Here is a 115,102-nt window from a genome sequence, read left to right as displayed (position 1 = left end):
GCGTTGCTCGACCTGCTCCGCGCCTCCAGCGACCTCCCAGTGCGGCACGTGGCTGAGACGTCGGATGGTTACGGGTATGACATCGCCGTTGGCGATGCGCACCTCGAAGTGAAGAGCACCACGCGGCGTGGTCGTCTTGTGATCTACCTGTCACGGCACGAGTACGAGACCATGCGGAGGGACCCCGGCTGGATACTCGTGATCGTTCGTCTCAGCCAGGATCTGCAACTCACAGCGGTGGCAACCCTCGACCGGCAGTGGATCGAGCAGACTGTGCCCGCAGATCAGGTCCATTCCGGACGCTGGGAATCGGTGCGCTTCGACGTGCCCGTCGATGCCGTCACTTCTGGACTGCCGACTCTCAGTCCGCTGCTTATCTCTTCCTCGGACGATCTGCTCAAAGGACGACCATCCTGGTCCAAGTAGCGGCCGCAACGGGTGTTTTACCTGAGACTTTGGATACCCTCCATGGGTGGGCGCTGAAGATCGCCACAAACCGGGAGTCGCTGTGGCCGCTGGTGCCACTGGGCTCAGATCGATGTCTGCCAAGCCTGGGAAAGTGTCAGCCGGAATCGCTATTGTCGCTCGCATGTTCGGGATGGGGCTGGATGGCTGCGAGCACCTCGCTGACCGCGTCGGTCAGGGCGACGTGTTCCCAGAGCCGGACGACACGCCATCCGGCAGCGTGCAGCGCCTCGTTGGCGGCCAGATCGCGCTCCATGTTGCGGCGCAGCTTCGGAGTCCAATACCACTCATTCGTCGTCGGCTGCCTGCCGTGGTCCGGGCATACATGCCAGAAGCAGCCGTCAACGAAGACGGCGACTTTCCGTGCGGTGAAGACGATGTCGGGCCGTACCTTCACGGGGCCGAGATCCAGGCGGAGATCCTTGCGGTAGCGGAACCCGAGCCCGTGCAGAGCCTTGCGGAGGGCGACCTCTGGTTTGGTGTCCGTCCGGCGGTTGGCTCGCATGTTCCTCGAACGGCCTTCGTTGAGCGGCCGGGGATAGAGCCCCCGTTCATGAGCCAGGTCCCTGGCGTGGATTCGATTCTCTTCAGACACAGTCATTCCGTCGGGATCACGAGCCTCGGGTTTCCCCGAGAAGATACCGCCGCCAAGTTCTCCGTTGTAGTTCCCAGAGTAAGGAAGGGGTCCACGTGACCGGCCAGCGACTAAGGGTCATCGAGATCTGTGCCGGGGCAGGTGGCCAGTCCCTAGGGTTGGAGAAGGCGGGATTCGAACATGAGCTCGCCGTCGAACTCGACCAGAACGCCGTCAACACGCTGCTGCACAACCGTCCCCACTGGAAAGTGGCACACGGCGACGTGGCTGACGTAAACGTGTGGAACCCGGCTGACTACGCGCCGACCGGCGGGCGTTCCCCTATTGATCTGCTGGCCGGCGGTGTTCCGTGTCCTCCGTTCACAATCGCGGGTAAGCAACTGGGTGCCGCAGATGAGCGAGATCTGTTCGCGTGGGCGATTGAGCAGGTAGACGTACTCAGGCCGCGTGCGCTGCTACTCGAGAACGTGCGAGGCCTGAGCCTGCCACGCTTCGCCGGCTACCGGCAGCACGTGCTCGATCGCCTGTTCGAATTTGGCTATGTGGCTGAATGGAAGCTGCTCGAGGCCGCTGACTACGGAGTGCCGCAGCTGCGCCCACGCTTCGTCCTCGTCGCGATGCAAGCTCAGGATTTTGCCTACTTCCATTGGCCGGAACCTGCGGGTCGGCCGCCCACTGTTGGTGACGTGCTCCTTCCGTTGATGGAAGCCAACGGCTGGGCGGGCGCCGCAAGCTGGGCGGAGAAGGCGGATGACATCGCGCCGACCATCGTTGGCGGCTCGAAGAAGCATGGTGGCGCCGATCTCGGGCCGACGCGGGCAAAACGTGCCTGGGCGAAGCTGGGGGTGGACGCCTATGGCGTCCATGACACTGCTCCGCCCTATCCGCCGTCGCGGCCGATGACCGAATATGGCCCGAAACTCACCACTGCGATGGTGGCGCGAATTCAGGGCTGGGACGACGACGAGTTCCAATGGACATTCATGGGACGGAAGACCTCAGTTTATCGCCAAATCGGCAATGCTTTCCCTCCGCCGGTGGCCAAGGCGATTGGGGTGGCCATCGCCAGGGCGCTGCGGCACGAAGGAGTGCCTCGGAATCTGGGAAATGACGCCGACCACGACCCGGTTTACCGGGTACTCCAGGGCGCATCAAGTTACTTGACGTCGGATCAGATCATCAAGAAGCTGAACGGTCAGTTTGATGTAGCTGAGGTGGAGCAGCGTATCGCGATGCTGGGCCGGGATTTCCTCATCGAGAAGCGCGGCGAGGCGGAGGCGGTCGCCTACCGGCTGGGAGAATTCAAGGCGTTCAGGGGGCAGGAAGACCATGTGCGCCATGATGAGTTCGGCCGGAACAGGTCCAGAGTGAGTTAGTGAGACCAAACTAAAGCATTAATGCGCGCTGCAGGCCAGCGGGGTGCCCGAAGTCGTGCGCACGGCGAAAATGCTGGATGGCTGAATCTCGGTTGCCTGAGAGATCGGCAAGCTCGCCGAGCTGATATGCGGCGTCCATATTGCGGCCGACTATGCTCCAGCCGTAATAGAAAGTGGCGCCGTCGGTATCCCCGCCAGCTTGTGCTTTCCGTCCGAGGTCGTACGCGATCTTCGACGCATCCTGAAGGGTGATGGGAGTCCGGCGCCACTCATCTCCTGAAACGTGGAGACTGAACCAGTAGTCGGCGAGAACTATCTCGTCTGCCAGGATCAGCAGGGCGGCCAGAGCAGTCACGGCCGTGTCGTCCTTCTCGTACGCCCGATGGATCAGGTCGGCGGGGATCAGACTGGCAGCATGATGTTGCCTGAGACTATCGACCGTCCGGAGATGCCGCTGATTGTCCGGATCGAAGTTGCGGTCTCCATGGGCGGCCGTGACCGTTCTGGCGAATTCTGTCGCTCGATTATAGGCGTCCACTGAGGGACGAATTTCTTTATCGCCCTCGATCAGTACTTGGATGCTCAGGTGCAGGACCGTCAATTTTTTTCCATTTGGCTTCTGGATGGCGGCGCCGTAGCACATCTTGCTCAATGTGGACGGCGATAGGACATGGCGAACCAGTGTTCCATCGATGTGGACGTAGGCGTGGACGACCCTTTCGGATGCTTCGCAGATGGCTTTCAGGGTTCGGCTGCTGTTGGCGATAAGTCTTGCGGGATAAATTTTCCATGCGGGTGATTCGCTAGTCATTCTGGTCCGTCTGGCTTCACTTCGTCGATTTGAACACCATGCACTCTGTCAGCTCTTGTGGTGTTTGGCAAGTGCCGTATGTATCCTTATCTTGCCAATGTCCGCTATTGTCGCGATGTGGCCATCAATTGCTATCTGTCTCCGTGGAGCCGTGAAGGGAGTTTGTTCGCATCCCGCTGCCTGAATGTCCGGTTGTGAATTTATTGAATTCCTGCTGGGACCGGCGCTCCGGTACGCCAGCGGTTCCGCTGACGGCGGCGGCATGGAGCTTTTAATGGTCCAGGTTGCGGAAATTCAGAACTTTATTCTGATGGGCTGGCCGTCCATTCAGAGACGTTTTGGTTGCCGCACTAGCTATTATTGGCCGTTCCGGGTCGGGTGAGGCGTTCCGGGTCGACCACGCGGTCGAAGAGTGACTCGCTCACGCCCGACTTCAGCGCCGCCTCCCTGAGGGTCAGGTCCTCGTCCAGGGCGCGGTGGGCTATCCGGGCCGCCCGGTCGTAGCCGATCTCCGGGCTCAGCGCGGTCACCATCATGATCGAGCGGTCGATGTTCTCCTTCAGTTTCGCGGTGTCGAGCTTGGCGTCCTGGACGAGGAACGTGCGGAAATGATCGGTCATGTCGGCCAGGATGCGGGCCGCGTGGAGCACGTTGTCGATGATCAGCGGGCGGAAGGCGTTGAGCTCGAAGTTGCCCTCCGCGCCCGCCGCCGAGACCGCCGTGTCGAACGCCGACACCTGGATGCAGACCATCAGCATCGCCTCGGCCTGGGTCGGGTTCACCTTCCCCGGCATGATCGAGGAGCCCGGCTCGTTGGCGGGCAGGATCAGCTCGTGCAGGCCGGTACGCGGGCCCGACCCCAGCCAGCGCATGTCGTTGGCGAACTTGAACAGCGGGACCGTCAGCGCCCGCATCGCCGCCGAGACCCGCACGAGCGTGTCGCAGGAGGCCTGGGCGGCGAAGGCGTTGGGCGCGCTCACGAACGGGTGGCCGGTCAGGTCGGCGAGTTCGGCCGCCATCTCGCCGGCGAAGCCGGGTGGCGCGTTCAGGCCGGTGCCGACCGCCGTGCCGCCGATGGCCAGGCGGTAGAGGCCCTCCGACGTGTGGGCCAGGTGCTCGATCGCGTCGTCCAGCTGCGCGACGTAGCCGGACCACTCCTGGCCCACCGTCAGCGGGGTGGCGTCCTCCAGGTGGGTGCGGCCGATCTTGACCACGTCGTTCCACTCGCGGCTCTTCGCCGCTGCCGCGTCCCGCAGCCGGCCGACGGCCGGGAGCAGCACGTCCTCGACGGCCTTCACGGCGGCCAGGTGCATCGCGGTGACGAAGGTGTCGTTGGACGACTGGCCCATGTTGACGTGGTCGTTCGGGTGGATCGGGTCCTTGCTGCCCAGGTCGCCCCCGAGGAGCTGGATCGCCCGGTTGGAGATGACCTCGTTGACGTTCATGTTGGACTGGGTGCCGGAGCCGGTCTGCCAGACGTACAGGGGAAACTCGCTGTCGAGCCTCCCGCCGATCACCTCGTCGGCGACCCGGCCGATCACGTCGGCCTTCCACTGCGGCAGCCGCCCGGCGCGGGCGTTGACGATCGCGGCGGCCTTCTTGATGTGGCCGTACGCGTGGTAGACCGCCTTGGGCATGTGGTCGTCGCCGATGTCGAAGTGGATCAGCGACCGCTGGGTCTGCGCGCCCCAGTAGTGGTCGGCGGGCACATGGATCTCGCCCAGCGAGTCGCTCTCGGTACGCGTGCCCCTCGCCCTGAGCCCGATGGCAATGTCGCGCTGCTTGTGCGTGGTCATCGCGGCTCCCCGGCTCGGACCGGCCGGTAGCGCGGCTGCCACATGGCCTCCTGCACCTGCTGCACGGGGTCGCGCAGGTCGGTGCGGGCCAGGTGCTCCTCGGCGGCCTGCTTCGCGACGGCCACGGCGACGGTCGCGGAGACCTCGCGGAGGTTGTCGACCTGCGGGAGCAGCGACGCCCCCGGGAGGGTGACGTCCACGAGCCCGCCGACCGCTTCGGCGGCGGCCTGGAGCATGCCGGGGCTGACCCGCCGGGCCCGCGACACCACCACGCCGAGCCCCAGCCCGGGGTAGAGCATCGCGTTGTTGGCCTGGCCGATCACATAGGTGATCCCCTTGTACGTGATCGGGTCGATCGGCACCCCGGTCGCGATGAGCGCCCGGCCGTCGGTCCAGGTGAGCAGGTCGGCGGGCATCGCCTCGATCCGCTCCGTCGGGTTGGAGACCGGGAAGATGACCGGCCGCTCCACCCCCGCCGCCATCGCCCGGACGACCTTCTCGGTGAAGGCGCCGTGCGCGGTCGAGGTGCCCAGCAGCATCGTCGGCTTGACCCGCTCGACGACCTCCTCCAGCCCGCCGCCCTCGCCGGCCGGGCGGGCGTAGGGCCGCTGGAAGTCGCGCAGGTCCTTCATGTCCTCGGTCAGCAGACCCTGCCGGTCGATCGGCCAGATGCGCCGGGTCGCGGTGTCGTGGTCGAGGCCGTCCCGGATCATGGCGTCTCTGAGCTGGTCGGCGATGCCGATCCCGGCGGTGCCCGACCCGAAGACCACGATCCGCTGGTCGCGCATCGGGACGCCCGACACCCGCACCGCGCCGAGCATCGCGGCCAGCACGATCGCACCGGTGCCCTGCATGTCGTCGTTGAACGTGCAGATCCGGCCGGTGTACCTCTCCAGGATCCGCCGCGCGTTGGAGGGCCCGAAGTCCTCCCAGTGCAGCATGGCGCCGGGGAACATCCCGGTCACCGTGGTGACGTAGGCGTCGATGAAGTCGTCGTAGCGCCCGCCGCGCACCCGCGCATGGCGGTTGCCCACATAGGTCGGGTCGTTGAGCAGCCCCTCGTTGTCGGTGCCGACGTCCAGCGCGACCGGGACGACCCGATCCGGGTCGATCCCCGCGGCGGCCGTGTAGACGGCCAGCTTCCCGGCCGCGATCCCCGCGCCGCCCCCCACACCCCAGTCACCGATGCCGAGGATCTCCTCGGCGTCGGAGGCCACGATGAGGTCGACGTCGTCGGGCCCCAGCCCGAGGTTCTCGAAGGCCCGCGCGATCTCCCCGGGATGGTCGACCGACAGGTACACCCCACGGGGCCGCCGATATTCATGGCTGTACGTCTTGATCGCCTCGGCCACGGTCGGGTCGTAGACCACCGGCAGCATCTCGCGCAGATGGTCGCCCAGCAGCCGGTAGTAGAGCGTCTCGTTCCGGTCGCGCAACGCCTCGAGGTAGACGTTCTTCAGCAGGTCGGTCGGCTGCGCCTGGTACTGCGTGTAGCAGCGCCGCACCTGCTCGTCGAGCGACTCGACCACCGGCGGGAGCAGCCCGTCGAGCAGCAGCTCGGCCCGCTCCTGCGGCGAGAACGCCGTGCCCTTGTTCAGCAGCGGCTCCCGCAGCAGCTCCAGACCCCGCAGGGACGTCACGTAGCCCCCGTCGGGCTGCTCGGTGAACGCCGATCGGTTCGTGCTCGGCTTCCTGTTCCCTGGTGACATCGTCACCATCCCCCGTCTCGTGGAAGTCACCGTCCACCCGGGCACTGCCCGGCGACACGCCCGGCAAAGTCAGGGTTTCACCACGACTCCTTCCGGGTCTGGACACGATCGCCGGGTCGCGGACCTGCGGTCGGCCCGGAAAACACCGTCCACGTAGGCGATCCCGGCATCGGAGGCCAGCTTTTTCCGAACCGCCGTTATAAATGTTGCGCGTACCGTGATAGTGTCGTTGCCAGTTGCAGTTGTGGTTCCCAAAGACTTCAAGTGCCTCACCGATCCGAATGGTGGCGGCACTTTTGTATTTCCGGAGCAATTCCGGTTGGGGTAATCATCGCGGCGACGCGAGGCTCGCACAGTGCGAGCCTTACGGGCTAAGCCCCGAAGGAGATTGCAAAATGGCTACCGGTACCGTGAAGTGGTTCAACGCGGAAAAGGGCTTCGGCTTCATCCAGCAGGACGGCGGCGGCGCCGACGTCTTCGCCCACTACTCGAACATCGCTGCCCAGGGCTTCCGTGAGCTCCAGGAAGGTCAGCGCGTGAGCTTCGACGTCACGCAGGGCCAGAAGGGCCCGCAGGCCGAGAACATCGTTCCCGCCTAATTCACAGGCAGACCGAACCGGGTTCGCACCTCACGGTGCGGGCCCGTTTCGTCGTTGTACGGGATGGATTTCGCTGAGAGCGCATTATCCATTCTTTGCCAAAATAAATGGCGCTTGATTTCAGCGCGCCGACGGCACCCGGCTCCGCCCGAGGAACAGCGTGTAGCCGATCACCGCGGGGATGGCCACATTGAGCTTTCCGGCGTCCTCGGTGAGGATCTCCTCGCTGGAAATCAGACGGCCGGAGTCCGGATCGATGATCATTACCAGCCTCCGGGGCAGCCGGAGCGGTACGTCCAGAGCGAACGCCCACCCCTTCCGGCCCGCCCTGTCGGTCGTCTCGCCGAGGAGACGCAGATCCCTTTCGTCCGCGAGCATCCGCCACAGGGCGGCGGCGAGTCGCGACGGAACGTACCGTTCACTGAAGAGCCTGATCACGGCCTGGACCAGCAGGTAACTCTCCGGCCGGGGAGCGGCCGTCAGGAGTGCGCGCCGGAGCGAGGGCGGGTCCAGCGGCAGGTCCTCCGGTGACGGGCTGACCGTGACGCCGGTGAGGAGTTCGTCCGAGGGGGAGTTCCCGGCGGCGACCTCGGCGGCCGTGGTCTCATCCCCATATCCGATGACGATCGGCCTGCCGGGACGTTCGACCCGGCGCACCAGGTCGGGGGGCGAGACGGGGGTCCACACCTCGACGACGCTGGGCACGACGGCGGTGGAGGTCCGCCCGCCCGAGACGGCGACGTTCAGACCCCACGTGTTCGTCACGATGTGGTCGTAACGCGCGCCCGCGGGCCTGACCTCCGCCGGTCGCCGCCCGGCCACCCGCGAGAGTTCCAGCAGGGCCGGGCGCGCGGAGGGCAGACCGCCCGGCAGGGGTGACCCGCCTTCCATCCGCCGGTACGACAGCATTCCCACGGTCACGGCGGGTCTGAGCTCCGTGTGCGCGGCCGCGTCGGAGGCCAGCGCCGCGACGCCTGCCACGGCGAGCACGCTTCGGCGGGTCAGCCCGCGTCGCGGCGGGGTGGCCAGGATGCGCCGCAGGGTCGCGCGGGCCTCCGGGGCGTCGGCGGCGCCGTCGAAGCTTTCCGGGGGCGCCGGGTCGAAGGGGGCCATGAGGCGGCGTACATCACTGAAGTCCTCAGACATGGCCCGTCTCCTTCTGCAGGGCGGCGAGGAACCGTTGCCGGGCGCGCCGGGCCCGGACGGCCATGGTCGCCGGGGAGCACCCCAGCACGACCGCGGCCTGGGAGATGGACAGGTCCTCCCAGCCGATCAGCCGGAGGATCTCCTGGTCCGTGGCCGACATCCGGCCGAGCACCGCTTCGAGCGCCGTGACCCCCGCGACGTCGTCTCCGTGATCGTCCGCGACGGACCGGGAGAGACTCGCCAGCCGGGCCATGAGCCGACCGCTGCGCCGTTCCCGGCGGTCCTCGTTGGCGATGAGGAGGCGCGCGATTCCGTACAGCCAGGGAAGAAGGTCGTCGTCGGGCGGCCGGTCACCGAACCTGCGCCAGGCCACGGCGAAGGTCTCGCCCGCGATGTCACCGGCGGTGTCCCTGCCCACCCGGCGCGCGGCATAGCGCAGCACGCTCGCGTAGCAGGCGTCGAACACCCGGGTGAACGTCTCCTCCGGCTTCACACCCGTCTATGTCCGGCACCGGGCCGGAAAGGTCACGGCCAGAGGGTCGAGTTCTCGGCGGTCAGGGTGCCGGGAGGGTCCTCCAGGACGCAGAACCGCAGCCCCGCCGGATCGCGCATGATCCACCACCCGTGCTCGGTGAACACCTCCTTCACCGCGCCCAGTTCCTCCAGCCGGGCCACCTCGGCCGTCAGGTCGTCGGTGTGGATGTCGACGTGGATGCCCGGGGCGCCCTCGCCGAGGCGCTGCGTGATGAACATGACCTCCTGCCCCGGCAGCATCGTGCGGTGGAAGTCGGGGAAGGCCGCGATGGGCGGCATCTCCCGCCCGACGGCCCCTTCCCAGAAGGCCAGTTCCCGGTCGTGGACGTCCGGCGGGACGTCGATGGAGACGGTGTAGAGCCGCGATCGATGTGCCATGGGCCCGTAGGGTACCCGCGCCGAACCCTGAGCTTTTCGGCAAGTCGGGCGATTAACCTCGGCTTCACCAAGGCGACTCCTAGAGTTCGTCGGATGAAACGATCACTTGGGTTGTGGTGCGCCGTCGCCATCGTGGGGCTGTCCGCGTGTGCGTCCACCCCTGATCTGTCGCTTCCCCTGGACGAGAAGGGGCCGGGGCCGGAGGTGGTTCGGGCCGAGGAGCGGATCGTCTCCGACTGCCTGTCGGCCTTCGGTATCTCGGTGGACGATCTGCGCCGCGAATCCCCGAACGCCGCCTATCTCGGCTGGCTCGGCGACCGGACGTCGGGCTACGCGGGGCCGGGGCCGGGGGAGTTCGTCCTGACCGGCGACGCTCGGGCGGTGTACGAGGGAACCTGGGAGATGCACGGCGGGCGGGCCGTTCCGGCGGGGGGCTGCCGGCAGGCGGTCCGGGACGTCCTGGTGACGGAGAAGGACCCTTTGCTGCGCCTGGCCTACGACGCGGCCGAGAAGGCGGGCAAGGACACCCGGATCGCCGACGCGGAGCGGCGCTGGGCCGAGTGCATGAAGGCGAAGGGCTACACCTACGCCGGGCCCTTCGACGCCTTGGGTGACCCGCGATGGGCGGCCAGTGTCAACGTCGAGGACCCGCCCGAGGACGGCGGCCCGGCCGAGATCGCCACGGCGGCCGACGACCACGAGTGCCGGGGCGAGTCGGGCTGGTACGACCGCCGCCGCGAGATCTGGGCCGACCACCAGAACCGGGTGATCGCGGCCAACGGTCCGGCGCTGGCGGAGAGCAGGGCGTACAACACCCAGCTGGAGGCCGTCGCGGCCAAGGTGCTCGACGGCGACTACAAGCGGTCGTGGTGAACGTTTCACCTTCGCGGCTCGCCGACCAGCGGGGATGCCCCCGCCCGCTGGTCGGTTGCGGAGGGAGAACGCATGCTGCCTGGACGTTCCCCAGGCAGCAGGAGGCAGCATGCTGCGTACATGGCGTCTTCGGGCGCTCCTCGTCCTGACGGTCGTCACGGCCGTCGTTCCTCTTACGGTGGTCGCGGCTCAGGCGGCGGTGGCGTGCCGGGTGACCTACGCCGTCCAGTCTCAGTGGGGTGGCGGGTTCACCGCCAACGTCACCCTGGCCAACACCGGTGATGCGCTCTCGTCGTGGCGGGTGACCTGGTCGTTCGGGGCCGGGCAGACCGTCTCGCAGGCGTGGAACGCCGGTGTGACGCAGAGCGGGAGTGCGGTCACCGCGACCAACCTGAGCTACAACGGCGCGCTCGCGTCCGGTGCGTCGGTGTCGTTCGGGTTCAACGGGACCTGGAACAACTCCAGCAACCCCGTACCGGCCAACTTCGCCGTCAACGGCGCGACCTGCGGCGGCGGCAGCACTCCGACGCCGACCCCCACCCCCACACCCACGCCGCAGCCGTCGGGGTGGCCCACTCCGACGGGGCAGGTGTCCGTCAACGGGACCATCTCTGTGTCGGGCACGCTCGACGGCGGGATGCGGCGGTACTGCTGCATTGGTGACGGCGGGCAGGAGGAGAGCCAGGATCCGGTGTTCCAGCTCGCCAACGGCGCCACGCTCCAGAACGTCATCATCGGCGCCCCCGCCGGTGACGGCGTGCACTGTTCCGGGTCGTGCACGCTCCGGAACGTCTGGTGGGAGGACGTCGGCGAGGACGCCGCGACCTTCCGGGGCAGCGGCGACCCGAGTTTCCTCGTCGACGGCGGGGGTGCCCGGTCGGCCAGTGACAAGGTCTTCCAGCACAACGGGCCGGGGACGCTCACCGTCCAGAACTTCCAGGCCACCAACTTCGGGACGTTCTACCGCTCCTGCGGCAACTGTTCGTCGCAGTACCAGCGCGACGTCGTGCTGCGGAACGTCACCCTCACCCGGCCGGGCAACACCGTCGCCGGGATCAACGTCAACTACGGCGACACGGCCCGGTTCTCCGGGATCACGATCGTCAACGATTCGAGCAGGTCGATGGTGATCTGCCGTAAGTACAACGGGAACAGCACCGGTGCCGAACCCTCCCAGGTGGGCACCGGTGCCGACGGGTCGAACTGCTTCTATTCGGCCTCGGACCTCACCTATCGATAGAGATCGCCCGGATCGCTGCGGACGGGTCGTCCGCGGCGAAACGGATCCGGGTGGTCTTGAACGGCGGCGCCTTCCTGAGCGGGACCAGGATCGGTTCGTCGAGTTCGAGGAGCAGGTTGGTGCTGCCGCCGACCGAGCAGGCGAGGGTGTCGTCCTCCGGGACGACCCGGCGCACGCCGTGGCCGTCGACCGTCTCGGTCGAGTGGGTGACGGCGCGGATCACGTTGAGCGGGACCTGGACGTGGCCGAACGGGCCGGTGCGTATGTGAAGGTGGTCGTCGCCGACCAGGTGGGGGTTTCTGGCGATCATCGCCGCCGCCCCGAGCGCGGTGATCGCGACGACGGCCTCAAGGGTGAGGTGGTAGGGGCGGAACGCGGCCGGGAGCATGAAGTCGAGGGCCACACCGGTGACCAGGTTCGCTCCGGCGATCAGCCAGATGTCCTGTTTGAGGTCCGTCGAGTGGGAGAGGGGGCGGTGCCCCGGAGGGAGATCGAGCGGGCGGCGGAGTAACCAGGCGAACAGATCGGTCAGCAGGTCGCGCAGCCAGGCCAGGGCTGTGGTCATCCGGCGGACCACGCTCTCGCCGGCGGGGCGTGGCACAGGGGTATGACGGTCGTACGGGACATCGAGGTCACCTTTCTTCGGTCAGCCAGGCTCTGACCTGGGCTTTCGTGCGGGGTCGTGGCTTGGGTTCGCGGCCGCAGCCGCAGGTCTCGAAACCGTCGTAGCGCAGCCCGGCGGCCAGGACGGCGGCGACGGCCGCCCACGCGGAGGCCCGGTCCTTGCGGGGCGCGGCGAAGTCGTGGCCGGCGTTCACCATCGGTGCGCGGCAGCGGGTGCAGAGGTGGACGGCGCCGTCCCAGGGCAGCTTGTGGCTCTGGCGGCAGGGCACGCAGACGTAGTGCACTTTGTACGCCACCACTGCATATGTGCACATATGGAAATAATAAAGAGCCGGTCCGCCATCGCGCGGACCGGCCCTTCGCCAACGGCGATCAGGAGGCGTAGGCCTCCAGTTCGTAGATGCGTGCCGCCTGGTCGGTGTTGCTGGTGGGCGCGATCACGTTCACCCGGATGTAGCGGACGTTCTGCTGGGTGAAGGTGTGCGTGGTGATGTTCGCCGTGTTCCCGCGTGGCTGGGCCACGTTGGTCCATGACGTTCCGTTCGTACTCACCTGGACGTCGAAGTCCTTGGTGTTCCAGATCGCCTGCTCACCACCGGCACCGGAGTGCTTCAGGACGATCTTCCCGACCTGCTGGCTGGAGCCCAGGTCCACCCGGATCCACTTGCTCGATCCGACCGAGCACCACTTGTCGGCGTTGCCGCCGTTCACGGTGCCGTTGACCGCCTTGGCCGGAGCCTCGGTGGCGGCGCACTGCGAGTCGGCGGTGGCGGCCTTGTTCAGCGCCAGGTTCGGATTGCCGGTGGTCTGTGGCACGTACAGCCGGACATCCGTGAGCGAGGCGCTGCCTTCGTAGACGTTGGTGTACAGGTCACCGATCACGAAGTAGTCGGGGTAGGCGGATCCGGCGGGCCACTGGTTCGACCACGTGGTGGATCCGTTGTTGTCGTTCTGGACGAGGTTCCCGTTGAACTGCCCGTTGTACTCGCTGGCCTTCACGTTGTAGTGCCAGATCGGGTTGTTGTTGACGACGAACGGGCGGTGCATGCGGATCGTCCGCTGGCCGGAGCGGGCGAAGTTGCCGGTGACCTCCAGGACGTAGCCCGTCTGGTCGCGCTCGATGGCGAACGTGTAGAACTGGTTTGGCATGAGCTCCGGCTGGAGTTCGGCCGCCGACGAGAGCTGCTGCTCGGCCACGCCACCGCTGCACGGCGTCATGAACCACTGCGAGTTGCCCGCCAGGCCACCGGCACCGGGATTCCAGTTGGGCATCCCGCTGATCCACATGTTGACCGTGTTGAAGTTGCTGTCGCGGTAGTTGTAGTAGGTGTTGTTCGAGGCGTTGCAGATCCGGCCGCCCGTGCCGCTCCCCACACGGTCAGGGTGCTGGGAGAAGGCGTCCATCAGGACCTTGCGGCGGTAGTGCCAGAAGTGGTTGTTGCGCGGGGCCGGGTTGGCGAAGTCGACGATCGACAGGAAGTGGAACCCGTTGTAGCCGTAGGTGCCGCGCCGGACGTCCTGCCACTCGCAGTAGGGCACCGAGGCGTTGCCGCTCCAGCCGGGCGAGTTCTCGCCCTCGCCCCACGGGTGCTGCGTCTTGCAGCCCGTGTTGCTGTAGCCGTTGGTCCGGTTGTTGTACTCGATCGAGCCGTTCCGCTTGCCGCCGAAGTCGAGCGTCTTGAGCTTGTACTCGATGCGGTAGTAGTCGGGCAGCTTCTGCGTCGGGCGCAGGATGACGCCGCCGGTGTGGTCCGGCACGTTCATCACGGCGACCTTCTCGGTCCCGAGCGTCTGGGTCGTCAGCGTCGGGGGCGACTCGATGACGCTGTCCTTGTTCCAGTCACGGGCCGACAGCGAGGCGGTCAGCCAGCCGTCCTGCCCGACCGGGAACTCCTTTCTGTACGTGTAGAAGGAGTTCAGGGCGGTCGTCCAGGCGGGGCCGTAGTCGTTGCGGTACCACTGGCCCGGGTCGTCCATGATCGTGTCGAACGGCTGGGTGTAGTTGTCCCGCACCCATGGCGCGTTGCCGGTGTTGATCGGGTTGACGAAGTTCTCGTTGTAGAGGAGCGTCCAACCAGGCCGGGTCGGGTCGTCGGCCTGGGCGGGGGTGCTCGTCAGGGTCAGTGCCGAACTCGCCAGGAGCAGCGCCAGTGCCGCTCGGCGGGCGGCTCTGGTTCTCGGTGTACGCATCCACGGACCTCTCTTGTCGGGAGAAAAACAGGGGTGGCGTCGCCGCCCGCCACCCCGGGTGGGAGACGGTTAGAAGCTGCCGTCCGGGTTCTGGAAGGTCTTGGCGTTGTCCTTGGTGACCATCGGGGAGGGCACGACCGTGTCCTTCTCGACCTGGGCGCCGCCGAGGATCTCCACGGCGCGGTCCAGGCCCTTGGCGCCGATGATGTCGGCGTCGTTCAGGCCGGTCACCTTGTAGTTGGTGTCGTCGAGGATCGCCTTCAGCGCCTCGGCCTGGCCGTCGACGCCGGCGATGATGATGCCGTCGGCGAGACCGGCGTCGGCGATGGCGCGCTGGGCGCCGAGGCACATCGCGTCGTTCTCACAGAACACCGCCTTGATGTCCTTGTTGCTGGCCAGCAGGCTCTCCATGACGGTCAGGCCGCCGTCGGAGCCCCAGCCGCCGAAGTCGGGCGCCTCGACGAGCGTGAACTTGGAGTTGGCCGAGAGGACCGACTTGACGCCGTTGGTGCGGGCCGAGCCGATGGTGTTGTCGGCCGGGCCGCCCTTGATGATGGCGACCTTGCCGCCGTCGGGCAGCGCGGTCGAGAGGTACTCGCCGTTCTGACGCCCGATGGCCTCGTTGTCGGGGCCGATCCAGCTGGTGTACTCGCCGGGGAACTTGCGGTCGACCAGCACGACCGGCTTGCCGGCCGCCTTGAGGCTGTTCAGCACGGCCGGGGCCGACTCGAGCGGGCCGCCCGAGATGATGACCGCGTCCACGTTCTTGGTCAGCAGGTCTTCGACGTTGCTGGCCAGCTTGGCGGCGTCGCCGTTGGCGTCGGTGCTGATGATCTCGATGTTGCCCTTCTTCTGGGCCTGGGCGGCGATCGCCTTGTCCATGCCGCTGAAGTAGGGGCCGCTCAGCATGAAGTTCGCCACGCCGATGGTGTAGCCGTCCGCCGAGGCGGCGGCGCCGGTCGACGGCTCCTCGGAACCGGAGGAGCAGGCGGTCAACAGGGCCAGGGACAGACCGGTGGCGGCCAGAATCCTCTTGGAAATCATGGTGTTTCTCCTGGGGGGTTACGCGCGCACCCGATTGGTGCGCTGGGCGAGGATGACGGCGATGATGATCAACCCCTTGAGGACCTGCTGCCAGAAGCTCTGCACGCCGTACAGGTTGAGCAGGTTGTTGATCAGGACCAGGACGAGCACGCCCCCGAAGGTGGCGCGCACGGAGCCCTTGCCACCGGCGAGGCTCGCGCCGCCGATGACGCACGCGGCGATGGCGTCGAGTTCGAACGCCACCCCCACGCTGGGCTGGGCGATGCCGACGCGGCTGGCCAGGATCACTCCGGCCAGCCCGGCGCACAGCCCCGCGATGGTGTACGCCAGCACGATGTGCCGCCGCACGTTGATGCCGGCCAGGCGGACGGTCTCGGCGTTGCCGCCGATCGCGATGATCGACCGTCCCGCCGGGGTGCGGGTCAGGAACACGCCGCCGATGAGGAAGACGGCGAACATGATGATCGTGCTGACCGGGATCGGCCCGGCCATGGCCGACCCGAGGGTGAAGAACGACGGGTCGTCCGGCGCGATCGGCACCTCGGAGTAGACGAACGCGAGCCCTCGGATGGTGGTGAGGGAGGCCAGTGTGACCACGAAGGGCGCCAGCCCGAACCGGGCCACCAGAACGCCGTTGACCAGGCCGAACCCGATGCCCGACACGACACCGACCGCCATCGCGGCGGGGATCGGCAGGCTGGAGACGAGCCCGGCGGTGAGGATGCCCGAGAAGGCCACCACCGACCCGACCGACAGGTCGATGCCGCCGGTGAGGATGACCACCAGCATCCCGTAGGCCAGCAGACCGGTCGTGACCATCTGCTTGAGCAGGTTCGTCAGGTTGGTCTGGGTGAGGAAGTTCTCGGTGGTGATCGCGGCGACCGCGATCAGCACGACGATCAGGCCCGCGAAGGCGACCGTGACGAGCAGGTCGCGGGAGATCTTGGGCAGGGCGTTGACGCTCACGCGGCCACCCCGATCGCGTGCGCGAGCACCTCGTCCTCGGTGGTGCCCTCGGACGGCAACTCCCCGGCGAGGCGGCCCTCGCGCATGACGAGCACGCGGTCGGTGGCGCCGAGCACCTCGGTCAGGTCGGAGGAGATCAGCAGCACCGCCAGGCCCTCACGGGCCAGCGCGTCGATCATCCGGTAGATGTCGACCCGCGTGGCCATGTCGACGCCCCGGGTGGGCTCGTCGAGGATGAGCACGCGCGGCTCGGCCAGCAGCCACTTGGCGAGCACGGCCTTCTGCTGGTTGCCGCCGCTGAGGGAGGCCACCGGCATGGTGGCGCAGCGGGCGGGCTGGATGCTGAGCCGGTCGATCATCCCGGCGACCCTTTCCTTGCGCCCCGACATGTCGATCAGCGGGCCCCTGGTGCTGGCCCGCATGGTCGCCAGGGCGATGTTGTCGAGCACGGTCATCCCGCCGATGAGACCGGTCCGCTTGCGGTCCTCGGTCACGAAGGCGAGCCCGTTGGCGATGGCGTCGGCGGGGGAGCGGAAGGCCCCACTGCCCTCGGAGGCGGGTTCGGCGCCGAAGACGCAGCGGGCCATCTCACTGCGGCCCGAGCCGACCAGGCCGAACAGCCCGACGATCTCTCCGGCGCGCAGCTCGAAGGAGACGTCGGAGAACTCGCCGCGCCTCGACAGGCCGCTCACGGACAGGCGCGATTCGCCCGGTTCCGAACGGCGCTCCGGATAGATCTGTTCGAGCTTGCGTCCGGCCATGAGCCGGATCAGCTCGTCTTCCGAGGTACGCGAGGGCTCGGTCGTCTCGATGATCACGCCGTCCTTGATGACGACGATCGAGTCGGCCAGCTCCATGACCTCGGCGAGGCGGTGGCTGACGTACACGACCAGGACGCCGCGTTCCTTCAGGCGCCGGATCAGGGCGAACAGCGCGTCGAGGTCGCTTCCGGCCAGGACGGCCGAGGGCTCGTCCAGGACCAGGACCCGCACCTCACCGGCAAGGGCCTTGGCGATCTCCACCATCTGCTGGCGCGCGACGGTGAGCCGCCCGGCGATGGTGCGCGGCTCGATGGCGCCGAACCCGGCGGCGTCGAGCAGTTCCTTGGCCTTGCGGTGCGCGGCCGGCCAGTCGATGAGACCGGTCTTCCGCTTCGGGAACCGGCCCATCAGCAGGTTCTCGGTCACCGACAGGCCCGGCACGATCGACAGCTCCTGGTAGACCGTGCGGATGCCGCGCTCGTGCGCGTCGTGCGGCGAGCGCAGCCTCACCACCTCGTCGTCGATGCGCATCTCGCCGGAGGACATCTCGTGCGCCCCGGCGAAGATCCGGATCAGCGTCGACTTGCCCGCGCCGTTGGCCCCGACGACGGCGAGGACTTCGCCGTCGCGCCCGGTGAGGTCGACGCCGTGGAGGACTTCCACGTCGCCGTAGCTCTTGCGGACGCCCCGGAGCGAAAGGCTCATCCGAACGCCTCCATGACCAGCACGGTCTTCTGGCGGGTGAAGTCGAGCACGGTCTCGTGCAGGCCCTCGCGGTAGCCGCCGGTGTCCTTGGTGCCGCCGAAGGGCAGGTTCTCGGCCCGGATCGCGGTCGACCCGTTCACGATCACGCCGCCGACGTCGAGCAGCTTGGCCAGGGTGAACGCGCGCGAGACGTCGCGGGTGAAGACCGAGGCGTGCAGCCCGTAGGGGGAGTCGGAGACCAGCGCCGCCGCCTCGGCCGGGTCGGAGAACCGGGCGATCGGGGCGACCGGGCCGAAGATCTCCTCGGCGAACGTCGGGCTCTCGACCGGCACGTCCACCAGCACGACCGGGTCGACGAACGAGCCCCGGCGGCCTCCGCCGACCAGCAGCCGCGCGCCCTCGCCGACCAGCTGTCCGACCGCCTTCTCGACCTCTTCGGCGGCCTGCTCGGTGATCAGCGGTCCGACGTCGGTGCCCTCGTCCATCTGGTCGCCCACGACGAGCTTGGCCGCCTGGGCGGAGAGCTCGGCGACGAAGGCGTCGTGGACGCCGTCCTGGACGTACACCCGCTTGACCGCGCAGCAGATCTGGCCGTTGCCGCGCGCGAGGCGCCCGAGGGTGACGGCGGTGGCGGCGGCCTCGATGTCGGCGTCGTCGCAGACGATCATCGCGTCGTTGCCGCCGAGCTCCAGGAAGACCTTCTTGAGCGTGCCCGAGGCGAGCTTGGCGATGGCCTTGCCGGCGTTGGTGCTGCCGGTGAGGGTGATCGCGGCGATCCCGGGGGCCTCGGCCAGCGTGGTCGAGACCTCGACGCCGCCCGTCACGATCTGGTGGGCGAACTCGGGCGCCCCGGCCTGCTCGACCAGCTCGGCGACCCTCATCAGGGCCAGCGGGCACTTGGCCGGCGGCTGGACGACCACCGCGTTCCCGGCGGCCAGCGCGGCGGCGGCCTTGTGGGAGTACAGCTCGACCGGGTAGTTGAACGGCACCAGCGCGGCCACCACACCGAGCGGCTCGCGGATCGTCACCGCGAGGTGGCGCTCCATGCCGGGCACCGCGTCCATCGGGGTCTGCCGGCCGAACAGCCGGGTCGCCTCGGCCGCGTACCCCCGCCAGATGCGGATCGCGGCCTCGACCTCACCCCGCGTCTGCGGCAACGGCTTGCCGTTCTCGCTCGCCAAAAGCCGGGCTAACGACTCGAGTTCGGCCTCGATCAGGTCGGCCACCCGCCGCAGCAGGGCCGCCCGTTCGTGGCTGGGCATGGCCGCCATCGCCCGCTGCCCCTTCTGCGCACTGCCGATGGCGGCCACGACTGCCTCGGTTCCCAGGTCGGGCACCTCGCCGAGAGGCTCACCGGTCCCCGGATTCCGCACCACAATGGTCATCTGTCACTCCTTCGGTAGGTGGTTGCCGCGCAGACGGGAGCCCTTGGGCGGGCCGTAGCCGATGCGTTTGCTGATGTCGTCGGCCATCGCGCGGGCCTTGGGGGCGAGGCGGTGGCAGTCGTCGCGGCTGAAGCGCGCGGCCGGGGCCGAGACGCTGAACGCGCCGACCGGCTCACCGGAGGCGTTCATGATCGCCAGGCCGACGCAGCGGACCCCCTCCTCGTTCTCCTCGTCGTCGATCGCGAACCCCTGGTCCCGCACCACGCCCAGCTCCGCGAGCAGTGCGTTCCCGGTGAGGGTCTTGGGTGTCCGCACGTCGAGGGGCCCCGAGAGGATCTCGTCGCGGCGTGAGGGCTTGAGCAGGGCGAGCATCGCCTTGCCCATCGCCGTGCAGTGCAGCGGCGCCCGCTTGCCGATGTGCGACACGAGACGGATCGACTTGGCGCTCTCGACCTTGTCGACGTACACGATCTGTTCGCCGACCAGGACCCCGAGGTGCACGGTCTCCCCGCTCAGCTCCACCAGTTCGGACAGGTAGGGCCGGGCGGCGGCGCGCAGGCCGTCCTCGTCGAGGTACTGCCCGGCCAGCATGATCAGGGTGACCCCGAGCCGGTAGGACCCGGCCGGGTCCCGGTCGAGGACTCCGAGTTCGAGGAGTGACGTCACGTACCGGTGGGCGGTGCTGACGGCGATCCCGGCGCGGCTCGCGAGCGCGCCCAGGGTGATCCCGGCGCGCCCGGCGTCGGAGACGGCGTGCACCAGCTCGAAGGCTTTGTCGACGCTTGCTGATTTACGACCACTCTGCATTCGAGTTACTCGAATCTATTTTCATATTCTTGTAACATGCTTGCGAGAGTTGCATCGCCCTCAGATCCTGTCAAGCCCCTCACCTTTGGGGCTTTTGTCGTGTTTGGGAGTATTTTCTTGCGAGACTGTTCGGTTTTTGCGTATTAGTTTGTCGTTTTTGCACATACGAAAGGCCGGCCACTCGTCGTGACCGGCCTTCCTGGTGATCTAGTTGGGGGTGATCGAGTAGGTTGTCCCCGCAACCGTGGAGAAAGTGATGACATCGTTGCTCAGCACCGGCGTCACACCGCCGGTGACGGTCACGCCGCGCCCCGGCCACGGGTTCTGGAGCCGCAGCTGCCCGCCGGCCGTGCTCGTCACGTCGACGTAGCTCGCCTGACCGTTCGCGCGCGCCGACGAGACGACGAAGCCGCCCGCCGCCCGCAGCTTCACGAACGAGCCGTTCTTGCCGGACGGCCAGACCGGGAACACCCGCATGATCCCCAGGTCACTCTGGAGCAGCATGCTGTTGATCGCCTCGACCGTGCCCGACTTCTCCAGGCCGTGGTGCGGGTCGGTGACCCGGCCGTTGGCCGCCGAACGGTTGGTGATCTGCGTCTTCAGCCGGTCGATGAGCGACTGCGCCGGGTAGCCGACCCGCGCCGCCTGCGTGAAGACCTTGGGGAAGGAGTTGTCCTGACCCCAGGAGTTCATCGCGTCGAGCGTCTGGATCGCCACCTGCCGGTCGGCCGCCGGGCCGTTGATGCCCAGCGCCTCACCCGGGTGCACGAACTCCAGGTTGACGGTGTTGTCCCCGGGCCGGATGGCCCGCCCGTCGCTGAGGGTGCCGGGGTCACCAAGGGCGAACACCTGCTGGTTGTTGTACGTGGTCCGCGGGATCGGCGCCAGCCGGTTCAGCATGTCCTGCCACGTCGAGCGCAGCCCCGAGTCGACGTTGAGCCGGGTGCTCGCGTCGATCGCCGTGGTGAGCAGCGTCTTCAGCATGCCCAGGTCGGCGCCGGAGTTACGGGCCCAGGTGCCCTCGTGCGGACCGGAGTAGAGGTTGAACCGGTTGTTCTCCAGCTGGAGCCAGTACTGGAAGAACGTCGCCACCTCCTTCATGAAGGGGTAGCCGCGCTGGGAGAGCCAGGTCTGGTCGCGGGTGTACTGCCAGTAGGCGACGTACTGGGTCGCGGTGAACAGGCTGTTGCCGACCTGCTGGTGGTAGTTGTCGTCGGCGGTGGCGCCGTTGGGCGCGATGCCGACCGGGAACAGCACGCCCGCCGGCATCCCGCCGCTCGGGAACCGGCCGTTGACGTAGCCCGAGTTGACCCGGGCGAGGTCCTGGGTGGCCCTTCTCCGCGCCTCCGGAAGATAGGCGCTGACCAGGTCGAAGATGGGCAGAGCCAGTTCGGGGCGGTTGGAGGAGTAGACGCCGTAGAAGTTGGCGATCCAGTTGTAGTTGAGGTGCATGTCGCCGCCCCACAACGGATAGTCCGTCGTGGCCCAGATGCCGAACAGGCCCGGCGCGGTCTTGCCGGCCCGGCTGGCCGACCCGATGAAGTACTGGGCGGCGTAGTAGTAGCGCTCCAGCACGTCGTCGTCGAGGTCGACGTAGGACTTGAGCCAGTACTGCTTCCACCACTCGACGTGCGTGTTGTACTGCGTGTCGACGCTTCCGGCCGACTGCGCGTCGGCCAGGCTGCGTGCCGCCGGGGCCGGGTCGGACGTGCTCGTGCCGCCGCCCGCGACGCCCGTGACGACGTTGACCACGCCGCCCGCCGGGATGCTCACGGTGATCTGGTTGCCGCTCAGGGTCTGGGTGCCGCCGATGACGCGGGTGGCGATCGCCGCGCGGGAGGTCCACTGACCCGAGGAGGTCTGGCGGGCCGCCCAGATCGTGCTTCCCGAGGTTCCGGACGTGCTGGTGAAGCCCGACCGGCCGTTCTGGATCTGGGTGGTGTTCGAGACCCGGATCGTGGTGGCGGCGCTCGCCGCGATGCGGGTGACGACCAGGTTGTCGGTGGCGCCGACCCAGGTACGCAGGGTGACGGGGGCGCCGCCCAGGCTCATCGTGGTGTCGATGTCGCCCTTGAGGATGTTCTGCTCCTCCAGGAACGAGGTGCTCCCACCGCCTCCGCCGGCCCCGTTGTAGAGCTCGAACTGGCCGATGCGCGCCCTCGGGTTGTTGATGCTGTCCGAGGTGGTGCCCTGGGTCGGCTCCGAGATGCTCAGCCGGACGTAACGGGCGGTCACGCTGCTGATCGTCCGATCGGTCGTGGCGGCGGTGTTGTTGGTGACGGTGTCGCGGGTGGTCCAGTTCGCGTTGTCGGTGCTGGTCTGGAGCAGCCAGTTCTTGGTGGTGTTGGCCGTCTCGGCGGGCCGGGCGGCGGCGTCGTGGCGCAGCAGGTACCGGGTGAAGGTCTTGGCCGAGCCCAGGTCGAGCGTGAGCGTCTGCGGCTTGCCGACGTTGGAGACCCAGCCCTCGTAGCCGGAGCCCCAGCCGCCGTTGACGGCCCGGTTCGCCGGGAACGACGGATGCGAACTCGACGCCGTGGCGGTCGACCCCAGCGCGAGGTTCGGTGAACCGCTGCTGCTCACGGGGTTGATCGAGACCGAGCCGAGGGCGACGAGCGAACGGTTGGCGCTGGCGGTCCAGAAGTCGCCCTTGGCGATCCGGAAGGTCTTGAAGCCGTCACCGCCGCCCGAGGTGACGCCGACGTCGCCGTTCCCGATGACCGCGGTGTCGGGCATCGTGTCGGTGACCGACCCGGTGTAGGCCTGGTTGGTCCAGCGGCCCTTCACCGCTCCGACGAGCGACTGGACGGCGGACCACTGCTGGTCGGGGGTGGGGGTGGCGGCCTGCGCTGATGTCGCCGTGGACAGGGCGGCGAGCAGGGCGAGCGCGGTGGCTATGGCTAAGCCACGCGTTCTGATCATGGGGATTGCCTTTCCGTGGTGGCCCGGCGAGGCTCGGATAACGTTATCCGGAACCGTAGATTGTTGCCGGGAGGTTTCACAGAGCGGCGAAAGTCACAAATTGGTCACGGTCAGGAGTCGGTGGTGACCAGCTTGGCCGGGGGCTTCTCCAGCGTGACCGGCTCGCCCCAGGCGGAGAACGCGATGTCGCTCCGCCAGGTCGTGGCGCCCAGAGGGGCCTTCGGATCGGCGTACTCGGTGACCAGCCGCGTGGGCAGCCCCTTCGGGTCGACCCACATCTGCCACGACACGACCAGCGTCCCCGGCCGGGCCGACTCATCGGCCGCGAACGCCGGTGAGGCGGCGGCCAGCGCGGCGAGGGTGATCTTCCCCTTCCGGGTGCCGGGCCCCTGCTCCTCCTGGGTGCCGATCAGGGCCTTCAGCGTGGACGGCTCCAAGATGAGCACTGGAGAGAAGAAGGGGCTGCGTTTGCCCGGCTCACTCGGCCACTGCATCCACTTCTTGCCCTTCGGCAGCACCTCGCCGACCGGCCCGCCCGACTGGTAGGTGTGCGGGCCGAGCGCAACGGAGCGTGAGGCCGAGTCCATCAGGTCGGTCTTCATCGTGACGTCGTAACCCTCGACGCCCGAGGCGTTGAGCAGGATCGTGCCCTTGCGGTCGCCCTGGTTCAGATCGTCACCCTCGACCCGCGTCTCCTGGTGTTCGGTGACGGCGACCCCGCGCCCCTCACCGAGCACGGCGGCCAGCGCCCTGACGGGGTCAGGGGAAGCGACATTCACCTCTCCGGCGGGGGTTTCTTCGGAAGCGCAGCCGGTGGCCAGCACGGAGATCACTACGATAAGGGCCGTTCTGGCCATGTTCATCATGGCAGGCGAGCGTATCGGGGGAGAGGGCCTTTATGGGGTTGGACGTGATAATCATGCGCGTCATCCGCAGGAAAGGACACCGTGTGGAACGTGTCGATTCCTTTCCGGACCTCCATGACGTATTCGCCGGCCTTTGCCGGGAGAGCCGCCTGCCGATGCTGCGACGCGCCGACCCGTATGGCTCGCTGATCCTGACGTCCGCGGAGATGCCGCAGTTCATCTCCGAACTTACCGAGACGCTCGCGCTGGTCACAGACGTGCCGACCTGCGATGTGGTGACGGAGATCCTGCGTCTGGCCGAACTCTGCGCCGCCGACCCGCACCTCGAAGCCCACCTGGAAGGCGACTAGAAATTGGAACGAATGAATGGCCGCCACACCGGCGATTCCTCCTCGCCGGACCTTGGAATGAGCGCCGCGGCCGGCGATTCCTCCTTACCCGGCCTCGGAGTGAGCGGCACTCCCGGTGATTCCTCCTCGCGCGGCCTGGGAATGAGCGCCGAACTGGCGGAAAGAATGGACCGGCAGGCACTGCGTCTGCGTGAGCGGCTGTTCTTCTGGACGTGTGTCCTCTTCGGTGCGATGGGCGTTTTCGCGGGTGGGACCGTTCCTTTGTTCCATGCGCTGGTGGATATTCCGGAGGTCGATCCGGGTGCGGTCGTCATCGGGTACCTGGGAATGGGAGGCGGGGTCGTCCTGTTGCTCATCGGCATGGTGATGAGGCGGAGGTCGAGGCGGTCGTGGGTGGTCCCCGGGCTGTTCCTCGTCCTCGGTGTGGTGGGCCTCGTCTACCTGGCGGGACTCCCCGTGGAGCCCCCGAAGGCGGGGCCGGGAATACCTCGGCTTTGAAAACGGTTTTCGAATCCGTGAAGCGAAGTGAGCTCCGTCCGCTGGTCCGGCTCCGGTCGACCGCCGGCACCGGTGTGACGTACGTGACCAGGAAGAACCGCCGCAACGACCCCGACCGGCTGGAGTTGCGGAAGTACGACCACGTCATCCGCAGGCATGTGACCTTCCGAGAGGAGCGATAGCGCATGAAGAAGGGCATTCACCCCGAGTACCGTCCGGTGGTCTTCCGCGACCCGAGCGCGGGTTTCGCGATCCTGACCAGGTCGACGGTCCGCTCGAACAAGACGGTGGAGTGGGAGGACGGCCACACCTACCCGGTCGTCGACGTCGACGTCAGCTCCGCCAGCCACCCGTTCTACACGGGCAAGAACCGCGTGGTGGACTCCGCCGGACGCGTCGAGCGCTTCCGCCGCCGCTACGCCAAGTGACCTGAACCGGAGAACCGGCCGCGATCGGCGGCCGGTTCTCGCGTTCTCAGAGGTCGCAGAGCCGGTCGCCGCCGGTGATCTCGCCGAGAACCCGCTGGAGATGGTCGATGCGCCGCCTCGCCTCGGCGACGAGGTTCTCGGCCAGCCGTTGCCAGTCATCGGGCGAGGGCTCGGGCGGCAGGTCGTCGAGGGCCCGCCTGATCTCGGCGACCGACATCCCGACCCGCTGGGCCACCCGGATGACCTTGGTCCGGCACACGTCGGCCTCCTCGAACCGCCGCTGGTTGCCGGAGGTCCGGTGGGCGACGAGGAGGCCGTGGGTCTCGTAGAAACGTACGGCGGAGGGGGCCACCCCGCTCGCACGGGCCAGGTCGCCGACCGTCAGCGTCATGCGGGTCTCCCTTGACTTCAACAAAGGTTGAACTTCTAGTCTGCCGCACATGACGACACACGCGGTGACGGTCACCCGCTTCGGCGGGCCTGACGTGCTGGAACTGGTGGAGATCCCCGACCCGGTGCCGGGGGAGGGCGAGCTCCTGGTCGACGTCGAGGCCGCCGACACCCTGCTGCTGGAGACGGTGGTGCGGTCGGGGCTGGGGCGGGATTACTGGCCGGTCCGGCCGCCGTACGTCCCCGGCGGGGGAGTGGCGGGGCGCGACCGCGACGGCCGGAGGGTGGCCGGATACACCAGCGGTTACGGCGGCTACGCCGACCGGGCGGTGCTCGTCAATGCGGTCGAGGTGCCCGACGGGGTGCCGCTGCCGACGGCGGCGGCGCTGCTGCACGACGCGACGACCGCGCTGGCCCTGTTCGAGGCGACGAAGATCGGGCCGTCGGACAGCGTGCTCGTCGTCGGGGCCAGTGGCGGGCTCGGGGTGCTGGAGGTCCAGCTCGCGCGGGCGCGGGGGGCGAAGGTGATCGCGATGGCGCGCGGGGCCAAGCTCGACCGGCTGCGGGATCTCGGCGCCGACGCGCTGATCGACGCCGACCGGCCCGAATGGCCGCAGGTGGACGTGGTCCTCGACAACATCGGCGGCACACTCGGCGCGGCGGCCGTCTCTGCCGTGGTGCCGGGCGGCCGGTTCTCCGCGCACGGCGCCGCCGGAGGGTGGTTCACCACCGTCGAGCGACCCGACGTCACCGCCACCGGCATCGAGGCGGCCCAGCTCTCCGACGCCGATCGCGTGCGCCATCTCGTCCACGCCCTGGCACTGGCCGGGGAGGGCGTGATCGCTCCGCTGATCGGGCAGACCTTCCCGCTCGACCGGGCGGCGGACGCGCACGCCGCCATGGAGGCCCGGGTGGTCTGGGGGAAGACGCTGCTCACTGGCACACTTGGCGGGTGATCTTTCTCTTCTCGTACGGCACCCTCCAGCTCGAACGGGTGCAGCTCGCCCAGTTCGGCCGCCGTCTGCAAGGTCGCCCCGACGCGCTCCCGAACCACCGGATGATCACGATCAAGGCGTTTCCGTACGTCCAGCGCTCGCCCGGCGAGGAGGTCCTCGGCATGGTCTACCAGCTGACCGCCGGCGAGCTGGCCCAGGCCGACGCCTACGAGGGTGTCGAGTACACCCGCCGGTTCGTCACCCTCAAATCGGGCATCGACGCCTGGGTCTACCTGTCTAACGAGTCGACTCCCGGACCACGAGCTCAGGCTGGAACATGATCTGCTGGTGGGCGTGGGTCGACGGGTTGTCGCACTCGTCGAGCAGCAGCTCGGTCGCCACCCGGCCGAGCTGGTGGGTCGGCTGGCGGACCGAGGTCAGCGCCACCGCCGAGGCCGCCGCGAAATCGATGTCGTCGTAGCCGATCACGGCGATGTCGTGGGGCACCCGCACCCCCGCGTGCGCGAGGCCGCGCATCAGGCCGAGGGCCAGCAGGTCGTTGGCGCAGAACACGGCGTCGGGCAGGTCGCCGTCGGCGAGCAGTAGCTCGGCCGCCCGCTGACCGGCGCGGGGGTTCATCGCGGGCATCTCGATCACCTTCAGCGGCCCGCCGAAGGCGCGTTCCGCGCCCGCCCTGCGGTCGAGGCACTGGCGGATGGTGAGGGGGCCGGTGACGTACACGACCGAATTCGCCCCCGTCTCCATCAGGTGGCGCATCGCCGCCATGCCCCCGCCGATGTCGTTGACCGCGACCGAGCACTGGTCGGAGCGGTGGGCCGGGTGGTCGACCAGGACGACGCTGATGCCCCGGTCGCGCAGCCGGTCGAGCCGGTCGGGATCCTCGTCGGACGGGGTGATCAGCACCCCGCGCACCCGCTGCTCGGCCAAGACGAGGAGGTTGCGCTCCTCCTTGGCCCGCGACCCGGCCGAGTTGCTCAGGATGACGGCGTAGCCGAGCTCGCTGGCGACCGCCTCGACCCCGGCCGTGACCTCGGTGAAGAACGGGTTGCCGATGTCGATCACCGACAGGCCGATCGTCTTGCTGTGACCCGCTCGGAGCGTGGACGCCGACCCGTGGCGCACGAACCCCAGCTCGCGGATGGCCGCCTCGACCTTCGCGCGGGTCGCCGGCGACACCTTCCCCGGCCGGTTGAGCACGTTGGACACGGTGCCCGCCGACACTCCCGCGCGTGCGGCGACATCCACGATGCCCACGTCGCTCATGGACGTTGATTAAAACGTAATAAGACACGAGAGGCAACGTGAGGTGCTCAGGAGCCCGTAACCGCTGGGAAATCGGCTATTGACGCCGTGTTGACGCTCATCTACTGTCCGGTCAAATTTGAAACGTTTTTCTGACCGGGAGGTCGCATGCTCGCGCTGCGGGAGGTGAGCAAGTCCTTCGGCGCCGTGCGCGCCCTGCGCGAGGTGTCCCTGGACCTGGTGCCCGGCGAGGCGCACGCCCTGGCGGGGGAGAACGGGGCCGGCAAGTCGACCCTGGTCAAGATCCTCTCCGGGGTGCACCGGCCCGACCAGGGCACCCTGCTGCTCGACGGCCGTCCGGTCGAGTTCCACGGCCCCGCCGACGCCCAGGCCGCCGGAGTGGCGGTCATCTACCAGGAACCCACGCTCTTCCCCGATCTGTCGGTCACCGAGAACATCTTCATGGGCCGCCAGCCCCGCCGCTCGTTCGGCCGCCTCGACCGCCGGGCCATGCGGACACGCGCCGCGGAGTTGTTCGCCCGATTGGGCGTGCCCCTCGACCCCGACCAGCCCGCGCGCGGCCTGTCGATCGCCGACCAGCAACTCGTCGAGATCGCCAAGGCCCTGTCGCGCGACGCCCGCGTCCTCGTCATGGACGAACCGACCGCCGCCCTGTCGGGCCCCGAGGTCGAGCGCCTGTTCGGCGTCGCGGCCTCCCTCCGCGAACAGGGCCGCGCCGTGCTGTTCGTCTCCCACCGCCTCGACGAGATCTTCGCGTTGTGCCAGCGCGCCACGACCCTGCGGGACGGCGCCTGGGTCGCCACCGACACCATCGCCGACATCACCCCCGACGACCTGGTCCGCCGCATGGTCGGCAGGGACCTGGCGACCCTGTTCCCCAAGCAGGACACCGTCCCCGGTGACGTGGCTTTGCGCGTCGAACGCCTGACCAGGGAGGGGGTCTTCACCGACGTCTCGTTCGACGTGCGCGCGGGCGAGATCGTCGCCCTGGCGGGGTTGGTGGGCGCGGGCCGCAGCGAGGTCGCGCGGGCGATCTTCGGCATCGACCGCTGGGACGCCGGCCACGTCACCGTCGCCGGTCGCCCCTTACGGGCGGGCAGCCCGACCGCCGCCATGGCCGCCGGGGTCGCCCTCGTCCCCGAGGACCGGAGGCAGCAGGGCCTGGTCATGGACCTGTCGATCGAACGCAACATCGGGCTGACGGGCCTGCGCTGGGGCCTCATCTCGCGAGCGGCCGAACGGGCCCGCGCGACCGACTGGGCGATCCGCTTACAGGTGAAATACGCCGACCTGACCGACGCGGTGACGGTGCTCTCTGGGGGCAACCAGCAGAAAGTCGTGCTGGCGAAGTGGCTGGCCCGCAAGCCTCGCGTGCTGATCGTCGACGAACCCACGCGCGGCATCGACGTGGGGACCAAGGCGGAAGTGCACCGCCTGCTCTCAGAACTGGCCGGGCAGGGCCTAGCCGTTTTGATGATCTCCTCGGAACTCCCCGAGGTCCTGGGCATGGCCGACCGGGTGCTCGTCATGCACGAGGGCCGGTTGGTGGCTGACATCCCTCGCGCTGAGGCGACGGAGGAACGCGTGCTGGCCGCGGCGACAGGGAGAGTGGCGTGACCCTCCAGCCGGATATTTCGCCATTTGGCCAGCCAAGGCCGGGCAGGTTGGCCAGGCTTCGAGCGCCGACCGAAGTGATCTCCTCTCTGCTCATGGGCCAATCCGGACTCCTTCTGGGGTCGCGATGACCGTCACGGCCAAAAGCACTCACGCCCGGCCCAACGCCGGAGCCCGGTCCTTCGTCGATCGGGTCGCGCGCGTCAGGGAGCTCGGGATCGTCGTGGCGCTTCTCGCGCTGTTCGGGGTCACCGGAGCCGTCAACCCCACGTTCCTCTCTCCGGCCAGCATTCGCGACATCCTGCTCAATTCGGCGATCATCGCGACGCTCGCCGTCGGGCAGACGCTCGTGGTGATCACCCGGAACGTCGATCTGTCGGTCAGTTCGGTCGTGGGGATCAGCGCATTCGGAGGCGCGCTGATCCTCGCCGACCACCCCGGCGTCCCCATCCCCGTCGTGATCACCGGCTGCATCCTCCTCGGCGCGGTCTGCGGCGCGATCAACGGGCTGCTCGTCGGCATCGCCAAGGTCCCGGCGCTGGTCGCCACCCTCGGGACGCTCTACGCCTTCCGGGGCGTCGACTACGCCTGGGCCGGGGGCCGCCAGGTCAACGCCGCCGACATGCCGCCGGGCTTCCTCCGCCTCGGCTCCGCCGACGTCCTCGGGGTGCCGATGCTCGCGCTCGTCGCGCTCACGGTTCTGCTCGCGGTCGGCTGGGTGCTGCGCAACCTCCCGCAGGGCAGGGAGTTGTACGCCATCGGCTCCAGCCCCGACGCCGCGATCCTCGCGGGGATCGACGTCAGGAAGCGGGTGCTGGCCGCGTTCGTGGTCAGCGGCGCGCTGGCCGGGCTCGCCGGAGTCATGTGGGCAGCCAGGTTCGGCACCGTCGACGCCACCGTGGCCACCGGCAAGGAACTCGACGTCATCGCGGCGGTCGTCGTCGGCGGCGTCGCCATCTTCGGCGGGTCGGGCACCGTCTACGGCGCCGCCCTGGGCGCGCTGCTGCTGTCGGGCATCACGAGCGCGCTGGCCGTCCTGAGAGTGGACGCCCTCGCCCAGACCGCCATCAACGGCGCCCTGATCATCGCCGCCATCATCCTCGACCGCCTGCTCGCGATCAGGGTCGCCAGGGCCCTGCGGAAGCGGAGGTACCGCGATGCGCGCTAACCGCTGGGAAACGCTCGTCGTCGCCCTCCTCGCCGCCGTCACCGTCGTGGCTTCTACAACGGTCGATGGGTTCGCGAACACGTCCAATATCGGTTTCCTGCTCCTGGACGTCACCGAGATCGCCCTCATGGCGCTGACCATGACCCTCGTCATCGTCGCCGCCGAGATCGACCTGTCGGTCGCCTCCACGCTGGGCCTGTGCTGCGCCGTGCTCGGCTCGCTCTGGAACGCCGGGCTCCCGATCGAGGCGATCATGCCGATCTGCCTGCTCACCGGAGCGGTCGCGGGGGCGCTCAACGGGGTGCTGGTGACCAGGCTCGGGCTGCCCTCGCTGGCCGTCACCATCGGCACCTTCGCGCTCTACCGGGGTCTGGCCTACGTCATTCTCGGTGATCGGGCGGTGGCCGACCTGCCCCCGGCGTACACGAGCCTGGCCACCCGGATGCCGTTCGCGACCGTCCTGGTGGCGGTGCTGGCGATCGTGACGGGGGTGGTCCTGCACCGCACCGGGCTCGGGCGGGCGATCGTCGCGGTCGGGTCCGGTGAGGAGGCCGCCTACTTCGCCGGGATCCGGGTCAAGCGCATCAAGTTCTGGCTGTTCGTCGCCTCGGGCGCGATGGCGGGGCTCGCTTCGCTCGTGTTCACGTTCCGGTACGCCAGCGCCCGCGCCGACAACGGCATCGGACTGGAGCTGGCCGTGGTGGCCGCCGTCCTGCTGGGCGGGGTGTCGATCTTCGGGGGACGCGGCACCCTCCTCGGCGTGATCGCCGCCGTGCTGCTCCTGGCGGTCGTCCGCAACGCGCTCATCCTCGCCGACGTCGCCAACGAGGTCCTCAACTTCGTGACGGGCCTGCTGCTCGTCGCCTCGGTGCTCGCACCGAACCTGAAAGTCCGTCTGGAAAGGAAACCGGTGCAATGAAGCGTCCGATCGCCCTCCTCGCGGGGCTCGCGCTGCTGGCCACGGCCTGCGGCGGCACCACCAGGTCCGATGTGGCGGCGCAGCAGAGCGCCGCACCGGCGGCGACCTCGGCCCCGGCCGCCGCCGACCCGAACGCCCCCGTCAGGCCCGGCCTGAAGATCGCCTTCCTGCCCAAGCAGGTCAACAACCCCTACTTCACGATCGCCGACCGCGACGGCGTCGCCGCCACGAAGGAGTTCGGCGGCGAGGGCAAGGAGGTCGGCCCGTCGGAGGCGAGCGCGTCGTCGCAGGTCTCCTACATCAACACCCTCATCCAGCAGAAACAGGACGCCATCGTCATCTCCGCCAACGACCCCAACGCGGTCGTCCCGGCGCTCAAGCAGGCCATGGCGGCGGGCATCAAGGTCGTCTCGTACGACTCCGACACCGCCCCCGACGGCCGGAACATCTTCGTCAACCAGGCGAGCGCCGAGGACCTCGGCCGCACCCAGGTCCAGCTCCTCGCCGAACAGCTCGGCCACAAGGGGAAGATCGCCGTCCTGTCGGCCACCCCGAACGCGACCAACCAGAACACCTGGATCGATTTCATGAAGGACGAACTCACCAAGCCCGAGTACAAGGACATGGAACTGGTGAAGGTCGCCTACGGCAACGACGACGACCAGAAGTCGTTCACCGAGACCCAGGGCCTGCTCCGCAGCTACCCCGACCTGGCCGGCATCATCTCCCCGACCACCGTCGGCATCGCCGCCGCCGCCCGCTACCTGTCGGAGTCGGACTTCAAGGGCAAGGTCAAACTGACCGGCCTCGGCACCCCCAACCAGCTCCGCGCCTTCGTCAAGGACGGCACCATCGAGGGCTTCGAACTCTGGAGCCCCGGCGACCTGGGCTACCTCGCGGCCTGGGCCGCCGCGGCCCTGGCCTCGGGCCAGATCAGCGGCGCGGAGGGGGAGAAGTTCAAGGCGGGCAAACTGGGCGAATACACGGTGGGCGCGGGCGGCGAGGTCCTCCTGGGCAAACCGACCGTCTTCAACGCCGACAACATCGACGACTTCGACTTCTGACTTTGCTGGTGGGATCTTCCTGAGTTCGTACAGGACCGAGGCTTGTGCCTTTCGGGCGGAGGTCAGGGTTCGATGACGGTTTTGAGGCCGGTGCGCGATTGGGCCTCGGCGAAGGCCTTGGCCGAGTCCTGGAGGGCGAAGCGGCCGGTGACCAGGGAGACGAGGTCGACCTTGCCCTGTTCGACCAGCTTGATCGCGCGCGGGTAGACGTCGTTCATCCGGCGCGCCATCGCGATGGTCAGGCCCTTGCGGCGGGCGGTCGAGGCGCGGAAGGAGGTGCGGTCTTCGTCGGGGATGCCCGCGAGCACGACCCGCCCACCCGGCCGCGCCATCTCGAACGCCGTGTCGACCGCCTGGTCGGTGCCGGCCACCTCGAACACCACGTCGAGATCACCGTGGGGATCGGTGGAGGCCCCCAGCTCCCGCGCCTTGGCCGCCCGATGGGGCAGCGGCTCCACGGCCGCGACCATCGACGCCCCGGCGATCTGCAGCAACTGGATCAGCATCAGCCCGATCGGCCCGCACCCGACCACTCCTGCGGTTCCGCCGAGGGGGAGATGTCCCAGGTCATAGGCGTGAATGGCCACCCCGAGCGGCTCCAGCAGCGCCCCTTCGAGATCGGAGACCGAGTCGGGCAACGGGTGGAGGTAGGCGGTCGGCCAGGCCAGATACTCCCTGAGCCCGCCGTCGGTCGCCCCGTGTCCGGCGAACCGCACATAAGGACACAGGTTCCGATATCCACGCAGACATGACGGGCACTCCTCGCAGGGTACGGCCGGGTCGACCGCCACCCGCCGCCCGTCGAGCGTCACTCCGGCGAACTCGTGGCCGACCACGAGCGGCTGCGTCAACTGGGCGTCACCGATTCCGCCCTCACCGAACCAGTGGAGGTCGGACCCGCACACCCCCACGGAGGTCACCCGGACGAGCGTCTCCCCGGCCTGCGGTACCGGATCGGACTCCTCGTGGATCCGCAGATCCGCCGCCCCATGGAGTCGTGCCACCAACATGGGAATCTCCCCTTGAATCGGACGTAACGGCAGGTCGTACGGTTGCCGCATGTGGACGATCGGCCAGCTCGCGCAGGCGACCAGAACGACCGTACGCGCGCTCCGTCACTACGACCAGATAGGTCTCCTGCGACCATCCGAACGGACCCGGAACGGCCACCGCCGCTACGGTCCAGACGATCTGCGGCGACTCTATCGAATTCGGGCGTTGCGGACCTTCGGCCTGTCTCTGGACGAAATCGCCGCCGCCCTGGAGACCCCCGCGTCGATGACCGTGCTCCTGCACGCCCATCTGGCCGCATTGGCCCGGCGGGCGGGCGAGATCGAGGCCCTGCGCACCCAGCTGACCAGGCTGCTCGACCACGACGACCCCTCCGACTACCTGAAAGCCCTGGAGATGATGGCCATGCTCGACTCCTACTTCACCCCCGAACAGCAGGACTCCCTGGCGGCCCGCCGCGAGGAACTCGGCCCCGAGGCCATCGAAACGGCCAAGAGCGAATGGCTGACCCTGGTCGAATCCCTCCTGGTCTGTGTACGAACCGGCACCGCCCCCGACTCCCAGGAGGCCCGCGACCTCGTGACCAGATGGGATGCGCTGGGCGCGGGCTTCCACGCGGGAGGAACGGGCACCGAGACGGCGGCCCGCCAGATGTGGGCCGACAAGAGCGAGGAGATCAGCGCCCGCCTGCCTTGGACCGCTGACGAGTTGCGCGCCCTGGTGACCTACGTGAACGAGGTCCGCACCCACCGCGACTGAGCCGGCCGGTTCGCGGTGATCTCCGCCGGGCCCCGAGCCCATGCCCGGCCCGGACGACCGGAGTGCCCGTGCGTGCGTAGCGTCTTTTAGGTGACGTATCGCCCATGGAAGACGTGGTCGGAGCGGGTTGTCGGTCGGCGTCGTTAGGGTGTTCGGGTGGCTTCCCCCGACGAGCTCGTCCCCTGGCCCGACATCGAGGCCCCCGACTGGGACGGCGAAGAAGAACCGCGCCTCGAGATGGCCCCCTGGGCCGACGAGACCCGGTTCACCGACCCCCATGACGTGCTGAACCGTGTGTTCGGCTACGCCACCTTCCGCGACGGCCAGCAGGAGATCATCGATCACGTCGTCGGGGGCGGTGACGCCCTCGTCCTGATGCCGACCGGGGGCGGGAAGTCGCTCTGCTACCAGATTCCCGCCCTCGTGCGGCCCGGGGTCGGCGTGGTGATCTCGCCGCTGATCGCGCTGATGCAGGATCAGGTCGACGCGCTGACCGCGCTGGGCGTCCGGGCCGGGTTCCTCAACTCGACCCAGGACATGGGGGAGCGGCAGGCCATCGAGGCCCTGTTCGTCGCCGGTGAGCTCGACCTGCTCTACCTCGCGCCCGAGCGGCTGCGGTCGGAGCAGACGATGAAGCTGCTCGACCGGGCCAAGATCTCGCTGTTCGCGATCGACGAGGCCCACTGCGTGTCCCAGTGGGGCCACGACTTCCGGCCCGACTACCTGGCGCTGTCGGCCCTCCACGAGCGCTGGCCCGACGTGCCGCGCGTGGCCCTCACCGCCACGGCCACCCCGGCCACCCACGCCGAGATCGCCACCCGCCTCAAGCTCGACGACGCCCGCCACTTCGTCGCCAGCTTCGACCGGCCCAACATCCAATACCGTGTCGTCCCCAAGAACGAACCGAAGAAGCAGCTCCTCGACCTGCTCCGCAACGAGCACAAGGGCGACGCCGGCATCGTCTACTGCCTGTCCCGCAACTCGGTCGAGCAGATCGCCGCCTTCCTCAGCCAGAACGGCATCGCCGCGCTGCCCTACCACGCGGGCCTCGACGCCCGCACCCGCGCCACCCACCAGGCGCGCTTCCTGCGGGAGGAGGGCCTGGTGATGGTCGCGACGATCGCGTTCGGCATGGGCATCGACAAGCCCGACGTCCGGTTCGTCGCCCACCTCGACCTGCCGAAGTCGATCGAGGGCTACTACCAGGAGACCGGCCGCGCGGGCCGCGACGGCCAGCCGTCCACCGCCTGGATGGCCTACGGCCTGCAGGACGTCGTCCAGCAGCGCCGCATGATCGACACCTCCGAGGGCGACGACGCCCACCGCCGCAGGCTCTCCAGCCACCTCGACGCCATGCTCGCCCTCTGCGAGTCGGTCGGCTGCCGCCGCGTCGGCCTGCTCGACTACTTCGGCCAGAAGGCCGAGCCTTGCGGCAACTGCGACACCTGCCTGACTCCACCCGAGTCCTGGGACGGCACGGTCGCCGCCCAGAAGGTCCTGTCGACCGTGCTCCGCCTGCACCGCGAACGCCGCCAGAAGTTCGGCGCCGCCCACATCACCGACATCCTGCTCGGCCGCGACAACGACAAGATCCGCCAATACGGCCACAACACCCTGAGCGTCTACGGCGTCGGCACCGACCTGCGCGAACCCGAATGGCGCGCGGTCATCCGCCAGCTGCTGGCCCTGGGCATCCTCGACGTCGAGGGCGGCGACTACCCCACGCTGATCCTCACCGACGAGAGCGCCGACGTCCTCAAGGGGCAGCGCACGATCAGCATGCGCAAAGACCCGGAGCGCAAGACCAAGGTGTCGGTGGCCAAATCGGCCCCCCAGGCCGCGGCCGACCTGCCCTCCGAGGCCAAACCGCTGTTCGAGCAGCTCCGCGCCTGGCGGGGGGCCACCGCGAAGGAACAGGGCGTCCCCGCCTACGTGGTCTTCCACGACGCGACCTTGAAGGAGATCGCCACCCGCCTGCCCTCGACCTTGGCGGAACTCGCCACGATCAGCGGCGTCGGCGAGAACAAACTGGCCAAATACGGCGAGTCGATCCTGGAGGTCCTGGCCGCGCAGGAGGTTGAACCGGCCGAGTAGACCAGCCGTTCCTGAGCGCAAGAGCTGCCCGGGCAGGCAGCTCTTGCGCCCGGCATCTGCCCGGGAGGCCGAACTGCTGCTTCCGCGCCAGATGGCACTGATGGCCGAGTGGTGCTAGGTGAATGCGCAGGTAACGCTCTTGGCGTCTTCCCGGAACTCGTCCCAGCTCACGACGCTTCCAGGAATCCCCTTCAGGACCTGTCGCGGCTTCAGGTTCTCCACGTCTTCCGGCGTGAACTCGACCTGACCGAAGATTCCCTCCTTGCCGTCATCAGGCCAGGCCTCCACGTGGTAGCGGATGCCTGGTTCCAGATGCGCCGAACCCTTTTCGATCTGCCAGGGATGCGCTGGAGAGTTCATGTCGATGATCTCGTACTCGGCCCCGCTGCCGACTTTCGGGTTGGCGTAGACGACGATGGTCTTCCAGGGATCCGGCTGAAGGATCGCCGCTCCCATCCTCGCGGGCCTGTCGCACCAGGCGACCGCTATCGCGAGGCCGCCGTCGTCGGTACGCGTGATCCCGATGGAACCTTCGATGCTGTTGACGCAGGCGGCCGTCGCCCCTATCAGCACCGCGACGAGGACCACGCGGGCCGGCTTCGAAGCTGATCGACCAACCCGCATCTCGTCCCTCTCTTGACCCCGTTCGCCATGATCTCGTAGAGCCAATCGATAGCCAATGTCATGCTGAGGTCAAGTACTGAAATATCCGGCCAGGCGAGATCAGGACGCGAACGGGGCGGGGGCGGGAACCCTGAGGCGGACCATCGATTTCAGCGTGTGGGCCTTGGGGGCCTGGCCGTGCTCGTCGCTGGGGCGCAGTCGGGGCAGGGCGACTCGTGCGGGCTGTCGAGCTCGTCGGTCCAGCCCGCGGTGTTGACGCCGGTGTACCTGATTCGGGTCGGGCGCTGGGCGAGTGCCGAAAAATCCGGCCAGGCAGGGCGAGGGCGGGAACCGAGGTGGGAGAGGGTCCCACTGGCTCATCCCCGCGCTTGCATCCGAACCTAGGCAAACGCCGAAATATCCGGCCGGAGGCCGGATCGCCCTGGCCTCCGGCTCACCCGGCTGCCCCGCCTGGCCGCTTCGCCCGACCCACGTGCCCAGCCGTCTTGCCTTGCCGCCTCGCATGGTCAATTTCTGCGGCCGCCTCGCATGGCGAACGTGCCCTGCCACCTCGCCTGGCTGCCTCGTCCGATCCACGTGCCCAGCCGTCTTGCCTGGCTGCCTCGCCTGGCCAACGTGTCCGGCCGCTTCGCCTGGCCAATTTGTGCGGCCGCCTCGGCTGGCGAACGTGCCTGGCGAAACGTGCCCGACCACCTCGTCTGGCTGCTCCGCTTGGCGAACGTGTCCGGCCATCTCGTCTGGCTGCCTCGCCCGACCCGCATGCCCAGCCGCTTTGCCTGGCTGCCTCGCCTGGCCAACGTGTATCGCGACTCGTACAGCTCACGTCGGCCTACCCGTCGCCCGGGGCCTTCGCCCGTTCCTCCGCCGTCAAAGCGCTCGGAACGGTTGGCCGCCGGGCGTCGACCGTGACGTCAACGCCTGACATGTCACGGTTCGGCCCGCGTGAATTCGTCCGCGATCGGAAACCGGCGCCCCCACAGGCCGGAGTTCCGGGGCGGATTACTGCTGGGCGAGGCGTTCGAAGAGCTCCAGGGCCGCGGCGCGGACTTCCTCCGGAGATACGCCCTCCAGCACCGATCGGGCCTGGTCCTCGTCTCGGGTGGTCGCGCACGTGATGGCCACGGAGGTGGCGGCGGCGTGTTCCAGGGTGCCCGCGGGCTGGTTGTCGGCCAGTTCGCGGGCGCTGACGGCGAGGTCCAGGATGTCGCGTGAAGTGCCCAAAGTGATCTCCTCGGCCAGTGGGGGGTTTGACGCCATTCTGCGGTATCCGTGCGCTGACGTTACGGAAATCCGTAAGGTCAGCGCGCCGAACTAGCTTACGGCGGGCTCCCGTGTCACTGACGCCGAGGTGGTGCTGAGGAGGAATTCGTCGACGACCAGGGTGGCCGCGCCCAGGGCGACGGCGTCGGGGCCGAGGCGGCCGAGCACGATCGAGGCGGTCGAATAGGGCTGGGTGAGGCAGTTCTCGGCGGCCTTCTGCTTGATCGTGGTGAGCAGGTGCTGGCCGAGGAGGAGACCGGCCCAGCCGCCGACGACGATCCGCTCGGGGTTGAACAGGTTGATCAGGTTGGCGAGGCCGGCGCCCAGGTATTCGACCGTTTCGTCGATCACCGGGGAGCCGGAGGTCACCAGGTCGGCGAACGCGGCCTGCTCGGTCGAGGTGTTGAAATCGATCCCGGCACGTTCCAGTACGGCCTCGGCACCGATGTAGGCCTCCAGGCAGCCGCGGCCGCCGCAGCGGCAGCCCCGGCCGCCGATGGCGATCTTGGTGTGGCCCCATTCGCCGGCGGAGCTGTTGGCGCCGCGGTAGGTCGCGCCGTCGGCGATGATGCTGGCGCCGACGCCCGAGCCGATCAGGGCGATCACCGCGTGGCGGGAGCCACGACCGGCGCCGAACCACATCTCGGCCTGGCCCATCGTCTTGGCGCCGTTGTCGATGTGGAGCGGGAAGGGGGTTCCGGCGCGCAGCAGGGTGCCCAGCGGGACCGAGTCCCAGCCGAAGGTCTGCGCGTGGATCATCGCCTCGGGGCCGCGCTCGACGATGCCGGGGACGCCCACGCCGATGCCGAGCACCTTCGACGGCGGCACGCCGCTGTCGGCCACCACGGCCTCGATGCCGGACAGGATGTGGCGGACCACGACGTCGACCTCGTGGGCGCCGGGGCGCAGCGCGAACTCGCTCTTGGCCAGTTCGTTCATGTCGAGGTCGAACAGCTCGACCCGCACGTGTGTCTCACCGACGTCGACGCCGATCGCGAAGCCGTAGGTCGGGTTCACGCGCAGCAGCACGCGCGGGCGCCCGCCGTCGCTGTCGACCAGCCCGGCCTCGACGATGATGTTGTCGGCGAGCAGGTCGCCGGTCACGTTGCTCACGGTCGCCGCGCTGAGCCCGGTCAGGGCGGTCAGCTCGTGGCGGCTCGTCGGGCCCGCGAAATAGAGAGCACGCAACAGAACCGCCCGATTCCCCCTTCGGAGATCGCGGACGGTACGTCGCTCGGGCCTCACCATGATCTTCCTTCCCCCACGTCTGCGCCCATGTTAGATCAGAGCCAAAAATAAGTCATCCTCCGTGGTCGGAGCGTTACCAATGATCCGTGGGTGACTTTTTTCAAGTTATAGACTATGTATTAGAGCAATCGGGTGTACCAGTGAAGGAGTGAGCGTGGCCATCGAGGTCCGCGACGGGGTGACCGTCATCGACGGCGAGCCGCAGGTGCTCGTAACGGCCGACTATCCGTACTACCGGGACGACCCCTCCGTGTGGCGCGACCGGCTCATCGCGATCCGCGACGACCTGGGCATTCACGTGATCACGTGCTATCTCCCGTGGCGGCACCACCAGCCGACGCCCGACGGCCCGCCCGACTTCGCGGGGGAGAGCCAGGGCAACCGTGACGTCGTGGGATTCCTGGCGCTGTGCCACGAGCTCGGCCTGCGGGTGATCGCCAAACCCGGGCCGTTCATCCACGCCGAGACCAACTACGGCGGTCTGCCCGACTGGGTGTGCCCGAGGAACAACGCGGCGATCGAGGCCGTGCTCGACTCCACCGGCAAGAGCTCCGACTGGCTCGGCGAACCGCTGCCCGCGCCGCTGGCGCCGCTGTTCGACGGCTGGGTCACCCAGTGGCTCAACGCCACCGGCAAGGAGGTCATCGCCCCCGCGACCTGGCCCAACGGCCCGATCATCCTGATGCAGATCGCCAACGAGGGCATCTACACCAACGGCGCGCTGCCGCTGAGCGCCTACGACTACAGCGCCTCGGCGCTGGCCTTCTACCGTGACCGGCTGAAGGACTGGTACGGCACCCTCGACGAGTACAACCGCGTCCACGGAACCGTTCTCACCGACTGGTCCGACGCCGAGCCCCCGAGGGAGTGGACGGGGCCTGCGCGATCGGAGGAGCTGCAGACCTACGCCGACTGGGGCCGTTTCCACGGCGAATACCTGGCCGAGGTCTACCACCGCTGGTCCGCCGCGGTCGACGCGCAGGTCCCGGTGGTCGTGAACCTCAACCCGCCCGCCGAGCACCCCCACTCGTTCGACGACTGGCTGGCCCGGGTCCGCCCCGAGATCTGGGACGGCATCAACTACGGTTTCACCAACTGGATGGGCGTCGTTTCGGCCAACCGCGACTCCCACGCCCGTTACGTGACGGCCGCCAAGCGCGCGCCGGGCCCGAACCTCGAGGAGAACTGGGGCTTCTCCAAGCTCTACGACCCCGCCTACGCCGACGGCGCGACCTCCTACCACCAGACGCTGCTCGCGCTGGCGGCGGGCGCGACCGGTTTCAACGTCTACACCGGTGTGAACACCGCCGGCTGGACCGACGAACTCGACAGCCTGCACGAGTCGCCCTACCCCGACTGCGCCCCCATCGACGAGCACGGCCAGGCCACCCCCAAGGCCCACACGCTGAAATCGATGTCCGACTTCCTGGCGCTGCACGGCGCCGAGTTCCTGGAGTCGCGCCCCGAGCGCGCCGGAGCCTACGGCCTCTACCTGCCCTACGCCGGGATCGCCGCCTTCTCGCCCGAAGGCACGGACGCCCCGCAGCTCGGCCGGTCCCTGCGCGCCTACCACGAGCGCTGCCGCGCCGACGGGGTCGACTACGCGCTGGTCGAACTCCAGAGCGCCACCGTCGAGAGCCTCGCGGCCCACGGGAGCGTGACCGTACCGGGCGGGCCGTTCATGCACCGCCACGTGCAGGCGCTGCTGGCCGCGCACCTCGCCGCCGGCGGCTCGGTCGTCGTCGACGGCCCGGCGCCGACCCTCGATGAGAACCTCCGTCCCTGTACGGTCCTCGCCGACGCCCTCTCCCCGGCGGAGGCCCCCGTGGCCTCGCGGATCCGGGTGACGAACGGCCACGCCGACGCCTACCTGCGCGTCCACCCCGAGCGGGACGTCGCCTACCTGACCGTGCTGACCCAGAGCGACCACGAGGGCGCCGTCTGCGTCGAGCTCGACGGCCGCCCGATCGAGCTGATCACGGCCAAGGGCGGCGCCGCGCTGCTCCGGATCGTCGACGGCGAACTCGACGACTTCCTGGTCAAGGGCGTCAACACCTACCTGGACTCGTCGGTCCCCGCCGGAGTGAAGTACGGCGACCGCATCCACATCGCCGACCACCCCGCCGACCTGGACCGGGTGAACGGGACGTTCCGGGTGAACTGACATGCTGTGCGGATGAACGATTCCGCGCTTGAACTCCACGGGGTGAGCGTCCGCGCGGTCGGCCGCGCGCTGGTCTCCGACGTGGACCTCACGGTCCGGCGGGGCGAGCACTGGGTGGTGCTCGGCCCCAACGGCGCCGGGAAGACCACGATGCTGTCGGTCGCCGCGGCCGTCCGCCACCCCACCTCCGGCACCGCCCACGTGCTCGGCAGCCAGCTCGGCAAGGTCGACCTGCGGGAACTGCGCCGCCGCATCGGCCTGGTGGCGGCCAGCCAGCGTCTGGTCGACGAGTCGCTGCTGGAGGAGGAGGGCGCGACCGCCCGCACGGTCGTCCTGACGGGACATTCCGGTACCAGCGCCCCCCTCTGGGATCAGTACGGCCCCGCCGAACGCGCCAAGGCCGACTCCCTCCTCGCCGACCTGGGCTGCAAGGACCTGGCCGACCGCCTGTTCGTCGTCTGCTCCCAGGGCGAACGCGCCCGCATCCGGGTGGCCCGCGCCCTCATGGCCGACCCGGAGATCCTCCTGCTCGACGAGCCCTTCGCCGGCCTCGACCTGCCCGCGCGCGAAGACCTGATCGAGGCGCTGGAAGACCTCGCCGCCCGCCCCGGCGACCTGACGACCGTGCTGGTCACCCACCACCTGGAGGAGGTCCCCGCGACCACCACCCACGCGCTGCTCATGCGCGACGCCCGGGTGCTGGTCGGCGGCCCGGTGGACGAGACCCTGACGGGCGACCACCTGAGCGAGTGCTTCGGCCGCCCGCTCAGGATCGACCGCCACGACGGCCGCTACTACGCCCGCCGAGGCTGAGCCGTCATCATCCGTGCGACGAGTGCGGTCCGGGAGGACACCCCGAGCTTGGCGAACACGTTCGACAGGTGATATTCGACCGTCTTCACGCTGAGCATCAGCCGCCGGGCGATCTCCTTGTTGGTCAACCCCGCCACCACCAGCCCGGCGACGGTGCTCTCCTGGGCCGTCAACTCGTCGTTCGACCGCCCACAGGCGGCCAACTCCTGCCTGGACCGTTCCAAGAACGGCGCGGCGCTGAGCGCCCGGAACCCTTCGCAGGCGGTTCTGAGATGGGCCGCCGCATCCGTCCGCCGCCCCGACCTGCGCAGATGCGCCCCGAAGGCGAATTCGGCCCGCGCCCGCTCAAAGGGATCAGGCGTGTTCAGCGCCTCCTCGAACCGCACGTTCGACCCTCGCGTGCGGTCGCCCTCGCCGATGCCGGTCAGGAGATCGGAGAACGGCAGAATGCCCGGCGGAATCGACGGTCCGCCTATGCGGCCTCGGGAGCCGAATCCGGTGACGGGCGAAATTTCTGGATGTGGGATTTCCTGTTTTCCTTCGACCAGGTCGGCGAAGGCCGCCGCCGACGTGAGGAACGCTTGCGCGAGGCCGCTCACCGGGCCCCAACTCGAGATCAAGGCTCGGGCCGTGCCGAGATCGCCCCGGGCCGCGTGGACCATCGCCTGGGCCGCCACCGTGAAAGGGGCCGTCCAGGTTCCTCGGGTGCGTGAAAGCGCGTCATCCCAGGCCCCCGTGCGCACCTCGGCGAGACAGCGGATCGCCTCGGCGACCTCGCCGGAGATGCCCCTTACGTCAGAGAGTGCCCCGGCCGCATCGCCGGTCCACAGGCGTACGGCGGCCCGGCCGGTGAGGAAATCGGTTTCCTCGGGCGAGGCCACGGCGGGGTCCGGCAGGCGGGTCTCCAGGGCTCTGTCCGATTGTCCAATGGCGAACAGGGCCACCATCCGGATGAAACCCGCCCCGGCGCCCGATGCGCGGAGCGACCACTGGTGTCCTTTCGTCCAGAGTCCGTTGGACAAATACAGGCGGGCCAGTGCGGTCGCCACCGCTCCCTCGAAGGCCGGTTCGCGGTGGAGCCAGGCGATCTCGAGCAGAGCCCGCGCCCGGGTCCCGTCGCCGCAGGCGTCCTCGACGATCCCCGCCGCGAAGGCCCGTGCGCCCTGGTGGGGGTTGGGTTCGCGGGAGAGTTCGGCGGCGCGGCAGGTCTGACCGGCGAGGAGCAGCGCGTGCACCGCCTCGGCCCGCAGCACCCCGCGTTCACGAGCGGAGACGGCCAGGCGCGCGGCCCGCTCGAAGTGGTCGGCCGCCGCCGCCTGGTTTCCGGCCGCCGCCTGCTCCCGTGCGAAGGCGGCCACCTCTCCGGCCAGATTGTCGTCGGCCCGGGAGACCGCGCCGACCCGGTGCCGGAGCCGGGCTGCCGGGTCGGGGCAGATGCCGGCGGCGTCCAGGTGCCAGCGCGCGCGTTCGAACGGGCGCAGGCCCTCGTAGACGGCCGCCCTGGTCAGCGGGTCGGGGAAGGCCACCAGCAGGTCGCCGCCGCCGACCCGGGACACCAGCAGCCCGGCCGTCACCGCCTCGTCGAGCAGCAGGATCGCGTCACGCGTCCCGGCCAGGCGTTCGGCCTGCCAGAGCGGGCACTCCTCGCCGAGCACGCTCGCCGCCCGGACCAGCGCGCGGGTCTCGTCGGGGAGCGCGGAGAGCCGGTCCTGGACGTCCATCGCATAGCCGCGCGGCGCGGGCAGGAAGCCCATGGGGTCGGCCAGCACCTCCGGCGCCTGCCGGAGCAGCGCCTCAGCGTGCAGCGGGGAGCCGCCGGTGTGGGCGCGCAGCCGGGCCAGCGCCGCGGCGCCGAGTGGTGCGGGGCAGACGTGCGCGGCGAGTTCGCCCAGTTCGGAGACGCTCAGGCCGGTCAGCGACAGCCGGGTGGCGTCCCGGAACAGGCGCCGCAGGCCGTCGGGCGGTTCCTCCCGGGTCACCACGACGACCAGCACCCTCCCGGTGTGCAGGCGCCGCAGGGCGAAGGCCAGCGCCTGCACCGACGGGGTGTCGGCCCACTGCGCGTCGTCGACCACCAGCGCCACGGGCTCGTCGGAGGAGGTGAGCACGCTTAGCAACCGGGCGCCCACGTCTACGGGGTCGCCTGACGGCTCGTCGTGGAGCCACTGCTGGGCGAAGCCGTACAGGAAAGAGCTTTCGAGCGGATCGCCGCTCGCGGCGAGCACGCTGAACCCCTCCAGCGCACCTCTGACCAGGGCGGTCTTGCCCACGCCCGCCGGGCCGTCGACGAGCACCAGCACCGGGGACCCCGACCGGGCCCGCGCGGCGCAGGCGCCGAGGACGGCCCGCTCGCGGTCGCGCCCGACGAAGACGCCCCTCAGTTCCGACACGATTGTCACGGAAGGTAGGAGGCCGCCCACCCGATCCTGATACCTACTCCCGGTCACCGAGTTTCCCCCGACGCGGCAATCGTGATCGCTCGTGGCTGTTGCGGGTCGTTGAGTTTCGCTGGGAGGAGCTTCGGGCGGTGGGTCCGATCGGAATGCCCGGTCCCCGGGTTTCGGCCGACGTGGCCGGCTGATCGTTTGTGCCCGCGCGGTTCGCCCCAAGGAAGGCCGGGCGGCAGAGCTCGTGCCCGCCAATTCGCCTCAAGGAAGGCCGGGCGGCAGAGCTCGTGCCCGCCCAATTCGCCTCAAGTGAAGAGCGGGCGACTTATTCCGGGTCGCCGAGTTTCGAGCGAAGTGACTTCAGGCAGCGGGCTCGGGTCGGGCCGATGCTGCCGACCGGCATGTCCAGCTTCGCCGCTATCTCCAGGTAGCTCGGCGGCGGGGTGCTCGACAGGATGCGGAGCAGGTCGCGGCAGCGCTGGCCGAGCTGGTCGAAGGCGGCGAGCAGGCGGGTCGCGCGGTCGGCGTCGAAAGCGGCCTGTTCGGCGTCGAGGAGGACCTGTTCGGGGGTGCGGTCGGGGGAGCGAACCTCGCCGAGGAAATCGTCGCCCGCCGGGGTCACCCGGCCCGCCGCCTTCGCCACCCGCAGGGCCTCACGCCGGGCGGTCGTCGCCAGCCAGCCGCCGACCTTGTCGGGCTGTTCGATGCGGTCGAGGCGTTCGGCCAGGCGTAACCACGCCTCCTGGACGACGTCGCGCCGGTCGTCGTCACCCAGGCCGAACCCGGCGGTCACCGCCCACAGCAGTCCGGTGAAACGTGCCACGAGAGCGTTCCAGGCCGCCTCGTCTCCACCGGCGGCCCCCTTGACGAGGTCGGCGACGTCCATGAAGTGTCCTCCTCCGCCGACGCCATCTAACACCGATTCCAGCCGGTTCGACACCCGATATGGCGGTCCGCCACAGGAGGCTGGAATCACCGATTTCCCTGCTGTCACAGGGGTTTCGCGCGCATGGCACGCGACATTCTGGAATGATCGCGTCGTTATACCGTCGGACGCCGAGATTGATGGTTCCGTATGCCTGCATTCGAAGAGCTCACCGGCTGGGTCTCCGCGAACCCCGTGGGCGCGGCGATCATCGCCGTCTTCGCCCTCGTGGCCCTCGTCATCCTGCTCTATGTCTTACGCGCCATCTGGCGCGGAGCCGGTCGGATCTGGCGCAATTACGTGGCGCCGCGGCCGACAGAAGACATCCTCACCGTCGTCGCCGCGAGCATCGCCACCGGTGTGTCCGCCCAGGGCATGTGGCAGTTCGCCGGAGACGTCCTCGGCTTCGACGGCCCGCTGCGGCTGCTGCTCTTCGCGTTCATCGAGGTCGCGGTCATCACGAGCGCCGTGCGCGCCCGCCGCAACATGCGCGAGAACTACTCCGCCGGCATCGACGGCCTCGCCGTCTGGGTGCTCACCTGCCTGTCGGCCGTGCTGTCCGCGATGGACGCCGCCAGCGTCGCCGAGGCCGTCTTCCGCCTCGCCGCCCCGCTGGTCGCCGCCTGGCTGTGGGAGCGCGGCATGGCCATCGAGCGGGTCAAGCTCACCGGCCGTCACCGCATCCACTGGCGCCTCACCCCCGAGCGCGCGATGGTCCGCCTCGGCTTGGCCGAGTCGAGCGACCGCACCGCCAGCGACGTCGACGCCCACCGCCGCCTCACCCGGGTCGCCCTGGCCGCCAAGCGCGCCCGCCACCTGCGGGAGACCGGCGCCTCGCAGCGCCGCATGCGCACCGCGCTGGCCCGTCTCGACCGCGCGATGGACCAGGCCGTCGAGCACACCGGCCTGGCCAACGACGCCGAGCGCCAGGAGGCGCTGCTCTCGCAGATCGGCGCGCTGTTCAACACCAGCGCCCTGCTCGACCTGCACCCGCCGGTGCCGTGGGAGCCCGAGCCCCCGCAGCCGAGCATCGCGATGCGCGCCCTGCTGGCCCCCGCCGACGAGGAGGACGAGCTCCGCCGTCCCACCGCCTCCCCGGCCGACGTCATGCAGCGCTCGTCGTGGATCAAGGCGGCCCGCGCCTACTGGGACCAGGCCATCGAGGAGCGCTTCGTGCCCCGCGCGGCCGACATCGCCCGCGAGACCGGCGTCCCGGTCGACATGTGCAAGGAGTTCCGCTCCCTCTGGAAGCTCGAGGCCAAGGCCCACGCGCTGATCGAGGCGGCCTACCTGGAGCACGGCATCGTCGACACCGGCCAGTTCCCGGTGATCCCCCCGGCCGAGAAGGTCCTGTCGGTCAACGGCAGCCACGTCGGCTGAGTCTTCGCAGTTCGGGGCCCCGCTCTTCGGAGCGGGGCCCTTTTTCTTCCGGTACGTCTTCGCGGCGTAGATTCGCGTCCATGAGCAACCTCGAAAGCGACCCCCGCGAGGCCGAATGCGGCGGCGAGGGCCCGGGGCGGGCCCCCGAGCTGCTGACCGGCCGTGACGTCGTCCTGGGCGGGACCCGGGGGATGAAGGTCACCCGCACCCTGCCCACCTCGGGCCGCCGGATGGTCGGGGCCTGGTGCTTCGCCGACGCCTACGGCCCCGAACCGGCCGCGATGACCGTGCCGCCGCATCCCCACACCGGACTGCAGACGGTGAGCTGGCTGGTCGAGGGCGAGGTGCTGCACCGCGACACGCTCGGCAGCGAGCAGGTGATCAAGCCGGGCCAGCTCAACCTGATGACCGCCGGGCGCGGCATCGCCCACTCCGAGGAGTCCGACTACGGGCGCCTGCACGGCGCCCAGCTCTGGGTCGCCCTGCCCGAAGGCGCCCGGCACGGGGCGCCCGCCTTCGAGCACCACCCCGTGCTGCCCGCGCTGACCGAGCCCGGCTGCTCGGTCACCGTTCTGCTGGGGGAACTGGGCGGGCTGACCTCGCCCGCCACCGCCCACACGCCGATCGTGGGAGCGGAGATCGTGGTGACCGGCCCGGCCCGGCTGCCGCTGAATCCCCAGTGGGAATACGCGCTGCTCGCGCTGTCCGGGACCGCCGAGGCCGAGGGCATCCGGCTGGCACCGGGGCCGATGCTCTATCTCGGTGCCGGAGGGACCGCGCTGAACCTCGACGGCGACGCCCGGCTGCTGCTGCTCGGCGGGGAGCCGTTCGAGGAGCGCATCGTCATGTGGTGGAACTTCGTCGGGCGCTCCCACGACGAGATCGCCGAGTTCCGGCGCTCGTGGGCCGGCGGCGGGTTCGGGCCGGTGCCCGGCTACGACGGCGACCCTCTCCGGGCGCCCGAGATGCCCTCTTTGCCGTTGAAACCGCGCGGCCGGGTGCGCTGACCTGGGTAGGTCTCCCGTATGGGGGAGATCGTCGGGACACTCGTGTCGGTCAATGTCGGGCTGCCGAAGGACGTGCCGTGGGAGGGGCGCACCGTCCACACGGGCATCTGGAAGTCCAGCGTCGACGGGCCGCGGCGGGTGCGCAGGCTCAACATCGACGGCGACGGCCAGGGTGATCTCCACGGCCACGGCGGGGAGCAGCGGGCCGTGCTGGTCTACCAGCTCGACTCCTATGACCACTGGCGCCGTCATCTCGGGCGCGACGATCTCGTGCACGGTCACTTCGGGGAGAACTTCACCGTCGACGGCCTGCCCGACGACCAGGTCTGCATCGGTGATCGCTACCGCGTCGGGACGGCCGTGTTCGAGGTCACCCAGCCCCGCGTCACCTGTTTCCGGGTGGGGATGCGGCTGGGCGTACCCGAGATGGCCTCTCTGCTCGTCGGCCACCGGCGGCCCGGGTTCTACCTGCGGGTGATCACCGAGGGCGTCGTGGAGGCGGGCGACGAGATCGAGCGGGTGTCGGCCGGTGCGGGGGCGGTCTCGGTCGCCGAGGCCGACGCGCTCCTCTATCTTCCGGGGCCGCGCGATCCCGCCCGGTTGCGGGCGGCTGTGGACAATCCGGCGCTGAGCCCCGGCTGGCAGGGGTCGTTCCGCGACCTGCTCACGGCCGGGCCCGTCGCGCGGCCCGCGTGGGCGGGGTTCCGGTCGCTGCGGGTCACGAAGGTCCGGCGGGAGAGCGAGGACACGATGTCCTTCTACCTCGCCCCCGCCGACGGTTCCGCGCCGCCCGTGGCGCTGCCCGGCCAATATCTGACGGTACGTGTGCCCGACGGCTCGGTCCGGAGCTACTCGCTGTCGCTTGGATCGTCGGGCTATCGAATCACCGTGAAGCACGAACCGGGCGGTGACGTCAGTGGATACCTCCACTCCCAGGTCGCCGAGGGCGACTCCCTGGAGGTGGCCGCGCCCCGGGGTGAGTTCACCCTGGCCGACGCGTCGTCGACGGTGGTGCTGATCTCGGCCGGGATCGGCGTCACGCCCGTGCTGGCCATGCTCCACTCGCTCGCGGAGACGGGCACTGGGAGGGGGGTCTGGTGGGTGCACGTTACACGTACTGTCAGATCACAGGTGTTCGCCGCCGAAGTGAGGGCGCTGCTCGGCCGGATCCCCGGCGCGCGGGAACGGATCTTCCTCACCGCGCCCGATCCCGGCGACCCGCTGCCGCCCCACGGAGAGATCGGCAGGCCAACGGCCCAGAGCCTGGCCAAGCTGGGGCTGCCCGCCGACGCCGACGCCTATATATGCGGGCCTTCGGGTTTCATGGGCGCGATGACCGACGCGCTGGTCGGCGCCGGGCTCGCGGCCTCCCGGGTGCACACCGAACTGTTCGGGGCGCTGGCCTCTGTCAACCCCGGTGTAGTGGGCCAGACGCACCGCCGGCCGCATCCGCCGGCCGTCCAGGGTGACGGGCCGGAGATCACCTTCGCCCGCAGCGGGCTGACCGTCCGGTGGAGCGGGGAGTACGGCAGCCTCCTGGAGCTGGCCGAGGCCTGTGACGTGCCGGTGCGCTGGTCGTGCCGCACGGGGGTGTGCCACACGTGCGTGACGGGGGTGCTCGCCGGTGAGATCCGCTATCGGACCGAACCGCTGGAACCGCCCGCCGAGGGGGACGCGTTGATCTGCTGTTCGGTGCCCGTCGAGGAGGGGCTCGTCCTCGATATTTAGTTACGTCCTGAGACCAAGACCACACAAGTGGTGAAATTTCGGTCTATGGAAGCACGGGAATCTTCTCTTCTGCCCTTCCCGCCACACGGTTAAAACCGTCCGGCTCTATCAATTCGCTAAGTAAGGTCCGTGTCACCTTGCGGTTATGGTCATTGGGCGTTCTCTGTGACTACTTTCGGTGGGCGATATACCACGGAAAGTAAGGGGGAGCCGTGCCAGACCTGACTCTCACTCGACGTGTCGAGGGCGCGATGGAGGGGGCCGCAGTGCGGCTGCGCGCCTTCGCCGACCGTCACGAGACGCCCAGTCCCTGCCTGCTCATCGATCTACCGACACTCGAGTCGACCTACCGCGCCATGAGTCTCGCGTTCCTCGGAGCCGAGATCCTCTACGCGGTCAAGGCCAACGCCGCACCCGGTGTCATCACCACGCTCACCCGGTTAGGCGCCGGCTTCGACGTCGCCAGCCTCGCCGAGATCGAGCTCTGCCTGGCGCGCGGGGTGCCCGCGTCCAGGCTGTCGTTCAGCAACCCGGTGAAGAAGCGCTCCGACGTGGCCGCCGCCTACGAGCGCGGAGTGCGTACCTTCGCCTTCGACAACCCCGGCGACCTGCGCAACATCATCGTCGAGGCGCCCGGATCGAAGGTCTTCTGCCGCATCCAGGTGACCCCGCCGGCCGCCGCGATGCCGTTCGGGGCCAAGTTCGGCTGCGCCGAGGAGGCCGCGCCGGAGATGCTCGCCGAGGCCGCCGACCGCGGCCTGCGGCCACAGGGTGTCACGTTCCACGTCGGCTCCCAGCAGCGCAACCTCGCCGCCTGGGACGCCGGCATCGCCGCCGCCGCGAAGATCGCACGACTCCTCGAACCCGAGGGCGTGCGGCTGCCCGTGATCGACATCGGCGGGGGCTTCCCGATCTCCTACCGCGAGCGCTCGGCCGAGCCCGAGGAGTTCGCGCGGGCCGTCGACCTGTCGCTCGCGCGCCACTTCGAACCCCGTGACCGTCCGCGACTGATCATCGAGCCGGGCCGATCCCTCGTCGGCCCGTCGGGAATGATCCGCGCCGAGGTCGTGGCCGTGCGCGGCGGGGTTCCCGCCGACCCGCGCCGCTGGGTGTTCCTCGACGTCGGCCGCTACAACGGCCTGGTCGAGACGGAGAACGACACCATCGCCTACCGCATCCACGCCCCGGCGGGCTTCGGCCCCGACGGGCCCGTCGTGCTGGCGGGGCCGACCAGCGACGGCGACGACGTGCTCTACAAGCGCACCGACTACGCGATGCCGCTGTCGCTGGCGCCGGGCGATCCGATCGAGATCATGGACGCCGGGGCGTACACGTCCAGCTACTCCTGTGCGGCGGTCAACGGCCTGCCCGCGCTGCCGACCTTCTGCGTGCCGGGCTGATGACCATGACCGCGCAGATCGGCCGCTTCAGCGGCATCCACGTCATCGTCGAGTTCGAGGACGCCGACCCGGCGCTCCTCGACGACGAATCACTGTTACGCACCCTCCTGCCCAGGGCCATGAAGGAGTCCGGGGCGACCGTCATGGAGGTCGTCTCGCACCGGTTCGTGCCCCAGGGGGTCACCGTCCTCACTCTGCTGGCCGAGTCGCACGCCTCGATGCACACTTATCCCCAGCACCGAGCTGCGTTCGTCGACGTTTTCACCTGCGGTGACCGGGCCGACCCCCGGAAGGCCGTGAGCGTTCTGGCCGCCGAGCTGTCCCCCGGCCGGGTGACGACCAGGATCATCGGCAGGGGAGGCCAGCGAGTGGAGGTCCCGCTTTGATCGAGTACGACGGTCACCTGTGGATCGACGAGCCGACGACCCGTGGCATGCGCCGATTGTGGCGAGTCGAGGCCGTCCTCCACGAGGAGACCACCGAGTTCCAGGATGTCGTCGTCGCCGTCACGGAACAGGGCGCGAGCCTGTTCTGCGGCGGCGAGCGGCAGTCGACCGAGTTCAGCCAGCTCGTCTACCACGAGGCCCTGGTCATCCCGCCCGCCCTGCTCGCCGACCGGCTCGACCGCTGCCTGGTCATCGGGTCGAGCGAGGGCGTGGCCTGCCAGATCCTGGTCGCCGCCGGCGCCCAGGTCGTCGACCACGTCGACATCGACCGCAGGGCGGTGCGCATCTGCGCCGACCACCTGCCCTACGGCTACACCGTCGCCGAGCTCACCACGGCCGAACGGGCCACCGGCCCGATCAGGATGCTCTACGAGGACGGCTACGCCTTCCTCGAGTCGGCGGCCGGCTACGACGTGATCGTGGTCGACCTGCCCGACGAGAGCCCCGAGGGCGACGCGCAGCACGACCGTCTCTACGGAACGGCGTTCCTGGAGATGTGCCGCAAGGCTTTGGCACCTGGGGGAGTGGTGTCAACGCAGGCGGGGTGCATGACGATGTGGCGCAACGACACGCTGCGCCGTTCCTGGGAGCGCTTCACCCAGGCGTTCCCGTCGGTCGTCTACTACGGCTCCGACGAGCACGAGTGGGCGTTCGTCAGCGCCCGAGCCGACGACCTGGCCGACCCGGTGGGCTTCATGCGCGAACGACTGGCCCGCCTGCCCTACCGCCCCGTCTCGATCGACGACGCGGCGCTGACCGGCAACACCGTCCCGCCCCGATCGCTGCGGGGCTGAGACGGCCGCCCTACGAGGAGATCTCGGCCGTCCGCTCGCGGAGCCGGTCGCGGATCTCCTCGGGGGTGTAGGCCCGGCGGCGGCGCTCCGCGCGCACCGCGACGACTCCGCTTGCCGCTACCCCGGCGAACGCGGCCAGGCCCAGGATTTTCCACCAGCGCATGTGCTTAGGTTACCGATATGAGCGGCATCACCCTCGACGAAGCGCTGACCCAGACCCGGACCGGAGACGTCTGGGTGTTCCGTGGCCGTTCGGTCCCCGACCGCGCGATCCAGATGACGACCAACAGCCCCGTCAACCACGTGGGCATGTCCGTCGTGATCGACGACCTGCCGCCGCTGATGTGGCACGCGGAACTGGGCAAATCCCTGATCGACATGTGGACGGGAACGCGCCAGCGAGGTGTCCAGCTCCACGACCTGCGCGACGCCGTGACGACCTGGTCGAACAAATACGGCCAGCGGGGCTGGCTCCGCCAGCTCCAGCCCGACGTGACCCGCGAGATGGAAGACGCCGTCCTCCAGACGATCGCCCGGCTCGACGGCACCCCGTTCCCCTCCACGGCACGGCTGGCGGGGCGGTGGATGCGGGGACGCCTGCCGTCGCGGCGGTCACGTGACATGGCGCTGGAGTCGGCCTACTGCGCCGAGGTGGTGGCGGTGACGTACGAGGCGATGGGCCTGCTGACGAAGCGCAAGGCGGCGAACTGGTACGACCCAGGGCGCTTCTGGAGCGGCGACCGGCTCGACCTGGCGACGGGCTACCGGCTGGGCGACGAGATCGCGGTCGACATCCCGAAGGTGGACCTTCCGAAGACCTGACCGGCAGGGGTAGGTTGGGCGACGGCGGGCTCCACCGCCCAACCTCCTTCAGCGGGTTTCCACGCGGCCCGTCGTCAGCGGAGGCAAAGGGGACATCATCGCCTCTGGAGCGCGGCGGATCCCGTTCACCTGGCGAGAACCGAAGCGGCCGAACCGAACATCGCGGGCGTGGGCCGGGTGTTCGCGTGTGCCGCGATGGAGTCGTCATGACCGGGAAGAAGCAGCTCAAGGCGCGCATCCGCGCCCGCATGGCCAAGACGGGCGAGAGTTACACCACCGCCCGCATGCACGTCGCCGGTGCGACCGGCCCCGAGATCGACCACGGCTGGGCCCTCCACGGCGGCCGTCACTCGGCCTCGGCGGCGGTGGCCAACATCATGCGCAACGGCGGGTTCCCCGTCAGTGAGCCACTGGTCTACGTGATCGGCGGAGGGCTCGGCGCGGGCTACATCCTGTGGGAGTTCAAGCGGCACGACGCCGCCGCGCTCGTGCTCGGGTTCCGCAACCGCTGGCAGTATCCGCAGAAGTGGATGGACACGATGCTGACCCGGCTGGGGGTGCCGTTCGACGTCCACACGACGGGGGGCGCCAAGGGTGCCTCAGCGCGGCTGTCGGCCGAGCTGGCCGCCGGGCGGGCGTGCGTGATCCTGCCCGACCGCTACCACATGGGCTACTGGCACGCCCCGGCCCACCTCGACGGATACGGCGGCCATCCGGTCGTGGTCTACCGGGAGGACGAGGGCGGGGTCTACGTCGACGACCGCAACCTCGCTCCGCTGCGGGTCGAACGGGACCGGCTGGACGCGGCGCGGGGGCGCGTGGGGTCGTACAAGAACCAGCTGCACGCGGTGACCCCGGCGGAGCCGAGGCTCGAAGAGGCGGTGCTGGCCGGGCTGCACGACTGCGCCGCCCACCTGAGCGGCTCCTCCGACTCGTTCTCGCTCCCGGCGTGGCGCAAGTGGAGCCGCGCCATCGTCGACGGGTCGATGGCCAAGGGCTGGCCGAAGGTGTTCGCCGACGGGCACGGGCTGGCGCGCGCGATGCTGTCGGCCTGGGAGGCGATCGAGCCGGTCGGCACCGACGGCGGCAACCACCGCGACCTGTTCGCCGACGGCCTGGCGGAGGCGGCCGACCTGCTGAACCTGCCGCTGCACGACCTGGCGGCCGAGTTCCGGCGCATCCACGGGCTGTGGCACGCGTTCGCCGAGACGGCGCTTCCCGAGGCGGAGAACCGGCGGGTGCGCGAGCTCATCGTGGCGATCCGGGCCTCGGTGGCCGAGAGCTCGGCGGGCGCGGCCGACGCGGAGGAGGCGGCCAGGGAGATGTGGGCGCTGAAGGAAGAGGCGGTGCCGCCGTCGCCCGAGTTCTTCCCGGCGCTGAGTGAACAGCTCGGCACCATCTACCAGGCGGAGACCGCGGCCATCGCGGCTCTGCGTGCGGCACTTCCGCCGCAGTAATGGACTGATTACGGGGCCCGCCACGCCGGGCCCCGCAATTCTCAGAATGGGACGCATTCGCGCGAATATTCCGGGTGTCCGTCGGCGAAAACGTCTTGCCGTGCGGCCGACGGCCGGGTAATCATCGCAGCGATGGACGCTAAAGTGCTGGCGGCACAACAATGGGTCAACGCCACCTATGACGGAATGACCGGATACCGCATGTGCGCCGAAGACGGCGTCACCGGCTGGGGAACGATGAATTCGCTCACCCGCGCCCTCCAGATCGAGCTGAAACTCCCGCATCCCGACGGCGACTTCGGGCCGATGACCCTGCGTGCCCTGACCGGCGTCGTGGTCGGGTCGGCGCAGTCGAACATCGTCCAGATCCTGCAGCACGGATTGTTCTGCAAGGGTTATTGGGGCGGCGACAAGCTCGGTGAATACGATTCCACCACCATCGCCTCGATAGAAAGGATCGCCGCCGACGCCGGTCTTTCCCCGGTGCAGGGTGACGTTCCCCCGAAGCTTTTCAAGGCGATTCTCACCATGGACGCCTATGTCGTCGTCTCCGGCGGAACGGAGAAAGTCCGGGCCGTTCAGCAATGGCTGAACTCGCGTTACACCGACCGGCGGAATTTCTACGTCATCCCCTGTGACGGGCTGTTCTCGCGAGACGTGCAGAAAGCCCTCTGGCTGGCGATCCAGTTCGAGCTGGGCATGGCCGACGACGCCGCCACCGGGAACTTCGGCCCCGGCACCCGCGCGGGGCTGCGCGACCACCCGCTGACCGTGGGCGACGCCGGGATCTGGGTCCGTATCTTCAGCGCCGCCTGCGTTTTCAACGGGCCGGTGCCCGGATACGGCGAGGCCGAGTTCACCGCCACCTTCGGCGTCGATCTGGCCGCCTATGTCCGGGCGTTCCAGACGTTCACCGAACTCGGCGTGACCGGCGGCGCCGACTACGCCACCTGGTGCCAGACGCTCGTCTCCACCGGGGACCCCGACCGCCCGGGCACCGCCGCCGACTGCATCACGACCGTGACGGCCGACCGGGCGGCGACGCTGTGGCACGCGGGCTACCGGTTCGTGGGCCGTTACCTCGACGAGAGGCCGAGCGCGACCCCGCTGAAGAAGCAGATCCAGGACGGCGAGCTCGACACGATCTTCGCGGCCGGGCTGCGGGTGTTCCCGATCTCCCAGTATTACGGCGCCGCGGCCGGCTACTTCACCTACGCCCAGGGTTACCTCGACGCGGTCGGCGCCCACCGCGCCGCCTCCGCCTACGGTTTCGACACGGGGACGGTCATCTACTTCGCGGTCGACTTCGACGCCACCCAGGCCGACATCGAGTCGCACGTCATCCCCTATTTCAAGGGCGTGGTCGGAGGGCTGGCCGTCCAGGGGAAGAAGTACGTCCACGGCGTCTACGGCTCGCGCAACGTGTGCGCCCAGGTGACCAAGAAGACCTTCGCCCGGTGGGCGTTCGTGTCGGGGATGTCGACCGGGTTCTCCGGCAACATGGGCTTCCCCCTGCCGGAGAACTGGGCGTTCAACCAGATCCAGACCCTGGTCGTAGGGACGGGCGCCGGGCGGATCGAGATCGACAAGGACGTCCGCAGATCGGGGGGCGATCCGGGTGTGGCGTCGGTCGGCAACCCCGCAGCCCCCGCCGACGGGTTCGTCGCCCATGTCAGAACCCTCTACGACCTGGCCGTCGGCTACGGCGGGGACGCGAACCGGCGGGTGCTGGAGTTCCTCCGCCACGAGGACTACGACGACGTCATGTGGCGGGGGCTGATCGGCGGGGTCGACCCGGGGTTCGTCCGGCACGTGCGCGACGCGGGCGTCACCCCGGTCAGGGAGTTCACCGACCCGTTCTACGGCGTCGCCCTGAAGGTCTCCCACCTGGGCGCGACCTGCAACGCCGTCTATGTCGACCCGCCACCGCTGCCGCTGATCGGGGAGAACCACTCCGACGTGGCGGGCTGGGGCGGCGACCTGATGACCTTCTACGGCGAGTGGCGCCGCGACATCGCGAGTTACGCCTCGGGATACGCCTACTGCGCCGAGAAGCTGGCCCAGCTCGGGGGCACGGGGACGTTCAAGCTCCGCGACCTGATCGAGGACGCCGACGCCTTCAACCTCGCGATGCGCGTGCGCGGCGGCGAGTCCATCGCCGACGCGGTCGAGTCCTACTACCAGGGCGGCGGCTATCTGACCCGGTTCGGCCGGTTCTACCAGGGCCGGTTCGGCGGCGACCCCGACACGGTGCGCGACCTCGCCTCTCGCATCCTCACGAGCAGCACCTTCCCGCTGATCACCCTGGGGCGCGCCTACCTGATCGAGACGACCGGAGGCGTGCCGACCCTGCTCCCGGAGTTCCTGCCTGGAGACCTCCTGGAGGAGTTCATCGACGGCTTCGTCGCGACCGTCCTCGCCCGAGCCGAAGAGGAGAACTGACCGATATGCGCACCTGAGCCGCGTCGGCGCCGGGTCGCGGCCATGATGGGGACGTGCCGACCGAAGAGCTCGTGGACCGGCGGTGGGAGGTCACCCGCCGCTGCGGCTACGGCGCCCTGCTCGCGTCGGTGATCGGCTTCACGGCTTGGGTGTACGGGCTGTGGACCGGCGCGTTCCTGGACCTGCGGCCCACCGGCGAATACTGCACCGGCGGCCCTCTCGACAGTCCCGCCACGAGCTGGACCTGGCTCCCGCTCAGCCACCGGTGTCACTTCGCCGACGGGACCGTTCTTGAGCTGGTCCCCGCTCCGGTCAACCTGATCGTGGACGTGTGCCTGATGGTCGCTATCTGCGGGGGAGCGGTGGCGATCCGAGCCTGGGCCGGACGTGTTCCGGCGGAGCCCGGCGCTGGCGGTGTCGTTCAGCGGGCTGGTGGATGACCCCGACGCCGAGTGGGTCTCGCCGATGACGGGTGGGGCCGGGCCCGTCGTGGTGGGCTCGACGGGCCTTGGCTCGGATGAGCCTGTCAGTTGCGGCGGGCCCTGTGGACGATCTCCAGGTCCCACGTCCCGCGGGGCTGGTTGTGCAGGTCCCAGTAGTGTTCGGCGATCTCCTCCGGGTCGAAGCCCGTCGGGCCGACCTCGCCGGGGACCGTGATGCTGGCGAAGTGGACCCCCTCGGAGCCCCACTCCTCGTCGAGCAGTGTGACCAGGGTGCGGACGCCGGCCTTGCCCAGAGACAGGCTCACGTAGTCGGGCCGGGGCTTCGGCATGCCGCTGGTGATGAGAAAACTGCCGCTGCCCCGCTTGGCCATGGCGGGGGCCACGTGGGCGGCGGCGATCAGGGCGCCGACGACGTTGACCGCCCAGGCGTCCTTGTGCTCCTCCACCGACAGGTCTCCCGGGCCGTCGGAGCGGACGATCGCGGCGTTGTAGACGACCACGTCGGGCAGGCCGTGGAGCTCGGCGGCCTCGTCGAGCGCGCCGCGCAGCGCCTCCTCGTCGGTGCTGTCGGCTCTCAACCCCACGACCGGGACGCCCATCGCCTCCTCGGCCGCGTGCAGCGTCCTGTCGCTGCGGGCGATCAGGGTGACGGCGTATCCCTCGCGGGCGAACCGGCGGGCCACGGCCTGGCCGATGCCCGGACCGGCTCCGATGATCACTGCTGCGGGCATGGAACGACCCCCTCTCCCCACGATCGACGATAGGGCGGTCACGTCAACGGCAGGGTCAAGCCGGGGGTGGGGTTTCGCCGGAGCCCCGGGGCCGCAGGGTGACGGGGACGGTGACCTTTCGGACCGGGGTCGACGGGTCGGCGATGCGCTTGCGGAGCATCGTGATGGCGGTGTCGCCGATCGCGGCGTCGTCCTGGGCGATCACGGTGAGGTCGGGGCGGAGGAGGGTCGCCAGTTCCGAGTCGTCGAAGCCGACGATCGCCACGGCGTCGGTCCGGTCGCGGAAGCGGCGGACGACCTCGACGCTCAGTGTCGCGTTCCCGGTGATGATCGCCGTCGCGGCGTCGGGGCCGGACAGGGCGCTTTCCAGGGCGGCCTGGATGCGTTCGGGCAGTATCGGGCCCGTGTGGATCATGTGGTCGGCGGCGGCACCGTGGGCGCGGATGCAGGCGCGGAAGGCCGTGGCGCGTTCCTGGGCGGTGTAGATGCGCTCGTCGTCGCCGATGTAGGCGATGCGCTGGTGGCCGTGGGCCACCAGGTGGGCGAAGGCGGTCTCGATGCCGGCCACGTTGTCGGACAGCACGCAGTCGACGGCCAGGCCCAGCACCGGGCGGTCGACCGCCACCAGCGACAGGCCCGCCGCCAGCTCGGGCACCAGGTAGCCGTGGTCGGCGCCGATGGGTTCGAGCAGTATGCCGTCGAAGCGGCGGCGGCACATCGACTCGACCACGTGACGCTCGATCTTCTCGTCGTCTTCGGTCGAGGCCGCCAGGACCATCAGGTCGGCCGCGCGGGCGGCGCGTTCCACGGCGCGGAGCACCGGGTTGACGTGGGAGAGCTGGCGGACCGCCGCGCCCAGCGTGCCCGTGACGCCCAGGCGCAGGTGGCGGGCGCGTTCGTCGGGGCGGTAGTCGAGGTTCGCGATGGCGGTGCGGACGCGTTCGACCAGTTCGGCGCCGACGGTCGCGTCGTCGTTGACGACCCTGCTGACCGTGCGGAGCGCCACGCCCGCCTCACGGGCGACGTCGACCATCGTGGGTCTGCGGCCCTTGCGTGCCCTCGGCTTCTCCTGCATCCGCCCATCATGCGCATGATCGCCCGTTGGCGCCATTCGGCCCGTGACCAATTCGTTGCCCGCCTCGCTCTTGAAACCTCCGCGCAACACTCTACGGTATCGGGATAACGTTATCTCAATCGGCTTCGGGGAGCCGGATCGTCAAGGAGGAGGACTGTGCCGATGCGCAGAACTTTGATATTCGGCCTGGCAGCGGCGCTGGCGGTGGCCGGTTGCGGCGTGGGCGAGACCCCCGCGCCCGCCGCCGAGGGCGGCGCCTCGGCGTCGGCCGGTGGCAAGGTCGAGCTGAGCTTCCTGGTCTTCGAGACGCCCAACCTGAACGCGGCCTTCTGGGACGCGGCCATCGCCCGTGCGTCGGCGAAGGTCCCCGAGGTGACCATCAAGAAGCTCGTGACGCCGAACATCGACCGCACGGCGTACGCCAAGCAGCTCGACGCGGCCGGGAACCTGCCCGACATCCTGCAGTCGGTCAACCCCGCCGGGTTCGCCCAGGCGGGCAAGCTCGCGCCGTTCACCGACGAGGAGCTGGTGAACTTCATCGCGCCCAAGGCGGGTGCCATCGGGGGCAAGGTCTACCAGCTCCCGTACAACACGCAGGTCATCCCTGTTGTCTATTACAACAAGGACCTTTTCTCCAAAGCGGGCATCACCGAGACGCCCAAGACGTACCAGGAGCTTCTGGACATCTCCAAGAAGCTGAAGGACGGCGGCACCACCCCGTTCATCGTGGGCGGCGGCGGCGCCGACACGTGGGCCGACATGTACCCGCTGACGGGTACCGTCGCCACGGACGTCTACAAGAAGACGCCCGACTGGCTGCTGAAGCGCGCCCAGGGCTCGGTCAAGTTCACCGATCCCGACTTCGTGGCCGCCGCCAAGAAGATCGAGGACCTCGCCAAGAACGAGTACATCGACCCGGCCGGCCTGTCGCGCTCCTACGCCGACACCGAGCAGGCCTTCCGTGACGGTAAGGGAGCCATGTACCCCATGGGCTCCTGGTTCGCCACCTCGGCCGACGCCAACAAGCCGTCCTTCGAGGTCGGCGCCTTCCCGTGGCCGACCGACGACGGCTCCCCGGTGACCCCGGTCTACACCGGCGGCGGCACCCTGGTGAGCTCCACCGCGAAGAACGTCGAGCTGGCCAAGAAGTGGGCCCTGGCGTTCGACGAGGACAAGGAGAACAACGACGCCTTCGTGAAGGCCGACGGCTCGATCCCGGCGATCAAGGGCTACACCCCGCCCGCCGACATGGGCCCGGTCTACAACGCGACCGTCGAGATCTACCAGAAGGGCATGACGGAGGGTTCCCTCTTCGACGCCTTTTCGCAGGAGGCCGGCGACGGCGCCCTGCCCCCCGGCCTGGCCGACAAGGCCGCCCTCGGCGTGCAGGACCTGATCACCGGCAAGAAGAACGCCCAGCAGTTCGCCGAGTTCCTCGACGACGAGTACGCCAAGGCGACGCAGTAACCTCCATGATCCAGACCCGGTATCGCGGGACGCGTCCGGACGCGCGTCCCGCGACCTCTCAGACCTGGTAACCCCATGACCCAGACGATGCACCGCGGTACGCGGGTGAAGGCACGGCCCGCCCACCCTCGCAAGAAACCCGGCAGATTCCTGCCCGGCCTGGGCAGGTTCGCCCTGTTCGCGCTCCCCGGCCTGGTGGCGTACGCGCTGTTCGTGCTCGTCCCGATCGGGATGACCGCGTACAACAGCCTCACGAACCTCAACCCGTTCAACCCGCCCACCCAGTTCGTGGGCCTGCGGAACTACGTCAACCTGCTGAGCGACACCGAGTTCCGCCAGGCGCTGCTGAACACCGTCATCATCACGGCCATCATCACGGTGCTGGCCAACGTGGGCGGGCTGCTGATCGCGATGCTGCTCGACCGGCCGACCAAGCTGTACGTGCTGCTGCGCGGAGTGTTCTTCACCCCCGTCGTGCTCAGCTCGGTCGTCATCAGCGTCATCTGGCAGGCCATCCTGACCGACGACGGGCTGCTCAACTCGGCCCTGCGCGGCATCGGGATCGACGAGCCGCCGGGCTGGCTGTCCGACCCCGACCTCGCGCTCTACTCCATCGCCTGGATCATGACCTGGCAGATGCTCGGCTTCTGCGTCGTGGTCTACCTGGCCGGGTTGCAGGGCGTGCCGCGCGAGCTCAACGAGGCCGCCGCGATCGACGGGGCCGGCGCGCTCCAGCGCTTCCGCAACGTCACCTGGCCGATGCTCGCCCCGGCGCTGACCATCAACGTGGTCATGCTCCTGATCACCGGGTTCAAGGCGTACGACCAGGTCAGGGTGATCACCAACGGCGGTCCCGGCAACGGCACGACCGTGACCATGGCCTTCCAGGTCGTCCAGACGGCCTTCGTGAGCAACCGGATCGGCTACTCGTCGGCGCTGGCCGCGGTGATGCTCGCGATCGTCGCGTTCATCTCGGTGGTCGTGCTCCGCTTCCTGCAGAAGAGAGAGGTGTCCCAGTGAACGCGCGGCCGATCGTCGCCACGTTCGTGGGCGTGGTGTTCTTCCTGCCCCTCTACCTGGTGCTGGTGAACATCTTCAAGCCGAGCGCGGCCGTGGTGGCCGACCCGGCCGGGCTGCCGTGGCCGCCCACCTTCGACAACCTCACCGCGGTGCTGAACCGGCCCGACCAGCTGTTCACCTTCGGCCTGATCAACTCGATCGCGGTGACCGCGCTGTCGGTGACCGTGCTGACCGTCTTCTCGGCGATGCTCGGGCACTACCTGGCGCGCTCGCGCCACTGGGGCGCCAAGGTCGTCATGGGCACGCTGCTGTGCGGGCTCATGATCCCGGTGCCGGTCATCATGGCGCCGATCACGACCGTGCTGAAATGGTTCGACCTGATGACGACCATCCAGGGGCTCGTGCTGGTGAACGTCGGCTACTACGTGCCGTTCGGGGTGCTGCTCTTCATGGGGTTCGTGAAGGGCGTGCCGCTGGAGCTCGAAGAGGCCGCCTCGCTCGACGGCGCGAGCCGGTTCCGGGTGTTCTGGCAGGTGGTCTTCCCCCTGCTGCGCCCCGCCTCGGCCAGCGTGATGATCTTCCTGGGCGTGTGGATCTGGAACGACTTCCTGACCCCGCTCATCGTGCTCGGCCCCGACAGCGGCACGACCGTGACGGTCGGCGTCTACCGCGCCATCGGGCAGTACCAATCGGACTTCGGGTCGGTCTTCGCCTTCATGTTCCTGGCGACGCTGCCGATCCTGATCTTCTACCTCGCCCTGCAGAAGAACTTCGTCAAGGGCCTGACCGGCGGAGCAGTCAAGGGATGAACCTGTCGATCGAGTCCACCGAACTGTTCGCCGGCCCGGCCGAGGCCCCTCGCCAGATCCTCCGGGTCACCACGTCGGCCCCCGGCGTGATCGACATCGAGGTCACGGGCGAGGCCTGGGGGGAACTCCGAGGTGTCTCCGGTACGGGAACACACGAGGTCCCGGTCACCACTGATGCCCGGCCGGGGGACATCATCAACATCACGGTGAACGCACAACAGGCCACGATGAAAGTGGCCGAACCGGGCTGGAGCGTCTACCTCGTCTCGCACTTCCACTACGACCCCGTCTGGTGGAACACGCAGGCCGGGTACGCCAGCGAGTGGGAGGCCCAGCCGGACGCTCAAGAGATCCGGATGAGCTTCCAGTTCACCGCCTTCCAGCTCATCGACGCCCACCTGGAACTGGCCCGGCGCGACCCCGACTACAAGTTCGTGCTGGCCGAGGTCGACTACCTCAAGCCCTACTGGGACACCTTCCCGGAGAACCGCGCCTACATCGCCAAACTCGTCGACGACGGCCGCCTGGAGATCATGGGCGGCACCTACAACGAGCCCAACACCAACCTCACCGGCGCCGAGACGACGATCCGCAACGCCGTCTACGGCGTGGGTTTCCAGCGCGACGTCCTGGGCGGCGAGCCCTCGACGGCCTGGCAGCTCGACGCCTTCGGGCACGACCCCCAGTTCCCCGGGATGATGGCCGACGCCGGGCTCACCTCCAGCGCGTGGGCCCGCGGGCCCTTCCACCAATGGGGTCCGATCCTGGAGGTCGGCACCTACGACACCCCCCACGGCGACCCGTCGGACATGCAGTTCCGCACCGAGTTCGAGTGGATCTCCCCGTCGGGGCGCGGCCTGCTGACCCACTACATGGCCGCCCACTACGGCGCGGGCTGGTCGATGGACTCCGCCCAGACGCTCGAAGCCGCGGAACAGTCGGTGTACGGCCTGTTCCAGGACCTCAAGAAGGTCGCCGCGACCAGGAACGTGCTGGTTCCCGTCGGCACCGACTACAGCCCGCCGAACAAGTGGCTGACCGACATCCACCGCGACTGGAACGCCCGCTACGTGTGGCCGCGGTTCCTGTGCGCGATCCCCCGTGAGTTCTTCTCGGCGGTCACCGCCGAACTGGCCGCCGAGGGCCGCCGCCTGTCGCCGCAGACCCGGGACATGAACCCGATCTACACCGGCAAGGACGTGTCGTACATCGACACCAAGCAGGCCCAGCGGGCGGCCGAGAACGAACTGCTCGACGCCGAGCGCTTCGCCGCCCTCGCCTCGCTGGCCGGGGGCGCCGAATATCCCGAGGCCGCGCTCGACAAGGCCTGGCGGCAGCTCGTGTTCGGCGCGCACCACGACGCCATCACCGGCACCGAATCGGACCAGGTCTACCTCGACCTGCTGGCGGGCTGGCGGGAGGCCTACGACCTGGCCGGAGAGGTGCACACGGCGGCACTGAAGCACCTGGCCGCGCGCACGTCGACCGAGGGCCGGACCGTCATCGTCTACAACGCCAACGCCTGGCCGCGCACCGACGTCGTGCGGGTGACCGTCCCGGCGCCCTTCACCGGGCTGACCGACGAGACCGGGGCCGAGGTCCCGTGCCTGGTCGAGCGGGCGGACGGCGGGCGGGCCGAGGTCGTCTTCCTGGCGAGCGACGTGCCGTCGGTCGGTTACCGCTCCTACCGCCTCGCCGCCTCGGGTGCCGGCGAGGAGTGGGCCGTCGAGGAGACGTCCACGATCGAGAACGAGTTCCACCGGATCACCGTCGACCCCGCGCGCGGCGGCGGGGTGGTCTCGCTGGTCGACCTGGTCACCGGCGACGAGCTGATCACGGCCGGTGAGGTGGGCAACGAGCTGGTCGTGTACGACGAGTACCACGAACACCCCGTCTTCCGTGAGGGCCCGTGGCACCTGCTGCCGACGGGCGTCTCCACGGGCAGTGCCGCTCTCCCCGCCCGTTCGGTGACCACCGAGCGGTCGCGGCTCGGCCGGCGGATCACCGTCACCGGTGCGCTCGGGCCCATCACGTACACACAGACGGTGACTCTGTGGAACGGCCTCGCGCGGGTGGACTGCGCCACCCACGTCGACGGCTTCGATGGGGCCGACAAGCTGGTGCGGCTCCGCTGGCCGTGCGCGGTGCCGGGCGCGATGCCCGTCTCCGAGGTCGGCCACGCGGTCGTCGGGCGGCCCTTCGCGCACCCCGACGTCGACACCGCCCGGCATCCCTGGACGCTCGACAACCCGGCCTACCAGTGGTTCGGGCTGAGCGCCCCGGCCCGGATCTCGTTCACCAACGGGACGGGCGTGCCGATCGCGGTCGCCGAGATCGTCGTGCCGCACGAGGAGGACACCGCCGACGCCCGCGACCTGGCGGTGAAACTGGCCCAGTCGGGGGTGACCTCGACGACCTCCTACGCCCGGGGCACCCGCTACGGGCTGCTGTCGTTCGACTCGAACCTGCCCGACGTGCGGTTCTCGATCGGCGGCCCGTTGGAGAACACCTTCACCGCCGAGGCGCTGCACGCCGCCGGGCCCGCCTATACGGAGGAGCTGGACCGGCAGCTCGCGGAGAAGGGCTCGGCCGTCGTCTGGCTGCCCGCCCGGTACACCCGCGAGCAGGCCTTCCACCCCGAGTCGGACCTGCGCGGTGTGCTCGATCTGCCCGTCGTGGTGATCGTCGGCTCGCCGGACAACGTTATCGAGGATCACGAGATCCGGATCGGCCAGGCCGCCGACCACATCGAGGAGCGCCGGACCGTCGCCGTGCTGAACCGGGGCGTGCCCGGGTTCGCCGTCGACACGCAGGGGCGGCTGCACATGTCGCTCATGCGGTCGTCGACCGGCTGGCCGTCGGGCATGTGGATCGACCCGCCGCGCCGGACCGCCCCCGACGGCACCGGGTTCGGCCTCCAGCACTGGAGCCACACCTTCGACTACGCCCTCGCCTCCGGCGGCGGCGACTGGCGCGACGCCGGGATCGTGGCGAAGGCGCACGACTACAACCACCCGCTGCGGCCGGTCGTGGAGGACGCGCACGAGGGCCCGCTGCCCGCGACCGCCTCGTTCGTCACCGTCGAACCGGCCGGGCAGGCGGTGCTGGCCGCGTTCAAGGCGGCCGGGAACCCGACGGCGGGCGGCGGCTCCGTTCCGGCCGACCCGCGCGACGGGGTGACCGCGCGCTTCTACGAGCCGCACGGCAGGGGCGTCCCGCTCCGGGTGACCTCGCCGTTCCCGCTGGTCGAGGCCGCCGTCGCGGACCTTCTCGAAACCGCCACCAGCGAGGCCAAGGTCCGGGACGGCGTGCTGGTGGCCGACCTCGGGCCGAGCGAGATCGCCACGTTCGTCCTGAAGACCGACACGCGCGATCCCGAAGGGCCTGGCGACCGGCTCGGCCGCACGGCCGAGCCCGCGCAGCCGGTGTTCTCGCGCTACTGGCTGCACAACCGGGGCTCGGCGCCGCTGGGCTACCAGCCCCTGAGCGTGTACGCCCGCACCGCGCCCGGCACGGTCACGGTGTCGCTGGCCAGCGATCTCGTGGACGCCACCGCCGAAGGCGAGGTCCGGGTGGTGGTGCCGCCCGGCTGGGAGGCGTCGCCGTCGGCGCGTCCGGTGCGGCTCGCGCCACGCGGCTGGACCACGTTCGACGTCGCGATCAGTCCACCCGCCGGGGCGGGCGAGGGGCCCTGGCCGGTGGCGGTCACGCTGACGCACGGCGGGCAGACCCACGAGGACGTCGTGTTCTTCGACGGTTTCGGGAATCCGGCCGGTGCCGGTCCGGCGTCGCAGCTCGCGGTCGACGTACCGGAAGAGGGCCTTTCGCTCTCCCCCGGGGAGCGAGCGGTGCTGCCGGTCACGGTGACCAACCACGCCGGGTTCGCCATCCGGGGAGAGGTCCAGGTCCTCGGGCCGTGGGGGACCTGGGAGGTCACCGGGGCGCTCATCCATCCGCTGGAGATCGGGCCGGGTGAGAGCCGGGTCATCGAAGTGGTCGCGGACGTGCCGCTCGGCATGCGGCCGGGGGAGTGGTGGCTGCTGGTGAAGGCCATGTGGTTCGGACGGGTGAGCTACTCGCCGTCCGTGCCGTTCGAGGTGCAGGGGTAAATGGTGATCGCCGCCCTCGTCGAGGGCACCTCTGTCACGCTGGAGCAGGTCACCGTTCGGATGGCCGCACTGCGCCGCGGCCCCCGCGGTGACCTGCTTCCGGCCGACGGCACCACCGAGGGCCGTCAGCTCCGCCGCTGGGTCGTGCAACTGCTGGTGGCCGAGCGGGTGATCGCCCATGAGGCTTCGAGGCGAGGCGTGCGGCCCGGCGGGCCGCCGATGGAGCTGTCGGCCACCGCCAAGCTGGAGCTCGGCAGCGTCATGGCGGCCGTGCTGGCGAGCGACCCGCTCGCGCAGGCCGTCTACCGCGACCTCACCGCCGAGGTCACGGTCACCGACGATGAGGTACGCCGCTACTACGCCGCCAACCCCGATCGCTTCCGGCCGGGCCCGGCCCGGCTGGTCACCCACCGGGGGCTCACCTACGCGGTGACCGCCGCCGACCTGGTGCCGGACGCCGTTTTCACGGCCGGCGACGGCGAACGGGTGGGGGAGTTCGTCGTGGGGGCGTACACGCGCAGGGACCTGACCCTGGACGAAGCGGCGCCGCGCATCCGCGCGGAGCTGCTCGACGCCGCGCGGCGGAGGCGGTTCGCGCTCTGGGCGGACGCCCGGTGCGCGGCCGCCGTGTTAACGCCCGGTTTCGAACACCCCGGCGACATCAGCCACTCTGATCACACGCACCGCCACTGAGGTGCAAGTTAAGGGAGGATCCAGGTAATTCTCAGTAAAAGTCCGTAAGGTCCACCCATGAACTGGAAACAACGGGTGAACGTTGCACTGGGCGAGTTCACCGGGTTCCATCTGACAAAGATGGGTGAGACTCCGTCGATGAGTGCGACGAAGACCGGCAAGGCGTCGAAGGCGGCCAAGCCCGCCGCCGCGCCCGCCTCGGATGTACGGCCCCCGGCCGATGTCCGGACCGACCGGCTACTGCGCGCACCGATCTTCGTGATGTCGCCGGTTCGGTCGGGCTCGACTCTGCTGCGTTCGATTCTCAACGCCCACTCGCTGCTGCACGCCCCCCACGAGCTGCACGTCCGCCGCCTCACCGTCGGATTCGGCACCGGGCTGGCCGAACGGGCGATGCACGCCCTCGGCCACAACCAGGCCGACCTGGAGCACCTGCTGTGGGACCGGGTGCTCCACCGGGAACTGCTGCGCAGCGGCAAGAGCCACATCGTCGACAAGACCCCCGCCAACGCCTTCGCCTTCGAGCGACTGGCGACCGCCTGGCCCGACGCCCGGTTCGTGTTCCTGCTCCGCCACCCCGTCTCGATCGCCCGCTCGTGGCACGAGGCCGACCCGGAGAAGCGCGACTTCGCGGCGGCGGCGGCCGACGCGCTGCGCTACATGAAGGCGGTCGAGAAGGCCCGCAAGGGCCTGGAGGGCCACACCGTCCACTACGAGGAACTGACCGACGACCCCGAAGGTCAGGTCCGCAAGATCTGCGACTTCCTCGCCATCCCCTTCGAGCCCGGCATGCTGCGCTACGGCTCGTCGCAGACGGTGGTGCAGAAGGGCCTGGGCGACTGGAAGGACAAGATCCGCTCCGGTGAGGTCCAGAAGGGGCGCGACCTGCCCGACGAGTCCGAGATTCCCGACGTGCTCCGCCCGATGAGCGTTAGCTGGGGGTACCTGTCCAAGTGAAGATCCGCTATATGCTCCTCCACGCGTACGGCATGGGTGGAACAATTCGGACCGTCATCACACAGGCGAACGCCATGGCCGAACGCGGCCACGATGTGGAGATCGTCAGCACCGTGCGGCGTCGGGACGACGCCCAGTTCCAGATCGACCCCCGGGTCAAGGTCAGCGCCATCGTCGATCAGCGCGGCGGCATCGAGCCCGTCACCTTCACCGACCGCGTGATGCGGCGGCTGCGCGGCAAGGCCGTGCCCGAAGGCGAGTTCGCCGCCCACTGGTTCACCGCCCACGTCGAGAAGGCCGTGACCGAATACGTCGCGGGCCTCGACGACGGCATCCTGGTCACCACCCGGCCCGGCCTCAACCTGATCGCCGCGCGGCACGGCCGCAAGAGCGTCGTGCGGGTCGGCCAGGAGCACATGAACCTGCGCACCCACAAGGAGCCGGTCCGCCAGGACATCGCCCGCCACTACGGGCGCCTCGACCTGGTCACCGTCCTCACCCGGACCGACATGCACGAGTACAAGCGGCTCGCGCCGGGAGTGAAGACCCGGCTGATGCCCAACTCCGTGCACATCGGCGGGCGCCGCCAGTCCGAGTTGGTGAACCGCCGCGTCATCGCGGCCGGCCGGCTGAAGACGCAGAAGGGCTTCGACCTCCTCATCCCCGCCTTCGAGCAGGTCCCGCACCGCGACTGGACCCTCGACGTGTACGGAGAGGGCTCCTCCCTCCCCAAGCTGCTCAACAAGGTCACCCAGGCCGACCGCATCCGCTTCAGGGGCCGCACCGAGAAACTGTGGGACGAGCTCGCCGACTCCTCCATCTACGTGCTCAGCTCCCGGTTCGAGGGCCTGCCCATGGTGATGCTGGAGGCGATGGCCCACGGCCTGGCCGTGGTCAGCTTCGACTGCCCGACGGGCCCCGGGGACGTGATCGTCGACAACGTCAACGGCCTGCTGGTGCCCCCCAAGGACACCACCGAGCTGGCCAAGGCGATCACCCGCCTCATCGAGGACGACACCCTGCGCAAACGGCTCGGCGGCGCGGCCCTGGAGACGGCCAGGAACTACACGGCCGAATCGATCATGCCGCGCTGGGAGGCGCTCTTCACCGAACTGCTCGCGGGCCGTTAGCCCCGGTATTACCCTTCATCGGTGATCCACGGCATCGACGTGTCCGACTGGCAGGGCCCCGTCGACTGGACGGCCCACGCCGAGACCGACGCGGTGTTCGCCTTCGCGCGAGCCACCGAGAGCGACCGGCTCGCCGACTCCCGTTTCGCGGAGAACTGGACGGCCATGGGCCGCACCGGTTTCGTCCGCGGGGCCTACCACGTGGCCCGCCCGCTGGGCGACGCCCGTGCCCAGGCCAGGCACTTCCTCGACACGGCCAGGCTCGCCCCCGGCGACCTGGCCGCTCTGGAGTTCAAGGCCACCGACGGGCTGCCCGCCCCCGAGGTCGCCGAGTTCGGCCGCACCTGGTGCGCCGAGGTGACCCGCAGGTGCGGGCTGCTCCCGTTCGTGTGGACGCATCTGCACTTCGCGGCCGAGGGCTACTGTCTGGGTTTGGAGAACTACCCTCTCTGGATCGCCGACCCGGGCCGTCCCATGGGGGAGCCCCGGGTGCCCGCGCCGTGGACTTCATGGGCCATCCAGCAGTACGCCGCCAGCCCGCTGGATCTCGACGTCTTCGCGGGCACCGTGGCCGAGCTGATCGCGCTGGGCGCGCCGGACCGGCGCGGGAAATAGGGATTCGGGAATCCCGGTAGAGTCGGCCTGTCATCCACGCTCGTCGTTCAAGGAGAACCATCGTGTCCGCTATCACCGTCACCGTCGCAGGGGTCGAGCGCTCGGTCGACGAGGGCACGACGTACGGGCAGTTGCTGGAGGCCGACGGGCGGACCGTGATCGCTGCCCGTTCTAATGGCGATTTGCGCGATCTGGCGGCTCTGGCTGCTGAGGGAGACGTCGTCGAGCCGGTCGAGATCGGCAGCGACGACGGCCGGGCGATCATGCGCCACTCGGCGGCCCACGTGATGGCCCAGGCCGTCCAGGAGATCTTCCCCGAGGCCAAGCTCGGCATCGGGCCGCCCGTGGAGAACGGCTTCTACTACGACTTCGACGTCAAGGCTCCCTTCACCCCCGACGACCTCAAGCGCATCGAGAAGCGCATGCGCGAGATCGTCAAGCAGGGGCAGACCTTCTCCCGCCGGGCCGTCTCCGACGACGACGCCCGCGAGGAACTGGCCGGCGAGCCCTACAAGCTGGAGCTGATCGGCCTCAAGGGCGGCGCCGACCAGTCTGATGTGCAGGGCGACTCCGGTGAGAGCGTCGAGGTCGGCGGCGCCGAGCTGACGATCTACGACAACCTCGACCCCAAGAGCGGCGACCTGGTCTGGAAGGACCTGTGCCGCGGTCCCCACCTGCCCTCCACCCGCGTGATCCCCGCCTTCAAGCTGATGCGCTCGGGCGGCGCCTACTGGCGCGGCAGCGAGAAGAACCCGCAGCTCCAGCGCATCTACGGCACCGCCTGGGAGTCCCGCGAGAAGCAGGACGAATACCTGGCCTTCCTCGAAGAGGCCGAGAAGCGCGACCACCGCAAGCTGGGCGCCGAGCTCGACCTGTTCTCCTTCCCCGACGAACTCGGCTCGGGCCTGCCGGTCTTCCACCCCAAGGGCGGCGTGATCCGCAAGGTGATGGAGGACTACTCGCGCAAGAAGCACGAGGAGGCCGGCTACTCCTTCGTCAACACCCCGCACATCACCAAAGACCACCTCTACAAGGTCTCGGGCCACCTCGACTGGTACGCCGACGGCATGTTCCCGCCCATGGAGCTCGAGGGCGCGCGCTACTACCTCAAGCCGATGAACTGCCCGATGCACAACCTGATCTTCAAGGCGCGCGGCCGCTCCTACCGTGAGCTGCCCCTGCGGACCTTCGAGTTCGGCACCGTCTACCGCTACGAGAAGTCGGGCGTCGTCCACGGCCTGACCCGCGTGCGCGGCCTGACCCAGGACGACGCGCACATCTACTGCACCCGCGAGCAGATGCGCGGCGAGCTGGTCTCGCTGCTGCGCTTCGTGCTCGACCTGCTGCGCGACTACGGCCTCAACGACTTCTACCTCGAACTGTCGACCAAGGACCCGGTGAAGTTCGTCGGCGACGACGCCACCTGGGAAGAGGCGACCCAGGTCCTGCGCGAGGTCGCCGAGGGCGAGAGCCTTGAGCTGGTCCTCGACCCGGGCGGCGCGGCCTTCTACGGCCCCAAGATCTCCGTCCAGGCCCGCGACGCCATCGGCCGCACCTGGCAGATGTCGACCATCCAGCTCGACTTCAACCTGCCGGAGCGCTTCGAGCTCGAATACACCGCCGCCGACGGCTCGCGCCAGCGCCCCGTCATGATCCACCGGGCGCTGTTCGGCTCGATCGAGCGCTTCTTCGGCGTGCTGACCGAGCACTACGCGGGGGCGTTCCCGGCGTGGCTGGCGCCCGTGCAGGTCGTGGGGATTCCCATCTCGGACGACCACGTGGCCTACCTGCAGGACGTCGCGAAGAAGCTCAAGGCCCACGGCATCCGGGTCGAGGTCGACTCCTCCTCCGACCGGATGCAGAAGAAGATCCGCAACGCCCAGAAGTCGAAGGTGCCCTACATGCTGCTCGCGGGCGACGACGACGTGGCCGCCGGTGCCGTGTCGTTCCGCTACCGCAACGGCGAGCAGAAGAACGGCGTCTCCGTTGACGCGGCCGTGGCCGAGATCGTCGACGCGGTGGAGCGCCGTCTCGGCTAGTTGACGTCAAGTGTGCTTGAGGTTTTAACGTCGAGTGCATGACGATCAAGGAGTACCCGCCGGAGGTTCTCAACGGTCAGCCCCTGGGGGCGTGGACGGGGGAGGCCTATCGGCGGGTGGTGGGCGCGATCCGTTCTGAGCTCGCGGTGGAGGGGCTGGCCCAGCCGCACTGGTGGACCCTCAACCACGCGGCAGGCGCACCCGGTCGCTGGACCCGCACCGAACTGGCCTCGCGCCTGGCGGCGTGGGAGGACCTCGGGCTCGACTTCGACGCGGTCTTCGACGACCTGGTGGGGCGGGGCTGGCTCGTCGATGACGGCGGTCTGACCCTGACCGCCGATGGTGAGGCGGGGCGGCTGCGTGCGAAGGAGCGACTGGGTCCGGTCCTGGCCCGCACCCGCGAGGGCGTCGACCCCGACGACTTCGTGACCACCATCAACGTGCTGCGTCGCGTCGTCGCCAACCTGGGCGGCGACGGCGACCTGCCCGCATAGGAAAGACCCCATACGCGCGTCCGGCCTGGATTTCTGGCGGCCAGGTTCGACACCGCCTGGCGCCGAACCGTCCGGGCCCGGTGCGCTGTGACCCCGCTTCACGCCCGCTTCATGGTCCGGCTTCACGGTCCGGCTTCGTGATGAGGCGAGGGCGGGGGCCCATCGGCTGTTCCCGCCCTCGATTCGTGCTCAGTGCCCTCGGCGCGTGGCCCGCGCCATGGGCGTTCCGTCACCCCACCGGAAATCGGCGGGGCGGCCGGCTAGGGGTTGTCGTAGCCGATCCAGTTGATCTGCCAGCCGTAGCCCTGGGCCTGGGCCGGGGTCAGGGCCGAGCCGTCGCGCCACTGGACGTAGACGCGGAAGCCGGTGGCGGTCGGTGAGTAGATCGCGCTGGGCCCGACCAGCGACCACTGGTTGCCGCCGGGCCCGGTGACGGAGGTGACGTAGATCGGCGTGCCGGTGAAGCGGCCCGAGGTGGTGTCGACGTCGATGTAGATGCCGTTGGCCCCGTAGGCCTTCCAGCCCTGTCCGGAGACGGTGTTTCCTGCGGCGATGCGTGCGGTCGGCATGGAGGGGGGTCCTTCCGTGGAGGGATTATCACTTTCAGTATCTGAATGATTACTTAGAGTGTCCACCGATAACCCCCTGTCCTCACCGACACCCAAGCCCCACCCTCCGGCCACCTCCGGCGCGGTGGTGCCTTTCGGCCGTACCTCGGATTCCTATCCGGACCTCCCGTATGCCGAAAACAGGTCATTCTCCTCGTCGCTGTGTGAAGCTTCTGTGGCGTGCGCGAGATCACCGTCCGTGGCGCTCTCATCACCCCATGGAGGAGCCTCATGGCCGCCGGCCACCTCACGATCGGCGGCGTCGCTCGATCGATGGTGCGCGAGATCGCGCCCGACCAGCTGCCCTACCTCGAGCTGACCGCCAAAGAGATCTTCGCGGGCGGGAGCTCCGGTCGGAACGCCATGCTGGCGACGCTCGACGGGGACGTCCGCAGCCGCCCCGCCGGGTTCGGCGCCGAGGAGGTCGGGCTGGTCGTCGGCTTCCTGGTGACCGTGCTGAACGGGGTGGCCATGGACCTGCTCGGCGAGCACGCCGTCCGCCGGACGGACGCGTTGACGGCCCGCTGGCGCAGGCGACGCGAACGGCGGGCGCTGACGGAACGCGCGGCGCCCGACGGACTGGACGCCCCGTTGCCCGCACTCGGCGCGATCGAGGCGGCGAACCTCGGACGCCGGGTGCTCGTCCTCGCCAGGGAGGCCGGGATCGCGGACGAGCAGGCGCAGCGGATCGCCACGCTGATCGCCGCCGAGCTGACGGCTCGATGACCGTTCAGGCACCGGCCGTACGGCGCACCGCCCGGCCGGATCCGTTCGGGCTGCCTTCGGCGACCGGTTCGCGGTTCGTGCTGCTGCTGGTCGTGGCGGGGGTGGGGATGATGTTCCTCTACTTCATGCTGCTCGACAGCGATCCGGCGCTGCCGTTGCCCGTCATCGGCGGCCTCGACTGCGGCCGGGATCTGATGGCCGGGATCCGGGCCGGTGCGCCGGACGTCTCCATGGCCTTCTACGACTGCAACCAGCTCAAGACGCGCTGGTTCGCCGGGTACGTGCTGCTGTCGGTGCCCGCGCTCGCCCTGGTGACGGTGATCGTCTACCGGCTCTACCCCCGGCTGATCGAACGGCGGCTGAAGACCGTCGACCCGGCCGCTCTGGCGGGGGTGGTACCCGACGCGGTGCTCGCCGAACTCGCCGGGGCGGCGGAGAAGGCGGGTCGTCCGGTGCGCCTGCTGGTCGCGGTCGACCGGCCGACGACCGGCGGGCGGGCCTACGGATGCCGTCCGCACTACCGGGTGGTCCTCGACCTGGGCCTGCTGGTCCAGGCCGGGCGGCATCCGGGGCGGTTGCGGGCCGTGCTCACCCACGAACTCATGCACGTCCGCAACCGCGACATCGACCTGACCTATCTGGCGATGGCGGTGTGGTGGGCGTCCCTGGTCGTGGGCGGCGTGCCGCTGGCCGCAGCGATGATCGCCCGTCCCGGGATCATCGGGCCGATGTGGTGGCGGGCCGCGCTTCTGCTCGCGCTCATCTGGTACGCGCGTGCGGCCGTCCTGCGTACCCGCGAGTTCTACGCCGACCAGCGGGCGGCCCAATGGGAGGGCGCGGCGCTCCGGGAGACCCTCGGCGCGCTCCGGGAACGTGACAGAGCCTGGCGGTTCCTGTCGTATCACCCGGCGGCGCGCACCCGGCTGGCCGTGCTCGACGACGCCGCGCCGCTGTTCCGGCTGGAGGCCGGCGACTGCCTGGCCATGGGCGTTCTGATCGGGATCGCCTTCTCGCCGATGCTGTACATCGTCGGGATGCTGGCCGATTACGACGAATGGACCGCTTCCCTCGTCGGCCTGGTCTTCGGTTCACTACTGGCCGGATCGATCGGCGGGTCCATCTGGCGCCGAGCCCATCACGGGCTGGCCGACGGACACCCGACGACCGGCATCCTGCCCGGCGCGGCCGCACTGGCGACGGGGATCGTGGCCGGGCAACTGATCAGCCCCGAGATCCAGGTCGACCACGGTCTGGCCGACCTGCTGACCCTCGCTCCTCTGCATACGGTGGTCGTGATTTCCGGGCTGTTCGCGTGGACGTATGTCGCGCTGCGATGGATCGCGCTGACGGCATCGGCGTGGTTGCCGGTGGCCCGGCACCCCCGGCGGGTCTACCTGGCCGGCTCGGTGGTCGCCGCTTTCGTACTGAGCGACTGGCTGGCCTTCTGGTTCAGGCTTCAGCTCCTGATGGACCCGGCCTCCGAGTGGTGGATGGTCGTGGTCAAGGGCGTCACCGCCGCGGTCCTCCACGACGCGATGCTGGTCGCCGTCGTCGTCGCGTTGGTCTATCCCGCGGTGGCCTGGGGCTATCCCCGCTTCGTCCGCCGGAGGAATCCGTCGATCGCCTGGCAGCCCGTGCCCGTGCCGCTGGCCCTGGGCATCGCCCTGGTGACGGCGGTGGCCGCGACGTTCGTACTGCTCGTCTTCCGGGACGCCGTCGGGGCGGGCTCCTCCGTCATGCCCGCCTTCTCCACCTCGCTGCTCATGGCGGTCGTGACACTGGTGGTGATCTGCCTGGTCGCGGGGTTCGCCTTCGGCGGGCGGCACCGGACGTCGCGACTGGTCGTCTGCGCCGGGCTCGCCGCGCTGGTCCTGACGCCGTACATCCTGTCGCTGACGGCGCTGCACGTGCGGCTGGTGCTGGAGTGCGGATCCCGGGACGTCTTCGGCTGCGCGCAGGGCCTGCGGGTGGCACCGCTCTTCGAGAGCGGCTATCTGTTCAGGCAGTGGTTCTCGGCGCTCGGGCTGGGCGCGACGACGGCCATCGCTCTGGGCAGTGGCGTGCGAGCCGGGGTGGACAGGCTGCGCGGGTTCGCCGGGAGCGTGCTGACGGTGCCGGCCCGGGGAAGCGCGGTCAGGGGAGGCGTCGTGCTGCTGCCGGTCGTGGCGACGGGAGCGCTCCTCGTCCACCTGGTCGCGGCGCCGATTTTCACACCGTCCACGACGCTGGCGGAGTCTCTCCCGGGGATCATCGCCCGGGAGACCGTCCCGGAACCGGAGTCCTGGACCCGGGACCAGGCGTGTGCGTCGATCGGGCGATCACTGTCCAGCGCTTCGCCGTCCGCGCTGCTGGAGGCGGATCCCGCTCTTCTGACGGGGGCCGCGCTCCAGGCCATCGGCAGCGATGATCCGGTGCTGGCGCGGTTCGGCCGGGACGCGGCCGATCTGATGCGCGCGGGAGACGCCTCGGCGGCCTACAAGGTGCCGGTCCTCGTCCTGCGGTACTGCGACTGAGAAGGCCGGACCTAAGAGAGGTCCGGCCTGGTCGCAGGGGGGTCAGGCGGCTTCGGTGGCCTTCTCCTCGCCCGGGAGGCGGACGTCGTCGACGGTCACGTTGACCTCGACGACCTCCATGCCGAGCATCTGGGAGACCGTCGTGGCCACGCTCGACTGGACCTCGGCGGCGACCTCCATCACCACGTGGCCGTAGACGATGACGATCGTGATGTCGATGGCGACCATGCCGTCCTGGATCTCGGCGCGGACGCCCTGACCGCCGCGCTTGGAGCCGAAGCCGATGCGGTCGCGGACCGTCTCGAACACGCGGGCCAGGTCGCCGCCCAGATCGGCGACGCCGGGGACCTGCATGGCGGCCAGGGCGGTCACCTTCTCGACGACCTCGTCGGCGACGGTGATCTTGCCCTTGAGGCCCGCGACGGAGATCTGCGGTTCCTGGGGGGCCTCTTCTTCGGATTCTGCGGAGGGGGACTCGTTCTGGTGCTCGTACGCGACGTCGGTCACACGATCATCTCCTCAGGTCAGCTGGATTCTGCCGGAAGATCGAAGGGTTTGTCCGGCGTTAGACCCGGTCGGCGGGGGTATCGCCGCCTGGTCCCCAATATGCTGGCCGACATGACAGACGTGCCCGACGCTTTCGGACGGCTCTGGACGCCGCACCGCATGGCGTACATCAAGGGAGAGAACAAGCCGACCGGGCCGGGCGCCGGCGACGGCTGCCCGTTCTGTGAGATCCCGAAGATGGACGACGCCGACGGGCTCATCGTGGCGCGGGGTGAGGTCGTGTACGCCGTCCTCAACCTCTACCCCTACAACTCCGGCCATCTGATGGTCTGTCCCTACCGGCACGTGCCCGACTACACCGACCTCGACGCCGCCGAGACGGCCGAGCTGGCCGATTTCACCCAGAAGGCGCTCACCGCACTGCGGGACGCCAGTGGGGCGCAGGGGTTCAACGTCGGGATGAACCTGGGTCACGTCGCGGGGGCGGGGATCGCCGCCCACCTTCACCAGCACGTCGTGCCCCGTTGGGGCGGTGACACGAACTTCATGCCCATCGTGGGGCACACGCGCGTTCTACCACAGTTGCTCCGGGACACCCGGGAGTTGCTCGCCCGGGCATGGCCTGAGAAAACGTCGTAGGGCTGCACTACCCTGCCCAGGGTGACGGATGGGATCTCTGGTGACGCCGTCGGCCGTGTGCTGGGCACACAGTCGGCCTCGCCCCTGTCGTTCTGGATCGGCATGGAGCCGGGGAAGGTCGTGCAGCTCGACGAAGTGGTGGTGACCCGGCGTGAGGTGCCGGGCCATGGCACGGTGCTGGTCGCCGGGGTGGTCACCCACGTCGAGGCCCGTCACGAGGGCGCCGCGTTCGACTCCGACGTGTTCCTCATCGCGGAGGGTTCGCTGCCCGCCGCCGTCGTCGAGGTCGCGGAGGTGCGGGTCACCCGGGTCGAGCCCGAGGTGTTCGTGCCGCCGCTGCCGGGGGCGCCGGTGTTCCGGGCCAAGGGGGCCGACCGCGATCAGGCGCTCTACTTCGACGTGATGGAGCGCCGGGTGCCGATGGGCATCGGGCGCGACGGCGAACCCGCCTATCTCAACTTCGATTTCCTGGACGGCACCCGCGGCGCCCACGTGTCGATCTCCGGGGTGTCGGGCGTGGCGACCAAGACCTCGTTCGCGACGTTCCTGCTCTATTCGGTGTTCAACTCGGGGGTGCTGGGGGCCGAGTCGTCCAACACCAAGGCCCTGATCTTCTCCGTCAAGGGTGAAGACCTGCTGTTCCTCGACCACGCCAACACCCGCATCGACGACACCGCCCGCGCCGGTTACGCCACGCTCGGGCTGCCCGCGCAGCCGTTCAGGAGCGTCCACGTGTTCGCGCCGCCGAGGCCCGGCGACGTGCACGGCGTGCCCCACGTCTCGGCCCGGACCAAGGGCGTCAGTTCCTTCTACTGGACGCTGGCCGAGTTCGTCGACAGCGAGCTCCTCCGCTACGTGTTCGCCGACGCCGACGACGAGAAGGCGCAGTACAGCCTGCTGATCGGCCAGGTCGCGGCCAAGCTGAAGCTGCTCGCCGAGCCGCTGGGCGCCTCGGGCGCGGTCAAGGTCGACGACGTCGAGTGCCGCACCTACCCCCAGCTCGTCGACCTCATCGACGAACGGCTGGCCGACGAGTCGACCAGGTCGACCTGGACCGGCTTCCCGGCCTCGCTCGGCACGGTCAACGCGTTCCTGCGGCGCCTGCGCAGCTCGATCAGGTCGCTCACCCCGATCGTGCGCGGCGACCTCCCGGCCGGGCGGCCCCACTCGATCGGCGTCTCCGACGCCCAGGTGACCATCGTCGACCTGCACAACCTGCCCGAACGCGCGCAGCGGTTCGTCGTGGGCGTGGTCCTGCGCGGCGAGTTCGCCAGAAAAGAGCTGTCGGGCTCGGCCCGCCCGCTGCTCTTCGTGGTCTTGGACGAACTCAACAAGTACGCCCCCCGCGACGGCGACTCCCCGATCAAGGAGATCCTGCTCGACGTCGCCGAGCGCGGCCGGTCACTGGGCGTCATCCTCATCGGGGCCCAGCAGACGGCCTCCGAGGTGGAGCGGCGTATCGTGGCCAACTGCGCGGTCCGGGTGGCGGGGCGGCTCGACCCCGCCGAGGCCACGAGGTCGGAATACGGCTGGCTGACCGGCACCGCCCGCGACCGGGCCACCATCGCCAAACCGGGCACGATGTTCGCGGTCCAGCCGGAGATCCCCGTCCCGCTGGCGGTGAACTTCCCGTTCCCCGCCTGGGCCACCCGCCCTTCCGAGGCCGGGGCGGCGCCGGCGTCCATCGCCGTCAGAGATCCGTTCGCCGGGCTGCCCGCCCCCGAAGACGACATCCCTCCCTTCTAGGAAGGCGCCATGAAGATCCTGCACACGGCCGACTGGCACGTCGGCAAGGTCCTCAAGGGCCGGGGGCGCCACGACGAGCACCGCGCGGTGCTCTGGGAGCTGGTGGGCGTGGCCCGCCGGGAAGACGTCGACCTGGTGCTGGTCGCGGGCGACCTGTTCGACACCTCGGCGCCGACGCCCGAGTCGCAGGGTCTGGTCGTCAACGCGCTGATGCAGTTGCGGGAGGGCGGGCGCGAGGTGGTCGTCCTGGCGGGCAACCACGACAACGCGCAGCTTCTCGAGGTCTACCGGCCGGTGCTGGGCGCGCTGGGCATCCACGTGTCGGGCCTGTTCCGGCGCCCCGACCAGGGCGGGCTGATCGAGTTCACCGCCCGCACCGGCGAGCCGGTCAGGTGCGCGGTCCTGCCGTTCCTGTCCCACCGCCATGTGGTGCGCGCCGCCGAGCTGATCACCGAGACGGCGGCCGAGCACAACCGCAGCTACGCCGATCGCTTCGGCCGCCTCGCTGAGGCACTGACCAGTGGATTCACCGGCGACACGGTGAACCTGGTGACCACCCACGGCACCCTGCCCGGCGGCAAGATGGGCGGCGGCGAACGCCAGGCCCAGACGATCTTCTCCTACTACTTCGAGTCGACCGCCTTCCCGCCGACCACCCAATACGCCGCTCTCGGCCACCTCCACCGGCGGCAGCAGATGCCGGGCCCGTGCCCGATCTGGTACAGCGGCTCACCCCTCGCCGTCGACTTCGGCGAGGAGAAGAACCAGCCCGGGGTACTGATCGTCGAGGTCGCGCCCGGGGTTCCGGCCAAGGTGCGCGAGGTGGCCTTGGAGAAGGCGCGGGTCCTCACGACGGTCACCGGCAGCCTCGACCGGCTGGAGTCGATGGCCGCCGACCTGGGCGACGCCTGGCTCCGCGTGATCGTGGCCGAGAAACCCCGCGCGGGCCTGGCCGACACGGTCAGGGAGCTGCTGCCGGGAGCCCTCCAGGTCGACCTGCATCCCGACTTCAGACCGGCGAGCGTCCGCAAACGACAGACCACGGGCGCCGGAAGGGGCCCACGCGACCTGGTCCGCGAGTATCTGACAGCGTCGGGCAAGGACGTCGAAGCCCTCGGCACCCTCTTCGACCGCCTCCACGACGAAGTGACCGGCGAGGTGGCGCGCTGATGCGTCCGATCCGGTTGCACATGGAGAACTTCGGCAGCTTCCGCGCCGCCACCGACGTCGATTTCGCCGAGGTCGACTACTTCGCCCTGGTCGGGGCGACCGGGGCGGGCAAGAGCACCGTGATCGACGCCATCTGTTTCGCCTTGTACGGCAGCGTCCCCCGCTGGGGCAAGGAGAACGTCGTCGCCCACGCGCTGGCGCCCTCCGCGACGTCCGGCAAGGTCGCCCTGGTCTTCGAGGTGTCGGGCCGCCGTTACGCCGCCGTCCGGACCCTGCTCCGCGACGCCAAGGGGACGGTCCGCACCAAGGAGGCCAGGCTCGACCTGCTCGACGCGGCGATCCCGGCCGAGTCCGACCTGATCGCCCTGACCGAGACCTCCCGGCCGGTGGCCGAGGGGGAACAGGTCGCCGTCGAGGTCACCCGGGTCACCGGGCTGGAGTACAAGTTCTTCACCCAGTGCGTGGTCCTGCCCCAGGGTCGCTTCGCCGAGTTCCTCCACGCCACCCCGAGCGACCGGCAGGACCTCCTCGTCCAGCTCCTCGACGCCGACGTCTACGAGCAGGTCCGCAAGGCCGCCGTCGCCGAGGAGAACAAACAGAACCAGGCCGCCGAGTTCGCCAAGGGCGAGCTGGCCCGCCTCCACAACGCCGACGAGAAGGCGGAGGAGACCGCCCGCGAACGGGCCACCGCCCTGCGCGCCCTGTCCGAGCGCGTCGGCACCGACCTGGAGGAACTCGCCACCCTCGACGAAGCGGCCAAAACCGCCGACACCGAGCGGGTGACCGTCCTCCGCGCCCTGGCCCAGTTGGGTGCCCTCGCGCTCCCCGTCGAGGTCCCCGGCCTGGCCGAATCGGCCCGCCGCGCCGTCGACCAGGCCGAGACGGCGACGAGGGAACAGTCCCGCCTCGACGCGCTGGAAGAGCAGGCCGAGTCCGACCTCGAAGCGCTGGGCGACCGCTCCGCGCTCACGAGGGAGCTCGCCGACCTGACCGACCGCTCCCGCCGCACCGCGGAGGCTGAAGCCGCCCGCACAGAGGCCGACACGGTCACCACCCAACTGACCGAAGCCGCCGAGACACTCGCCGCAGCCTTCCGCGACTACGAAGAAGCCGACCGCCACCTGACCAAAACGAGAATCGCCCACGCGGGCGCCGACCTGGCCCGCACCCTCACCCCAGGCGACCCGTGCCCGGTCTGCCACCAGATCGTCCCCGACGTGCCCGCCGGCCAAAGCGGACACGGGGTCGCCGCGCGGGATGGAGGCTCAGGGGCCGAAGGCTTGCCCGCTGGCCGGCGGGGTCAAGAGCCTCGTGCCGGTGATCACCAGGGCGGGACGCATGATCTGGTCGCCGCTGAGCGTCGTCTCGCCACGGTCCGTGAGAAGGGTCAGCAAGCGCGCACGCGGCACGACGGGCTGGCGGCCAAGGCTGAGCTTCTCACCGCCAGGGCCCGGGAGCTGGCCGCGACCGCTCCGCCCGACCCCGCCCGGGTCGCCGATATCGAGAAGGTCCTGGTCACGATCGATGAGGCCACGCGCAAAGTGGGAAATGTCCGTCGTGAGGCTCGGGAGGCCCGCCGGATATCCGCCCAGGCCACCCGCACGGTCGAGGAGACCCGGCGGAAGGCCGAGCAGGCGTGGCGGGATCTCAACGCCGCCCGGGACACCGTCGCCGCGTTCGGGCCGCCGCCGTCCGAGCCGGGAGACGTCCACGCCGCCTGGACCGCTCTGCTGACCTGGCGCGATGAGGCGAGCGCGCTGTGCAGGCAGGAGGCCGAGGCGGCCGACGCGCGGTTCGAGCAGGCGCGGCGCAGTGCTCAGGAGGCACGTCAGGCGCTGGCCGAGCGGGTCGCCGAACACGGCGTCAGCGTCGGGCCGGGGGAGCGGATGGCCGAGCAGGTCGCCCGCGCCGCCGCGCAGGCCGACGAGCGGCTGGCCCGGGTCAGGGAAGACCGGAAGCGCGCCGCCGACCTGGCGAAACGGGTGGCCACGCACGAGGACGAGGCTCGCGTCGCCCATGAACTCGCCCTGCTGCTGCGGGCCAACCAGTTCGAGCGGTGGCTCTGCGCCGAAGCGCTCGAACTGCTGGTCGCGGCCGCCTCGGAGACCCTGAAGGACCTGTCCGACGGGCAGTACGAGCTCGTCCTGGGCAGCAGGGGCGACATCGAGGTCGTCGACTACGCCGAGGCGGGGCTCCGGCGCAGCGCCCGGACACTGTCGGGTGGCGAGACGTTCCAGGCTTCGCTCGCGCTCGCCTTGGCGCTGTCCGACCAGGTCGCGGGGCTCGCCGCGGCGGCCGCGCGGAGTCTTGACTCGATCTTCCTCGACGAGGGGTTCGGCACCCTCGACCCGGCCACGCTCGACATGGTGGCCGCCACGCTCGAACGGCTCGCCTCCGGCCACGAACGCATGATCGGCGTCGTCACCCACGTTCCGGCTCTGGCCGACCGGGTTCCGGTCCGGTTCGAGGTCGCCCGCGACGCCTCCGGTTCCCACGTCAGAAAGGTGGTTCGGTGACCACCACGCTCCACGCCCCCGGGTTCAGCGTCGATCCCTGGGACCCCGGCTACGGCGCCAGCCTGGCCTTCGAGGCCGAGATGGAGGGCAGCACCGCCGCCCTCACGCTCGACGTCGAGATCCCGGTCCCGCAGTGGCGGCCGATCACCCCGTGCTCGTCGGCGAAGGCGCCCGAGACGCTGCTGATCGCCGACGGCGTGCGCCGGATCGACGCCCGGGTCTGGGTCGACGACCCGCAGGGCGGCATGCCCGCACCCGGGATCGCGGCCTCCTACGCCGCCGGGATCGTCCGGTGCGGCGAAGGGGCCGAACCCGTGGCGGTCCAGATCAGACGCGGGGTGTTCAGCCCGGCCAAGGGGGTGCCCGATCTGGTGGCGGGGCCGGTGACGTACACGGCCTTCGAGGTGACCGGCGACGACGACGGGTCACTGGCGCTCCAGCAGAAGCTGACCGAGCTCGAAGTCGACATGGCCGCCGAATACCGCGCGAACACCGGGAACGACGAGCTGCTGCTGGTCGACGGGCCGCTGCGGGGGCGCACCCACCTGCACAACGCGGTCGGCTACGTGAAGACCCACCACACGTCCTACCTGCCGCCGGTCCAGTCGGCCGTGGTGTCCGACCTGAAGCCGGGACAGCGCACCCCCGTGTTCCTCATGGGCACCAACTGGAGCCGGTTCGCCTGGTATCTGCGGCTGCCCACGGTCTCGGCGGCGCCGTGGGCCGGGATCGCCCGCTGCGAGGCGGGCGCCGATCTCGCGGTCGAAGAGGTGATCGCGCTGGCCGACCAGATCAGTGTGGCGCTGCCGCCGATGGCGGGGGTCGACTACAAGGACCCGAGGGCGCCGCAGAATCTCGTGCCGATCGGCGGGCTCGAGAAGCTGCTGCGTCACCGGCTAGGCGACGCGCGACTGCTTTACCGCGCTCTCCGGACGGCCGCCATCGGGTGACCCGCCGCCGTCGAGCTGGATCGCCCGGATCCCGGCGCTCAGCACCAGCGGCACCGCCAGAGCCAGCGCCATCGACAGCACGGCCGCGCCCGAGTCGTTCACCAGCATGCCGACGCCGCCGCTGACCAGGGCGCCGAGCAGGCCGGCCTTCAGCATGGGCGCCCGCTCGAACGCCACCGGCAGCACCCCGGCCGTCGCCTGACCGGGCCGCAGCACCGCGAACACCAGGAACGCCACCGCCGCGATGACCACGGGCATCAGGTTCGGCGAGAGCAGCGTGCCCAGCATCGCGTCGAGCTTGCGCGCGATGACCGGCCAGAACGTGCCGTCGAAGATCTGCCCCACGAACCGCCCGAGGTGGGTCTGCGACCCGGGCGGGCGCCGGTAGTCGAGGTAGGCGATGGCCAGCACGGTCACGCCTCCGGCGACGCAGAACAGGCCGAGCTTCCAGATCGACACGCGCTTCCCGGCCACGATGAGCGCCGCGACCGCGATGCCGGGCACGAACGCGATCACGCCGCCGAAGTCGCTGCCGACCCCGGGCCAGCCGCCGAGGATCATCGCGAACACCCCGAGCCCGGCGATCAGGCCGACCGCGATCGACCGGCGGCCGTGCCGCACCAGGCTGTCGGCCACGCCGGTGGCGACCAGCAGCACGGCGGTGGCCAGCAGCGCGAACGGGATGTTGCCCAGGCCGTAGTAGCGGGCGCCGACCACGCCGGTGTAGCCCATGACGCTGTTGAGCTGCAGGTGCGTACCGGAAAGAAGATCTCCGAGCAGCACGGCGGCGGTGACGCCCGCGACGACGAGCAGCGGCGCCAGGATGTTCTCCGGCCTGGTCAGCCGGGCCGCCCGCAGGGCGAGCACCGCGAGCACGACGTCGAACGCGAGCAGCCCGCCGACCAGGGTCAGCGTCGGCGACGGGCTGGCCTCCCACGGGGTGAGGTTGATCAGGTAGGTCGACACGGGGATCGAGGCCAGCAGCACGGCGGCCACCCGGACCGCCCCGAGCGCGGAGCGGCGGCGAAGCAGCAGGAACGCCGCGCCGTAGAAGAGCACCTGGAGCACGGCCAGCGTGGTGAAGAAGATCCCACCCATGTTCCGGATCGTCTGCCCGGCCGTGTCGGCGTTCCTGAGCCGCTCGACGGCCTCGTCGAGCGGAATCGGGTCGCCGACCTTCAACGGCTGACCGATGACGGTCGGCGGGAGGGCGGCGGTCTGCCCGGCCGCGCTGAACAGCGTCGCAGTCAGGTCGGGCAAGATGATCATGTCGTCGCGGTGGGTCGAGGCCGACCCCAGCAGGCTGGTCCCGGTCGTCCCCGGCGCCCGCATCATCGCCACCCGCAGGTGGGGCACGGAACCGTGGTCGGACAGCCCGGCCACCAGCACGGTCGCGCTCGGCGGCAGCTTGGCCAGCACCGCGCCCACCTGCGCGTCGGCCTGCCGCACCGCCGCCGCCCGGTCGGCCGCCGCGACCGCTTCGGGTTCGCGGGAGACCTTGCCGTCGGCGGCGATGTAGGGCCGGATCACGGTGTCGACGTCGACGGCGATGACCGGCGCCGACCAGTCGGTGACCTCGTCGATCGTGGCGTGGTAGCGGCCGACGGCGCCCTGCTTGTCCGACAGGGCGAGCACCCCGCCGGGGCCCACGGCGGTCGTGCCGGGCAGTGCCCCCACCGATCCGGCGGTCGGCACTCCGGCGACGGAGGCGAACCAGCCGAACTCGCGCAGCATGTTGGTGCCCTCGACCGGCTCGGGCGGCAGCCCGCAGCGCGACCCCACGGCCGAGCGCACCCCGGCCGAGATCGTCAGCCATCCGTCGTATGGGCAGGTGATCGTGCCGACCGACTTGACCGACAGCGATCCGACGGCGCTTTCGCCCGCCAGTCGCCACAGGTTGGGGGTGTCACCCTCGGTGACGTCGCTCCACATCAGCCCCGGCACCCCGACGAGCGCCACCTGCTCGGGACCCGCCGTATGGGCCGCCGCCGGCGCCCCCCATGCGATCGCGACCATCATGGCCGTGACCATCCCAGCAGCCCACCGCCGCACGGTGTCCCCCTCTGTCGACGCACCAGGCAAGGGGCACCGTAGGGGGTCGGCGCGTGTCGCGTCCACCCTCTCCCGAGAGTGATCGCCGAGTGTTCGTGGAAGGGTTCCGGTATGCGTCTCGGACTCGGTCTGCCGACCCTCGGCCACCTCGCCACCCCGGCCTTCATCGCCTCGGTCGCCCAGCGGGCGGAGGCGCTGGGATATCACTCGCTGTGGGCGGGGGAACGGCTGCTCGACCCGGTCAAACCGAAGAGCCGCTATCCCGGCACGCGCGACGGCCGGCTGCCGGAGGCGATGAAGATCTCCCTTGAGCCGGTGACCACGCTGACCTTCGCCGCCGCCGCGACCTCGAAGGTCACGCTCGGCACCAGCGTGCTGTGCATGCTGCTGCACAACCCCGTCGTGCTGGCCAAACAGCTGGCCACCCTCGACGTGCTGAGCGGCGGCCGGTTGCGAGTGGGCCTGGGCCAGGGCTGGTCGCTGGACGAGATCGAGGCGGCCGGGAACTCCTCACACGGCCAGGGCCGGCGCAGCGAGGAGTTCGTCACGGTGCTCCGGGGGCTGTGGACCTCCGACAGGATGGCGTACACGGGACGGTTCTTCACCGTGCCCGAAACGGCCTTCGAGCCCAAGCCGGCGTCCTGCCCGCCGATCTATTTGGGGGTGTACGCCCCTCGCGCCCTGGAGCGGGCCGGTCGTCTGGCCGACGGGTGGCTGCCGGGCGGATTGCCGCTGGAGATGCTGCTCCCGCTCCGCGACACGATGGCCGAGGCGGCGGCGAAAGCGGGGCGCCCGGAGCCCGAGGTGATCGTGCGGGGCAACGTCAGATTCACCGATACCCGGCGGCGGCCCTTCCAGGGCACCTGGGACGACATCGCCACCGACCTGGAACACCATCGCGAGGCCGGGATCGACGAGGTGTTCCTCGACTTCACCTTCGACGACGCGACGGTGACCGAGGAGGCGTTCCTGGAGCGGATGGAGGAGGCGGCGCGGATGTGGGATGTCACCGGATAGGTGCTCTGACCCCTGAGCTACGGAGACACATATCTCCGGCGGGATTCGAACCCGCGACCTCCCCGTTAAGAGCGGTAACCGATGGACTTCGACCCGCGCCGCCTCGACGCGTAGGTGGCACGGATGTGGGATGCCACCGGAAACGGCTCCACCACGTGAGCGGTGGAGCCATCGGTTTTAAGGCGATAACCGATGAGCTTCGACCCGCGCCGCCGCCGACGATAGCGCAGAGAAACGTCCATGATCGAGGGATTTATTCGCCGTCGGAGAGGAGGCGGCGGAGCAGGTCCTCGTCTTCGGCGCCCAGGTCGCTCACGAACCGGCGGAGGACCCCCGCGCGGTCGGACTCGGCGCTGAGCAGGGCGCTCATCCGCTGGGCGACCAGGTCGGCGGCGTCGACCAGGGCGCCGTACCGGAAGGAGCGGCCCTCGCGACGCCGGGTCACGGCCTGTTTCTTGTGCAGGCGGTTCAGCGTGGTGACCACGGCGCTGTAGGACAGGCCGCCCTCGGGGGCGATCAGGTCGCGGACCTGGCCGGGAGTGAGGGAGCGGTCGGCTTCGCGCAGGGCGGTCACGATCGCCGCTTCCAGTTCGCCGGGTTTGCGGCGCTCGTCACGACTGTCCATCGGGGCACACCCTATATCGGGATGTTCCGGATCTCGTGGCAGCCTGGTGCCCTGGAGGTACCGCATGTTCGATCACTTCGTGGTCTCGGTGGTGGTCATTCCGCCGTTGGTCGTGCTGGCCGCGTTCCTCGTCGCCGGACGGCTCGCGCCCGCCCTGGCCGCGCGGGTGCTGGCCTGGTCGGCCGTGGTCGTCGCCGTTGCCAGCACCGCGAACCTGGCGCTGTTCGCCCTCCACGCCGTCGCCGAGGTCCCGACCGTGGCGCACCTGATGGGCTGGTCGCCCCGGATCGTCGCGGCCGACACCGCGGAGGTTCCGTGGGTGTCGTGGGGGTCGGTGCCGCTGCTGGCGGCGGTGGCGGTCGCCATGCTGTGGACGCATTGGCGCCACCGCCGTGACCTGCGCGCCGGGCGGCTGTTCGCCCACTCCGGCGGCGACGTGGTCGTGGTCGACGACCCCGCCGCGACGGCCTTCGCGGTGCCCGGGGGAGGCCGGTCGGGGTGGGTGGTCGTCACCACCGGGATGCGCGAGGCGCTGACCGACCGGCAGTACGCGGCGCTGCTCGCGCACGAGCGGGCCCACCTGGCGGGGGCGCACCACCGGCTGGTGCGGCTGGCGGAGCTCGCCGGGGCCGCGCATCCCGCGCTGCGCTGGGTGAGCGCCCGGGTCGGCTTCCTGGTCGAGCGGGCCGCCGACGAGCGGGCGGCGGCCGAGGTCGGGGACCGGGGGCTGGTGGCGCGGGCCGTCGGGCAGGCCGCGCTGGCGGCGTCCGGGCGTCCCGGCCTCGAAATGGGCGTGCTGCACGCGGCGGCGGGGGCGGTGCCCCTGCGGGTGGCGGCGCTGCTGGGTCCGGTGCGGCGGACGCATCCGCTGCTCGCGCTCCTTCCGGTGCTGCTGGCGGCCGCGACGGTCGTGTGGACCGGCGAGGCGGTCGAGGACCTGCGGGAACTCCTGGAAGCGGCGGGTGGCTGGCTAGGTTAGGTGAGCCTATGTTAACTTCTACCGCGTGTAGCTGATGTTCGGCCCGCGGTAGGAGTGTTCTTTGTTCGCGAGTTATCTGATCGGCCTGCGTGAGGGTCTGGAGGCGACGCTCGTCGTCTCCGTCCTGGTCGCCTTCCTGGTCAAGAGCGACCGTACGGACAAGCTGCCGCACGTCTGGGCCGGAGTGCTCGGGGCCGTGGCCCTGTCGGTCGGTTTCGGCGCGGTCCTGACCTTCACCGCCGCCAACCTCGGTCACACCGGGCAGGAGCTCTTCGACGCGATCACCTCGCTGCTCGCCGTCGTCTTCGTCACCTGGATGATCTTCTGGATGCGGCGGGCCGCCCGCGCCCTGTCGGGCGAGCTGCGCGGCAAGCTGACCGACGCGCTGGAGATGGGCTCGCTGGCCGTCGTCGTCATGGCGTTCCTGGCCGTGGCGCGCGAGGGGCTGGAGACGGCGCTGCTGTTCTTCGCCTCCGTCCAGGGCGCGACCACCACGGCGCAGCCGCTGATCGGGATCTCGCTCGGCCTGCTGACCTCGGTCGCGCTCGGCTACGGCCTCTACAAGTCGGCCGTGCGCATCAACCTCACCACGTTCTTCACCTGGACCGGCCTGCTGCTGATCCTGGTCGCCGCCGGGATCTTCAAATACGGCGTGCACGACCTCCAGGAGGCCGCGATCCTGCCCGGCCTGAACACCTACGCCTTCGACGTCACGGGCGCGCTGCCGCCCGACTCCTGGTACGCCGCACTGCTCGCCGGGATGCTCAACATCACCCCGCAGCCCAGCGTCCTGGAGACCGCCGCCTGGGTCGTGTACGTGATCCCGACGCTCTTCTTCTTCCTGCGGCCCTCGCGCCCCAAGAAGCTCGCCCCCGCCCCCGTGGCCTGAACAGGAGCACCATGTCCGCCATCACCCGTCTCGCCATCGGGGCCCTCGCCCTGGCCGCACTCACCGCCTGCGCCGCCGAGACCCCCGCTCCCGGCGGTACGGCCGCGGCGCAGAAGCCGGGCAAGGTCGAGGTCGCCGCCAACGACACCGCGTGCGAGGTCGGCGTCACGGAGCTCGCCGCCGGCACCAGCACGTTCGCCATCACCAACGCCGGCAGCAAGGTCACCGAGTTCTACGTCTACGCGCCGGGCGACCGGGTCATGGCCGAGGTGGAGAACATCGTCCCCGGCCTGACCCGCGAACTGATCGCCGAACTGCCCGCGGGCACGTACGAGACCGCCTGCAAGCCCGGCATGGTCGGCAAGGGCATCCGCAACGCGCTGACCGTCACCGGCGAGCACAAGCCGCTGACCGCCGACGCCGCGCTCGCCGAGGCGACCGCGAGCTACAAGCGCTACATCAAGAGCCAGAGCGACACCCTGCTGGTCAAGACCCAGGAGTTCGTCGACGCCGTCAAGGCCGGCAAGATCGACGAGGCCAAGGAGCTCTTCCCGGTCGCCCGCACCTACTGGGAGCGCATCGAGCCCGTCGCGGAGATCTTCGGCGACCTCGACCCGGCCATCGACGCCCGCGAGGCCGACCTGGCCGACGGCGAAGAGTGGACCGGCTACCACAAGATCGAGAAGGACCTCTGGATCACCAAGGACATCAGCCAGGACGGCCCCATCGCCGACAAGCTGATCGCCGACGTCACGACCATCGTCGAGAAGTCCAACGCGGCCGAGCTGACCCCGCTCAACCTGGCCAACGGCGCCAAGGAACTCCTCGACGAGGTCGCCACCGGGAAGATCACCGGCGAGGAGGACATCTGGTCGCACACCGACCTGTGGGACTTCGCCGCCAACCTCGCCGGGTCGAAGGCGGCGGTCCAGTCGCTCCGCCCGGTGCTGGAGGAGCGTGACGCCGCTCTGGTCGCGACCCTGGACGAGAAGTTCACCGCCGCCGAGACCGAGCTGGGCACCCACCAGAAGGGCGACGGCTGGCGCCTGCACAACGAGCTCTCGAAGGACGAGCTCAAGCGCCTCTCCGACGTGATCAACGCGCTGGCCGAGCCGATCAGCAAGATCGCGCCCCTGGTGGCCCAGTAGATGATCAGCCGCAGAAAGGTCTTCGGGCTCGGCGCGGCCGGCGTCGCGGCGGTCGGCGCCGGGGCGCTGGCCTCCCGTGGGCTGCCCTTCTCGGACGACACGCAGGCCACCCCGGAGGCCCCCCACGTCCAGGCCGCCTTCCCCTTCTACGGCGACCATCAGGCGGGGATCGTCACCCCCGCCCAGGACCGGCTCCACTTCGTCGCCTTCGACGTCACCACGACCGACCGCGCCGAACTGGTCGAACTCCTCCAGGAGTGGACGGCCGCCGCCGCCCGGCTCACCCAGGGCCGGGAGGCGGGCGCCTTCGGCGCGACCGGCGGCTCCCGTGAGGCGGCCCCCGACGACACCGGCGAGGCCCTCGGCCTGCCCGCCTCGGGCCTGACCCTGACGATCGGGTTCGGCCCCTCGCTGTTCGACGACCGCTTCGGCCTGGCCGGGCGGAGGCCGCAGGCCCTCGCCGACCTGCCCAAGTTCCCGGGCGAGAAGCTGGCCCCGGAGATCTCGGGCGGCGACATCTGCGTCCAGGCGTGCGCCCACGACCCGCAGGTGGCCGTGCACGCCATCCGCAACCTGGCCCGCATCGGGTTCGGCCGGGTCTCGGTACGGTATTCGCAGCTCGGCTTCGGCCGGACCTCCTCGACCTCCCGGGCCCAGGCCACGCCCCGCAACCTCATGGGCTTCAAAGACGGCACCAACAACCTCAAGCTCGAAGACGCCGACCTGCTCCGCGACCAGCTCTGGGCCTCGTCGGGGGACGGCGCCGCGTGGATGACGGGCGGCAGCTACCTGGTCACCCGCAAGATCCGCATGACCGTCGAGACCTGGGACCGCACCTCGTTGCGCGAGCAGGAGGAGATCTTCGGCCGCGACAAGGGCGAGGGCGCCCCGATCGGCAAGAAACACGAGTTCGACGAGGTCGACCTGACGGCGATGCGCCCCGACGCCCACGTCCGCCTGGCCCACCCGTCGTCCCACGGCAACGCCCACCTGCTGCGCCGCGGCTACAACTACGTCGACGGCTCCGACGGCCTGGGGCGTCTCGACGCGGGGTTGTTCTTCATCGCCTACCAGCGCGACCCACGTAAGCAGTTCGTCCCGATCCAGATGAGCCTGGCCAAGACCGACCCCCTGAACGAGTACATCCGCCACGTCAGCAGCGGCCTGTTCGCCTGCCCACCGGGAGTCGTGGACGCGGGCGACTATTGGGGCCGGGCACTCTTCGCCTAAGCGACTCGCCCGCGCGAAATCCCCTTGATTCGCCTGCTCGCGTGGGGTTCGCGACGCGGGCGCTTTCGCTGGTCGGAGATCGCGGAGCCGGAGGAGGGGCCGCGCCGGGTGGCATCGGCACGGCCCCCTTTACCTGGAGGGCGATCTACGAGGCGTACACCTCGAGCTCGGACAGCTGGCCCGCGGGCCAGCCTGTGTTCCCCGTGAAGCGCAGGCGCACGTAGCGCTGCGACGACGCGGTGAAGGAGATCGTTACGGTGTTTCCTGTGGCCGGGTTGAAGGTGCGCCCCGAAGCCGCTGAAAGCGTGGAGAAGGTCGAGCCGTTGGTGCTGCCCTGGACCTCGATCGTCTGGGTCCGGGTCTGCCACGCCGTCGCCGGGGGCAGCTTCAGCACCACTCGCGCGACAGAGGTCGCCGCACCCAGGTCGACCTGGACCCACTGCGGGAACGCGTTGTTCGGTGACTCCCAGTAGGAGTTCGCGTTGCCGTCGACGACGTTGCCCGAGCCGTAGTTCTGGACATGGCCGCTCTCCGACGTCGGCTTTCCGGCCGCGAGGTTCACGTTCGGGGCCGTGTCGGTCGTCACGGTCACCGCGTTCGAGGCGGGGGAGAAGGCGTTCTGGCCGTCGTGGGCCCGGACCGTGAACGTGTAGGCGGTGCCGGGGGTCAGGCCGGTCACCGTGTGGGTGAGGCCGGTGGGCGAGGCGACCGGTTCGCCGTTCTGGAGCACCTGGTAGCCGGTGACGGCCACGTTGTCGGTCGAGGCCGTCCACGACAGCGACACGCTGGTGGCGGTCTTGCCGGTCGAGGTGAGGTTGCCCGGAGCGGTGGGCGGGGTGTTCTCGACCGCCTCGGCGGCGTACACCTCCAGTTCGGAGAGCTGCGCGGCGGGCCAGCCGGTGTTGCCGCTGATCGTCACCCGCACGTAGCGGGCGTTCAGCGAGGGGATCGGGATGGTCGCCTGGTTGCCGGTCGCGGCGTTGAAGGTGACCCCGATCGGGCCGGTGACGGTCGTCCAGGTCGAGCCGTTGGAACTGACCGCCAGGGTGAGCGTCTGCACCCGCGAACCCCACGCGGCGTTCGGCGGCAGCTTGAGCACGGCCCGGCCGAGCACCGACGCGGCGCCCAGGTCGACCTGGAGCCACTGCGGCAGCGCGCCCGAACTCTCCCAGTAGGTGGAGGCGTTCCCGTCGACCGCGTTCGCCGGCACGAAACCGTTGTTGGTGCTGCTGGCGCTGGCCGGCTTGTTCAGCGCCAGGTTGGTGTTGCCGCCCGGCGGCGGGCCTCCGTCGACGACCGGCTGGGTCGGCCGGGTCGGGGTCAGCGCGATCTGGCCCTTGAGCATCCGGCCGCCGTCGCCGGTCAGGCGCAGGTAGTAGTCGGAGGAGCAGAACGTGCCGTCCTCGTCGAGCGCCAGGATGCCCGACCCGGCCGGGATCCACGCCTGGGTCTCGGCCGTCTTCGCGATCTGGTTGCCCTCGTTGTACTCGTCGAACATCGAGATGTAGATGCCGTGGGAGCCCGCGCGGATGGTGTTGTAGAACATCCGCCACATGAAGTCGCCGTGCGACCGCGCCCTCGACTGGAGGTCGCCGGGCATGACGCAGGGCTGGTAGTCGATGCCGTTGGCGTTGCAGTCGGCGACGTCGGGCACGACGTTGTTGGCGTAGAAGCCGTCGAGGCCCGCGATGGTGTGGGTGCGGCCGACCATCCACGGCGAGATCATGTTGAAGGCGTGGTAGACCTCGCTGAACCCGGGCCGTGAGTCGTTGATGCCCTGCCGCCAGTAGGTGGGCACGCCGCCGATGACGTAGCAGCCCTGGGCCTTGAACCAGTTGATCACTTCGAGGCAGGGCGCCGGGGGGAAGGGCCGCCCGGGGTCGTTGAACCCGAAGCCCCAGATGCAGACGACCGGCTTGCCGTTCTGCTTCGCATAGGCGCTCGACGCGGTGTACGCCGACATCTTGGTCGTCCAGTCGGTCTTGATCTCCGACTGGAAATTGGTCCAGTTCGTGACGTCGTACATGATGTAGAACTTGCGGCCGTAGGCCTCGGCGGCCTGCCGCACCTTGACGGTGATGCCGTCGCGGATCGGGCCCTCGGCTCCGAAGGGGTTGAACCGCTGGAGGGCGGCGGTGTCGCAGTTGTAGTCGCGCATCCACTTGAAGTGGGTGTCGATCGTCTGCTGGTCCCAGGAGGAGAACAGGTTGGCCGTCTGGCCGTTGTTCAGGTTCTGGTAGAGCGTGGGGTACGTGCGCGTGTAGTCGCGGTTGTCCGGCCACGACACGATCGTCGTGTTCGACGGCGACGGGGGAACGGTGTTGTCCTGGCCGCTCCAGTGCCACCACCGGTCGATGGGGGAGCCGTCGCCCCGGCAGGCGAACCAGCCCTGGTAGCCGACGGTGATCTTGCCGACCACGTCACCGGGTGGGCTGGCCGCGAACGCCGGGCTGCTGGTCAGGTGGGTCGATGCCGCCGCGAGGGCGGACGCCGAGATGGCCGAGGCGAGGAAACTACGGCGCGAGACAGCCACGTCCGATGATCCTTTCTGGCAAGGACCGGGCGGACGCTACCCGGTAAGGGGGTGCCCTCATCCTGACAGAATCGGATCATCGGACGCAATAAGCCAGCAACATGCCCGCAAAAAACCTGCAACGCTAACCGACGCGAGCGGACACCGACGTGCTCTCGTTGTAGAGGCGGTCGAGCGAGGTCACCTGGTAGGCGCCGTTGGCGCGGGTGCGGAACGACGACTGGGTGGTCACCGCGACCAGCTCACACGAGTTGCCGGTGCCCCGGTAGACGGCGTAGGCCCGCGCTCCGGGCACGCCGGTCCAGGTCAGGGTGCCGCCCGCGTTGCGCAGGTTCTTGACCGGGCCGAGCGGCCTGGTCGGCAGGCCCTTGATCAGCGGCGGCAGCGCCGGGCGCTGGTAGTAGTCGTCGTCGATCCGGGTCATCACCTTCAGCGGGTTCTGCACGACCTGCTTGGCGCTGAAGTAGACGTCACCCTTGACCTCGGGGTAGCGCTTGTTCACCGCCAGGTGCGACGGGATCTCGTTGGGCCGGTTCCAGGCCCCGCCGGTGCCGATCTGGTAGAGCGCCTGCCCGATGTAGAGGTCGACGCCGCTGCCCTTGACCGCGTTGGCCCACCACGGCACCAGCACGTCGTAGTCGGCGGCCGAGAAGCCCCGGTACCAGTAGAGCTGCGGGGTCAGGTAGTCGACCGTGCCCGCCTTGATCCAGGCCTTCGGGTCGGCGTAGATCGCGTCGTAGGCCGACATGCCGGTGGTCTTGGACCCGGTCGGGTCGTTGCTCTTGTTGCGCCAGATGCCGAAGGGGCTGATGCCGAACTTCAGATAGGGCTTGGCCCGGTGGACGGCCTTGTCGACCTGCGCGACCAGCTGGTTGACGTTGGCGCGGCGCCAGTCGGCCAGTGACTTGCCGTTGCGGTATTTGTCGAACGCGGCGGTGTCGTTGAACTTCGTGCCCTGCCCCGGATAGGGGTAGAAGTAGTCGTCGAAGTGGACGCCGTCGATGTCGTAGCGGTTGACCACATCCATGATCACCTTGGTGACGTGGTCGCGTACCGACGGAAGCCCCGGGTTGTAGTAGAGGCGCCCCTCGTGCTTGACCACCCAGCCGGGGTGCTCCCGCGCCGGGTGGTTGGCCGGCAGCGACGAGATGTCGTCGGTGTAGGAGGCCCGATAGGGGTTGAACCAGGCGTGGAACTCCATGCCCCGCTTGTGCGCCTCGGCGATGAGGAACGGCAGCGGATCCCAGCCCGGGTCCTTGCCGGCCTTTCCGGTCAGGTATTGCGACCACGGCTCAAGCGACGACTTGTAGATGGCGTCGGAAGCCGGTCTGACCTGGAGGAACACCGCGTTGATCCCGCGGTCGGCGAACGTGTTGAGCATCTTGGTGTATTCGGCCCGCTGCTGCGCGGGCGACAGGCCCGCCTTCGACGGCCAGTCGATGTTCTGCGTCGTGGCGACCCAGGCGCCGCGCATCTGGCGCTGGGCGGCCGGGCAGACGTCCTTTTTTGCAGCGGTCACGTAACTGGCACGCTCCAACCCAGGCGTCGCCGTGGGTATGAGCAGGTAGGCGCCCGCCGATGCGGTCGCGGCCACGGCAACGGCGGCGATCAACTGTCGTTTCACTTGCCCTCCCCGAACGCGATGGCTGTCACAGTCTGGCATCGGCTTGGCAATGCTTCGCCCGGAAGACGAAATTGGTCTGCGGGGCGGAAGTGACAGCGCACAACGCGCGAGGAAATGCCCCGGCGCCGTTCAAGCGAAACGACCGGCGCCGGGAAACCCCTAATCAGCGGGGGTGGCGACTTTCTCCGCGAGATGAGACGGCAGAGGTTCATAGCGCAGGAAAGCGCGCGTGAACGTTCCGGTTCCGTGTGACATCGACCGTAGATCTATTGCGTACCGGGTGATTTCGAGCTCCGGCACCTCGGCCCGGACCAGCGTCCGGCCGACCCCCACGGGCTCGGTGCCCAGCACTCTCCCGCGCCGCGACGACAGGTCGCTCATGACGTTGCCGACGTAGTCGTCGTCGACCAGGACCGACACCTCGTCGACCGGTTCGAGCAGCAGCGCCGACACCTTCGCGGCGGCCTCCCGCAGGGCCAGGCCGCCCGCGACCTGGAACGCCATGTCGCTGGAGTCGACCGAGTGGGCCTTGCCGTCGTACAGGGTGACCCGGATGTCGACCATCGGGTAGCCGGCGACGACGCCGCGCTCCATCTGGGCGCGCACGCCCTTCTCCACCGACGGGATGAACTGGCGCGGCACCACCCCGCCGACGATCCTGTCGACGAACTCGAAGCCGGAGCCCGAGGGCAGCGGTTCGATCTCCAGGTGGCAGATGGCGTACTGGCCGTGGCCGCCGGTCTGCTTGACGTTGCGGCCCATGCCCTGGGCCTTACCGCCGAAGGTCTCGCGCAGCGGCACCCGCAGGTCGATCTTCTCGACCTCGACGCCGTGGCGTCGCGACAGCCGGTCGAGCAGCACGTCGGCGTGGGCCTCGCCCATGCACCACAGCACGAGCTGGCGGGTCTCGGCGTTGTTCTCCAGGCGCAGCGTCGGGTCTTCGGCGACGAGGCGGCCCAGCGCCTGGGAGAGCTTGTCCTCATCCGCCTTCGACCTGGCCTGGATGGCCACCGGCAGGAGCGGCTCGGGCATCCGCCAGGGCTCCATGACCAGCGGGTTGTCCTTCTCCGAGAGGGTGTCGCCGGTCTCGGCGTGGCCGAGCTTGGCCACCGCGACCACGTCGCCGGCCACGCACTTGGGCACCGGCCGCTGGGTCTTGCCGAGGGGCGAGGACAGCGCCCCGACGCGCTCGTCGACGTCGTGCTCGTGCTGGGGCACGTGCCCGGAGACGTGGACGGTCATGTCGGGCCGCAGGGTGCCGGAGAACACCCGGACCAGGCTGATGCGGCCCACGTAGGGGTCGCTCGTGGTCTTGACCACCTCGGCCACGAGGGGCCCGTCGGGGTCGCACCGACAGACCTTCATCGCCGCGCCGTCTATGGTCGAGACCTCCGGCAGCCGGTGCTCGGGCGGGCACGGGAAGCCCTGCGTGATCACTTCGAGCAGCTCGGGCATGCCCACGCCCGGCGCGGTCACCAGCACCGGGTGGAAACTGGCCCGCGCGACCGCCTTCTCCAGGTCGTCGATGAGGACCTTGGTGTCGATCTCCTCGCCGTCGAGATAGCGGTCCATGAGCGATTCGTCCTCGCTCTCCTGGATGATCCCCTCGATGAGATCGCCGCGGTACTGCTCGATCAGCATGACCTGGTCGGGAGTCGGTTCCTTTTCTGTACGATCTCCGCCCGAATAGTCGAACACGCGCTGCGACAGCAGCCCGATGACGCCCGTGCCGTCGACCGGCAGGTAGAGCGGCGCGACACCGTCGCCGAAGGCGTCCTGGCAGGCGGTGAGGACCTCGTCGAAGTCGGCCCGCTGGTGGTCGATCTTGGTGATCACGACCGCGCGCGGCATGCCCACGCTCGCGCACTCGTCCCAGAGCTGGCGGGTCAGCCCGTCGACCCCGTCGGTCGCCGCGACCACGAACAGCGCCGCGTCGGCGGCCCGCAGCCCGGCCCGCAGGTCACCGACGAAGTCGGCGTACCCGGGCGTGTCGAGCAGGTTGATCTTTATCCCGTTGTACGTCAGCGGCGCGAGCGCCAGGTTCACCGACCGCTGCTGGCGGACCTCGACCTCGTCGAAGTCGCTGACCGTGGTGCCGTCTTCGACCCTGCCCGTGCGCGGGATGGTGCCGGTCGCCGCGAGCAGCGCCTCCACCAGGGTCGTCTTACCGGATCCGGAGTGGCCGACGAGCACGACGTTGCGCACCATGTCCGGCTTGTCGGCCGATGGTGCCCTGCCCGCGGCTCCCGATGTCCCTCCGTTAGCCTTCTCCGCCACTTTCGCCTCCTGGTTGGAGGGGAGGCCGCAGGCCGCGCGAGCGACCGGCGGCCGCCCGGCCGCCTGTGTGACGCGCCCCCGCACCCGATAGGAAAGGCGCGTGTAACCCAGCCTTAACCGTTGTGGCCCAGATCACAAGAGCCTGGCTCGGAATGTCAGTACCGGCGGATGCCCTACGATCAGGACCGCCATGCTGAACGTTCTGCGTCCCGCCATGACCAGGCTGATGAGCCCGCTCGGCCGTTTCCTCGCGCGCCATGGCGTCACACCCAACATGATCACCGCGGTCGGCACTCTCGGCACGGTGGCCTCGTCCCTGTGGTTCTACCCACGGGGGCAACTCATCCTCGGCAGCTGGGTGATCACGTTCTTCGTGCTCGCCGACCTGCTCGACGGCATCCTGGCCCGGATGACCAAGGGCTCGACCTGGGGCGCCTTCCTCGACTCGACCCTCGACCGGGTCGCCGACGCGGGCGTCTTCTCCGGCCTGATCATCTATCTCGTCCTCGACGACCAGAAGGTCCTCGCCCTGGGCGGCCTGCTCTGCCTGGTCGGCGGCGCGGTCGTCTCCTACGCCAAGGCCCGGGCCGAAGGTCTGGGCATGACCGCCAATGTGGGGATCGCCGAGCGCGGAGAGCGATTGCTCGTCGTCCTCGTGGTGGTCTTCCTCGATGGATTGGGCGTGCCGTACGTTCTGGCTGTGGGTCTTTGGGGGCTGGCCGTCGCCAGCGTGATCACCGTGGGGCAGCGCATGCACGTCGTCTACAAGCAGGCGGTGGAGCATGACGCTCGCTGACCGGATCGTCGCGTCCGCCTACACGGTGGGCTGGGCGCTCGTCCGCTACGTCCCGGAGAAGGTGGCCGCGTCCGTCTTCCGGATGATCGCCGACGTCATGTGGCGGCGCCAGGGCAAGTCGGTGAAACGCCTGGAGTCGAACCTTCACCGGGTGACCGGCCGCGAGGGCGCGCCGCTCCGCGAGCTGTCCAAGGCGGGCCTGCGGTCCTACATGCGCTACTGGATGGAGATCTTCCGGCTGCCGAGCATGGACCCGGCGAACATCCACGCCCGCACCCGCGCGGTCGACGACCACAACATCTTCCAGCACCTCGACGCCGGTCGCGGGGTCGTGATCGCGCTGCCCCACATGGGCAACTGGGACGCCGCCGGCACCTGGATGGTGCAGAGCGGCCACCCGTTCACGACCGTCATGGAGCGCCTCAAGCCCGAGTCGCTGTTCGAGAGGTTCGTCGCCTTCCGCACCGCCATCGGCATGGAGGTGCTGCCGCTGACCGCCCAGGGAGGCGGCACCGCCCACGCCTTCGGCACCCTCGCCCAGCGCACCCGCGCCGGGAAGCTGGTGTGCCTGCCGGCCGACCGCGACCTGACCGACAGCGGGATCGAGGTCGACTTCTTCGGCTCCCGCACCCGCATGGCCGCCGGTCCCGCCCTGCTGGCGCTCCAGACCGGGGCGGCGCTGGTGCCGGTGACCCTGTGGTTCGACGGCCCCGACTGGGGTTTAGACGCTCATCCGGAAGTGCCCGTGCCGGCCGAGGGGACCCGGCAGGAGAAGGTCGCCGCGCTCACCCAGGGCATGGCGGCGGCCTTCGAGAAGGGCATCGCGGAGCACCCTGACGACTGGCACATGCTGCAGCGGCTCTGGCTCGACGACCTGGAACCCCGCTCGTGAGGATCGGGATCGTCTGCCCGTACATGTGGGATGTGCCGGGCGGCGTCCAGGCGCACGTGCGTGACCTTGCCGAGGCGCTGATCGACGACGGGCACCGGGTCTCGGTCATGGCCCCGGCCGGTGACGACGCGCCGCTGCCCGCCTACGTGGTGTCGGCCGGGCGGGCCGTGCCGGTGCCCTACAACGGGTCGGTGGCCCGGCTGACCTTCGGGTTCCTGTCGGCCAACCGGGTCCGCAAGTGGATCCGCGAGGGGCGCTTCGACGTGCTCCACGTCCACGAGCCCGCGGTGCCGTCCGTCGGGCTGCTGGCCTGCTGGGTCGCGCGGGGGCCGATCGTGGCGACCTTCCACGCCTCGTACGAACGCTCGCGGGCCGTCACGGTGACCGCGCCCGTCCTCAACACCGCCCTGGAGAAGATCACCGGCCGGATCGCCGTCTCCGACGCCGCCCGCAAGACCCTGGTCGAGCATCTGGGCGGCGACGCCGTGCTGATCCCCAACGGCGTCACGGTCGACCGCTACGCCGAGGCCGAACCGCTGCCCGGCTGGGGCCCCGACGGCACGGTTCTGGGCTTCCTCGGCCGGATGGACGAACCCCGCAAGGGGCTCAACGTCCTGCTGGAGGCGTTCGTGAAGCTGGCGCCCGAACGGCCCGACGTGCGGCTGCTGATCGCGGGGCCGGGCGACGCCGACGACGTCTACGCCAAGGTCCCCAAGAAGCTCCACGACCGGGTGGGCCTGCTCGGCATGGTCAGCGAGGCCGACAAGATCCGCGCCTACCACTCGGTCGACGTCTTCGTCGCGCCCAACCTGGGCGGCGAGAGCTTCGGCATCGTGCTGACCGAGGCCATGTCGGCGGGCGCGACCATCCTGGCCAGCGACATCCCCGCCTTCCGCAAGGTGCTGGGCGACGGCCAGGCCGGGGCGCTGTTCACCACCGGCGACCCCGCCGCGCTGGCCCGCGAGGCGGCCCGGCTGCTCGACGACCCGGAACGCCGGGCCAAATACTCCGACGAGGCCCGCATCGCGGTCCGCAAATACGACTGGTCGACCGTGGCCCGCGACGTCCTGCGGGTCTACGAGACCGTCACGGGCGGCCCCGTCGGCGTGGAGGACGAGTGAACACGACCGTCATCCTGGTCGTCGGCGTGGTGATCGTGCTGACGGCCGTCTACATCTCGTGGCGGGCCGGGCGGCTCGACCGGCTGCACATCCGGCTGGAGACCGCCCACGCCGCCCTCGACGCCGCCCTGCTCCGGCGGGCCGCGGTCAGCCTGGAGCTGGCGGGCTCGCGGCTGCTCGACCCGGCCACGTCGCTGGTGCTCGCGGCGGCGGCCCACGAAGCCCGTACGGCCGGGCCCGACGAGCGCGAGCACGCCGAGAGCGACCTGTCCCGCAGCCTGCGGGCCGTCGTCGACCAGGAGACCTTCGCCGAGAAGGTGCAGGCCCCCGAGCTGCTGGCCGAGCTCGGCGAGGCGGTGGCCAAGGTCGTCTACTCGCGGCGGTTCTACAACAACGCGGTCGACGTCACCCGCATCGCGCAGCGCCGGTTCCTGGCCCGGGTGCTGCGGCTGGCCGGGCACACGCCCTACCCCGATTTCTTCGACATCGACGACGATCCGCCCAAAGCCATGGCGGGTGCCTGACCGACTTGACGGACTCTGACCGATTTACCAGCTAGCGCCGGTAAGCTAGCGCCGATTTTTCGGGACTCGGGAGGAGTTGTCCGTGCGGGCATATCGGGTAGGCGTCGTCATGCTCGCTGCGGGAACGCTGCTGACCGGGGCCGCGTGCTCGTCGGGGGGAGACGGCGGCAGCCCCGGCACCCAGCCACAGGCCGCCGAGGACGTCGCGGCGTCGGCCTCACCGAGCAAGCCGCCGGAGCACCCGTTCACCGGGATGCCGGTCGCCTCCCGCAAGCCGGTGCTCGCCGTGAAGATCGAGAACACCCACTCGGGCAAGCCGCAGATCGGCGTGAAGTCCGCCGACATCGTCTACGTGGAGCAGGTCGAGGGCGGCCTGACCCGGTTGATGGCGATCTTCTCCTCGAAGCTGCCCAAGGAGGTCGGCCCGGTCCGCTCGGCCCGCATCTCCGACCTGCACATCCTGCCGATGTTCGGCAAACCCGCCCTGGCCTACTCGGGCGTGCAGACCAAGATGATCCCGTACGTCCAGAGGGCCTCCCTGGTCGACGTGTCCGACAGCTCCGCGCCGGGCGCCTACTTCCGCTACCCGGGCCGCGTCGCCCCCTACAACCTGGTCGCCAAGCCCGCCCAGCTGCTCAAGCAGGCCAAGGCCACCAAGGCGGGCGACATCGGGTTCACCTTCTCCGACGAGGCACCGGCGGGCGGCACGCCGAAGAAGCAGTTCACGGTCAAGTACCCGGCGGCGACCTTCACCTTCCAGTGGGCCCCGAACGCCAAGAAGTGGGCCGTCATCCAGGACGGCGCGAAGGACACCGCCGCCGAGGGCGGGGCGATCGCCCCCTCGACCGTGGTCGTCCAGTACACCAAGACCGAACGCTCGGAGTTCCACGACTTCACCGGCTCCTACACCCCGCTGATCCACTCCACCGGCAAGGGCAACGGCATCGTGCTGCGCGACGGCCAGGCCTTCAAGGTCAAGTGGGAGCGCCCGACCGAGGAGGACGGCACGAAGTTCACGCTGGCCGACGGCACCCCGATGCCGTTCGCCCGGGGACAGGTCTGGGTCGTGCTCGCGTCCAAGGTTCCGATCGCCCCGTAGATGTGCCGTAGACACTCTGTCCGGTATCGACATGCATTCGGTACGAAATGGACTGTCGTTTTGGTTCGCTGGAAGCGCCTAACATAGAACCAATTCATATGTCCCCTCGAGTGAGGTATCGCCGTGTCCAGCCCTGAAACGACCCCGTCCGTCGGCACCGCGCGCGTGAAGCGCGGCATGGCCGAAATGCTCAAGGGCGGCGTGATCATGGACGTTGTCACCGCCGAGCAGGCGAAGATCGCCGAAGACGCCGGAGCGGTCGCGGTCATGGCCCTGGAACGGGTGCCCGCCGACATCCGCGCGCAGGGCGGCGTGTCCCGGATGAGCGACCCCGACATGATCGACGGCATCATCGAGGCCGTCTCCATCCCCGTCATGGCCAAGGCCCGCATCGGCCACTTCACCGAGGCGGCCGTCCTCCAGGCCCTCGGCGTCGACTACGTCGACGAGTCCGAGGTGCTCACCCCCGCCGACTACGCCAACCACATCGACAAGTGGCGCTTCACCGTGCCCTTCGTCTGTGGCGCCACCAACCTGGGCGAGGCGCTGCGCCGCATCACCGAGGGCGCGGCCATGATCCGCTCCAAGGGCGAGGCCGGCACCGGCGACGTCTCCAACGCCGTCACCCACATGCGCACCATCCGCGGCGAGCTCAAGCGCCTGTCGTCGCTGCCCGAAGACGAGCTCTACGTCGCGGCCAAGGAGCTCCAGGCCCCCTACGAGCTGGTCGCCGAGGTCGCCCGCGAGGGCAAGCTGCCGGTCGTGCTGTTCACCGCGGGCGGCATCGCCACCCCGGCCGACGCCGCGATGATGATGCAGCTCGGTGCCGAGGGCGTGTTCGTCGGCTCCGGCATCTTCAAGTCGGGCAACCCCGCCCAGCGCGCCGCCGCGATCGTCAAGGCCACCACCTTCTACGACGACCCCGACGTCATCGCCAAGGTCTCGCGCGGCCTCGGCGAGGCCATGGTCGGCATCAACGTCGACGACATCCCGGTGCCCCACCGCCTCGCCGAGCGCGGCTGGTGAGCACACCCACGATCGGCGTGCTCGCGCTTCAGGGCGACGTCCGCGAGCACGCCCGTTCTCTGGTGGAGTCGGGCGCCGTGGCGGTGGCGGTCCGCCGTCCCGAGGAGCTCGACCAGGTCGACGCCCTGGTCATCCCCGGTGGCGAGTCGACCACGATGTGGAAGCTCGCGGTGGCGTTCGAGATGTTCGACCCCATCCAGCAGCGGATCAAGGCGGGCATGCCCGCCTACGGGTCGTGCGCCGGAATGATCATGCTGGCCGACCGCATCGAGGGCGGCATCGAGGGCCAGCAGACCCTCGGCGGCCTCGACATGGTGGTGCGCCGCAACGCGTTCGGGCGCCAGGTCGACTCGTTCGAGTACGATCTGGACCTCCCGGGGATTCAGGGCTTCCGGGCGATCTTCATCCGCGCACCCTGGGTCGACTCCGTCGGAAACGATGTCGAAGTGCTGGCCCGCGCCGGGGATAGGATCGTCGCGGTCCGCCAAGGCCCCCTGCTCGCCACCTCGTTCCACCCGGAACTGACCGGCGACGCGCGGGTCCATTCGTATTTCGTTGAGATGGTAAGGGAGCTCTAGCCGATGTCCGGCCACTCCAAATGGGCGACGACGAAGCACAAGAAGGCCGCGCTCGACGCCAAGCGCGGGAAGCTGTTCGCGAAGCTCATCAAGAACATCGAAGTGGCGGCCAGGACCGGTGGCCCCGATCCTGATGGCAATCCGACCCTCTTCGACGCCATCACCAAGGCGCGCAAGAGCTCGGTGCCGGTCGACAACATCGAGCGCGCCCGCAAGCGCGGCGGCGGCCTGGAGGCCGGTGGCGCCGACTGGCAGACGATCATGTACGAGGGCTACGGCCCCAGCGGCGTCGCCCTGCTCATCGAGTGCCTCACCGACAACCGCAACCGCGCGGCGTCCGAGGTCCGGGTCGCGCTGACCCGCAACGGCGGCTCGCTGGCCGACCCCGGTTCGGTCTCCTACATGTTCAACCGCAAGGGCGTCATCATCGTGCCCAAGCTGGTGTCGGAGACCAAGGCCGGCCGGGTCGAGCTGACCGAAGACCAGGTCCTCGAAGTGGTCCTGGAGGCCGGCGCCGAAGAGGTCAACGACCTCGACGAGTCGTTCGAGATCGTGACCGAGGCCAGCGACCTGGTGATCGTCCGCAAGGCGCTCCAGGAGGCCGGCATCGACTACGACTCGGCCGACAGCAGCTTCATGCCGACGCTCAACGTGCCGGTCGACGAAGAGGCCGCGCGCAAGGTCTTCAAGCTGATCGACGCGCTCGAAGACAGCGACGACGTGCAGAACGTCTGGGCCAACGCCGACGTCTCCGACGAGATCCTGGCCAAGCTCGACGCCTAGATCTGTCCGGTTTGCGCGGTTCTGTAAGGCCTGCGTAGGTTGTGGTCCCGTGGACATCCGTGATCTCGGCGAAGACGATCTCGACGCGGTTCTCGACAACCGCAAGCGGGCCTTCGGGCCACTCTCGGCGGGCGACGCCGCGATGTGGCGCCGGATGGTCACCCCGTTGACGGCCCAGGGTCGCTACCTGGGTGTCTTCGACGGTGCCCGGCTGGTCGCCACCGCGCGGATCAATCCCTACACGCAGTGGTGGCACGGCCGCCCGCAGCCCATGGGCGGCGTGGCCGGCGTCACCGTCGCACCCGAAGACCGGGGCCGGGGCGTCGGCCGCCTGGTGATGAGCGCCGCGCTGAACCGGTGCGCCGACCTCGGCAACGCCGTCTCGGTGCTCTATCCGGCGACCACGCCGATCTACCGGAGCATGGGCTGGGAACACGCCGGTACCCGCTCGATCGCCACGCTGCCGACCGAGCTCCTGCGCACCGTCGCCCCCGGCGAACCGGTGAAACTGCGCCGCATGGGCGCGGGCGACGCCGACGAGCTCGTGGCCCTGATCGGCCGCCTCCACGCCGCCTCCCGCGCCTCGGGCCCGCTCTGCTACGAGCCGGACACCTGGCGCGTCTGGCTCGCCGATGACGACGACTTCTGCTACCTCGCCGACGACGGCTTCGTGATCTACCGCTGGTCGGGCGGCGACATCGAGGTCGACAACCTCGTCGCCGCCTCGGAATCGACCGCCCGCGCCCTGTGGGGCCTGGTCGGCACCTCGTCGTCGGTGGCCAAGCAGGTCACCGCCACCATCGCGCCCGACGACCCGATCCTGTGGCTGCTCCGCGAGCGCTCGAAGGACGTCATCGACTCCACCCGCTGGATGTTCCGCCTCGTCGACGCGGCCGACGCCGTCGCCCGCCGCGGCTACTCACCGGCGGTGACCGCTTCGGTCCCCTTCACGCTGACCGACCGGGCCCGCCCCTCGAACGACGGCGCCTGGCACCTGGAGGTCTCCGGCGGCGCGGGCACCCTGGTCCGGGGTGCGCAGGGCGGCCCGGCCCTCACGATCAACGCTCTCTCGGCCCTGTACGCCGGTGTCCCCGCGACCACTCTTCGCATGTCGGGCGGCCTGACCGGACCCGCGGAGTTCGACGACGCGTTGGACGCCGTGTTCGCCGCGAAGCCGTACCTGCTCGACTACTTCTAGTGTAAGATCGCCGAACACATGTTCGGAGCGGAGGGGGTCGCCGGTGCGGGTGCTGGGAGTCGACCCCGGGCTCACGCGCTGCGGCGTCGGCGTCGTCGAGGGCCGCCCCGGGGCGCCCGTCCGCCTGGTGGCCGTCGGCGTGATCCGCACTCCCGCAGACGACGACATCGGCGCCCGCCTGGTGGCGATCGAACGCGGCCTGGAGAGGTGGCTCGACGAGACCGCGCCCGACTCGGTCGCAGTGGAGCGGGTGTTCGCGCAGCACAACGTCCGGACCGTCATGGGCACCGCCCAGTCGGCCGCCCTCGCCATCCTCTGCGCCGCCCGCCGTGGCCTGCCGGTGGCGCTGCACACCCCCTCCGAGGTCAAGGCGGCGGTGACGGGCAGCGGCACCGCCGACAAGAAGCAGGTCGGCACCATGGTCACCCGCATCCTCCGCCTCGACGCCATGCCCAAACCCGCCGACGCCGCCGACGCCCTGGCCCTGGCGATCTGCCACGTGTGGCGCGGCGGCATGCAGAACCGGCTGGCCACGGCGGTCGCCACGGCCAAGGGCGAACGGGGCCCCCGGTGAGCTCGGCCCGATCGAGCGCCACGCCTCGACGATCCAGGGGCCGGTCCTCGCGATCGATCGGCACATCCCCCATGACGCGGCGGCATGCAGAATCGGCTGGCCACGGCGGTCGCCACGGCCAAGGGCGAACGGGGCCTCCGATGAGCTTCCGGGCGAGGGCCACGCCTCAACGATCCAGGGGCCCGGTCCCCGCGATCGATCGGCACATCCCCGTGACGCGGCGACGTGCCGGGCGCGCCTCCGTGAGGGGGCGGCGGGCGGATGGGCTTACCTCAGTGGTTCGTGGGCGCGTCTCCGTGAAGGGGGCGTGCGTCCGGGTGGCTGGCGGGTTTGGCTCTGTGGCCGGTGGGCGCATCTGCGTGAGGTGGCGGCGGGCGCGGGTGGCCGGCGGGCTTGCTTCTGCGGTTGGTGGGTGCGTCTGCGTGATGCGGTGGCCCGCTCGGATGGTCGGCGGGCCTGCCTTCGTGGTCGGTGGGCGCGCCTCCGTGAGGGGGCCGTGGGGTCGCTGCATGCTTGCGGGTCGTCGGGCAGGGTTCGTGTCGTGTGGCTCTAGGAGTTTCTGATGATCGCCTCGGTGTCCGGTCTGGTCACCGCTCTCGCTCCCGACGCCGCCGTGGTCGAGGTGGGCGGGGTGGGGGTTCTCGTCCACTGCACTCCGGGGACTCTCGGGTTGCTGCGCGTGGGGGAGGGGGCCAGGCTGTCGACCTCGCTCGTGGTGCGGGAAGAATCGCTGACCCTCTACGGGTTCGCCTCCGACGACGAGCGGGTGGTGTTCGAGATGCTGCAGACCGCCAGTGGCATCGGGCCCCGCATCGCGCTGGCGATGCTCGCCGTGCACTCGCCCAACGCCCTGCGCGTCGCGGTCGCCTCGGGTGATCTCAAGGCGCTCACGATGGTGCCGGGGATCGGGCAGAAGGGCGCGCAGCGGATCGTCCTGGAGCTCAAGGGCAAGCTCGGCACGCCCGAGGAGGTCGTCAACGCCGCGATCAACGGGCCCGCCCGGGAATCGGTGTGGCGGGAGCAGGTCCACTCGGGGCTCGTCGGGCTCGGCTACTCGGCCCGCGACGCCGACGACGCGCTCGCCGTCGTGACCCCCGACGCCGAGGCCGAACTGGCCGCCGGGCGCCAGCCTCAGCTCGCGCCTCTGCTGAAAGCCGCCCTGCGGGCGCTGAGCGTGCGATGAACGATTCATTTCCGGGGGCCCCCGACCCGTCCTTTCCCGGCCCATTCGACGGCTCTATTCCTGTTTCACGCCCTCGATCCTCCAGCGGTGCGTCAGATGGCACCTTGGGCGGATTTCCGGATGGCTCGTCGAGGGATTTCCCCGGCGGTCCTTCCGATGGCAATAGCGGGCTTTCCGGAGGCTCCTACGGTGGGCTTTCCGGCGGGTCCTCGGCGGGCTCTCACGGCGGGCTTTCCGATGGCTCCTACGAGGTCGAGATCGTGGGGCATTTCGAGCGGGAGCTCGTTTCCGGTGACCCGGTGGGGGACGAACGGCTGATCGAGGCGGCCCTCCGGCCCAAAAGGCTTTCCGAGTTCATCGGGCAGCCTCGGGTGCGTGAACAGCTCTCCCTCGTGCTGGAGAGCGCGCTGCGGCGGAACCGGCCGCCCGATCACGTGCTGATGAGCGGGCCCCCCGGGCTCGGCAAGACGACGCTGTCCATGATCATCGCGGCGGAGCTGGGCGCGCCGCTCCGGGTCACCTCCGGGCCCGCGCTGGAGCGGGCGGGCGATCTGGCCGCGATCCTGTCCACGCTCACCGACGGTGAAGTGCTGTTCATCGACGAGATCCACCGCATGGCCCGCCCCGCCGAGGAGATGCTCTACCTCGCGATGGAGGACTTCCGGGTCGACATCGTCGTCGGCAAGGGGCCCGGCGCGACCGCGATCCCGCTCGACGTCGCGCCGTTCACCCTGGTCGGGGCCACCACCAGGGCGGGCCTGCTCCCGGCGCCGCTGCGCGACCGGTTCGGGTTCACCGCCCACATGGACTTCTACGACGAGGCCGAGCTCGAGACCGTGCTCCGCCGGTCGGCCCGGCTGCTCAACGTCGACCTGCCCGACGAGGGGGCCGCCGAGATCGCCGGCCGGTCGCGGGGCACTCCTCGTATCGCCAACCGGCTACTGCGGCGGGTGCGCGACTTCGCCGAGATCAGGGCCGACGGGCTGATCACCCGCGACATCGCCGCGGCCGCACTGAATCTTTACGAAGTCGACGCCGAGGGCCTCGACCGGCTCGACCGGGCCGTGCTGGGGGCGCTGCTGCGCAAGTTCGGCGGCGGTCCCGTCGGGCTGTCGACACTCGCCGTAGCCGTCGGGGAGGAACCCGAGACCGTCGAGGTCGTCGCCGAGCCGTTCCTCGTCCGGCAGGGGCTGCTGGCCAGAACCCCGCGCGGGCGGGTGGCCACGGCCGCCGCCTGGCTCCATCTGGGGCTCGTCCCGCCGCCCGACGCGTTCGGGGCCAACCTCTCCGTCGATAACCCACAGTGATGCCGGAAAGGGCCGTAGGGATCACGGAATGGTTGCAATAGGCGGTAAATCGGAACTTTCCCGCGCGGCGGATCGTGGGTTCGTTGCCGGGCTTCTGACAGCTCGCCTACACTGCGTGGCTTGGCTGGGTGGCTAGGCTCGCTGTGTAAGGTGACGTGCCGAGCGTGTGTCCCGGACCGGTGTCAAACCTTGTGTGACCTCCGGCGAATGGCCGGTCATCTCTTCAACGAAGGAGAGCCCCGTGGAAGGGCTTGCGCAGCTACTCCCGATCGTCCTGCTTTTCGTGGTCTTCTACTTCCTGCTCATCCGCCCGCAGCGGAAGAAGCAGCAGGAGGCGGTCGCGATGCAGAACTCGCTCACTGTGGGATCCCGCGTCATGACCACCACGGGTCTCTTCGGCACCGTGGTCGGTTTCGCCGACGACGATGTCATCCTCGAGGTGGCGCCCGGCGTCGAGACCCGGTGGGTCAAGGCGGCCATCGGCCGCGTCATCGTCGAAGACCACTCGGTCGACGACGAGCACGACACCGATGAGAAGACCGACGACGACAATGTCGCGGAAAGCCCGGAGACTGGAGACTCCAGCACCCGCAAGTCCTGAGTACCCTCATTGAAGACCCCTTGACGAAAGACTGACCACCAGTGGCCCCACCGACCAGCAGCCAGATCAAGCCGGGACGCACGCTCCTGCTTCTTTTGGCGATCATCGCCGCCATGGGCGCGGCCGTGGTCCTGCAGAACGCGTACATCCCGAAGTTCGGTCTCGACCTCGCGGGCGGCACGACTGTCACGCTCTCGCCCGTGACCCTCGACAACAAGGCACCCTCGCAAGAGAGCCTCGATCGGGCCGTCAACATCATCCGTGACCGCGTCAACGGGCAGGGCATCTCCGACGCCCAGGTCGCGAGGGCCAGTGACAACATCCTGATCCAGATCCCGGGTGCGGGGCACGACGAGGCGTTGAAGCTGGTGGCCACCACCGCCGAGCTCCGCTTCCGCCAGGTGCTCGCGGTCGCCTCGGCAGTGGAGCAGCCGGCCGCGCTGCCCAGCGACGCCGCCTCGCCGGCGCCGTCGGGCTCGCTTCCGGCGGTCACGCCGTCGGCCGCCGCCTCGCCCGCGGCCAGCCCGGCGGGCCGGGCCGTCTCGAAGGCCCTGCAGGCGCCCTCGCCGACTGCGAGCGCCGAGCCGACGGGTGGACAGAAGAACGGGAAGAAGGCCAACGCCGAGCCCAGCCCGGCCGCGTCGCCGCTCGTCACCACCCAGCCTTCGGCCGACCCCAACGCCCAGAGCAACGACCCGCTGGCGGGTCAGGATCTGTCGGGCATCGACCCGGCCGTCCTGCAGGCGTTCAAGGATCTGAAGTGCACCGCCAACAGCAAGGGCGCGGGCGCCATCGACGACCCGGCCAAGCAGTTCGTGGCGTGCGACGAGAGCGGCACCGCGAAGTACATCCTCGATGTCGCCGCCGTCCAGGGTTCGGAGATCAGCACCGCCTCGTCCGGCCTCCGGCAGGACACCGGTGAGTGGGTCGTCAACCTCGACTTCAAGAGCAAGGGCGCCACGCAGTGGTCCGAGCTCACCAACAAGGCCTTCACCAGCCAGCCGCCGCGCAACCAGATCGGCGCGGTCCTCGACGGCGTCGTCGTCACGGCTCCCGTCTCCAATGGCCGCATCACCGGCGGCAAGACCGAGATCTCCGGCAGCTTCAACTCGCAGACGGCGACCGACCTGGCCGACCAGCTCAAATACGGTGCGCTGCCCCTGAAGTTCCAGGTCAGCTCGACCGTCTCGGTCTCCTCGACCCTCGGCGCCGACCAGCTCCAGGGCGGTCTGATCGCGGGCGCCATCGGCCTCGTGATCGTCATGCTCTACCTGCTGCTCTACTACCGGGGCCTCGGCCTCGTCGGCATCGCGAGCCTCCTGGTCGCGACGATCGTCACCTACCTGTCGGTCGTGGTGCTCAGCGCCAACGCGGGCTTCCGCCTGTCGCTGCCCCACATCATCGGCTTGGTGGTATCGATCGGTATCACCGCCGACTCCTTCATCGTCTACTTCGAACGCATCCGAGACGAGATGAAGGAAGGCCGTCGCAGCCTGCGCACGGCCGTCGAGGTGGCCTGGAAGCGCGCCCGCCGCACGATCATCGTGGCCGACGCGGTCATGTTCATCGCGGCCCTGGTGCTCTTCTTCCTGGCCGTCGGCGACGTCGCCGGCTTCGCCTTCGCGATGGGCCTGACCACGGTCATCGACATCGTGGTGGTGTTCCTCTTCACCAAGCCGCTCATGTCGCAGGTGGCGCGCATGAAGTTCTTCGCCAAGGGCCACCCGTTGTCCGGCCTCGACGCCGAGCGCATGGCGCGCACCGAGTCGTCGTCCACCTCGACCCTCCAGGAGGCGTGATGGCAGCCAGCCTCGCGCGCCGCCTCTACCGCGGCGACATCGACATCGACTTCGTCGGCAAGCGCAAGCTCTGGTACGCCCTGTCGCTCACGCTGCTGATCGTCTCGATCGCCGGTCTGTTCATCAAGCCGCTCAACATGGGTGTCGAGTTCACCGGTGGTTCGGTGTTCGACTTCACCCGCACGCCCGGCTCGTCCATCGAGCAGGTGCGTGAGGTCGTCGGTGGGGCCGGTCCCCACCAGGTGATCGTGCAGGAGGCCGGGAAGAACTGGCGGGTGACCACCGAGAGCCTTCAGGGCGGCGAGGTCACCAAGGTCCAGCAGACCGTCGCCGGCAAGTACGGCCTCCAGCCCAACGACGTGAGCTCGCAGGTCATCGGGGCGACGTGGGGTGGTGAGGTCTCCAACAAGGCCTGGATCGGCCTCATCGTCTTCATGATCGCGATCATGCTCTACCTGAGCATGGCGTTCGAGTGGCGCATGGCGCTCGCGGCGGTCGTGGCGCTGATCCACGACCTCGTGATCACCGCCGGCGTCTACGCCTGGTCGGGCTTCGAGGTCACCCCGGCGACCATGCTGGGCTTCCTGACGATCCTCGGTTATTCGCTCTACGACGCGGTCGTCGTGTTCGATATGATCAAGGAAGTCACCACGCCGCTGAAGACGTCGGCGAAGATGACCTACACCCAGGCGGCCAACAACGCCCTCAGCCACACCCTGATCCGGTCGCTCAACACCTCGCTGGTGGCGATCCTGCCGGTGGCGGCGATCCTGTTCATCGGGACCACGCTGCTCGGCGCGGGTGTGCTGAAGGACCTGTCGCTGGCCCTGTTCGTCGGCATGATCGTCGGCACCTACTCCTCCCTGTGCGTGGCGACCCCGATCCTGGTGTCGCTGAAGGAGCGCGAACCGCAGTGGATCGCCCTCGCCAAGAGGGTGGCCCAGCGCGAGGCCTCCGAGGCCAAGCAGGCCTCCGCCAAGGAGAAGAAGGAACACGCCAAGAAGTAGCAAAATCGCTTAAACGCCCCGCGGGCACCCGGGAAGATCGGGAGCCCGCGGGGCGTTCGTGTGAGTAGCCATTAAAGTTGGCAGGTGACCGACTGGATCTCGCTGATCAGGGACATTCCCGACTACCCGCAGCCCGGCATCCTTTTCAAGGACATCACCCCCCTGCTGGCCGACCCGGCCGCGTTCACCAGCGTCGTCGACGACCTGGCCGAGGGGTTCTCCTTCGACAAGGTGGTCGGCATCGAGGCCAGGGGGTTCATCCTGGCCGCTCCCGTGGCCCTCAGGAGGGGCGCGGGATTTGTGCCGGTACGCAAGAAGGGCAAATTGCCCGCCGAAACGCTTGAGGCGTCCTACGATCTGGAATACGGCTCCGCGACGATCGAGGTCCACGCCGACGCGTTCGCCCCGGGCGAGCGGGTCCTGGTGGTCGACGACGTCCTCGCGACCGGCGGCACCGCTGCCGCCGCGGTCGACCTGGTGCGGCGCGCGGGCGCCGACGTGGTCGCCGTGACGTTCCTGATGGAGTTGTCCTTCCTTCCCGGTAGGGAGAGGCTGCCCGGCCTCGACGTCAGAGCCTTGGTTACCGTTTGACCTACACTGAGTGATCTGGACTCGAATGTGAGGAGTCTGAGTGCCCCGTGATGTGGCCCCCGGAAACGCGCCTGTGGAGACACCCGGCGTGCCGGTTCCCGACGCGCCCAACGAGACGGCGCCCCCGGAGAAGGGGCCGGTCGTCCGGCGCAGGCTGGGCCGGTTCGGCGGGCAGTGGGGCGCCATGAACCCCGTCCTCGAACCTCTCTTCAAGACGGTGCGGGCCACTCATCCCAAAGCCGACCTGCGGCTGATCGAGCGCGCCTACGAGACGGCGGCCTACCACCACCGCGACCAGAAGCGGAAGAGCGGCGACCCCTACATCACCCACCCGCTGGCCGTGGCGACGATCCTGGCCGAGCTGGGCACCGACGACGAGACCCTGTGCGCGGCGCTCCTCCACGACACCGTGGAGGACACCGCCTACGGCCTCGACGAACTGCGGGCCGACTTCGGCGAGAACATCGCCCTGCTGGTCGACGGCGTGACCAAGCTCGACAAGGTCAAGTTCGGCGACGCCGCCCAGGCCGAGACGGTCCGCAAGATGGTCGTGGCGATGAGCCGCGACATCCGTGTGCTGGTGATCAAGCTGGGCGACCGGCTCCACAACATGCGCACCATGCGTTACATGCCCGAGCACAAGCGGCAGCAGAAGTCGCGCGAGACGCTGGAGATCTTCGCGCCGCTGGCCCACCGCCTCGGCATGAACACGATCAAGTGGGAGCTGGAGGACCTCGCGTTCACCATGCTCTTCCCCAAGCGCTACGACGAGATCGCCCGCATGGTCTCCGAGCGGGCCCCGCGCCGCGACCTGTTCCTCCAGGAAGTGATCGAGAAGGTCCACACCGACCTGCGGGAGCAGAAGGTCCGGGCGACCGTGAAGGGCCGCCCGAAGCACTACTACTCGATCTACCAGAAGATGATCGCCAAGGGCGTCGCCTTCGACGACATCTACGACCTGGTGGGCATCCGCGTGCTGGTCGACACCGTCCGCGACTGCTATGCCGCGCTCGGAACGATCCACGCCAGGTGGAACCCGGTGCCCGGCCGGTTCAAAGATTACATAGCGATGCCCAAGTTCAACATGTACCAGTCGTTGCACACGACGGTCATCGGGCCCGAGGGCAAGCCGGTCGAGCTGCAGATCCGCACCCACGCGATGCACCACCGCGCCGAATACGGCGTCGCGGCCCACTGGAAGTACAAAGAGGAGATGGTCGGCCCCGGCACCGGGGGCAAGGTCAAAGACGTCAACGACATGGCGTGGCTGCGCCAGCTCCTCGACTGGCAGAAGGAGACCAGCGACCCGGGCGAGTTCCTCGAGTCGCTGCGCTTCGACCTGTCGGTCTCCGAGGTGTTCGTCTTCACCCCGCGCGGCCAGGTCATCGCGCTGCCCGACGGCGCCACCCCGGTCGACTTCGCCTACGCCGTCCACACCGAGGTCGGGCACCGATGTATCGGCGCGCGGGTCAACGGGCGGCTGGTGCCGCTG

General features: G+C 69.5%; 103 protein-coding genes (2 of these 103 only partly in view). 68 read left to right on the top strand and 35 right to left on the bottom strand.

The genetic code is table 11. From position 1 onward, the window contains the following. Nucleotides 1-426: the 3' portion of a protein NO VEIN domain-containing protein gene (locus tag ACYQ78_RS35935; RefSeq protein ID WP_459805438.1), read on the top strand. Its footprint begins 249 nt before the window's first position; the window shows 426 of its 675 coding nt (coding positions 250-675); its start codon lies off the left edge, out of view; the stop codon is at nt 424-426. A gap of 136 nt (nt 427-562) precedes the next feature. Here the strand turns inward: ACYQ78_RS35935 and ACYQ78_RS35930 are convergent, their stop codons facing one another. Then, nucleotides 563-1,060 carry a very short patch repair endonuclease gene (locus tag ACYQ78_RS35930; protein WP_459805437.1) on the bottom strand — a complete coding sequence of 166 codons (498 nt, stop codon included), beginning with the start codon at nt 1,058-1,060 and terminating at the stop codon, nt 563-565. Between the two features lie 95 nt (nt 1,061-1,155). On the opposite strand from ACYQ78_RS35930, the gene ACYQ78_RS35925 reads away from it, so the two are divergent. Further along, entirely contained in the window at nt 1,156-2,436 is a 1,281-nt protein-coding gene (locus ACYQ78_RS35925) for a DNA cytosine methyltransferase (RefSeq protein ID WP_459805436.1), read from the top strand. A 10-nt stretch (nt 2,437-2,446) separates the two neighbouring features. Here the strand turns inward: ACYQ78_RS35925 and ACYQ78_RS35920 are convergent, their stop codons facing one another. The 3 genes from ACYQ78_RS35920 to ACYQ78_RS35910 form a co-directional block, all read right to left on the bottom strand. Further along, a complete protein-coding gene (locus tag ACYQ78_RS35920) occupies nt 2,447-3,247 on the bottom strand; it encodes a hypothetical protein (RefSeq protein ID WP_459805435.1) in 801 nt (266 codons plus the stop codon). 350 nt (nt 3,248-3,597) lie between these two features. Beyond that, nucleotides 3,598-5,043: a class II fumarate hydratase gene (locus tag ACYQ78_RS35915; protein WP_459805434.1), complete on the bottom strand. Its 1,446-nt coding sequence runs from the start codon at nt 5,041-5,043 to the stop codon at nt 3,598-3,600. Further along, complete coding sequence (locus ACYQ78_RS35910; RefSeq protein ID WP_459805433.1) at nt 5,040-6,752, bottom strand: NAD-dependent malic enzyme; 1,713 nt, start codon at nt 6,750-6,752, stop codon at nt 5,040-5,042. Before ACYQ78_RS35910 ends, ACYQ78_RS35915 begins: the two co-directional genes overlap by 4 nt. Before the next feature lie 395 nt (nt 6,753-7,147). Between ACYQ78_RS35910 and ACYQ78_RS35905 the strand changes: the two genes are divergently transcribed. Then, nucleotides 7,148-7,351, top strand: coding sequence for a cold-shock protein (locus ACYQ78_RS35905; protein WP_061295430.1), 204 nt, complete (start codon nt 7,148-7,150; stop codon nt 7,349-7,351). A 120-nt stretch (nt 7,352-7,471) separates the two neighbouring features. On the opposite strand, the gene ACYQ78_RS35900 is transcribed toward ACYQ78_RS35905, so the two are convergent. The 3 genes from ACYQ78_RS35900 to ACYQ78_RS35890 are packed head-to-tail and all read right to left on the bottom strand — an operon-like array spanning nt 7,472 to nt 9,409. Further along, nucleotides 7,472-8,497 carry a hypothetical protein gene (locus tag ACYQ78_RS35900; RefSeq protein ID WP_459805432.1) on the bottom strand — a complete coding sequence of 342 codons (1,026 nt, stop codon included), beginning with the start codon at nt 8,495-8,497 and terminating at the stop codon, nt 7,472-7,474. After that, complete coding sequence (locus tag ACYQ78_RS35895) at nt 8,490-8,990, bottom strand: RNA polymerase sigma factor (protein WP_459805431.1); 501 nt, start codon at nt 8,988-8,990, stop codon at nt 8,490-8,492. The genes ACYQ78_RS35900 and ACYQ78_RS35895 overlap by 8 nt, the downstream gene beginning before the upstream one ends. A gap of 32 nt (nt 8,991-9,022) precedes the next feature. Then, complete coding sequence (locus tag ACYQ78_RS35890; RefSeq protein WP_459805430.1) at nt 9,023-9,409, bottom strand: VOC family protein; 387 nt, start codon at nt 9,407-9,409, stop codon at nt 9,023-9,025. 93 nt (nt 9,410-9,502) lie between these two features. Between ACYQ78_RS35890 and ACYQ78_RS35885 the strand changes: the two genes are divergently transcribed. Both ACYQ78_RS35885 and ACYQ78_RS35880 read left to right on the top strand, forming a co-directional pair. After that, entirely contained in the window at nt 9,503-10,282 is a 780-nt protein-coding gene (locus ACYQ78_RS35885) for a hypothetical protein (protein WP_459805429.1), read from the top strand. A gap of 109 nt (nt 10,283-10,391) precedes the next feature. Then, complete coding sequence (locus ACYQ78_RS35880; protein ID WP_459805428.1) at nt 10,392-11,522, top strand: pectate lyase; 1,131 nt, start codon at nt 10,392-10,394, stop codon at nt 11,520-11,522. Here the strand turns inward: ACYQ78_RS35880 and ACYQ78_RS35875 are convergent. The 10 genes from ACYQ78_RS35875 to ACYQ78_RS35830 all read right to left on the bottom strand — a co-directional run bounded on the left by ACYQ78_RS35875 (nt 11,509) and on the right by ACYQ78_RS35830 (nt 23,756). Beyond that, nucleotides 11,509-12,123: a hypothetical protein gene (locus ACYQ78_RS35875; RefSeq protein ID WP_459805427.1), complete on the bottom strand. Its 615-nt coding sequence runs from the start codon at nt 12,121-12,123 to the stop codon at nt 11,509-11,511. The genes ACYQ78_RS35880 and ACYQ78_RS35875 overlap by 14 nt on opposite strands. Before the next feature lie 31 nt (nt 12,124-12,154). Then, nucleotides 12,155-12,460 carry a hypothetical protein gene (locus ACYQ78_RS35870; protein ID WP_459805426.1) on the bottom strand — a complete coding sequence of 102 codons (306 nt, stop codon included), beginning with the start codon at nt 12,458-12,460 and terminating at the stop codon, nt 12,155-12,157. Nucleotides 12,461-12,518: 58 nt separating this feature from the next. Further along, nucleotides 12,519-14,336, bottom strand: coding sequence for a discoidin domain-containing protein (locus tag ACYQ78_RS35865; protein WP_459805425.1), 1,818 nt, complete (start codon nt 14,334-14,336; stop codon nt 12,519-12,521). A 69-nt stretch (nt 14,337-14,405) separates the two neighbouring features. After that, complete coding sequence (locus ACYQ78_RS35860; RefSeq protein WP_459805424.1) at nt 14,406-15,380, bottom strand: substrate-binding domain-containing protein; 975 nt, start codon at nt 15,378-15,380, stop codon at nt 14,406-14,408. 18 nt (nt 15,381-15,398) lie between these two features. After that, entirely contained in the window at nt 15,399-16,346 is a 948-nt protein-coding gene (locus tag ACYQ78_RS35855) for an ABC transporter permease (RefSeq protein WP_459805423.1), read from the bottom strand. Next, on the bottom strand, nt 16,343-17,812 hold the full coding sequence (locus tag ACYQ78_RS35850; protein ID WP_459805422.1) for a sugar ABC transporter ATP-binding protein: 1,470 nt from the start codon (nt 17,810-17,812) through the stop codon (nt 16,343-16,345). Before ACYQ78_RS35850 ends, ACYQ78_RS35855 begins: the two co-directional genes overlap by 4 nt. After that, nucleotides 17,809-19,197, bottom strand: coding sequence for an aldehyde dehydrogenase family protein (locus ACYQ78_RS35845; protein WP_459805421.1), 1,389 nt, complete (start codon nt 19,195-19,197; stop codon nt 17,809-17,811). Before ACYQ78_RS35845 ends, ACYQ78_RS35850 begins: the two co-directional genes overlap by 4 nt. Before the next feature lie 3 nt (nt 19,198-19,200). Continuing rightward, nucleotides 19,201-20,004 carry an IclR family transcriptional regulator gene (locus tag ACYQ78_RS35840; RefSeq protein WP_459805420.1) on the bottom strand — a complete coding sequence of 268 codons (804 nt, stop codon included), beginning with the start codon at nt 20,002-20,004 and terminating at the stop codon, nt 19,201-19,203. A gap of 207 nt (nt 20,005-20,211) precedes the next feature. Next, the gene (locus ACYQ78_RS35835) at nt 20,212-22,923 is read right to left on the bottom strand and encodes a discoidin domain-containing protein (RefSeq protein ID WP_459805419.1); all 2,712 of its coding nucleotides are present in this window, start codon (nt 22,921-22,923) and stop codon (nt 20,212-20,214) included. A gap of 110 nt (nt 22,924-23,033) precedes the next feature. Beyond that, nucleotides 23,034-23,756 carry a hypothetical protein gene (locus tag ACYQ78_RS35830; RefSeq protein ID WP_459805418.1) on the bottom strand — a complete coding sequence of 241 codons (723 nt, stop codon included), beginning with the start codon at nt 23,754-23,756 and terminating at the stop codon, nt 23,034-23,036. A gap of 116 nt (nt 23,757-23,872) precedes the next feature. On the opposite strand from ACYQ78_RS35830, the gene ACYQ78_RS35825 reads away from it, so the two are divergent. Genes ACYQ78_RS35825 through ACYQ78_RS35810 form a run of 4 tightly spaced genes read left to right on the top strand, consistent with a single transcriptional unit; the run spans nt 23,873 to nt 25,065 of the window. Continuing rightward, nucleotides 23,873-24,139, top strand: coding sequence for a hypothetical protein (locus tag ACYQ78_RS35825; RefSeq protein WP_459805417.1), 267 nt, complete (start codon nt 23,873-23,875; stop codon nt 24,137-24,139). 57 nt (nt 24,140-24,196) lie between these two features. Next, nucleotides 24,197-24,637 (top strand): hypothetical protein, encoded by a 441-nt coding sequence (locus ACYQ78_RS35820; RefSeq protein ID WP_459805416.1) that lies wholly within the window; start codon nt 24,197-24,199, stop codon nt 24,635-24,637. Nucleotides 24,638-24,654: 17 nt separating this feature from the next. After that, nucleotides 24,655-24,819 (top strand): 50S ribosomal protein L33, encoded by a 165-nt coding sequence (gene rpmG / locus ACYQ78_RS35815; RefSeq protein WP_459805415.1) that lies wholly within the window; start codon nt 24,655-24,657, stop codon nt 24,817-24,819. 3 nt (nt 24,820-24,822) lie between these two features. Beyond that, complete coding sequence (locus ACYQ78_RS35810) at nt 24,823-25,065, top strand: type B 50S ribosomal protein L31 (protein ID WP_459805414.1); 243 nt, start codon at nt 24,823-24,825, stop codon at nt 25,063-25,065. Between the two features lie 46 nt (nt 25,066-25,111). On the opposite strand, the gene ACYQ78_RS35805 is transcribed toward ACYQ78_RS35810, so the two are convergent. Then, nucleotides 25,112-25,456 (bottom strand): MerR family transcriptional regulator, encoded by a 345-nt coding sequence (locus ACYQ78_RS35805; RefSeq protein ID WP_459805413.1) that lies wholly within the window; start codon nt 25,454-25,456, stop codon nt 25,112-25,114. Between the two features lie 49 nt (nt 25,457-25,505). Here ACYQ78_RS35805 and ACYQ78_RS35800 point away from each other — a divergent pair, with 49 nt between their 5' ends. Continuing rightward, entirely contained in the window at nt 25,506-26,411 is a 906-nt protein-coding gene (locus tag ACYQ78_RS35800) for a zinc-binding dehydrogenase (protein ID WP_459805412.1), read from the top strand. Continuing rightward, on the top strand, nt 26,408-26,731 hold the full coding sequence (locus ACYQ78_RS35795; protein ID WP_459805411.1) for a gamma-glutamylcyclotransferase family protein: 324 nt from the start codon (nt 26,408-26,410) through the stop codon (nt 26,729-26,731). The genes ACYQ78_RS35800 and ACYQ78_RS35795 overlap by 4 nt, the downstream gene beginning before the upstream one ends. Here the strand turns inward: ACYQ78_RS35795 and ACYQ78_RS35790 are convergent. Further along, nucleotides 26,688-27,674, bottom strand: a complete 987-nt coding sequence (locus tag ACYQ78_RS35790) for a LacI family DNA-binding transcriptional regulator (RefSeq protein WP_459805410.1) — start codon at nt 27,672-27,674, stop codon at nt 26,688-26,690. The genes ACYQ78_RS35795 and ACYQ78_RS35790 overlap by 44 nt on opposite strands. A 147-nt stretch (nt 27,675-27,821) precedes the next feature. Here ACYQ78_RS35790 and ACYQ78_RS35785 point away from each other — a divergent pair, with 147 nt between their 5' ends. The 4 genes from ACYQ78_RS35785 to rhaS all read left to right on the top strand — a co-directional run bounded on the left by ACYQ78_RS35785 (nt 27,822) and on the right by rhaS (nt 32,439). Beyond that, a complete protein-coding gene (locus ACYQ78_RS35785) occupies nt 27,822-29,291 on the top strand; it encodes a sugar ABC transporter ATP-binding protein (RefSeq protein WP_459805409.1) in 1,470 nt (489 codons plus the stop codon). A gap of 124 nt (nt 29,292-29,415) precedes the next feature. Beyond that, a complete protein-coding gene (locus ACYQ78_RS35780) occupies nt 29,416-30,456 on the top strand; it encodes an ABC transporter permease (RefSeq protein WP_459805408.1) in 1,041 nt (346 codons plus the stop codon). After that, nucleotides 30,446-31,375: an ABC transporter permease gene (locus ACYQ78_RS35775; RefSeq protein WP_459805407.1), complete on the top strand. Its 930-nt coding sequence runs from the start codon at nt 30,446-30,448 to the stop codon at nt 31,373-31,375. Before ACYQ78_RS35780 ends, ACYQ78_RS35775 begins: the two co-directional genes overlap by 11 nt. Then, nucleotides 31,372-32,439 (top strand): rhamnose ABC transporter substrate-binding protein, encoded by a 1,068-nt coding sequence (gene rhaS / locus ACYQ78_RS35770; RefSeq protein ID WP_459805406.1) that lies wholly within the window; start codon nt 31,372-31,374, stop codon nt 32,437-32,439. Before ACYQ78_RS35775 ends, rhaS begins: the two co-directional genes overlap by 4 nt. 62 nt (nt 32,440-32,501) lie before the next feature. Here the strand turns inward: rhaS and ACYQ78_RS35765 are convergent, their stop codons facing one another. Next, on the bottom strand, nt 32,502-33,449 hold the full coding sequence (locus ACYQ78_RS35765; RefSeq protein WP_459805405.1) for a zinc-dependent alcohol dehydrogenase: 948 nt from the start codon (nt 33,447-33,449) through the stop codon (nt 32,502-32,504). A gap of 49 nt (nt 33,450-33,498) precedes the next feature. On the opposite strand from ACYQ78_RS35765, the gene ACYQ78_RS35760 reads away from it, so the two are divergent. Further along, nucleotides 33,499-34,209: a MerR family transcriptional regulator gene (locus ACYQ78_RS35760; RefSeq protein WP_459805404.1), complete on the top strand. Its 711-nt coding sequence runs from the start codon at nt 33,499-33,501 to the stop codon at nt 34,207-34,209. Between the two features lie 156 nt (nt 34,210-34,365). Then, nucleotides 34,366-36,303: a DNA helicase RecQ gene (recQ, locus tag ACYQ78_RS35755; protein ID WP_459805403.1), complete on the top strand. Its 1,938-nt coding sequence runs from the start codon at nt 34,366-34,368 to the stop codon at nt 36,301-36,303. Nucleotides 36,304-36,417: 114 nt separating this feature from the next. Here the strand turns inward: recQ and ACYQ78_RS35750 are convergent, their stop codons facing one another. From ACYQ78_RS35750 to ACYQ78_RS35740, 3 genes are all read right to left on the bottom strand, one after another. Continuing rightward, entirely contained in the window at nt 36,418-36,891 is a 474-nt protein-coding gene (locus tag ACYQ78_RS35750; RefSeq protein ID WP_459805402.1) for a hypothetical protein, read from the bottom strand. Nucleotides 36,892-37,926: 1,035 nt separating this feature from the next. Then, the gene (locus ACYQ78_RS35745) at nt 37,927-38,148 is read right to left on the bottom strand and encodes a hypothetical protein (RefSeq protein ID WP_459805401.1); all 222 of its coding nucleotides are present in this window, start codon (nt 38,146-38,148) and stop codon (nt 37,927-37,929) included. 90 nt (nt 38,149-38,238) lie between these two features. Then, the gene (locus ACYQ78_RS35740) at nt 38,239-39,375 is read right to left on the bottom strand and encodes an ROK family protein (protein WP_459805400.1); all 1,137 of its coding nucleotides are present in this window, start codon (nt 39,373-39,375) and stop codon (nt 38,239-38,241) included. 214 nt (nt 39,376-39,589) lie between these two features. Between ACYQ78_RS35740 and ACYQ78_RS35735 the strand changes: the two genes are divergently transcribed. Both ACYQ78_RS35735 and ACYQ78_RS35730 read left to right on the top strand, forming a co-directional pair. Beyond that, a complete protein-coding gene (locus tag ACYQ78_RS35735) occupies nt 39,590-41,599 on the top strand; it encodes a beta-galactosidase (protein ID WP_459805399.1) in 2,010 nt (669 codons plus the stop codon). Between the two features lie 12 nt (nt 41,600-41,611). After that, nucleotides 41,612-42,412, top strand: a complete 801-nt coding sequence (locus ACYQ78_RS35730) for an ABC transporter ATP-binding protein (protein ID WP_459805398.1) — start codon at nt 41,612-41,614, stop codon at nt 42,410-42,412. Here ACYQ78_RS35730 and ACYQ78_RS35725 read toward each other — a convergent pair. After that, complete coding sequence (locus ACYQ78_RS35725; RefSeq protein WP_459805397.1) at nt 42,394-44,802, bottom strand: helix-turn-helix transcriptional regulator; 2,409 nt, start codon at nt 44,800-44,802, stop codon at nt 42,394-42,396. The genes ACYQ78_RS35730 and ACYQ78_RS35725 overlap by 19 nt on opposite strands. A 322-nt stretch (nt 44,803-45,124) precedes the next feature. Then, nucleotides 45,125-45,685, bottom strand: coding sequence for an RNA polymerase sigma factor (locus tag ACYQ78_RS35720; RefSeq protein ID WP_459805396.1), 561 nt, complete (start codon nt 45,683-45,685; stop codon nt 45,125-45,127). Between the two features lie 189 nt (nt 45,686-45,874). Here ACYQ78_RS35720 and ACYQ78_RS35715 point away from each other — a divergent pair, with 189 nt between their 5' ends. The 6 genes from ACYQ78_RS35715 to ACYQ78_RS35690 all read left to right on the top strand — a co-directional run bounded on the left by ACYQ78_RS35715 (nt 45,875) and on the right by ACYQ78_RS35690 (nt 52,479). Beyond that, nucleotides 45,875-47,104: a hypothetical protein gene (locus tag ACYQ78_RS35715; protein ID WP_459805395.1), complete on the top strand. Its 1,230-nt coding sequence runs from the start codon at nt 45,875-45,877 to the stop codon at nt 47,102-47,104. Nucleotides 47,105-47,184: 80 nt separating this feature from the next. After that, nucleotides 47,185-48,111, top strand: a complete 927-nt coding sequence (locus ACYQ78_RS35710; RefSeq protein WP_459805394.1) for a pirin family protein — start codon at nt 47,185-47,187, stop codon at nt 48,109-48,111. A gap of 18 nt (nt 48,112-48,129) precedes the next feature. Further along, nucleotides 48,130-49,839 carry an MOSC domain-containing protein gene (locus ACYQ78_RS35705; protein WP_459805393.1) on the top strand — a complete coding sequence of 570 codons (1,710 nt, stop codon included), beginning with the start codon at nt 48,130-48,132 and terminating at the stop codon, nt 49,837-49,839. A gap of 212 nt (nt 49,840-50,051) precedes the next feature. Then, nucleotides 50,052-51,239 carry a type III PLP-dependent enzyme gene (locus tag ACYQ78_RS35700; RefSeq protein WP_459805392.1) on the top strand — a complete coding sequence of 396 codons (1,188 nt, stop codon included), beginning with the start codon at nt 50,052-50,054 and terminating at the stop codon, nt 51,237-51,239. A gap of 5 nt (nt 51,240-51,244) precedes the next feature. Next, nucleotides 51,245-51,625 carry an adenosylmethionine decarboxylase gene (speD, locus tag ACYQ78_RS35695; RefSeq protein ID WP_459805391.1) on the top strand — a complete coding sequence of 127 codons (381 nt, stop codon included), beginning with the start codon at nt 51,245-51,247 and terminating at the stop codon, nt 51,623-51,625. Next, the gene (locus ACYQ78_RS35690; protein ID WP_459805390.1) at nt 51,622-52,479 is read left to right on the top strand and encodes a spermine/spermidine synthase domain-containing protein; all 858 of its coding nucleotides are present in this window, start codon (nt 51,622-51,624) and stop codon (nt 52,477-52,479) included. Before speD ends, ACYQ78_RS35690 begins: the two co-directional genes overlap by 4 nt. Before the next feature lie 10 nt (nt 52,480-52,489). On the opposite strand, the gene ACYQ78_RS35685 is transcribed toward ACYQ78_RS35690, so the two are convergent. After that, on the bottom strand, nt 52,490-52,642 hold the full coding sequence (locus tag ACYQ78_RS35685; protein ID WP_169807662.1) for a hypothetical protein: 153 nt from the start codon (nt 52,640-52,642) through the stop codon (nt 52,490-52,492). Nucleotides 52,643-52,659: 17 nt separating this feature from the next. Here ACYQ78_RS35685 and ACYQ78_RS35680 point away from each other — a divergent pair, with 17 nt between their 5' ends. The 4 genes from ACYQ78_RS35680 (at nt 52,660) to ACYQ78_RS35665 (ending at nt 57,640) form a co-directional block, all read left to right on the top strand. Next, the gene (locus ACYQ78_RS35680) at nt 52,660-53,301 is read left to right on the top strand and encodes a hypothetical protein (RefSeq protein ID WP_459805389.1); all 642 of its coding nucleotides are present in this window, start codon (nt 52,660-52,662) and stop codon (nt 53,299-53,301) included. A gap of 206 nt (nt 53,302-53,507) precedes the next feature. Beyond that, on the top strand, nt 53,508-54,758 hold the full coding sequence (locus ACYQ78_RS35675; RefSeq protein ID WP_459805388.1) for a BtrH N-terminal domain-containing protein: 1,251 nt from the start codon (nt 53,508-53,510) through the stop codon (nt 54,756-54,758). 132 nt (nt 54,759-54,890) lie between these two features. Further along, nucleotides 54,891-57,200, top strand: a complete 2,310-nt coding sequence (locus ACYQ78_RS35670; RefSeq protein ID WP_459805387.1) for a glycoside hydrolase domain-containing protein — start codon at nt 54,891-54,893, stop codon at nt 57,198-57,200. Nucleotides 57,201-57,253: 53 nt separating this feature from the next. Continuing rightward, entirely contained in the window at nt 57,254-57,640 is a 387-nt protein-coding gene (locus tag ACYQ78_RS35665; protein WP_459805386.1) for a hypothetical protein, read from the top strand. An 86-nt stretch (nt 57,641-57,726) separates the two neighbouring features. Here ACYQ78_RS35665 and ACYQ78_RS35660 read toward each other — a convergent pair whose 3' ends face one another. Together ACYQ78_RS35660 and ACYQ78_RS35655 are read right to left on the bottom strand one after the other, a co-directional pair. Next, on the bottom strand, nt 57,727-58,374 hold the full coding sequence (locus tag ACYQ78_RS35660; RefSeq protein ID WP_459805385.1) for an SDR family NAD(P)-dependent oxidoreductase: 648 nt from the start codon (nt 58,372-58,374) through the stop codon (nt 57,727-57,729). A gap of 55 nt (nt 58,375-58,429) precedes the next feature. After that, the gene (locus ACYQ78_RS35655) at nt 58,430-59,449 is read right to left on the bottom strand and encodes a LacI family DNA-binding transcriptional regulator (protein ID WP_459805384.1); all 1,020 of its coding nucleotides are present in this window, start codon (nt 59,447-59,449) and stop codon (nt 58,430-58,432) included. Nucleotides 59,450-59,611: 162 nt separating this feature from the next. Here ACYQ78_RS35655 and ACYQ78_RS35650 point away from each other — a divergent pair, with 162 nt between their 5' ends. From ACYQ78_RS35650 to ACYQ78_RS35605, 10 genes are all read left to right on the top strand, one after another. Then, complete coding sequence (locus ACYQ78_RS35650; RefSeq protein ID WP_459805383.1) at nt 59,612-60,916, top strand: ABC transporter substrate-binding protein; 1,305 nt, start codon at nt 59,612-59,614, stop codon at nt 60,914-60,916. Nucleotides 60,917-60,991: 75 nt separating this feature from the next. Then, complete coding sequence (locus ACYQ78_RS35645; protein ID WP_459805382.1) at nt 60,992-61,936, top strand: carbohydrate ABC transporter permease; 945 nt, start codon at nt 60,992-60,994, stop codon at nt 61,934-61,936. Further along, nucleotides 61,933-62,745 carry a carbohydrate ABC transporter permease gene (locus tag ACYQ78_RS35640; RefSeq protein WP_459805381.1) on the top strand — a complete coding sequence of 271 codons (813 nt, stop codon included), beginning with the start codon at nt 61,933-61,935 and terminating at the stop codon, nt 62,743-62,745. Before ACYQ78_RS35645 ends, ACYQ78_RS35640 begins: the two co-directional genes overlap by 4 nt. After that, nucleotides 62,742-66,854 (top strand): glycoside hydrolase family 38 N-terminal domain-containing protein, encoded by a 4,113-nt coding sequence (locus ACYQ78_RS35635; RefSeq protein WP_459805380.1) that lies wholly within the window; start codon nt 62,742-62,744, stop codon nt 66,852-66,854. Before ACYQ78_RS35640 ends, ACYQ78_RS35635 begins: the two co-directional genes overlap by 4 nt. Continuing rightward, nucleotides 66,855-67,547 (top strand): DUF7158 domain-containing protein, encoded by a 693-nt coding sequence (locus ACYQ78_RS35630; RefSeq protein WP_459805379.1) that lies wholly within the window; start codon nt 66,855-66,857, stop codon nt 67,545-67,547. A gap of 138 nt (nt 67,548-67,685) precedes the next feature. Next, complete coding sequence (locus ACYQ78_RS35625; protein ID WP_459805378.1) at nt 67,686-68,504, top strand: sulfotransferase family protein; 819 nt, start codon at nt 67,686-67,688, stop codon at nt 68,502-68,504. Between the two features lie 11 nt (nt 68,505-68,515). Next, nucleotides 68,516-69,634, top strand: coding sequence for a glycosyltransferase family 4 protein (locus ACYQ78_RS35620; RefSeq protein ID WP_459805377.1), 1,119 nt, complete (start codon nt 68,516-68,518; stop codon nt 69,632-69,634). A 21-nt stretch (nt 69,635-69,655) separates the two neighbouring features. Next, a complete protein-coding gene (locus ACYQ78_RS35615) occupies nt 69,656-70,249 on the top strand; it encodes a glycoside hydrolase family 25 protein (RefSeq protein ID WP_459805376.1) in 594 nt (197 codons plus the stop codon). Between the two features lie 62 nt (nt 70,250-70,311). Then, nucleotides 70,312-72,288, top strand: coding sequence for a threonine--tRNA ligase (gene thrS, locus ACYQ78_RS35610; protein ID WP_459805375.1), 1,977 nt, complete (start codon nt 70,312-70,314; stop codon nt 72,286-72,288). 38 nt (nt 72,289-72,326) lie between these two features. After that, on the top strand, nt 72,327-72,782 hold the full coding sequence (locus ACYQ78_RS35605; protein ID WP_459805374.1) for a MarR family transcriptional regulator: 456 nt from the start codon (nt 72,327-72,329) through the stop codon (nt 72,780-72,782). A gap of 260 nt (nt 72,783-73,042) precedes the next feature. Here ACYQ78_RS35605 and ACYQ78_RS35600 read toward each other — a convergent pair whose 3' ends face one another. Further along, nucleotides 73,043-73,351: a hypothetical protein gene (locus ACYQ78_RS35600; RefSeq protein WP_459805373.1), complete on the bottom strand. Its 309-nt coding sequence runs from the start codon at nt 73,349-73,351 to the stop codon at nt 73,043-73,045. 270 nt (nt 73,352-73,621) lie between these two features. On the opposite strand from ACYQ78_RS35600, the gene ACYQ78_RS35595 reads away from it, so the two are divergent. Both ACYQ78_RS35595 and ACYQ78_RS35590 read left to right on the top strand, forming a co-directional pair. After that, the gene (locus tag ACYQ78_RS35595) at nt 73,622-74,116 is read left to right on the top strand and encodes a hypothetical protein (protein ID WP_459805372.1); all 495 of its coding nucleotides are present in this window, start codon (nt 73,622-73,624) and stop codon (nt 74,114-74,116) included. After that, complete coding sequence (locus ACYQ78_RS35590; protein WP_459805371.1) at nt 74,113-76,629, top strand: M48 family metalloprotease; 2,517 nt, start codon at nt 74,113-74,115, stop codon at nt 76,627-76,629. The genes ACYQ78_RS35595 and ACYQ78_RS35590 overlap by 4 nt, the downstream gene beginning before the upstream one ends. Nucleotides 76,630-76,671: 42 nt before the next feature. Here the strand turns inward: ACYQ78_RS35590 and ACYQ78_RS35585 are convergent, their stop codons facing one another. Beyond that, complete coding sequence (locus tag ACYQ78_RS35585; RefSeq protein WP_459805370.1) at nt 76,672-77,136, bottom strand: Asp23/Gls24 family envelope stress response protein; 465 nt, start codon at nt 77,134-77,136, stop codon at nt 76,672-76,674. 111 nt (nt 77,137-77,247) lie between these two features. On the opposite strand from ACYQ78_RS35585, the gene ACYQ78_RS35580 reads away from it, so the two are divergent. Genes ACYQ78_RS35580 through ACYQ78_RS35560 form a run of 5 tightly spaced genes read left to right on the top strand, consistent with a single transcriptional unit; the run spans nt 77,248 to nt 84,157 of the window. After that, nucleotides 77,248-77,775 carry an HIT family protein gene (locus tag ACYQ78_RS35580; RefSeq protein ID WP_459805369.1) on the top strand — a complete coding sequence of 176 codons (528 nt, stop codon included), beginning with the start codon at nt 77,248-77,250 and terminating at the stop codon, nt 77,773-77,775. A gap of 21 nt (nt 77,776-77,796) precedes the next feature. Then, nucleotides 77,797-79,521: an ATP-binding protein gene (locus ACYQ78_RS35575; protein WP_459805368.1), complete on the top strand. Its 1,725-nt coding sequence runs from the start codon at nt 77,797-77,799 to the stop codon at nt 79,519-79,521. A gap of 9 nt (nt 79,522-79,530) precedes the next feature. Further along, nucleotides 79,531-80,691, top strand: a complete 1,161-nt coding sequence (locus ACYQ78_RS35570; RefSeq protein WP_459805367.1) for a metallophosphoesterase family protein — start codon at nt 79,531-79,533, stop codon at nt 80,689-80,691. After that, nucleotides 80,691-83,207 (top strand): AAA family ATPase, encoded by a 2,517-nt coding sequence (locus ACYQ78_RS35565; protein ID WP_459805366.1) that lies wholly within the window; start codon nt 80,691-80,693, stop codon nt 83,205-83,207. Before ACYQ78_RS35570 ends, ACYQ78_RS35565 begins: the two co-directional genes overlap by 1 nt. After that, the gene (locus ACYQ78_RS35560; RefSeq protein WP_459805365.1) at nt 83,204-84,157 is read left to right on the top strand and encodes a hypothetical protein; all 954 of its coding nucleotides are present in this window, start codon (nt 83,204-83,206) and stop codon (nt 84,155-84,157) included. Before ACYQ78_RS35565 ends, ACYQ78_RS35560 begins: the two co-directional genes overlap by 4 nt. Here the strand turns inward: ACYQ78_RS35560 and ACYQ78_RS35555 are convergent. Next, nucleotides 84,104-86,176, bottom strand: coding sequence for a hypothetical protein (locus ACYQ78_RS35555; protein ID WP_459805364.1), 2,073 nt, complete (start codon nt 86,174-86,176; stop codon nt 84,104-84,106). The two genes, ACYQ78_RS35560 and ACYQ78_RS35555, sit on opposite strands and share 54 nt — an antisense overlap. Before the next feature lie 144 nt (nt 86,177-86,320). On the opposite strand from ACYQ78_RS35555, the gene ACYQ78_RS35550 reads away from it, so the two are divergent. Continuing rightward, complete coding sequence (locus tag ACYQ78_RS35550; RefSeq protein WP_459805363.1) at nt 86,321-87,226, top strand: TIGR03619 family F420-dependent LLM class oxidoreductase; 906 nt, start codon at nt 86,321-86,323, stop codon at nt 87,224-87,226. Between the two features lie 253 nt (nt 87,227-87,479). On the opposite strand, the gene ACYQ78_RS35545 is transcribed toward ACYQ78_RS35550, so the two are convergent. Continuing rightward, nucleotides 87,480-87,851, bottom strand: coding sequence for a BlaI/MecI/CopY family transcriptional regulator (locus tag ACYQ78_RS35545; protein ID WP_459805362.1), 372 nt, complete (start codon nt 87,849-87,851; stop codon nt 87,480-87,482). Nucleotides 87,852-87,915: 64 nt separating this feature from the next. On the opposite strand from ACYQ78_RS35545, the gene ACYQ78_RS35540 reads away from it, so the two are divergent. From ACYQ78_RS35540 to efeB, 4 genes are all read left to right on the top strand, one after another. After that, entirely contained in the window at nt 87,916-88,830 is a 915-nt protein-coding gene (locus ACYQ78_RS35540) for a M48 family metalloprotease (protein WP_459805361.1), read from the top strand. 61 nt (nt 88,831-88,891) lie between these two features. After that, the gene (efeU, locus tag ACYQ78_RS35535; protein ID WP_459805360.1) at nt 88,892-89,719 is read left to right on the top strand and encodes an iron uptake transporter permease EfeU; all 828 of its coding nucleotides are present in this window, start codon (nt 88,892-88,894) and stop codon (nt 89,717-89,719) included. Between the two features lie 11 nt (nt 89,720-89,730). After that, a complete protein-coding gene (efeO, locus tag ACYQ78_RS35530) occupies nt 89,731-90,867 on the top strand; it encodes an iron uptake system protein EfeO (RefSeq protein ID WP_459805359.1) in 1,137 nt (378 codons plus the stop codon). After that, on the top strand, nt 90,868-92,097 hold the full coding sequence (gene efeB, locus ACYQ78_RS35525; protein ID WP_459805358.1) for an iron uptake transporter deferrochelatase/peroxidase subunit: 1,230 nt from the start codon (nt 90,868-90,870) through the stop codon (nt 92,095-92,097). Between the two features lie 145 nt (nt 92,098-92,242). On the opposite strand, the gene ACYQ78_RS35520 is transcribed toward efeB, so the two are convergent. The 3 genes from ACYQ78_RS35520 to ACYQ78_RS35510 all read right to left on the bottom strand — a co-directional run bounded on the left by ACYQ78_RS35520 (nt 92,243) and on the right by ACYQ78_RS35510 (nt 98,531). Further along, the gene (locus ACYQ78_RS35520) at nt 92,243-94,630 is read right to left on the bottom strand and encodes a discoidin domain-containing protein (protein WP_459805357.1); all 2,388 of its coding nucleotides are present in this window, start codon (nt 94,628-94,630) and stop codon (nt 92,243-92,245) included. Between the two features lie 124 nt (nt 94,631-94,754). After that, a complete protein-coding gene (locus tag ACYQ78_RS35515; protein WP_459805356.1) occupies nt 94,755-96,254 on the bottom strand; it encodes a glycoside hydrolase family 10 protein in 1,500 nt (499 codons plus the stop codon). Nucleotides 96,255-96,413: 159 nt separating this feature from the next. After that, nucleotides 96,414-98,531 carry an elongation factor G-like protein EF-G2 gene (locus ACYQ78_RS35510; protein ID WP_459805355.1) on the bottom strand — a complete coding sequence of 706 codons (2,118 nt, stop codon included), beginning with the start codon at nt 98,529-98,531 and terminating at the stop codon, nt 96,414-96,416. Between the two features lie 190 nt (nt 98,532-98,721). Here ACYQ78_RS35510 and pgsA point away from each other — a divergent pair, with 190 nt between their 5' ends. The 17 genes from pgsA to ACYQ78_RS35425 form a co-directional block, all read left to right on the top strand. Continuing rightward, the gene (pgsA, locus tag ACYQ78_RS35505) at nt 98,722-99,327 is read left to right on the top strand and encodes a phosphatidylinositol phosphate synthase (protein ID WP_459805354.1); all 606 of its coding nucleotides are present in this window, start codon (nt 98,722-98,724) and stop codon (nt 99,325-99,327) included. After that, the gene (locus ACYQ78_RS35500; protein WP_459805353.1) at nt 99,314-100,219 is read left to right on the top strand and encodes a phosphatidylinositol mannoside acyltransferase; all 906 of its coding nucleotides are present in this window, start codon (nt 99,314-99,316) and stop codon (nt 100,217-100,219) included. The genes pgsA and ACYQ78_RS35500 overlap by 14 nt, the downstream gene beginning before the upstream one ends. Continuing rightward, the gene (locus ACYQ78_RS35495) at nt 100,216-101,340 is read left to right on the top strand and encodes a glycosyltransferase family 4 protein (RefSeq protein ID WP_459805352.1); all 1,125 of its coding nucleotides are present in this window, start codon (nt 100,216-100,218) and stop codon (nt 101,338-101,340) included. Before ACYQ78_RS35500 ends, ACYQ78_RS35495 begins: the two co-directional genes overlap by 4 nt. Continuing rightward, nucleotides 101,337-101,864 carry a hypothetical protein gene (locus tag ACYQ78_RS35490; RefSeq protein ID WP_459805351.1) on the top strand — a complete coding sequence of 176 codons (528 nt, stop codon included), beginning with the start codon at nt 101,337-101,339 and terminating at the stop codon, nt 101,862-101,864. Before ACYQ78_RS35495 ends, ACYQ78_RS35490 begins: the two co-directional genes overlap by 4 nt. Nucleotides 101,865-101,946: 82 nt before the next feature. Then, complete coding sequence (locus ACYQ78_RS35485; protein ID WP_459805350.1) at nt 101,947-102,963, top strand: DUF3048 domain-containing protein; 1,017 nt, start codon at nt 101,947-101,949, stop codon at nt 102,961-102,963. 117 nt (nt 102,964-103,080) lie between these two features. Beyond that, nucleotides 103,081-103,989 carry a pyridoxal 5'-phosphate synthase lyase subunit PdxS gene (pdxS, locus tag ACYQ78_RS35480; protein WP_459805466.1) on the top strand — a complete coding sequence of 303 codons (909 nt, stop codon included), beginning with the start codon at nt 103,081-103,083 and terminating at the stop codon, nt 103,987-103,989. Next, entirely contained in the window at nt 103,983-104,567 is a 585-nt protein-coding gene (pdxT, locus tag ACYQ78_RS35475) for a pyridoxal 5'-phosphate synthase glutaminase subunit PdxT (protein ID WP_459805465.1), read from the top strand. The genes pdxS and pdxT overlap by 7 nt, the downstream gene beginning before the upstream one ends. Before the next feature lie 3 nt (nt 104,568-104,570). Continuing rightward, complete coding sequence (locus ACYQ78_RS35470) at nt 104,571-105,350, top strand: YebC/PmpR family DNA-binding transcriptional regulator (RefSeq protein ID WP_459805349.1); 780 nt, start codon at nt 104,571-104,573, stop codon at nt 105,348-105,350. Between the two features lie 49 nt (nt 105,351-105,399). Then, nucleotides 105,400-106,548 carry a GNAT family N-acetyltransferase gene (locus ACYQ78_RS35465; protein WP_459805348.1) on the top strand — a complete coding sequence of 383 codons (1,149 nt, stop codon included), beginning with the start codon at nt 105,400-105,402 and terminating at the stop codon, nt 106,546-106,548. A 43-nt stretch (nt 106,549-106,591) separates the two neighbouring features. Further along, the gene (gene ruvC, locus ACYQ78_RS35460) at nt 106,592-107,122 is read left to right on the top strand and encodes a crossover junction endodeoxyribonuclease RuvC (RefSeq protein WP_459805347.1); all 531 of its coding nucleotides are present in this window, start codon (nt 106,592-106,594) and stop codon (nt 107,120-107,122) included. A gap of 562 nt (nt 107,123-107,684) precedes the next feature. Further along, nucleotides 107,685-108,305: a Holliday junction branch migration protein RuvA gene (gene ruvA, locus ACYQ78_RS35455; RefSeq protein WP_459805346.1), complete on the top strand. Its 621-nt coding sequence runs from the start codon at nt 107,685-107,687 to the stop codon at nt 108,303-108,305. 260 nt (nt 108,306-108,565) lie between these two features. Continuing rightward, a complete protein-coding gene (gene ruvB, locus ACYQ78_RS35450) occupies nt 108,566-109,612 on the top strand; it encodes a Holliday junction branch migration DNA helicase RuvB (protein WP_459805345.1) in 1,047 nt (348 codons plus the stop codon). A gap of 241 nt (nt 109,613-109,853) precedes the next feature. Further along, on the top strand, nt 109,854-110,213 hold the full coding sequence (gene yajC, locus ACYQ78_RS35445; RefSeq protein WP_459805344.1) for a preprotein translocase subunit YajC: 360 nt from the start codon (nt 109,854-109,856) through the stop codon (nt 110,211-110,213). A 41-nt stretch (nt 110,214-110,254) separates the two neighbouring features. Beyond that, a complete protein-coding gene (gene secD / locus ACYQ78_RS35440) occupies nt 110,255-112,012 on the top strand; it encodes a protein translocase subunit SecD (RefSeq protein WP_459805343.1) in 1,758 nt (585 codons plus the stop codon). Further along, the gene (secF, locus tag ACYQ78_RS35435) at nt 112,012-113,019 is read left to right on the top strand and encodes a protein translocase subunit SecF (protein ID WP_459805342.1); all 1,008 of its coding nucleotides are present in this window, start codon (nt 112,012-112,014) and stop codon (nt 113,017-113,019) included. The genes secD and secF overlap by 1 nt, the downstream gene beginning before the upstream one ends. 84 nt (nt 113,020-113,103) lie before the next feature. Continuing rightward, nucleotides 113,104-113,610, top strand: a complete 507-nt coding sequence (locus tag ACYQ78_RS35430) for an adenine phosphoribosyltransferase (RefSeq protein ID WP_459805341.1) — start codon at nt 113,104-113,106, stop codon at nt 113,608-113,610. 184 nt (nt 113,611-113,794) lie between these two features. After that, on the top strand, nt 113,795-115,102 hold the 5' portion of the coding sequence (locus ACYQ78_RS35425) for a RelA/SpoT family protein (RefSeq protein WP_459805464.1). The gene runs 882 nt beyond the window's last position; the window shows 1,308 of its 2,190 coding nt (coding positions 1-1,308); it begins with the start codon at nt 113,795-113,797; its stop codon lies off the right edge, out of view.

The sequence above is a fragment of the Herbidospora sp. RD11066 genome, assembly GCF_054661255.1.
This window is presented reverse-complemented; position numbering and strand designations above follow the sequence as displayed.

Excerpts from the sequence above, each read along its gene's own strand:
- ACYQ78_RS35920 (WP_459805435.1), bottom strand. The coding sequence starts at position 3,247 with ATGACTAGCGAATCACCCGCATGGAAAATTTATCCCGCAAGACTTATC.
- ACYQ78_RS35915 (WP_459805434.1), bottom strand. The coding sequence starts at position 5,043 with ATGACCACGCACAAGCAGCGCGACATTGCCATCGGGCTCAGGGCGAGG.
- ACYQ78_RS35910 (WP_459805433.1), bottom strand. The coding sequence starts at position 6,752 with ATGTCACCAGGGAACAGGAAGCCGAGCACGAACCGATCGGCGTTCACC.
- ACYQ78_RS35905 (WP_061295430.1), top strand. The coding sequence starts at position 7,148 with ATGGCTACCGGTACCGTGAAGTGGTTCAACGCGGAAAAGGGCTTCGGC.
- ACYQ78_RS35900 (WP_459805432.1), bottom strand. The coding sequence starts at position 8,497 with ATGTCTGAGGACTTCAGTGATGTACGCCGCCTCATGGCCCCCTTCGAC.
- ACYQ78_RS35890 (WP_459805430.1), bottom strand. The coding sequence starts at position 9,409 with ATGGCACATCGATCGCGGCTCTACACCGTCTCCATCGACGTCCCGCCG.
- ACYQ78_RS35885 (WP_459805429.1), top strand. The coding sequence starts at position 9,503 with ATGAAACGATCACTTGGGTTGTGGTGCGCCGTCGCCATCGTGGGGCTG.
- ACYQ78_RS35880 (WP_459805428.1), top strand. The coding sequence starts at position 10,392 with ATGCTGCGTACATGGCGTCTTCGGGCGCTCCTCGTCCTGACGGTCGTC.
- ACYQ78_RS35870 (WP_459805426.1), bottom strand. The coding sequence starts at position 12,460 with ATGTGCACATATGCAGTGGTGGCGTACAAAGTGCACTACGTCTGCGTG.
- ACYQ78_RS35865 (WP_459805425.1), bottom strand. The coding sequence starts at position 14,336 with ATGCGTACACCGAGAACCAGAGCCGCCCGCCGAGCGGCACTGGCGCTG.
- ACYQ78_RS35860 (WP_459805424.1), bottom strand. The coding sequence starts at position 15,380 with ATGATTTCCAAGAGGATTCTGGCCGCCACCGGTCTGTCCCTGGCCCTG.
- ACYQ78_RS35850 (WP_459805422.1), bottom strand. The coding sequence starts at position 17,812 with ATGAGCCTTTCGCTCCGGGGCGTCCGCAAGAGCTACGGCGACGTGGAA.
- ACYQ78_RS35845 (WP_459805421.1), bottom strand. The coding sequence starts at position 19,197 with ATGACCATTGTGGTGCGGAATCCGGGGACCGGTGAGCCTCTCGGCGAG.
- ACYQ78_RS35840 (WP_459805420.1), bottom strand. The coding sequence starts at position 20,004 with ATGCAGAGTGGTCGTAAATCAGCAAGCGTCGACAAAGCCTTCGAGCTG.
- ACYQ78_RS35835 (WP_459805419.1), bottom strand. The coding sequence starts at position 22,923 with ATGATCAGAACGCGTGGCTTAGCCATAGCCACCGCGCTCGCCCTGCTC.
- ACYQ78_RS35820 (WP_459805416.1), top strand. The coding sequence starts at position 24,197 with ATGAGCGCCGCGGCCGGCGATTCCTCCTTACCCGGCCTCGGAGTGAGC.
- ACYQ78_RS35810 (WP_459805414.1), top strand. The coding sequence starts at position 24,823 with ATGAAGAAGGGCATTCACCCCGAGTACCGTCCGGTGGTCTTCCGCGAC.
- ACYQ78_RS35805 (WP_459805413.1), bottom strand. The coding sequence starts at position 25,456 with ATGACGCTGACGGTCGGCGACCTGGCCCGTGCGAGCGGGGTGGCCCCC.
- ACYQ78_RS35800 (WP_459805412.1), top strand. The coding sequence starts at position 25,506 with ATGACGACACACGCGGTGACGGTCACCCGCTTCGGCGGGCCTGACGTG.
- ACYQ78_RS35790 (WP_459805410.1), bottom strand. The coding sequence starts at position 27,674 with ATGAGCGACGTGGGCATCGTGGATGTCGCCGCACGCGCGGGAGTGTCG.
- ACYQ78_RS35785 (WP_459805409.1), top strand. The coding sequence starts at position 27,822 with ATGCTCGCGCTGCGGGAGGTGAGCAAGTCCTTCGGCGCCGTGCGCGCC.
- ACYQ78_RS35780 (WP_459805408.1), top strand. The coding sequence starts at position 29,416 with ATGACCGTCACGGCCAAAAGCACTCACGCCCGGCCCAACGCCGGAGCC.
- ACYQ78_RS35775 (WP_459805407.1), top strand. The coding sequence starts at position 30,446 with ATGCGCGCTAACCGCTGGGAAACGCTCGTCGTCGCCCTCCTCGCCGCC.
- rhaS (WP_459805406.1), top strand. The coding sequence starts at position 31,372 with ATGAAGCGTCCGATCGCCCTCCTCGCGGGGCTCGCGCTGCTGGCCACG.
- ACYQ78_RS35765 (WP_459805405.1), bottom strand. The coding sequence starts at position 33,449 with ATGTTGGTGGCACGACTCCATGGGGCGGCGGATCTGCGGATCCACGAG.
- ACYQ78_RS35760 (WP_459805404.1), top strand. The coding sequence starts at position 33,499 with ATGTGGACGATCGGCCAGCTCGCGCAGGCGACCAGAACGACCGTACGC.
- ACYQ78_RS35730 (WP_459805398.1), top strand. The coding sequence starts at position 41,612 with ATGAACGATTCCGCGCTTGAACTCCACGGGGTGAGCGTCCGCGCGGTC.
- ACYQ78_RS35720 (WP_459805396.1), bottom strand. The coding sequence starts at position 45,685 with ATGGACGTCGCCGACCTCGTCAAGGGGGCCGCCGGTGGAGACGAGGCG.
- ACYQ78_RS35715 (WP_459805395.1), top strand. The coding sequence starts at position 45,875 with ATGCCTGCATTCGAAGAGCTCACCGGCTGGGTCTCCGCGAACCCCGTG.
- ACYQ78_RS35710 (WP_459805394.1), top strand. The coding sequence starts at position 47,185 with ATGAGCAACCTCGAAAGCGACCCCCGCGAGGCCGAATGCGGCGGCGAG.
- ACYQ78_RS35705 (WP_459805393.1), top strand. The coding sequence starts at position 48,130 with ATGGGGGAGATCGTCGGGACACTCGTGTCGGTCAATGTCGGGCTGCCG.
- speD (WP_459805391.1), top strand. The coding sequence starts at position 51,245 with ATGACCGCGCAGATCGGCCGCTTCAGCGGCATCCACGTCATCGTCGAG.
- ACYQ78_RS35685 (WP_169807662.1), bottom strand. The coding sequence starts at position 52,642 with ATGCGCTGGTGGAAAATCCTGGGCCTGGCCGCGTTCGCCGGGGTAGCG.
- ACYQ78_RS35680 (WP_459805389.1), top strand. The coding sequence starts at position 52,660 with ATGAGCGGCATCACCCTCGACGAAGCGCTGACCCAGACCCGGACCGGA.
- ACYQ78_RS35675 (WP_459805388.1), top strand. The coding sequence starts at position 53,508 with ATGACCGGGAAGAAGCAGCTCAAGGCGCGCATCCGCGCCCGCATGGCC.
- ACYQ78_RS35670 (WP_459805387.1), top strand. The coding sequence starts at position 54,891 with ATGGACGCTAAAGTGCTGGCGGCACAACAATGGGTCAACGCCACCTAT.
- ACYQ78_RS35660 (WP_459805385.1), bottom strand. The coding sequence starts at position 58,374 with ATGCCCGCAGCAGTGATCATCGGAGCCGGTCCGGGCATCGGCCAGGCC.
- ACYQ78_RS35655 (WP_459805384.1), bottom strand. The coding sequence starts at position 59,449 with ATGCAGGAGAAGCCGAGGGCACGCAAGGGCCGCAGACCCACGATGGTC.
- ACYQ78_RS35650 (WP_459805383.1), top strand. The coding sequence starts at position 59,612 with ATGCGCAGAACTTTGATATTCGGCCTGGCAGCGGCGCTGGCGGTGGCC.
- ACYQ78_RS35645 (WP_459805382.1), top strand. The coding sequence starts at position 60,992 with ATGACCCAGACGATGCACCGCGGTACGCGGGTGAAGGCACGGCCCGCC.
- ACYQ78_RS35635 (WP_459805380.1), top strand. The coding sequence starts at position 62,742 with ATGAACCTGTCGATCGAGTCCACCGAACTGTTCGCCGGCCCGGCCGAG.
- ACYQ78_RS35630 (WP_459805379.1), top strand. The coding sequence starts at position 66,855 with ATGGTGATCGCCGCCCTCGTCGAGGGCACCTCTGTCACGCTGGAGCAG.
- ACYQ78_RS35625 (WP_459805378.1), top strand. The coding sequence starts at position 67,686 with ATGAGTGCGACGAAGACCGGCAAGGCGTCGAAGGCGGCCAAGCCCGCC.
- ACYQ78_RS35620 (WP_459805377.1), top strand. The coding sequence starts at position 68,516 with ATGCTCCTCCACGCGTACGGCATGGGTGGAACAATTCGGACCGTCATC.
- ACYQ78_RS35605 (WP_459805374.1), top strand. The coding sequence starts at position 72,327 with ATGACGATCAAGGAGTACCCGCCGGAGGTTCTCAACGGTCAGCCCCTG.
- ACYQ78_RS35600 (WP_459805373.1), bottom strand. The coding sequence starts at position 73,351 with ATGCCGACCGCACGCATCGCCGCAGGAAACACCGTCTCCGGACAGGGC.
- ACYQ78_RS35595 (WP_459805372.1), top strand. The coding sequence starts at position 73,622 with ATGGCCGCCGGCCACCTCACGATCGGCGGCGTCGCTCGATCGATGGTG.
- ACYQ78_RS35590 (WP_459805371.1), top strand. The coding sequence starts at position 74,113 with ATGACCGTTCAGGCACCGGCCGTACGGCGCACCGCCCGGCCGGATCCG.
- ACYQ78_RS35580 (WP_459805369.1), top strand. The coding sequence starts at position 77,248 with ATGACAGACGTGCCCGACGCTTTCGGACGGCTCTGGACGCCGCACCGC.
- ACYQ78_RS35570 (WP_459805367.1), top strand. The coding sequence starts at position 79,531 with ATGAAGATCCTGCACACGGCCGACTGGCACGTCGGCAAGGTCCTCAAG.
- ACYQ78_RS35565 (WP_459805366.1), top strand. The coding sequence starts at position 80,691 with ATGCGTCCGATCCGGTTGCACATGGAGAACTTCGGCAGCTTCCGCGCC.
- ACYQ78_RS35555 (WP_459805364.1), bottom strand. The coding sequence starts at position 86,176 with ATGATGGTCGCGATCGCATGGGGGGCGCCGGCGGCGGCCCATACGGCG.
- ACYQ78_RS35550 (WP_459805363.1), top strand. The coding sequence starts at position 86,321 with ATGCGTCTCGGACTCGGTCTGCCGACCCTCGGCCACCTCGCCACCCCG.
- ACYQ78_RS35545 (WP_459805362.1), bottom strand. The coding sequence starts at position 87,851 with ATGGACAGTCGTGACGAGCGCCGCAAACCCGGCGAACTGGAAGCGGCG.
- ACYQ78_RS35540 (WP_459805361.1), top strand. The coding sequence starts at position 87,916 with ATGTTCGATCACTTCGTGGTCTCGGTGGTGGTCATTCCGCCGTTGGTC.
- efeO (WP_459805359.1), top strand. The coding sequence starts at position 89,731 with ATGTCCGCCATCACCCGTCTCGCCATCGGGGCCCTCGCCCTGGCCGCA.
- efeB (WP_459805358.1), top strand. The coding sequence starts at position 90,868 with ATGATCAGCCGCAGAAAGGTCTTCGGGCTCGGCGCGGCCGGCGTCGCG.
- pgsA (WP_459805354.1), top strand. The coding sequence starts at position 98,722 with ATGCTGAACGTTCTGCGTCCCGCCATGACCAGGCTGATGAGCCCGCTC.
- ACYQ78_RS35500 (WP_459805353.1), top strand. The coding sequence starts at position 99,314 with ATGACGCTCGCTGACCGGATCGTCGCGTCCGCCTACACGGTGGGCTGG.
- ACYQ78_RS35470 (WP_459805349.1), top strand. The coding sequence starts at position 104,571 with ATGTCCGGCCACTCCAAATGGGCGACGACGAAGCACAAGAAGGCCGCG.
- ruvA (WP_459805346.1), top strand. The coding sequence starts at position 107,685 with ATGATCGCCTCGGTGTCCGGTCTGGTCACCGCTCTCGCTCCCGACGCC.
- secF (WP_459805342.1), top strand. The coding sequence starts at position 112,012 with ATGGCAGCCAGCCTCGCGCGCCGCCTCTACCGCGGCGACATCGACATC.